Source organism: Streptococcus suis, from assembly GCA_022354845.1.
GTDB classification, from domain to species: Bacteria; Bacillota; Bacilli; order Lactobacillales; family Streptococcaceae; genus Streptococcus; species Streptococcus suis_AA.
Genome location: CP031970.1, coordinates 1,786,844 through 1,902,186, shown reverse-complemented (window position 1 = coordinate 1,902,186; position 115,343 = coordinate 1,786,844). Strand labels below are relative to the sequence as shown.

General features: G+C 39.2%; 104 protein-coding genes and 14 pseudogenes (2 of these 118 running past the window's edge). 85 read left to right on the top strand and 33 right to left on the bottom strand.

The features are described from left to right. Positions 1 to 242, bottom strand: the beginning of a protein-coding gene (locus tag D2A30_09830; GenBank protein ULL21833.1) for a hypothetical protein. Its footprint begins 943 nt before the window's first position; 242 of the gene's 1,185 nt are visible here — the first part of the coding sequence; the start codon lies at positions 240 to 242; its stop codon lies beyond the left edge, outside the window. After that, a complete protein-coding gene (dcm, locus tag D2A30_09825; protein ID ULL21832.1) occupies positions 236 to 1,498 on the bottom strand; it encodes a DNA (cytosine-5-)-methyltransferase in 1,263 nt (420 codons plus the stop codon). The genes D2A30_09830 and dcm overlap by 7 nt, the downstream gene beginning before the upstream one ends. A gap of 105 nt (positions 1,499 to 1,603) precedes the next feature. On the opposite strand from dcm, the gene D2A30_09820 reads away from it, so the two are divergent. From D2A30_09820 to D2A30_09810, 3 genes are read left to right on the top strand one after another with little or no spacing between them, the layout of a single operon-like run. Further along, on the top strand, positions 1,604 to 3,094 hold the full coding sequence (locus D2A30_09820; protein ULL21831.1) for a DNA mismatch repair protein MutH: 1,491 nt from the start codon (positions 1,604 to 1,606) through the stop codon (positions 3,092 to 3,094). A gap of 2 nt (positions 3,095 to 3,096) precedes the next feature. Continuing rightward, entirely contained in the window at positions 3,097 to 3,891 is a 795-nt protein-coding gene (locus D2A30_09815) for a hypothetical protein (GenBank protein ULL21830.1), read from the top strand. 10 nt (positions 3,892 to 3,901) lie between these two features. Beyond that, positions 3,902 to 4,426 carry a hypothetical protein gene (locus tag D2A30_09810; protein ID ULL21829.1) on the top strand — a complete coding sequence of 175 codons (525 nt, stop codon included), beginning with the start codon at positions 3,902 to 3,904 and terminating at the stop codon, positions 4,424 to 4,426. A 77-nt stretch (positions 4,427 to 4,503) separates the two neighbouring features. On the opposite strand, the gene D2A30_09805 is transcribed toward D2A30_09810, so the two are convergent. Continuing rightward, a complete protein-coding gene (locus D2A30_09805; GenBank protein ID ULL21828.1) occupies positions 4,504 to 4,794 on the bottom strand; it encodes a hypothetical protein in 291 nt (96 codons plus the stop codon). A 221-nt stretch (positions 4,795 to 5,015) separates the two neighbouring features. Between D2A30_09805 and D2A30_09800 the strand changes: the two are divergent. Continuing rightward, positions 5,016 to 5,507: pseudogene (locus D2A30_09800) on the top strand (IS5 family transposase). Positions 5,508 to 5,633: 126 nt separating this feature from the next. Here the strand turns inward: D2A30_09800 and D2A30_09795 are convergent. Together D2A30_09795 and D2A30_09790 are read right to left on the bottom strand one after the other, a co-directional pair. Beyond that, positions 5,634 to 5,834 (bottom strand): annotated as a pseudogene (locus D2A30_09795) (IS5/IS1182 family transposase). 1 nt (position 5,835) lies between these two features. Beyond that, positions 5,836 to 6,312, bottom strand: a pseudogene (locus D2A30_09790) (IS982 family transposase). A 66-nt stretch (positions 6,313 to 6,378) separates the two neighbouring features. Here D2A30_09790 and D2A30_09785 point away from each other — a divergent pair. The 13 genes and pseudogenes from D2A30_09785 (at position 6,379) to D2A30_09725 (ending at position 21,584) form a co-directional block, all read left to right on the top strand. Beyond that, entirely contained in the window at positions 6,379 to 6,753 is a 375-nt protein-coding gene (locus D2A30_09785) for a hypothetical protein (GenBank protein ID ULL21827.1), read from the top strand. 10 nt (positions 6,754 to 6,763) lie between these two features. After that, positions 6,764 to 9,841, top strand: coding sequence for a type I restriction endonuclease subunit R (locus tag D2A30_09780; protein ID ULL21826.1), 3,078 nt, complete (start codon positions 6,764 to 6,766; stop codon positions 9,839 to 9,841). Further along, positions 9,841 to 11,436, top strand: a complete 1,596-nt coding sequence (locus tag D2A30_09775; protein ID ULL21825.1) for a type I restriction-modification system subunit M — start codon at positions 9,841 to 9,843, stop codon at positions 11,434 to 11,436. The genes D2A30_09780 and D2A30_09775 overlap by 1 nt, the downstream gene beginning before the upstream one ends. Beyond that, positions 11,426 to 12,664: a restriction endonuclease subunit S gene (locus tag D2A30_09770; protein ULL21824.1), complete on the top strand. Its 1,239-nt coding sequence runs from the start codon at positions 11,426 to 11,428 to the stop codon at positions 12,662 to 12,664. The genes D2A30_09775 and D2A30_09770 overlap by 11 nt, the downstream gene beginning before the upstream one ends. Positions 12,665 to 12,786: 122 nt before the next feature. Further along, complete coding sequence (locus tag D2A30_09765) at positions 12,787 to 13,620, top strand: GIY-YIG nuclease family protein (GenBank protein ID ULL21823.1); 834 nt, start codon at positions 12,787 to 12,789, stop codon at positions 13,618 to 13,620. A 5-nt stretch (positions 13,621 to 13,625) separates the two neighbouring features. Next, a complete protein-coding gene (locus D2A30_09760) occupies positions 13,626 to 14,216 on the top strand; it encodes a site-specific integrase (protein ULL21822.1) in 591 nt (196 codons plus the stop codon). Positions 14,217 to 14,247: 31 nt separating this feature from the next. Next, a pseudogene (locus D2A30_09755) lies at positions 14,248 to 14,328 on the top strand (transporter). Positions 14,329 to 14,392: 64 nt separating this feature from the next. Further along, positions 14,393 to 15,079 (top strand): IS6-like element IS1216 family transposase, encoded by a 687-nt coding sequence (locus D2A30_09750; GenBank protein ID ULL21821.1) that lies wholly within the window; start codon positions 14,393 to 14,395, stop codon positions 15,077 to 15,079. A gap of 433 nt (positions 15,080 to 15,512) precedes the next feature. Then, a complete protein-coding gene (gene cfr / locus D2A30_09745) occupies positions 15,513 to 16,562 on the top strand; it encodes a Cfr family 23S rRNA (adenine(2503)-C(8))-methyltransferase (GenBank protein ID ULL21820.1) in 1,050 nt (349 codons plus the stop codon). 365 nt (positions 16,563 to 16,927) lie between these two features. Further along, positions 16,928 to 18,078: pseudogene (locus tag D2A30_09740) on the top strand (IS3-like element ISEnfa5 family transposase). A gap of 73 nt (positions 18,079 to 18,151) precedes the next feature. Next, positions 18,152 to 18,832, top strand: coding sequence for an IS6-like element ISTeha2 family transposase (locus tag D2A30_09735; GenBank protein ID ULL21819.1), 681 nt, complete (start codon positions 18,152 to 18,154; stop codon positions 18,830 to 18,832). A gap of 214 nt (positions 18,833 to 19,046) precedes the next feature. Beyond that, positions 19,047 to 19,877 (top strand): CPBP family intramembrane metalloprotease, encoded by an 831-nt coding sequence (locus tag D2A30_09730; GenBank protein ULL21818.1) that lies wholly within the window; start codon positions 19,047 to 19,049, stop codon positions 19,875 to 19,877. 708 nt (positions 19,878 to 20,585) lie between these two features. After that, positions 20,586 to 21,584, top strand: a pseudogene (locus D2A30_09725) (IS5 family transposase). Positions 21,585 to 22,060: 476 nt separating this feature from the next. Here D2A30_09725 and D2A30_09720 read toward each other — a convergent pair. From D2A30_09720 to D2A30_09690, 7 genes are all read right to left on the bottom strand, one after another. Continuing rightward, positions 22,061 to 23,209 (bottom strand): site-specific integrase, encoded by a 1,149-nt coding sequence (locus tag D2A30_09720; protein ULL21817.1) that lies wholly within the window; start codon positions 23,207 to 23,209, stop codon positions 22,061 to 22,063. Positions 23,210 to 23,260: 51 nt separating this feature from the next. Next, entirely contained in the window at positions 23,261 to 23,599 is a 339-nt protein-coding gene (locus D2A30_09715) for a DUF771 domain-containing protein (protein ID ULL21816.1), read from the bottom strand. Then, positions 23,596 to 23,862 (bottom strand): hypothetical protein, encoded by a 267-nt coding sequence (locus D2A30_09710; GenBank protein ID ULL21815.1) that lies wholly within the window; start codon positions 23,860 to 23,862, stop codon positions 23,596 to 23,598. Before D2A30_09710 ends, D2A30_09715 begins: the two co-directional genes overlap by 4 nt. Before the next feature lie 58 nt (positions 23,863 to 23,920). Beyond that, on the bottom strand, positions 23,921 to 25,279 hold the full coding sequence (locus tag D2A30_09705; GenBank protein ULL21814.1) for a hypothetical protein: 1,359 nt from the start codon (positions 25,277 to 25,279) through the stop codon (positions 23,921 to 23,923). Between the two features lie 174 nt (positions 25,280 to 25,453). Then, complete coding sequence (locus D2A30_09700; protein ID ULL21813.1) at positions 25,454 to 26,893, bottom strand: hypothetical protein; 1,440 nt, start codon at positions 26,891 to 26,893, stop codon at positions 25,454 to 25,456. Next, positions 26,890 to 27,129: a hypothetical protein gene (locus D2A30_09695; GenBank protein ULL21812.1), complete on the bottom strand. Its 240-nt coding sequence runs from the start codon at positions 27,127 to 27,129 to the stop codon at positions 26,890 to 26,892. Before D2A30_09695 ends, D2A30_09700 begins: the two co-directional genes overlap by 4 nt. Position 27,130: 1 nt before the next feature. Continuing rightward, positions 27,131 to 27,568, bottom strand: coding sequence for a hypothetical protein (locus tag D2A30_09690; protein ULL22035.1), 438 nt, complete (start codon positions 27,566 to 27,568; stop codon positions 27,131 to 27,133). Between the two features lie 174 nt (positions 27,569 to 27,742). Between D2A30_09690 and D2A30_09685 the strand changes: the two genes are divergently transcribed. Then, entirely contained in the window at positions 27,743 to 28,594 is an 852-nt protein-coding gene (locus D2A30_09685; GenBank protein ID ULL21811.1) for a hypothetical protein, read from the top strand. A gap of 17 nt (positions 28,595 to 28,611) precedes the next feature. On the opposite strand, the gene D2A30_09680 is transcribed toward D2A30_09685, so the two are convergent. Further along, positions 28,612 to 28,947, bottom strand: coding sequence for a helix-turn-helix domain-containing protein (locus D2A30_09680; protein ULL21810.1), 336 nt, complete (start codon positions 28,945 to 28,947; stop codon positions 28,612 to 28,614). 142 nt (positions 28,948 to 29,089) lie between these two features. Between D2A30_09680 and D2A30_09675 the strand changes: the two genes are divergently transcribed. From D2A30_09675 to D2A30_09640, 8 genes are all read left to right on the top strand, one after another. Further along, complete coding sequence (locus D2A30_09675; protein ULL22034.1) at positions 29,090 to 31,570, top strand: SEC10/PgrA surface exclusion domain-containing protein; 2,481 nt, start codon at positions 29,090 to 29,092, stop codon at positions 31,568 to 31,570. A 157-nt stretch (positions 31,571 to 31,727) separates the two neighbouring features. After that, on the top strand, positions 31,728 to 32,306 hold the full coding sequence (locus D2A30_09670) for a hypothetical protein (GenBank protein ULL21809.1): 579 nt from the start codon (positions 31,728 to 31,730) through the stop codon (positions 32,304 to 32,306). 699 nt (positions 32,307 to 33,005) lie between these two features. Further along, positions 33,006 to 33,449, top strand: a complete 444-nt coding sequence (locus D2A30_09665) for a MarR family transcriptional regulator (GenBank protein ULL21808.1) — start codon at positions 33,006 to 33,008, stop codon at positions 33,447 to 33,449. After that, on the top strand, positions 33,450 to 34,154 hold the full coding sequence (locus tag D2A30_09660) for a metal ABC transporter ATP-binding protein (GenBank protein ID ULL21807.1): 705 nt from the start codon (positions 33,450 to 33,452) through the stop codon (positions 34,152 to 34,154). Continuing rightward, the gene (locus tag D2A30_09655) at positions 34,147 to 34,959 is read left to right on the top strand and encodes a metal ABC transporter permease (protein ULL21806.1); all 813 of its coding nucleotides are present in this window, start codon (positions 34,147 to 34,149) and stop codon (positions 34,957 to 34,959) included. Before D2A30_09660 ends, D2A30_09655 begins: the two co-directional genes overlap by 8 nt. Positions 34,960 to 34,968: 9 nt before the next feature. Beyond that, positions 34,969 to 36,477 (top strand): zinc ABC transporter substrate-binding protein AdcA, encoded by a 1,509-nt coding sequence (locus D2A30_09650; GenBank protein ULL21805.1) that lies wholly within the window; start codon positions 34,969 to 34,971, stop codon positions 36,475 to 36,477. Between the two features lie 82 nt (positions 36,478 to 36,559). Then, positions 36,560 to 37,027: a CopY/TcrY family copper transport repressor gene (locus D2A30_09645; GenBank protein ID ULL21804.1), complete on the top strand. Its 468-nt coding sequence runs from the start codon at positions 36,560 to 36,562 to the stop codon at positions 37,025 to 37,027. A gap of 167 nt (positions 37,028 to 37,194) precedes the next feature. Continuing rightward, complete coding sequence (locus D2A30_09640; GenBank protein ID ULL21803.1) at positions 37,195 to 37,404, top strand: heavy-metal-associated domain-containing protein; 210 nt, start codon at positions 37,195 to 37,197, stop codon at positions 37,402 to 37,404. A gap of 48 nt (positions 37,405 to 37,452) precedes the next feature. On the opposite strand, the gene D2A30_09635 is transcribed toward D2A30_09640, so the two are convergent. From D2A30_09635 to D2A30_09625, 3 genes are all read right to left on the bottom strand, one after another. Then, positions 37,453 to 38,163 carry a PASTA domain-containing protein gene (locus tag D2A30_09635; protein ID ULL21802.1) on the bottom strand — a complete coding sequence of 237 codons (711 nt, stop codon included), beginning with the start codon at positions 38,161 to 38,163 and terminating at the stop codon, positions 37,453 to 37,455. A 111-nt stretch (positions 38,164 to 38,274) separates the two neighbouring features. Next, positions 38,275 to 38,652, bottom strand: coding sequence for an HIT family protein (locus D2A30_09630; GenBank protein ULL21801.1), 378 nt, complete (start codon positions 38,650 to 38,652; stop codon positions 38,275 to 38,277). Positions 38,653 to 38,708: 56 nt separating this feature from the next. Further along, the gene (locus D2A30_09625) at positions 38,709 to 39,965 is read right to left on the bottom strand and encodes a tyrosine--tRNA ligase (GenBank protein ULL21800.1); all 1,257 of its coding nucleotides are present in this window, start codon (positions 39,963 to 39,965) and stop codon (positions 38,709 to 38,711) included. 146 nt (positions 39,966 to 40,111) lie between these two features. Between D2A30_09625 and D2A30_09620 the strand changes: the two genes are divergently transcribed. From D2A30_09620 to D2A30_09605, 4 genes are all read left to right on the top strand, one after another. After that, the gene (locus D2A30_09620) at positions 40,112 to 42,517 is read left to right on the top strand and encodes a penicillin-binding protein (protein ID ULL21799.1); all 2,406 of its coding nucleotides are present in this window, start codon (positions 40,112 to 40,114) and stop codon (positions 42,515 to 42,517) included. 659 nt (positions 42,518 to 43,176) lie between these two features. Beyond that, the gene (gene rpoB / locus D2A30_09615; protein ID ULL21798.1) at positions 43,177 to 46,749 is read left to right on the top strand and encodes a DNA-directed RNA polymerase subunit beta; all 3,573 of its coding nucleotides are present in this window, start codon (positions 43,177 to 43,179) and stop codon (positions 46,747 to 46,749) included. A gap of 177 nt (positions 46,750 to 46,926) precedes the next feature. After that, entirely contained in the window at positions 46,927 to 50,571 is a 3,645-nt protein-coding gene (gene rpoC, locus D2A30_09610; GenBank protein ID ULL21797.1) for a DNA-directed RNA polymerase subunit beta', read from the top strand. Positions 50,572 to 50,695: 124 nt separating this feature from the next. Then, positions 50,696 to 51,064, top strand: a complete 369-nt coding sequence (locus D2A30_09605; GenBank protein ID ULL21796.1) for a DUF1033 family protein — start codon at positions 50,696 to 50,698, stop codon at positions 51,062 to 51,064. A gap of 32 nt (positions 51,065 to 51,096) precedes the next feature. On the opposite strand, the gene D2A30_09600 is transcribed toward D2A30_09605, so the two are convergent. Continuing rightward, positions 51,097 to 52,047, bottom strand: coding sequence for an LD-carboxypeptidase (locus tag D2A30_09600; protein ID ULL21795.1), 951 nt, complete (start codon positions 52,045 to 52,047; stop codon positions 51,097 to 51,099). Between the two features lie 87 nt (positions 52,048 to 52,134). Here D2A30_09600 and D2A30_09595 point away from each other — a divergent pair, with 87 nt between their 5' ends. The 11 genes from D2A30_09595 to D2A30_09545 all read left to right on the top strand — a co-directional run bounded on the left by D2A30_09595 (position 52,135) and on the right by D2A30_09545 (position 60,199). After that, entirely contained in the window at positions 52,135 to 53,085 is a 951-nt protein-coding gene (locus D2A30_09595) for a type II/IV secretion system protein (protein ID ULL21794.1), read from the top strand. Continuing rightward, positions 53,006 to 54,034, top strand: coding sequence for a type II secretion system F family protein (locus tag D2A30_09590; protein ID ULL22033.1), 1,029 nt, complete (start codon positions 53,006 to 53,008; stop codon positions 54,032 to 54,034). The genes D2A30_09595 and D2A30_09590 overlap by 80 nt, the downstream gene beginning before the upstream one ends. A gap of 1 nt (position 54,035) precedes the next feature. Further along, the gene (locus D2A30_09585) at positions 54,036 to 54,320 is read left to right on the top strand and encodes a prepilin-type N-terminal cleavage/methylation domain-containing protein (protein ID ULL21793.1); all 285 of its coding nucleotides are present in this window, start codon (positions 54,036 to 54,038) and stop codon (positions 54,318 to 54,320) included. Continuing rightward, positions 54,301 to 54,708, top strand: a complete 408-nt coding sequence (locus tag D2A30_09580) for a type II secretion system protein (GenBank protein ULL21792.1) — start codon at positions 54,301 to 54,303, stop codon at positions 54,706 to 54,708. Before D2A30_09585 ends, D2A30_09580 begins: the two co-directional genes overlap by 20 nt. Next, complete coding sequence (locus tag D2A30_09575; protein ID ULL21791.1) at positions 54,680 to 54,973, top strand: Type II secretory pathway, pseudopilin PulG; 294 nt, start codon at positions 54,680 to 54,682, stop codon at positions 54,971 to 54,973. The genes D2A30_09580 and D2A30_09575 overlap by 29 nt, the downstream gene beginning before the upstream one ends. After that, on the top strand, positions 54,960 to 55,394 hold the full coding sequence (locus D2A30_09570) for a competence protein ComGF (protein ID ULL21790.1): 435 nt from the start codon (positions 54,960 to 54,962) through the stop codon (positions 55,392 to 55,394). The genes D2A30_09575 and D2A30_09570 overlap by 14 nt, the downstream gene beginning before the upstream one ends. Next, positions 55,372 to 55,872 (top strand): competence protein ComGG, encoded by a 501-nt coding sequence (locus D2A30_09565; protein ULL21789.1) that lies wholly within the window; start codon positions 55,372 to 55,374, stop codon positions 55,870 to 55,872. The genes D2A30_09570 and D2A30_09565 overlap by 23 nt, the downstream gene beginning before the upstream one ends. A gap of 19 nt (positions 55,873 to 55,891) precedes the next feature. After that, positions 55,892 to 56,845, top strand: coding sequence for a class I SAM-dependent methyltransferase (locus tag D2A30_09560; protein ID ULL21788.1), 954 nt, complete (start codon positions 55,892 to 55,894; stop codon positions 56,843 to 56,845). A 49-nt stretch (positions 56,846 to 56,894) separates the two neighbouring features. Next, entirely contained in the window at positions 56,895 to 58,082 is a 1,188-nt protein-coding gene (locus tag D2A30_09555) for an acetate kinase (protein ID ULL21787.1), read from the top strand. Between the two features lie 254 nt (positions 58,083 to 58,336). Then, entirely contained in the window at positions 58,337 to 58,888 is a 552-nt protein-coding gene (locus D2A30_09550; protein ULL21786.1) for a folate family ECF transporter S component, read from the top strand. A gap of 54 nt (positions 58,889 to 58,942) precedes the next feature. Next, entirely contained in the window at positions 58,943 to 60,199 is a 1,257-nt protein-coding gene (locus tag D2A30_09545; GenBank protein ID ULL21785.1) for a bifunctional folylpolyglutamate synthase/dihydrofolate synthase, read from the top strand. A 44-nt stretch (positions 60,200 to 60,243) separates the two neighbouring features. On the opposite strand, the gene pepA is transcribed toward D2A30_09545, so the two are convergent. Next, the gene (gene pepA, locus D2A30_09540) at positions 60,244 to 61,305 is read right to left on the bottom strand and encodes a glutamyl aminopeptidase (GenBank protein ULL21784.1); all 1,062 of its coding nucleotides are present in this window, start codon (positions 61,303 to 61,305) and stop codon (positions 60,244 to 60,246) included. Positions 61,306 to 61,517: 212 nt separating this feature from the next. Here pepA and D2A30_09535 point away from each other — a divergent pair, with 212 nt between their 5' ends. The 4 genes from D2A30_09535 to D2A30_09520 are packed head-to-tail and all read left to right on the top strand — an operon-like array spanning position 61,518 to position 63,761. Then, positions 61,518 to 61,802 carry a DUF4651 domain-containing protein gene (locus D2A30_09535; GenBank protein ID ULL21783.1) on the top strand — a complete coding sequence of 95 codons (285 nt, stop codon included), beginning with the start codon at positions 61,518 to 61,520 and terminating at the stop codon, positions 61,800 to 61,802. Next, complete coding sequence (locus tag D2A30_09530; protein ULL21782.1) at positions 61,799 to 62,119, top strand: thioredoxin; 321 nt, start codon at positions 61,799 to 61,801, stop codon at positions 62,117 to 62,119. The genes D2A30_09535 and D2A30_09530 overlap by 4 nt, the downstream gene beginning before the upstream one ends. 43 nt (positions 62,120 to 62,162) lie before the next feature. Continuing rightward, positions 62,163 to 63,119 (top strand): DUF1002 domain-containing protein, encoded by a 957-nt coding sequence (locus D2A30_09525; protein ID ULL21781.1) that lies wholly within the window; start codon positions 62,163 to 62,165, stop codon positions 63,117 to 63,119. An 18-nt stretch (positions 63,120 to 63,137) separates the two neighbouring features. Beyond that, on the top strand, positions 63,138 to 63,761 hold the full coding sequence (locus D2A30_09520) for a DUF4479 domain-containing protein (protein ULL21780.1): 624 nt from the start codon (positions 63,138 to 63,140) through the stop codon (positions 63,759 to 63,761). Between the two features lie 68 nt (positions 63,762 to 63,829). On the opposite strand, the gene D2A30_09515 is transcribed toward D2A30_09520, so the two are convergent. Then, positions 63,830 to 64,762: an alpha/beta hydrolase gene (locus tag D2A30_09515; protein ID ULL21779.1), complete on the bottom strand. Its 933-nt coding sequence runs from the start codon at positions 64,760 to 64,762 to the stop codon at positions 63,830 to 63,832. A gap of 81 nt (positions 64,763 to 64,843) precedes the next feature. On the opposite strand from D2A30_09515, the gene D2A30_09510 reads away from it, so the two are divergent. Next, positions 64,844 to 65,239: a single-stranded DNA-binding protein gene (locus D2A30_09510; protein ULL21778.1), complete on the top strand. Its 396-nt coding sequence runs from the start codon at positions 64,844 to 64,846 to the stop codon at positions 65,237 to 65,239. A gap of 125 nt (positions 65,240 to 65,364) precedes the next feature. On the opposite strand, the pseudogene D2A30_09505 reads toward D2A30_09510, so the two are convergent. Then, positions 65,365 to 65,505, bottom strand: a pseudogene (locus D2A30_09505) (hypothetical protein). A gap of 302 nt (positions 65,506 to 65,807) precedes the next feature. On the opposite strand from D2A30_09505, the gene D2A30_09500 reads away from it, so the two are divergent. The 13 genes and pseudogenes from D2A30_09500 (at position 65,808) to glnA (ending at position 79,155) form a co-directional block, all read left to right on the top strand. Then, entirely contained in the window at positions 65,808 to 66,089 is a 282-nt protein-coding gene (locus D2A30_09500; GenBank protein ULL21777.1) for a co-chaperone GroES, read from the top strand. Positions 66,090 to 66,187: 98 nt separating this feature from the next. Next, positions 66,188 to 67,810: a chaperonin GroEL gene (gene groL / locus D2A30_09495; protein ULL21776.1), complete on the top strand. Its 1,623-nt coding sequence runs from the start codon at positions 66,188 to 66,190 to the stop codon at positions 67,808 to 67,810. 11 nt (positions 67,811 to 67,821) lie between these two features. Further along, a pseudogene (locus D2A30_09490) lies at positions 67,822 to 68,053 on the top strand (hypothetical protein). Next, on the top strand, positions 68,040 to 68,453 hold the full coding sequence (locus D2A30_09485; GenBank protein ID ULL21775.1) for a 30S ribosomal protein S12: 414 nt from the start codon (positions 68,040 to 68,042) through the stop codon (positions 68,451 to 68,453). Before D2A30_09490 ends, D2A30_09485 begins: the two are co-directional and overlap by 14 nt. A gap of 16 nt (positions 68,454 to 68,469) precedes the next feature. Then, entirely contained in the window at positions 68,470 to 68,940 is a 471-nt protein-coding gene (locus tag D2A30_09480) for a 30S ribosomal protein S7 (GenBank protein ULL21774.1), read from the top strand. A gap of 330 nt (positions 68,941 to 69,270) precedes the next feature. After that, entirely contained in the window at positions 69,271 to 71,352 is a 2,082-nt protein-coding gene (gene fusA, locus D2A30_09475) for an elongation factor G (GenBank protein ULL21773.1), read from the top strand. A 226-nt stretch (positions 71,353 to 71,578) separates the two neighbouring features. Continuing rightward, positions 71,579 to 72,589, top strand: coding sequence for a type I glyceraldehyde-3-phosphate dehydrogenase (gap, locus tag D2A30_09470; GenBank protein ULL21772.1), 1,011 nt, complete (start codon positions 71,579 to 71,581; stop codon positions 72,587 to 72,589). A gap of 187 nt (positions 72,590 to 72,776) precedes the next feature. Beyond that, the gene (locus tag D2A30_09465; protein ULL21771.1) at positions 72,777 to 73,973 is read left to right on the top strand and encodes an iron-containing alcohol dehydrogenase; all 1,197 of its coding nucleotides are present in this window, start codon (positions 72,777 to 72,779) and stop codon (positions 73,971 to 73,973) included. A 17-nt stretch (positions 73,974 to 73,990) separates the two neighbouring features. After that, positions 73,991 to 74,833, top strand: a complete 843-nt coding sequence (locus D2A30_09460; protein ID ULL21770.1) for an aldo/keto reductase — start codon at positions 73,991 to 73,993, stop codon at positions 74,831 to 74,833. Between the two features lie 137 nt (positions 74,834 to 74,970). Then, entirely contained in the window at positions 74,971 to 76,170 is a 1,200-nt protein-coding gene (locus D2A30_09455; protein ULL21769.1) for a phosphoglycerate kinase, read from the top strand. A gap of 648 nt (positions 76,171 to 76,818) precedes the next feature. Next, a complete protein-coding gene (locus D2A30_09450) occupies positions 76,819 to 77,334 on the top strand; it encodes an aromatic acid exporter family protein (GenBank protein ID ULL21768.1) in 516 nt (171 codons plus the stop codon). A gap of 75 nt (positions 77,335 to 77,409) precedes the next feature. Then, positions 77,410 to 77,781 (top strand): MerR family transcriptional regulator, encoded by a 372-nt coding sequence (locus D2A30_09445; GenBank protein ID ULL21767.1) that lies wholly within the window; start codon positions 77,410 to 77,412, stop codon positions 77,779 to 77,781. 27 nt (positions 77,782 to 77,808) lie between these two features. Continuing rightward, the gene (glnA, locus tag D2A30_09440) at positions 77,809 to 79,155 is read left to right on the top strand and encodes a type I glutamate--ammonia ligase (GenBank protein ID ULL21766.1); all 1,347 of its coding nucleotides are present in this window, start codon (positions 77,809 to 77,811) and stop codon (positions 79,153 to 79,155) included. Positions 79,156 to 79,597: 442 nt separating this feature from the next. On the opposite strand, the gene D2A30_09435 is transcribed toward glnA, so the two are convergent. Together D2A30_09435 and D2A30_09430 are read right to left on the bottom strand one after the other, a co-directional pair. Then, positions 79,598 to 81,277, bottom strand: a complete 1,680-nt coding sequence (locus tag D2A30_09435) for a ribonuclease J (protein ULL21765.1) — start codon at positions 81,275 to 81,277, stop codon at positions 79,598 to 79,600. 3 nt (positions 81,278 to 81,280) lie between these two features. Beyond that, on the bottom strand, positions 81,281 to 81,511 hold the full coding sequence (locus D2A30_09430; protein ID ULL21764.1) for a DUF1447 family protein: 231 nt from the start codon (positions 81,509 to 81,511) through the stop codon (positions 81,281 to 81,283). A gap of 322 nt (positions 81,512 to 81,833) precedes the next feature. Here D2A30_09430 and D2A30_09425 point away from each other — a divergent pair, with 322 nt between their 5' ends. The 9 genes from D2A30_09425 to D2A30_09385 all read left to right on the top strand — a co-directional run bounded on the left by D2A30_09425 (position 81,834) and on the right by D2A30_09385 (position 88,379). Further along, positions 81,834 to 82,013: a hypothetical protein gene (locus D2A30_09425; protein ID ULL21763.1), complete on the top strand. Its 180-nt coding sequence runs from the start codon at positions 81,834 to 81,836 to the stop codon at positions 82,011 to 82,013. A gap of 235 nt (positions 82,014 to 82,248) precedes the next feature. Continuing rightward, the gene (gene tsaB, locus D2A30_09420) at positions 82,249 to 82,932 is read left to right on the top strand and encodes a tRNA (adenosine(37)-N6)-threonylcarbamoyltransferase complex dimerization subunit type 1 TsaB (protein ULL21762.1); all 684 of its coding nucleotides are present in this window, start codon (positions 82,249 to 82,251) and stop codon (positions 82,930 to 82,932) included. Next, on the top strand, positions 82,929 to 83,369 hold the full coding sequence (gene rimI / locus D2A30_09415) for a ribosomal-protein-alanine N-acetyltransferase (protein ID ULL21761.1): 441 nt from the start codon (positions 82,929 to 82,931) through the stop codon (positions 83,367 to 83,369). The genes tsaB and rimI overlap by 4 nt, the downstream gene beginning before the upstream one ends. Beyond that, positions 83,359 to 84,366 (top strand): tRNA (adenosine(37)-N6)-threonylcarbamoyltransferase complex transferase subunit TsaD, encoded by a 1,008-nt coding sequence (tsaD, locus tag D2A30_09410; GenBank protein ULL21760.1) that lies wholly within the window; start codon positions 83,359 to 83,361, stop codon positions 84,364 to 84,366. Before rimI ends, tsaD begins: the two co-directional genes overlap by 11 nt. Before the next feature lie 19 nt (positions 84,367 to 84,385). Then, entirely contained in the window at positions 84,386 to 85,219 is an 834-nt protein-coding gene (locus D2A30_09405) for an ABC transporter ATP-binding protein (protein ID ULL21759.1), read from the top strand. After that, the gene (locus D2A30_09400; GenBank protein ULL21758.1) at positions 85,216 to 86,004 is read left to right on the top strand and encodes an ABC transporter permease; all 789 of its coding nucleotides are present in this window, start codon (positions 85,216 to 85,218) and stop codon (positions 86,002 to 86,004) included. The genes D2A30_09405 and D2A30_09400 overlap by 4 nt, the downstream gene beginning before the upstream one ends. Positions 86,005 to 86,335: 331 nt before the next feature. Further along, the gene (locus tag D2A30_09395) at positions 86,336 to 87,037 is read left to right on the top strand and encodes a branched-chain amino acid ABC transporter permease (protein ID ULL21757.1); all 702 of its coding nucleotides are present in this window, start codon (positions 86,336 to 86,338) and stop codon (positions 87,035 to 87,037) included. Beyond that, entirely contained in the window at positions 87,024 to 87,347 is a 324-nt protein-coding gene (locus D2A30_09390; protein ID ULL21756.1) for an AzlD domain-containing protein, read from the top strand. The genes D2A30_09395 and D2A30_09390 overlap by 14 nt, the downstream gene beginning before the upstream one ends. 9 nt (positions 87,348 to 87,356) lie before the next feature. Continuing rightward, complete coding sequence (locus D2A30_09385) at positions 87,357 to 88,379, top strand: YeiH family protein (GenBank protein ULL21755.1); 1,023 nt, start codon at positions 87,357 to 87,359, stop codon at positions 88,377 to 88,379. 36 nt (positions 88,380 to 88,415) lie between these two features. Here D2A30_09385 and D2A30_09380 read toward each other — a convergent pair whose 3' ends face one another. The 3 genes and pseudogenes from D2A30_09380 to D2A30_09370 all read right to left on the bottom strand — a co-directional run bounded on the left by D2A30_09380 (position 88,416) and on the right by D2A30_09370 (position 90,395). Beyond that, on the bottom strand, positions 88,416 to 88,844 hold the full coding sequence (locus D2A30_09380; protein ULL21754.1) for a hypothetical protein: 429 nt from the start codon (positions 88,842 to 88,844) through the stop codon (positions 88,416 to 88,418). A gap of 9 nt (positions 88,845 to 88,853) precedes the next feature. Further along, positions 88,854 to 89,622 (bottom strand): annotated as a pseudogene (locus tag D2A30_09375) (ABC transporter ATP-binding protein). A gap of 80 nt (positions 89,623 to 89,702) precedes the next feature. After that, entirely contained in the window at positions 89,703 to 90,395 is a 693-nt protein-coding gene (locus D2A30_09370) for an N-acetyltransferase (GenBank protein ID ULL21753.1), read from the bottom strand. Positions 90,396 to 90,423: 28 nt separating this feature from the next. Between D2A30_09370 and D2A30_09365 the strand changes: the two genes are divergently transcribed. After that, positions 90,424 to 90,618, top strand: a complete 195-nt coding sequence (locus tag D2A30_09365) for a hypothetical protein (protein ULL21752.1) — start codon at positions 90,424 to 90,426, stop codon at positions 90,616 to 90,618. Between the two features lie 127 nt (positions 90,619 to 90,745). On the opposite strand, the gene D2A30_09360 is transcribed toward D2A30_09365, so the two are convergent. After that, the gene (locus D2A30_09360) at positions 90,746 to 91,921 is read right to left on the bottom strand and encodes an NAD(P)/FAD-dependent oxidoreductase (GenBank protein ULL22032.1); all 1,176 of its coding nucleotides are present in this window, start codon (positions 91,919 to 91,921) and stop codon (positions 90,746 to 90,748) included. Positions 91,922 to 92,305: 384 nt separating this feature from the next. Here D2A30_09360 and D2A30_09355 point away from each other — a divergent pair, with 384 nt between their 5' ends. From D2A30_09355 to cadA, 7 genes and pseudogenes are all read left to right on the top strand, one after another. Further along, positions 92,306 to 92,770, top strand: a complete 465-nt coding sequence (locus tag D2A30_09355; GenBank protein ULL21751.1) for a replication initiator A domain protein — start codon at positions 92,306 to 92,308, stop codon at positions 92,768 to 92,770. A 269-nt stretch (positions 92,771 to 93,039) separates the two neighbouring features. Further along, positions 93,040 to 93,233 (top strand): annotated as a pseudogene (locus D2A30_09350) (hypothetical protein). A gap of 469 nt (positions 93,234 to 93,702) precedes the next feature. Then, positions 93,703 to 94,158, top strand: a complete 456-nt coding sequence (locus D2A30_09345) for a CopY/TcrY family copper transport repressor (GenBank protein ID ULL21750.1) — start codon at positions 93,703 to 93,705, stop codon at positions 94,156 to 94,158. 312 nt (positions 94,159 to 94,470) lie between these two features. Further along, positions 94,471 to 95,061, top strand: a complete 591-nt coding sequence (locus tag D2A30_09340) for a DUF1541 domain-containing protein (GenBank protein ULL22031.1) — start codon at positions 94,471 to 94,473, stop codon at positions 95,059 to 95,061. 297 nt (positions 95,062 to 95,358) lie between these two features. Continuing rightward, entirely contained in the window at positions 95,359 to 96,360 is a 1,002-nt protein-coding gene (gene gap / locus D2A30_09335) for a type I glyceraldehyde-3-phosphate dehydrogenase (protein ULL21749.1), read from the top strand. A 294-nt stretch (positions 96,361 to 96,654) separates the two neighbouring features. Continuing rightward, entirely contained in the window at positions 96,655 to 97,086 is a 432-nt protein-coding gene (locus D2A30_09330; GenBank protein ULL21748.1) for an HAD family hydrolase, read from the top strand. A gap of 138 nt (positions 97,087 to 97,224) precedes the next feature. Then, positions 97,225 to 99,432: a cadmium-translocating P-type ATPase gene (gene cadA, locus D2A30_09325; protein ULL21747.1), complete on the top strand. Its 2,208-nt coding sequence runs from the start codon at positions 97,225 to 97,227 to the stop codon at positions 99,430 to 99,432. A gap of 489 nt (positions 99,433 to 99,921) precedes the next feature. On the opposite strand, the pseudogene D2A30_09320 reads toward cadA, so the two are convergent. From D2A30_09320 to D2A30_09310, 3 genes and pseudogenes are all read right to left on the bottom strand, one after another. Continuing rightward, positions 99,922 to 101,248, bottom strand: a pseudogene (locus D2A30_09320) (transposase). A gap of 202 nt (positions 101,249 to 101,450) precedes the next feature. Further along, positions 101,451 to 102,053: a TIGR01906 family membrane protein gene (locus D2A30_09315; protein ULL22030.1), complete on the bottom strand. Its 603-nt coding sequence runs from the start codon at positions 102,051 to 102,053 to the stop codon at positions 101,451 to 101,453. A gap of 52 nt (positions 102,054 to 102,105) precedes the next feature. Next, complete coding sequence (locus tag D2A30_09310; protein ID ULL21746.1) at positions 102,106 to 102,309, bottom strand: adhesion protein; 204 nt, start codon at positions 102,307 to 102,309, stop codon at positions 102,106 to 102,108. A gap of 316 nt (positions 102,310 to 102,625) precedes the next feature. Between D2A30_09310 and D2A30_09305 the strand changes: the two genes are divergently transcribed. The 4 genes from D2A30_09305 to D2A30_09290 all read left to right on the top strand — a co-directional run bounded on the left by D2A30_09305 (position 102,626) and on the right by D2A30_09290 (position 105,665). Further along, positions 102,626 to 102,982: a M23 family peptidase gene (locus D2A30_09305; protein ULL21745.1), complete on the top strand. Its 357-nt coding sequence runs from the start codon at positions 102,626 to 102,628 to the stop codon at positions 102,980 to 102,982. 79 nt (positions 102,983 to 103,061) lie between these two features. Then, positions 103,062 to 103,946, top strand: coding sequence for a prolipoprotein diacylglyceryl transferase (locus D2A30_09300; GenBank protein ULL21744.1), 885 nt, complete (start codon positions 103,062 to 103,064; stop codon positions 103,944 to 103,946). A 2-nt stretch (positions 103,947 to 103,948) separates the two neighbouring features. Beyond that, on the top strand, positions 103,949 to 104,182 hold the full coding sequence (locus D2A30_09295; GenBank protein ULL21743.1) for an SHOCT domain-containing protein: 234 nt from the start codon (positions 103,949 to 103,951) through the stop codon (positions 104,180 to 104,182). A gap of 274 nt (positions 104,183 to 104,456) precedes the next feature. Next, on the top strand, positions 104,457 to 105,665 hold the full coding sequence (locus D2A30_09290) for a YncE family protein (GenBank protein ID ULL21742.1): 1,209 nt from the start codon (positions 104,457 to 104,459) through the stop codon (positions 105,663 to 105,665). 170 nt (positions 105,666 to 105,835) lie between these two features. Here D2A30_09290 and D2A30_09285 read toward each other — a convergent pair whose 3' ends face one another. Both D2A30_09285 and D2A30_09280 read right to left on the bottom strand, forming a co-directional pair. After that, on the bottom strand, positions 105,836 to 107,233 hold the full coding sequence (locus D2A30_09285) for a sensor histidine kinase (protein ID ULL21741.1): 1,398 nt from the start codon (positions 107,231 to 107,233) through the stop codon (positions 105,836 to 105,838). Further along, positions 107,230 to 108,306, bottom strand: coding sequence for a response regulator (locus D2A30_09280; protein ULL21740.1), 1,077 nt, complete (start codon positions 108,304 to 108,306; stop codon positions 107,230 to 107,232). The genes D2A30_09285 and D2A30_09280 overlap by 4 nt, the downstream gene beginning before the upstream one ends. Before the next feature lie 207 nt (positions 108,307 to 108,513). Here D2A30_09280 and D2A30_09275 point away from each other — a divergent pair. Continuing rightward, positions 108,514 to 108,723, top strand: a pseudogene (locus tag D2A30_09275) (hypothetical protein). Between the two features lie 127 nt (positions 108,724 to 108,850). Here D2A30_09275 and D2A30_09270 read toward each other — a convergent pair. After that, a pseudogene (locus D2A30_09270) lies at positions 108,851 to 109,996 on the bottom strand (IS3 family transposase). A 147-nt stretch (positions 109,997 to 110,143) separates the two neighbouring features. On the opposite strand from D2A30_09270, the gene D2A30_09265 reads away from it, so the two are divergent. The 3 genes and pseudogenes from D2A30_09265 (at position 110,144) to D2A30_09255 (ending at position 113,605) form a co-directional block, all read left to right on the top strand. Further along, positions 110,144 to 111,586, top strand: a complete 1,443-nt coding sequence (locus D2A30_09265; protein ID ULL21739.1) for a copper oxidase — start codon at positions 110,144 to 110,146, stop codon at positions 111,584 to 111,586. 80 nt (positions 111,587 to 111,666) lie between these two features. Further along, positions 111,667 to 112,761, top strand: a pseudogene (locus tag D2A30_09260) (IS3 family transposase). A gap of 349 nt (positions 112,762 to 113,110) precedes the next feature. After that, positions 113,111 to 113,605 (top strand): DUF536 domain-containing protein, encoded by a 495-nt coding sequence (locus tag D2A30_09255; protein ID ULL21738.1) that lies wholly within the window; start codon positions 113,111 to 113,113, stop codon positions 113,603 to 113,605. 352 nt (positions 113,606 to 113,957) lie between these two features. On the opposite strand, the gene D2A30_09250 is transcribed toward D2A30_09255, so the two are convergent. Continuing rightward, positions 113,958 to 114,548: an N-acetyltransferase gene (locus D2A30_09250; GenBank protein ID ULL21737.1), complete on the bottom strand. Its 591-nt coding sequence runs from the start codon at positions 114,546 to 114,548 to the stop codon at positions 113,958 to 113,960. 79 nt (positions 114,549 to 114,627) lie between these two features. On the opposite strand from D2A30_09250, the gene D2A30_09245 reads away from it, so the two are divergent. Beyond that, positions 114,628 to 115,343: the 5' portion of a glycerophosphodiester phosphodiesterase gene (locus tag D2A30_09245; GenBank protein ULL21736.1), read on the top strand. 1,045 nt of this gene lie beyond the right edge of the window; only the first 716 of its 1,761 coding nucleotides appear in the window; the start codon lies at positions 114,628 to 114,630; its stop codon lies beyond the right edge, outside the window.

Below are 115,343 nucleotides of genomic sequence, written 5' to 3'. Positions count from 1 at the left end.
TCATCGTCATTATCAATGTAAGTCCAGTTACTAATACAATCACTCCTTATGAGCTTATCAGCGAAACTCACATCGGATTTAATTCTGTTTTGTTTACCAATTATTCTACTGGAACTTTCAGATTTCAGGAACTCTTCTAGATAATTGTTTAATGAAATATTGGCTTTGCCTACAGACCCGGAAAGCTTATCAAAGATATTTAACCATTTGTCTTTACGTTCCATACTATTATTATTTACCATTGTCTAATATATTCTCCAATTTTTCTCACTATTTCAGTAACAAGTGCATTTCCCATAAAAAACATACGCATCTTATCTGATACCTCAACAATTGAACCATCAGAGAGCTTTTTCTTAGCAGTCCAATTATCAGGGAAGTCTTGTAATCTTTCAGCCTCTACTGGTGTAATGAGACGGTAACGATTATTAACTTTAAGGAAGTGAGTGGACCTGTTAACTGTTCCTTCTGAAGTTAACATGGTACGGCCAGGAAGATTGAGATCATCTGTCGGTGACATCCCCCCTTCAGAATAGATGTATGAATGACCATCAGCAGAAGTTCTCTCAATTCTTTTTGGTCCTCTCAAATATTGAAATTTCTCTAATTTAGATTGGTCTGTCAAAAAGTATTTTTCTGGAACGTCTTTCTCAACTTGTAAAATTTCCCCTAGTGTAATAGGATTTCCATCATAATCAGGTTCAGTGTCAATAGAATAATATTTTCCATGTCGCATAACACCTGTATTCCAAACGGTACCTGTAAAGTTATCTGAGACTTCAACAATATCATTTGCTAATTCATAAAAGACCTGTCGTTTTTTTACTGGAGAATGTTTGATAGGAAATTGGGTAGCAAATAAACCTGTATGATAGATGTAGTCATCGTATCTATTGTCATCAAATACGAGATCATTTGTTTCATATTTATTATCGATACTTTTAGCAAAGTCGGTATCATTTCGATAGACAAAGAAAAAGACACGTCGACGACGTTGACTACGGCCATATTCAGCAGCATTAATCACACGCCATTCTACAGAATAACCAAGGTTATTAAAAGCAGTTAGCATGATTGCGAAGTCACGTCCACGTTGTTTAGATGGAGCTTTTAATAAGCGGTCTACATTTTCCAAAACTAAATATTTCGGTTTAATGATACGAGTAGCCCGAATAATTTCCCAAAAAAGTACTCCTTTTTTACCCTCAATACCTTGTTCATTTTTTTTACTACGGGCCACTGAATAATCTTGACATGGAAAACCACCGACAATCATATCCGCATCCATTTCAGCAAATCTCTCATCGCTAATATCAGAAATACTAATATTGATGTTTTCACTATCTGGAAAATGATAGTCATATACTTCAAAAGCGTCTTGAGATTTACGTGAGGGTTCCCATTGATTTGCCCATTTTGTTTGGAAGTAATTTTTATCGGCATTTTCAAGACCGATACGGAACCCCCCAACTCCAGCGAACAGTTCTAGAACTTTCATTAATAACTCCTAAATTTAATAATATAACCATTATATCGCATTTATGACAATCGATCAAGTAAAACATTTGGTATAATATCTATAATATAGATTTGGTGGTGATTTATGGAATTTTCACTTTTTGATTACGATGATGCCAATGTAGATAGTATTTTAAAGTATACAGAAGGTATAGTTGGCGAAAAATTTATTGATATTATTGATAAGTATCAAAATTCTGTATATAAAAGTTATGATGATTTTCAAACAAATACTATTTCTGAAAAAGATTTTAAAGAAATCAGCATGAAGTCAAAAGGGCAGTATGGAAATTATATTGAGAAATATTTTTATGGTTATAATCCAAATAGTGATAGACTTGCTGACTTTGAAAAAGTTGGGATTGAGCTAAAAGTAACCCCTTTTAAAGTTAATAAAAACGGCAGTATTAGCGCTAAAGAAAGACTAGTCCTTACAATTCTAAATTATATGGAAGAAAATTTAGATGATTTTTATTCGACCCATCTCTGGGAAAAATGTCAAAAAATCCTATTACTATTTTATAATGGACTAATCCCTAGTCAAACGATGGCTGATTACATTATTGAAAAGGTATTTCTTTTTGAATGGTTCACTGAGGACATGGATGTAATACTGGAGGATTATAAAAGAATCACTGATAAAATTAAACAAGGTAAGGCTCACGAATTATCAGAATCAGATGGTAATTACCTTTCTACCTGTACTAAAGGAGCTGGGAAAGGCAAAGATTTTCGAAGTCAACCGTATAGTGATGAACCCGCAAAACAACGAGCATGGGAACTAAAATCTAGTTACATGACTTATCTGATTAATAACAAAATTTTTAATCAGAAGGACCAAGAGAGTGTAGTCGCAACCGCTAAAGGGGAAAAGAAAACTTTTACAGAGATAATATCTGATAAAATTTTAAAGTACCAAGGTTGGACAGAAGCAGAATTATATAAAACATTTGATATTAATCCAAAAGCCAAAGGGAAAAACAGTTCACTGATTCGGAAAATAATTGGCCTTACAGGTGACATAGATAAGACACAAGAGTTTCAAAAAGCTAACATGAATTTGCGTGTCATTCGTGTTGATAAAAATGGTCTTCCGAAAGAGGATTCACCATTTAAAACATATAATTTTAAAAATCTAGTGGCTAATGATGAGTGGGAGGAATCTCATCCATTCCAAGAAATCTGTAACAAAAGATTTTTATTTGTTGTTTTCAAAGAGACAAATCCAAAAACATTTATATTGGATAGGATAAAGTTCTGGGGATTTCCTGATAGACAAATAGATGAAGTAAAACGAGTTTGGCAGGAAACAAAAAGAATTCTAGCTGAAGGAGTTCAATTAACTCAGAATGGAAATAAGGTATCAACAAATTTTCCGCAAAGTAGAATTAATAAAGTTATCTTTACCAAAATTCATGCTCAAAATACATTATATGAGATAACCCCTGGAGGGTTTGTCGGTAAAGGAAAGTTATCTGATACTGATGAATTACCCGACGGACGACATATTACAAAACATTCGTTTTGGATTCCAAAACAATTCCTAAAAGAAGTGCTAGAAGGGAAATGGGATTAGTTATGATGAATAATATGACACAAAGATTTAATGATTCACAAAAAGAAAGAGCGTTACTCCCTATTCTGAAAGAATTTCTTGAAAGAGAGTTACCAGATGCTGAAATAAGATTTACAAATTCACGAGAGGAGCAACTGCAAGGATCCGATTTTCTAATGAAATCACTTCAAGTATTTGGTGATAATAATTTTCATACGATTGATGCAAAAGCAGCAACGGATTATATTGTTATAGATGGTAGAAGTGACGGGCTCCCAACATTTGCAATGGAATTGGCAAGTTTACAGAATGGCAATTATCGAGAAGGTTGGGCAATCGATAATGAGAGTTACTATAAGAACACTGAATACTTCTGCTTTCAGTGGATTTTTACTCGAAATAACACTTGGGATTTATCAATACAAAATATAGCAAGGATTGAGGTAAAAATTATTCCTAAGAGAGATTTGCTTCACTTTATTCAGAATCCCTTTAACCTGTTTCCTAATTTGACAAATAACGGATATATTGGTGAGTTAAATCAAGAAAGGATTTCTAACTTATATATATGGATGAAAAATACTTTTAATTCTTTAAGGGGAAATCAAGATGGAGTTTATAGATTTAATAATCTCAATGTTAAACTACAAAGTGGGCGTTTATATCTAAGTTTATTGAATCTTAATGAAGTAGATGGAAAAGGTCCTAAAATTGTTTATACGTCAGAGGAAGTAAAAAGTGAATGTCCTCTAAATATTACAATTGCAAAGAGACCATATTTAGAAAGATTATCAATTTTTTCTAGTAACTTAAATTAAGGAGTGTGTTATGAATCATACAGAATATGTAGACGCATTAAAACATAGCATGGAGAATTCAATAAATAATGAAAATTATTTTGAAGCAATTACAATCGAGTTTGCATTGCTTGAAGATAGAGTAAGTAGCCTTCTATTGAAATTAGATTTAGAGGACTCGGATAAATTATATATAAAAAGTTCTTTACTTGCCGAGTTTATGAATAGTAATGAACAAGATGAATATTCAGAGATACGCAATTTATTAATCAGAAGACTAGCTGATAGTAGTCAAGGTTTACCGATAATCAAGAAAACGAATCACTATAAGTCCCATGTAGATTATAGAAAATGTTATGATTTATTGAGTGTATTCCGCGTGAGAAGAAATGCAGTGGTACATAGAATGGGTCACTATAGAAAAGGTATGAGTTTTGAAGAAATTCTCATCGAGGCGAAAGAAATAGCGATATTAGGAAGAGAGCTAGTACATAAATTTTCAAATCTTAACAATAAAGTTAAAAAAAGGATTGAAAAGGTAGAGGAATTGGAGTAATATAAAGAAGTTACCGCTAGGGGAGACCCCGTTGATCGGTAACTTTTTTTTATAAAAGTTAAGAAAACAGACTTGCATTATTGGATTTCAAATTTAGTTGGTTCTATAATATCAGAATAGAACTTTTCGACACTACTAGTTAAATATTCTTGTGACTTATTAGGAGTATGATTTAATAATTCTACAAAAGAGGTCATAGCTAGGATATCTGAAAAATCAACATTAAACTGCTTTTGTTCACATAATTTGTGTAATTCGTTACCAAATGTTTTAATTTCTTGCTGAAATTCGCCATTAAAGATATTTTTGGTAAGTAAAATTTCAAAGTTTTTAATAAAGTCATAAAGGTTATCATATAATTCTTCCATATTTTCTCTCCTGAAATTTAGTTAATTTTATATAGCTATTATACCGTAAATAAATAGTAGTTGTATTTTTTTAGCTAAGATAGTATCACAATCTTTCCTAAAAATATCTATTTTTCGGAAAAATTTACTCTCTTTGTTAAGAATATTATTCATAAGGGCACCTCTAAAAACGTATGAAAAGAGGTATAATAGATTAAAAATAAGCTAACGAGGTATTGAAGATGAATTTATTTGGAGATAGCGACTATCTTGAAAAATTAAGTTTAAAAGGAGACCCTCTTGAGCGGCTAGAAAAAGTGGTTGATTTCGAGTGTTTTCGCCCAACTCTTAACCGGATTTTTAAGTATGATTTAAAAAACAAATCTCATGGTGGTAGACCGCCCTATGACCTTGTTTTGATGTTGAAAATTCTAATTTTACAACGCTTATACAATCTATCTGATGATGCAATGGAATATCAAATGATTGACCGGATTTCGTTTAGAAGATTCCTTAAGATTGATGACAAGGTACCAGACGCAAAGACTATCTGGAACTTTAGAAATCAGCTATCAAAATCTAATAGAGGAAACTGGCTTTTTTCTGCCTTTCAAGAAAAACTTGAATCACAAGGGATGATCGCTCATAAAGGACAGATTGTTGATGCAACATTCATAGAGGCGCCTAAACAACGTAATCCAAAAGACGAAAATGAATTGATTAAAGGGCACCTCTAATAACTACCAATTAATTCACCTCTAAATGAAATTAGAAAAAAACACAGAAAACTAAGCATAGTCTACTGTGTTTTTCTTTATGTTACAGACGCCACTTGACTGTTTATTCTTATTTTAGACAGATTACCTCCATGTTTTGAGATTTAAACGTTTAACTTGTTCGTACCTCAATAAGTTATAAGTCAGATTTGTAAGGTCAGTATTTAAAACAGCTCGATCGAATCCAATAGAACGTAAACTAGAACCATGCATTGAATTTTCAACAAAGCCAAATACATGTTCAATACGGACACGTATTTTCGAAATGATTTTATTAAACATTTTAGCCTGATTCACTGACTAAAGCATGACATTTACAGCCATAAAAGTACTGACCTTTGGTAGCATTGTAGCCAATATTTGCATAGTCGCCCAAAACTTTGCTTCTAAAATTACGAATCGGCTGACACAAAGGAATGGGAAAGCTGTCAATAATAGACACATCAATCCCTTCAACTTCTTTAAAGACGAGAGCTTGGCGAATGAGTTGAATACTCGGTAAGAGTGCATTACAACGACGAACAAAGCGAGAATATTCTAGAAAATTAGGGAATAGACTTTGAGCCAATTGGTGCTTTGCTTTAAGTGTTTCACTAAAATGAAGCACTCCCCACAGGTAACAAGTAATCACTAAACAGTCAGATGTTGCAAGATGGACGTTCTTTCGATTTTGTATTTCGAGTGGAACGCTTGTTTGATAAATCGCTTCAATGCTTGTCAGTAAATAAACAAAAACTTTTGTAAGTGTGCTATTATAAGTCATATAGGTCGTGCGCTTTCTAATTCTTAGTGGTTTAAGCTTAGGATAGCACGACTTATATATTTTTCAATGAAATCAACTAGCAATTCGGGTATAATAGATATAATTGAGTATCAAAAAGAGCAGATAAAAGATTTACAAAACACTAAAGATGAACAATTTAAACAATTAAGTAATATGCAAAATCTTTTAGACCACCAACAACGTCAAGCCTTACAGGATAAAAAAGTACTAGAAGAGTATAAATCAGAAATCAATGAATTGAAAGCTCTTAAAATGCCTCAGGAGGATATGAAAGATGGCTCGTCGATAAGGGGTGAGGCGCAGGAAGAAATTGAACGACAGAAAGTTCAATTGAAGTTATCAGAAGAAGAACGAAACAAGGCAAAAGAAAAAGACCCGGTAAAAACAGAATCTAAAAAATGGTGGCAACTATGGAAATGAGGGGAATCAAATGAGTCATTCGGAACAAATGATTGAAAACCAGTTCATACAGATCTTAAGTGAGAAAGAAAATCAGTGGACTTATCGTCCGGACTTGAAGTCGGAAGAAGCACTTTGGCAAAACTTTAGAGGCCATTTGAACCGAATAAATTTAGCAGTATTGGAAGAGCAACTATTAACGGACAAAGAATTCAAGCAAGTCAAAGTCGAGTTTTCACGTTTGACCGGAACGCCTTTTTTAGCTTCTCAATGGCTTAGAGGAGAAAACGGGGTGGCTCAAGTTTTATTAGAGCGAGAAAATGGGAAAAAAGTGACTTTAGAAGCCTTTAGAAATAAGGATATCTCAGGAGGAACTTCTTCTTATGAGGTAGTTCACCAAGTGGTCCCAGATTCCTCTAGAGTAGATCGTGGAGATGTGAGCTTGCTGATTAATGGGCTCCCAATCATTCATATTGAGCTCAAAAAAGAGTCCGCTAAAGACGGTTTCATGCAAGCTTATTATCAAATTCAGCGTTATGCAGAAGATGGATTTTTTAAAGGGATTTACGCAACTACTCAAATCATGGTGATTTCAAATAAAGTCGATACCCGATACTTTGCAAGACCTAGTGAAGATACCGCTGAAGCCTATGCTCAGATGAAGAAGTTTTTATTTAATTGGCGGACTGAAGACAATCAAACGGTTTCCGATTTGTTTGATTTTACTCGTACAGTTTTGCGGATACCCGATGCCCATGAATTGATTAGCCAGTATACCATTCTCGTCGATGATCAAAAAAATAAAAAATTCCTCATGGCTTTAAGGCCTTACCAAATTCATGCTATTCGTAAGATTCGTAAAAAAGCGGCACAGCATGAAGGAGGATTCATTTGGCATGCGACAGGTTCAGGAAAGACCATTACCAGTTTTGTCGCAACGAAATTATTAGCACAAAATGCGATCGGTGTCGATCGTACGGTCATGGTTGTTGATAGAACGGACTTAGATGCTCAAACGCAGGATGAGTTTACTAAGTTTGCCTCGGAATATCATACCGGACAAACGACCGGAAATTCGGTAGCCAATACTTTGATTGTTGGGATCAAAAATCAAAAACAGCTGGCTCGAAACCTCCTTTCATCAAAAAATAATAATACGATTTTAGTGACCACGATTCAAAAACTCTCTGCGGCTATGCGGAGTGCCCAACAAGAGAGTGAAGAAAAAGGCTCGAATCAATTTGAAAAGCTACGGCAAGAACATATTGTTTTTATTGTTGATGAGGCTCATCGTGCGGTTAGTGATGAGGAAATGAAGCGGATTAAGAAAATATTACCCAATTCAACCTGGTTTGGATTAACGGGGACGCCTATTTTTGAAGAAAATAAAAAGCAAGAAAATGGAACTTTTGCTAGAACAACGAGCCAGCAGTACGGGCCACTCCTTCACTCCTATACAACCAAAAATGCCATGGATGATGGGGCTGTGTTAGGCTTTCAAGTCGAGTATCATTCACTGATTTCAGAAGAGGATCAAGAGGTGATTGTCACCCAACTCAATAAAGGAAAGTTGCCAGACGATGCCCTCCAACAAGAAAAATTGTTGCCTACGAAACTTTATGAAACAGATGAACATATTCGTACCATGTTACAAAAAATCTTTAATCGGAGAAGTGTGGTCAAAAAGTTCAAGGTAAAGAATGGTTTTCCTACGATGTCAGCCATTCTTACCACTCACTCGATTGCCCAAGCCAAACATATTTACCGGATTTTAAAGGAAATGAAAGATAATGGGACACTCTTGAATGGGCGACAATTTGATGAACGTCATCAACTGATTGATAAAGATTTCCCAAGAGTAGCTATTACCTTCTCAACCAATCCGGATCAATTAGAAAAAAATGAACAAGACGATGAATTAGCAGAGATCATGAAAGAGTATGCGAAACAGTTTGATGCTTCTCCTTATCAAGATGAGAAACTCTACAATCAAAATATTAATAAACGGTTGGCCCGTAAGGAAAAGCAATATCAATCGGATGGTCAGTGGCTAGATTTTGTCATTGTTGTCGATCGTTTATTGACAGGCTTTGATTCTCCAACGATTCAAACCTTATATATTGATCGAGAAATGAACTATCAAAAGCTCCTTCAAGCGTTCTCAAGAACCAACCGTATTTATACAGGAAAAGATTCTGGGTTGATTGTCTCTTTTAGAAAACCCTTCACCATGAAAGAGAATGTGAAAAACACGTTTCGTCTATTCTCAAATGAAAATCAAAACTTTGATCAACTGATTCCAAGAGAATATGAAGAAGTCAAAAAAGAATTTATCGAATGTTCAACACTTTATAAACAAAGCGAAGCCGAGCTATCGGATAATCCCAACGATCTTAAAACGATGATTGCACAAGTGAGTGCTTATCAAAAGCTAGAAAAGAGTTATAAAGCGCTCCGAAGCTATGATCAATACGAAGAGGAATTTGAAGCATTTTCAGAAGTGGTGGAGCAGTTGCAACAATATCAAGGTAAAATGGAAAACGTTAAAGCGCAGATTAAAGAAATGCTCGAGGATGAGGAGCATTCTGAGGAGGACTTCGAGAATCTTTTACAAGAGATTGCTTTTTCTTCGCAGCTCAATGCGACACATAAAGACGTCGTGGATAGTTTTTATATTAATCAACTTTTGAAAGCGATCCAATTAAACGAAGCAGGCGCCGTTGAAAAATTTGAAAAAGAAATCCAACAAAAGGATCCTCAAATCCAAAAGATGTATCACACCTTGAAAGATCAACTCGTCAATACTGTTGAAGAGATTGATGTAGCTCAATTAAAAGAGACATCGATCCAAAATGAAATTCAAAGACAACTTCAAAAAGAAGCTGAAGAATTTGGATTATCCTTCGACTTTTTACAGTCTGCAATGAATGAGTATCAAGGCGATAAGAAAACAATCCCTTATTTAACCCATTTACTGGATTCGATGACCCTCAGTAAAGAAGAGTTTGAAGCCAAAACGGGTGAAAAATACAGAAGAAGAACAAAAGTTTTAGAAGAACGACTACAACAAAAATTTGAACAACTTCAAAAATGGAAAGAAGAATTATAATGGCGACAGGTTTAAATCAACAACTATGGGCTTCTGCGGATATCTTACGTGGGAAGATGGATGCAAGTGAGTACAAAAACTACTTACTAGGGTTAATTTTCTATAAGTACTTGTCTGATGCGCAGCTGAGAGAAGTTTATGAACAAGAAAATGGCAAAACAGATACCTTCCCAGAACGTTCCACTCAGTATGCAGGATTCATGGAGTGGTACCAAGAAGACAAAGACGATTTAATCGAAAATATCCAACCCAAACAAGGCTACTTTATCCAACCCGATCAATTGTTTTATCACTACCGCATCAAAGCTGATAACTATGAATTTAACTTGACCGACTTACAAGCAGGTTTTAATGAGTTGGAACGTCAAGGAGAAGAATTTAGTGGTTTGTTTGCGGATATTGATTTAAACTCCACAAAATTAGGCTCAAATGCACAACAACGTAATGTGACGATTACTGAGGTCTTGCGTGCCTTAGATGAGATTGATTTATTTGAACACAATGGGGATGTGATTGGGGACGCTTATGAGTATTTAATCGGGATGTTTGCGGCAGGTGCAGGAAAAAAAGCAGGCGAGTTTTATACGCCTCAAGCTGTTTCACGCATCATGTCAGAAATTACGTCGATCGGGCAAGAAACCCGTGCGCCTTTTCATATTTACGATCCTGCGATGGGATCAGGTTCTTTGATGCTTAATATCCGTCGCTATCTCATCAATCCAAATCAAGTTCATTATCATGGCCAAGAGTTAAATACGACGACCTTTAACTTAGCACGTATGAACTTAATTCTTCATGGAGTAGATAAAGAACGCATGAACCTGAATAACGGGGACACTTTAGACGCCGATTGGCCCTCAGAAGAGCCTTATCAGTTTGATTCTGTGGTCATGAACCCTCCTTACTCTGCGAAATGGTCAGCGGCAGATAAGTTTCTCTCTGACCCTCGTTTCGAGCGTTTTGGAAAATTAGCGCCTAAATCTAAAGCGGACTTTGCCTTTCTCCTTCACGGTTTTTACCATTTGAAAGAATCGGGAACAATGGGGATTGTCCTGCCGCATGGCGTTCTCTTTAGAGGAGCCGCGGAAGGAACCATCCGTCAAGCCCTTTTAGAAATGGGAGCCATTGATGCGGTCATTGGATTGCCGGCCAATATCTTTTTTGGAACGAGTATTCCGACAACGGTTATTATTTTGAAGAAAAACCGTTCTCGTCGTGATGTCTTGTTTATCGATGCTTCTCAAGATTTTGAAAAACAAAAAAATAAAAATGTCCTGCTGGATGAACATATTGATAAAATTGTTTCTACCTACAAAAAACGAGAAGATATTGAAAGATATGCTCATGTTGCAAGTTTTGAGGAGATCCAAGAAAATGACTTTAACTTAAATATCCCTCGTTATGTCGATACCTTTGAGGAAGAAGAACCGGTTGATTTGGTTGAGGTGAATACCAATCTCCTTAAGATCAATGAACAATTAGTTCAACAAGAACAAACGCTCTTATCTTTGATTGACGATTTTTCAGAAAGTGAAGAGAATAAAGCCTTGATTGAATCGATGCGTCTTCTTTTGGGAGGTGGGCATGATGAGTAAGAAAGTTCCAGAATTGCGATTTAAAGGATTCACGGATGATTGGGAACAGCGTAAGTTTGGTGAAGTTGTTACCATTGAGCGTGGAGGTTCTCCAAGGCCCATAGATAAGTTCATTACAAAAGATGTAAATGGTTTGAATTGGGTAAAAATTGGTGATGCTCCAGAACAAGGAAATTATATTACTAAAACAGCAGAAAAAATTAAACCTGAGGGACTTTCAAAGACTAGAGAAGTTCATCCTGGAGATTTGATATTATCAAATTCCATGAGTTTCGGGAAACCCTATATAATGGCAATTGATGGTTGTATTCATGATGGTTGGCTTGCCATCAGAGATACTAAAAAAATTTTTGAATTAAGATTTCTTTGTACGTTACTTGGTACCGGAAATATGCTCAACCAATATAAAGCTATGGCAGCTGGAAGCACTGTTAACAATCTCAATAAAGAGCTCGTTGGTGGAACAACAGTTTTATATCCTACGATAGAAGAGCAAACAAAAATTGGAGAGTATTTCTCTAACTTAGATCACCTCATCACTCTTCATCAACGTAAGTTAGATTTACTCAAGGAACAGAAAAAAGGCTTTTTACAAAAGATGTTCCCTAAAAATGGTGCCAAAGTTCCTGAATTGCGATTTGCGGGGTTTGCTGACGATTGGGAAGAACGTAAGTTGGGTGATATAGCTCCCTTACGTGGCGGTTTTGCATTCAAAAGCTCTAAATTCAGGAACACTGGTGTACCAATTGTTAGAATTTCAAATATTCTTTCCAGCGGGGAGGTAGGTGGAGATTTTGTATATTATGATGAACAGGATAAGGATGACAAATATATTCTTCCAGATAAATCAGCAGTCTTAGCCATGTCGGGTGCAACAACAGGTAAGGTATCTATACTATTTCTAACTGATTATGACAAGGTCTATCAAAACCAGCGAGTTGGTTATTTTCAGTCTGTAGACGATATTGACTACGGGTTTATTTCCACAATCGTCCGTTCAGAATTATTCATGACGCAACTTGAGTCTGTTCTAGTTTCAGGCGCTCAGCCAAACGTATCGTCAAAAGAAATTGATTCGTTTAATTTTATGATTCCCATATTAGTTCAGGAGCAACAAAAAATAGGGGTATTCTTCAAGAAGTTAGATGAGATTATCGCTCTTCATCAACGTAAGTTAGATTTATTGAAAGAACAGAAAAAAGGCTTTTTACAAAAGATGTTTGTTTAGGGTCTATAATTAGATAATAACCCCTAAGAAATCAAATAAAAACAGCCCCTATAATCCAAATTCTAGATTATAGGGGTTGTTTATTTGTTTTAATGATATAATAACCCTAAAAGGAGGATGTTATGCCATACCATATATTTATTAATCGAGAATCTGGAAATGATAATATTTCTATTTTTTATGATGAACCTACTTTTGTAGTTATTGCCAATAAAGACGATTTACCAGCAATTCAATTAATTGAGGAATCTCAAAAACCAGGTATATATATATTACTAGGAGATAATAAACGTTATGTAGGTCAAGCCTCTAATTCTATTTTTTCTAGGTTACAACAACACAATACAAATAAACCATGGTGGAACAAATTAATATTTTTTGGACGTGAAGATGGGCATCTATCTAAAGCACAACTAGATCTTTTAGAACGTTTAATCATTGAAAAAATGAATACTGCTAATATTGATTTAGATAATAGCACTCAAGGAAATAAAAGCTATATTGATAAATTAAGCAAATTTTCAGCTCTGTCATTATGGAATAAGGTTGAGAAACTATTGAATGATGTTGCCAATATCGATTTATTTGATTCAGAACACATTCAAACTGAAGATAATAGTGACAACACAACTCTAAATAGTCATATATCAATCATATTTGGAGAATCATTATATACTGGGAAATCATATAGAGATGTATTTACGCAATTAGTTTCTAATTTAGTATTATCCGCAGAGTTGGATAAATTGATTCCTTTAATGAGTCCTAATGAACCCAATACAGTACAAATACTTGGCAATAGAGAACATATATCAGCTAGAGGGACGAAGTTGACTAAACCAATAGAACTAACTAAATACCATATGTATGTTAATTTTTCAAAAATAGGCTTATACAATCAAATCAAAAAATTAGCTGAACTGACTGGAAAAAAAGTTATATTTGAAAGGTGGTAATTCATATGGTTCAACAAATCGTTCTTCCCATCAAAGATTCGAACGTCTTAAAAATGGTGCAGGATACACTACTTGATAGTTTTCGTGCTGGTCGTCGCAACTATACAATTTTCCAAGTTGGGAAAGCGACCTTGCTACGTGTGAGTGACGTCATGAAATTAAAAAAAACAGATGTCTTTAATCTTGATGGAACAGTCAAACAAACTGCATTTATTCATGATCAAAAAACAGGTAAGAAAAATACGTTATATTTGAAACCTGTCCAACAAGATTTAATGCTTTATCATGCATGGCTCATCCAACAAAATATGAATTCAGAGTGGTTATTTCCTTCAACTTCTCGTCCTGATCGTCCTATTACCGAGAAACAGTTTTATAAGATTATGGCACGAGTTGGTGATCTTTTAGGAATTAACTATCTAGGAACGCATACCATGCGTAAAACAGGCGCTTATCGGGTCTATACGCAGTCAAACTATAATATTGGTTTAGTGATGCATTTACTAAACCATTCAAGCGAAGCAATGACTTTAGCTTATCTCGGTTTAGATCAAGCCAGTCGAGAGAATATGTTAGACCAAATAGATTTTGGATAATATTTTTTATTTAAAAAGAGGGATGATCATTATGTTAAAAAATTACATTAGTTGGTTTAAAAAAAATATAAATAAACCTGTTTTCAGGATGATATTTATTGTTTTAGTGGTTCTGTTGCAAAGTTTTAAATCTACTATCAAATAAGGTAGAATAATAGAAAAAGATAGCAGGAGGAATGACGATGAATCATTTTAAAGGAAAGCAATTTCAGCAGGATGTGATTATTGTAGCCGTGGGCTACTATCTTCGTTATAACCTTAGCTATCGTGAAGTTCAAGAAATCTTATATGATCGTGGCATTAACGTTTCTCATACGACGATTTATCGTTGGGTGCAAGAATATGGCAAACGACTCTATCAAATTTGGAAAAAGAAAAATAAAAAATCCTTTTATTCATGGAAAATGGATGAAACGTACATCAAAATTAAAGGAAAATGGCATTATTTGTATCGAGCCATCGATGCAGATGGTTTAACCTTGGATATTTGGTTACGTAAAAAACGGGACACACAAGCAGCCTATGCTTTTCTTAAGCGGTTAGTGAAGCAGTTTGATGAACCGAAGGTTGTAGTCACAGATAAAGCCCCCTCTATTACAAGTGCCTTTAAGAAACTAAAAGAATACGGCTTTTATCAAGGGACAGAACATCGTACCATTAAATACCTGAATAATTTGATTGAACAAGACCATCGTCCAGTAAAGAGACGCAATAAATTCTATCGAAGTTTACGCACTGCCTCTACCACGATTAAAGGTATGGAAGCCATCCGAGGATTATATAAGAAAACCCGAAAAGAAGGCACTCTCTTCGGGTTTTCGGTCTGTACTGAAATCAAGGTATTATTGGGAATCCCAGCTTAAATCATAGATACCGTAAGGGATTTTATTCTTTATTTAAAACTTTGCAACAGAACCAGTTCACATTATGTTGCTAACTTTAATATTTACATTTGAATATTAAAATGTTACAATACAGGCTAAGTATATTAATTAGTGAAAGGAGGTAATAGCTATTTTAGCTATTAAAGGGAGTAGTCTGTCCTTTTTTAAACTAAACAATGATATAAAAACAGTTGCCGGAGCTTTGCCTCTACTATGGATAAGTTTAAAACAAGATCATCAACATACTTGTTTTATGTAGTGAAATATGCATATTTGTATGTTTTGACTTTCGGCACCGGTAATTTTTATCTGTGTTTTTTTTGTGTGCAAAAAGAAATTGATTCTTAGGGACTGCTACTCCTTTCCAATTATTCTAATTACCACTAGAGCAAATTGTGAAAGGATGAAAGAAATGAATTTTAATAATAAAACAAAGTATGGTAAAATACAGGAATTTTTAAGAAGTAATAATGAGCCTGATTATAGAATAAAACAAATAACCAATGCGATTTTTAAACAAAGAATTAGTCGATTTGAGGATATGAAGGTTCTTCCAAAATTACTTAGGGAGGATTTAATAAATAATTTTGGAGAAACAGTTTTGAATATCAAGCTCTTAGCAGAGCAAAATTCAGAGCAAGTTACGAAAGTGCTTTTTGAAGTATCAAAGAATAAGAGAGTAGAAACGGTAAACATGAAGTATAAAGCAGGTTGGGAGTCATTTTGTATATCATCACAATGCGGATGTAATTTTGGGTGTAAATTTTGTGCTACAGGCAACATTGGATTGAAAAAAAACCTAACTGTAGATGAGATAACAGATCAAGTTTTATACTTCCATTTATTAGGTCATCAAATTGATAGCATTTCTTTTATGGGAATGGGTGAAGCTCTAGCCAACCGTCAAGTATTTGATGCTCTTGATTCGTTTACGGATCCTAATTTATTTGCATTAAGTCCTCGTAGACTTTCTATATCAACGATTGGTATTATACCTAGTATCAAAAAAATAACCCAGGAATATCCTCAAGTAAATCTTACATTTTCATTACACTCACCTTATAGTGAGGAACGCAGCAAATTGATGCCAATAAATGATAGATACCCAATAGATGAGGTAATGAATATACTCGATGAACATATAAGATTAACTTCAAGGAAAGTATATATAGCTTATATCATGTTGCCTGGTGTAAATGATTCTCTTGAGCATGCAAACGAAGTTGTTAGCCTTCTTAAAAGTCGCTATAAATCAGGGAAGTTATATCATGTAAATTTGATACGATACAATCCTACAATAAGTGCACCTGAGATGTATGGAGAAGCAAACGAAGGGCAGGTAGAAGCCTTTTACAAAGTTTTGAAGTCTGCTGGTATCCATGTCACAATTAGAAGTCAATTTGGGATTGATATTGACGCTGCTTGTGGTCAATTATATGGTAATTATCAAAATAGCCAATAGTATTGAACAAGGTATATAGCTGATATAATAAGGTGAATTTTTAAATAATATTAATGCAATTAATATTATTTTGATAACTCAATTATGCTAGTATTTTCTTCAAATATGAATGGACTACTGGGTGGAAGATAATTAACTAATCTGTATTCTTCTAATTTGAAATGAATAAGTTTCAAAGTACTAAGATATAGGATTAGTCATCCATTTTTTTTAAATCAGTTTAACTAGATGTTTTGTTTGTCGAATGACAAAAAACTCTTATTTAGTATAAATGAATAGATAATCCTTCCAATAATTGATATGCTCCCCAATAGGTAGACAGACGAAATAACAAATCTGTTTATCTGATTGGGGAGTGTTTTTTTATGGCGAGAAGTCGGCATACGATCGAACAAAAATTGAGTGCGCTGCGCATGATGGAAGAAGAAACATATACTTGGAAAGAAATCATGGAGGCTCATGGCGTCTCTAGGCACACCCTCCAGGTGTGGAAAGTGAAATTCGATACCGGTGGGATCGATGCGTTGAAGGAATCGAAGGCATGGAAACTGTACACCAAGGAACTGAAAATCGCGGCCGTCCGCGACTATCTCGATGGGTTCACTAGAATGGAGGTACTCTCCAAGTATCAGATCAGTGATTGGTCTGTTCTTCGTAAATGGATTAAGAAGTATACTAGTCATAGCGAGTTAACAGATTCGAGAAAAGGGATGGATCGAGCTATGACAAAAGGAAGAAAAACTACATTCGAAGAGCGCCTTGAGATCGTGAAATATTGTTTGGAGAATGGACGCAACTACCAGCAGACCGCGGAACAATTTCAGGTGTCCTATGCCCAGGTCTATGGTTGGATCAAAAAGTATGACACGAACGGGGCAGAAGCGCTCGTGGACCGCCGTGGTCGTACGAAGCCAGAGGACGAACTAAGCGAAGAAGAGAAGCTGAAACGCCGGATCCAGCAAATGGATCTTGAGAACGAACTTCTTCGTGCGGACATCTTGTTTCTAAAAAAGTTAGAGGAGATCGAGAGGAGGTCATGATCAGCCAGGTACGGCTACAGCAACGATATATCGCCATCAAAGAATTGAACGAAGAGGAGGCCCTTTCGATCGTGCTCCTCTGTCGAGTCGCCGGCATCTCACGGGCGGCCTATTACAAATGGTTGAATCGCACCATACCGGTGCGTCAAGAAGAGAACGAGAAGCTTCTGGAGGACATCCGTCTACTCTATGACCAGGCGAACGGCACATACGGGTACCGTCGGATCACGATGACGATCAACCGGCTGCGCCGGCAACAAGGCCTGTCCCCGTTCAATGAAAAGCGAGTCTATCGCTTGATGCATATCCATGGGATCCAATCGGTCATCCGCCGGAAGCGGAAGAAGCATAAGAAGTCAACGCCGCAGCACGTGGCCGAGAACCTGATGAACCGAGAGTTCAGCGCGTCCCGACCGGACGAGAAATGGTGCACCGACGTCACCGAGTTCAAATATGGTGCCGGGAAGAAGGCATACGGTTCTGTTGCAAAGTTCCCCATAACACCTGATTTATTGTAAAATGTAATAAAAAAGAATGCGAGGACAACAGATGAATCATTTTAAGGGCAAACAATTCCAAAAAGACGTGATTATTATCTCTGTTGGGTATTATCTTCGCTATAATTTGAGTTATCGTGATGTTCAAGAGATGTTATATGATCGTGGCATTAACGTTTCTCACACAACAATTTACCGTTGGGTTCAAGAATATGGTAAGCTGATCTATCAAATCTGGAAAAAGAAAAATAGACAGTCCTTTTATTCGTGGAAAATGGACGAAACTTATATTAAAATTAAAGGGAAGTGGCATTATCTCTATCGTGCAATCGACTCAGAAGGCATGACACTGGATATTTGGCTAAGACGAAAGAGAAATACTCAGTCTGCTTATGCTTTCTTTAAACGACTATACAAGCAGTTTGGGGAACCGAAAGTTATCGTGACAGATAAAGCACCATCAATTGCTAGTGCTTTTAGGAAGTTACAAAAGCAGGGGCTATACAGCGAAACTGAGCACCGGACGGTCAAGTATCTCAATAACTTAATTGAGCAAGATCATAGACCTGTTAAACGTCGAAATAAACTTTATCAAAGTCTTCGTACTGCATCAACTACGATTAAGGGCATAGAAGCATTGAGAGGCATATACAAAAAGAACCGAAGAAATGGAACGCTCTTCGGCTTTTCGGTATCTACTGAAATTAAAGTTTTGATGGGTATACCAGCATAGTCAAAGTATCAGAATGGGACTTTTGTACTCAGTATTGAAACTTTGCAACAGAACCGAATTGTCTAACTTAATTTGACAATTAATAATATTTTATATAAAATCACCATTAATGATGTATATGATGAGAAATCGTTTGTTTTATTAAATACAATATTATATACTGATAAAAAGATTTTGATCACGCTAGTAAGTTAAAATAATAAGGAGATATCAATTGTTAACGACGAAAAAAGTTAGTTTAGGAATAATAGGATCCATACTCATACTCATTTTCTCACAGGTGTCAGCTGAATTAATAGAAACACTGTTAGTTCTCTTTAAAGTTCCAGAATTTATTTCAATTGCGATATCTGGAATCATTTATATTTTTTTAACTTATTTTTTACTGAAACAATTCGTGATAAAATTCTTTCATCGGAATTTAAATGACTTTGGAATCGGACATTTTCATGTAAAGTGGAAGTGGGTCATCATTGGTTTATTATTACCAGTTGTGGTTACAGTTATTTATCTATCTATTCCTGGTCACTTTATTTCAACTCACAAGTCCACATTAGAAACCTTAGCAGTCATTAGTCGAGGAATCTTTTTCACAGGTTTTGGTGCAGGTTTTGTAGAGGAGATGGTTTTTCGTGGTATTATCATGACCTTAGTTAAAGAAAAGTGGGGAATGATGATTTCAATAGTTATTCCCTCCTTACTTTTTGGACTAGTTCATATCATTGGGATGTCATTTAATCTTTTAAGTATTTTATTAGTGATGCTTGCTGGAACAATGGTAGGTGTTATGTTTTCACTTATTGCTTATGAGAGTAAAACTGTATGGAATAATGCATTAGTTCATTCATTATGGAATAGTGTGATTATTAGTGGTATCTTTACAATATCAACTAAAGTCGATCCCTATAACATTAGTCACTATTTACTAAGAACAAAGTCCTTCTTAATAACTGGTGGTCAATTTGGAATTGAATCATCACTAATAGCACTATTGGGCTATAGTCTTGTGGCTTACTACGCATACAGTGAACTTAAGAGAAGTTAATAAGACTTATGAAGATAATATGATTGTGACTACAGCCAGCACGGAAAAAGCTAGTATCACAGCTATATCAGGACAAATAGTCACAGCCATCAAAGGATAATTTAGAACAAAGGTTGAGACAGCTCTTGAAGCAAACAGTACGAAATATGATGCTTTTTAAAACGCTTCTTAAAGCGTTTTTTTAGTACCTAAATAAAAACCAACTTTTATTACTAAAAATTAGATTTTATAAATGACTTTACTAGAACAATTCTAGAACAAAATAAGTTATTGAAGAAATACAAGATATGCCTTTTTTAGAGTACTCAAATGTATTTGAGTATTGTACAAAAGATGTATATATTAATTTTAGTTGATTATCAAAAGTAAGATAATCTAAAAAATTTTTTAATATATTTTATATAAAATCATCTACGGAAATATTTTTTTAAGATACCGTATTTTATTTTTTTAGTGATATAATAAAAAAAGAAGGGAACGGATGATGAAAGAACACTTAAATATAATAAATAATATTTTTTCTAGTATAGATAAAATGCCAGTTAAGATGAAGTATTTGATACTAGGTGCTCTATTGACTTTGTTTGCTAATGATATTTATTATAAATTACTAGAAAATAGAATAAAAAGAAAATCTTTATAGGGCACCTCTAAAAACGTATGAAAAGAGGTATAATAGATTAAAAATAAGCTAACGAGGTATTGAAGATGAATTTATTTGGAGATAGCGACTATCTTGAAAAATTAAGTTTAAAAGGAGACCCTCTTGAGCGGCTAGAAAAAGTGGTTGATTTCGAGTGTTTTCGCCCAACTCTTAACCGGATTTTTAAGTATGATTTATAAAACAAATCTCATGGTGGTAGACCGCCCTATGACCTTGTTTTGATGTTGAAAATTCTAATTTTACAACGCTTATACAATCTATCTGATGATGCAATGGAATATCAAATGATTGACCGGATTTCGTTTAGAAGATTCCTTAAGATTGATGACAAGGTACCAGACGCAAAGACTATCTGGAACTTTAGAAATCAGCTATCAAAATCTAATAGAGGAAACTGGCTTTTTTCTGCCTTTCAAGAAAAACTTGAATCACAAGGGATGATCGCTCATAAAGGACAGATTGTTGATGCAACATTCATAGAGGCGCCTAAACAACGTAATCCAAAAGACGAAAATGAATTGATTAAAGCAAATAGGGTACCAGTGAATTGGACGAAGAACAAAAGAGCACAGAAGGATACAGCTGCTCGCTGGACAATTAAAGGTAATGAGAGACACTATGGCTACAAAAATCATATTGCTATAGATACCAAATCAAAATTCGTAAAGAATTATCAAACAACGCCTGCAAATGTGCATGATTCTCAAGTAATAGGCGTTCTTGTTGATCCCGATGAGATCACCTTGGCAGACTCAGCTTATCAAAATCAAGCAACACCTAAAGGTGCTGAACTTTTTACCTGTCTTAAAAACACACGTTGTAAATCTCTTAAGGCAGACGATAAAATGTTTAATAAAATCATTTCGAAAATACGTGTCCGTATTGAACATGTATTTGGCTTTGTTGAAAATTCAATGCATGGTTCTAGTTTACGTTCTATTGGATTCGATCGAGCTGTTTTAAATACTGACCTTACAAATCTGACTTATAACTTATTGAGGTACGAACAAGTTAAACGTTTAAATCTCAAAACATGGCGGTAATCTGTCTAAAATAAGAATAAACAGTCAAGTGGCGTCTGTAACATAAAGAAAAACACAGTAGACTATGCTTAGTTTTCTGTGTTTTTTTCTAATTTCATTTAGAGGTGAATTAATTGGTAGTTATTAGAGGTGCCCTTAAGTATTGATTCGTATTGAATGCTTACTTCACTTCAGTAAGGGTAAAATCATTTGGATCTGCTTTGTTTACCATCATAATGTTCCTTTAATGACATTGTAATAAAGTAAGCATTACTACAAAGTAACTAATTTTAGAAATTATACCTTATTTATAGAGTGAAAAAGCTTCTATAATAATGATAAAATGGGATTTTTGTGTTTAAAAAACTACAAGAACCAAACTCAAAATCCAGTGTCCGCAAGGACGTGCCGGTTCGACCCCGGCCGCCGGTATAGTATAAGCATTAGAAACGTTGATTTATCAGCGTTTCTTTTGTCTTTTGGTCAACTTTTGGTCACTATTTATCATTTTCAATTAAACTATTTAATACTGAACGGACTTTATTGTTTTCAATTTCTGCTTTTTCTTTAATCAGATGTCCATATGTTTCTGTAATTTCAGTAATATCTTTATGTCCCATTAATTTTGATACAGCCCAAATATCTACGCCCATGGCTAACATTGTGGAACAATATGTATGACGTAAACCTGTACTTGTCATATTTTGAGGAAAGATGCGTAATGTTTTTAATATTTGTTTTAGATGTTTATTGATACCTGCATTAGTTACAATGTTATAATTTACATCTACAAAGATCATGTTTTCATTATTTATAATTGTACCATCTTCAATAAATACATCTTGTTCTTGTTTGAGTTTTTTAAGGATTTTCAGTGTATCTGCATCAATAGGTATTGTCCGTATTGAATCTTCTGTTTTGGCTTTGCTCCAACGTTGTCTAACTGTATCGTATCGGCGGTACGTTTTAATTTCTAATGTATCCCATAAAACACAATCCCATGTTAATCCTGCAACTTCACCTGCACGTAATCCAGTTTTTAATTGGATCAATAGTAAGTGAGGAATGATTGATGTTGATAAGTCTAAATTTTCTTCTAAATAACTAACTAATTTTTGATAATCCTTAAAACTATGAATATATTTATCTTCTTTCCGTTTCTTAGGAGGGCGACCTGATAAAATAACCCCTTCTGTAAAATCTTCAATATTTAGCTTATCACGTTTAGCAAAGATAATGACATTACGGATTTCCGCATTCATTCTACTTACGTTATCACGACAATTTGTTTCAGCGTATTTATTGATAAAAGCTTGATATTCACTAGCTTTTATCTGAATCGCTGGTTTATCTTCAAATTGTGTTTTGATAAATTTTCCACGTAGCATATGCTTGTTTAAGGTTGTATCAGCTTTACCAAGTGGTTTTACAGTTAATTCTAGCCATTTTTCCCATAGATCATAAAATGTAATATTTTTATCTATGATTGCGCCCTGCATTAATTTTATTTCGATGCTAAGTGCTTCAATTTCGGCTTCACGTTTAGTTTTGAATCCTGAATTAGATGCAATTACTTTTTTATTCTTATCAAAGATACGATAGTCCCAAGTTTTATTTTTACCTCTTTTTCTATATGAAATTGCCATTGATTACCTCTTTCTAAAAGCGATAACCAAGATATTATCTTGGTTATCATATCACAAATCAAAAATTTCTGCAAAATGTTCTTCAAAATATTTTTTGGTTTTACTCGCTAAAAAATAGTATCGTCCGCCTTGATTTTGAGGATATTTCACAAATCCCTCTTTATTTTGGTCAATATCAATTTTTGAGCGAATTGTTGGCTTGTATAGAACGTTTTCTAAGAGCCACGGTCGAGAAACTGAAAGCATTTCTAAAACATCATTTAAGGTCATGTAGCGCCCTTGAGTGGCTTCCTTTGTTAAATGGTTATAATCATCTTTAGAAATGATGATATGACTCTCTGGGAGTTGTATCGTTATAGGGTTAAGGTCTAATTTAAGTTGTGTAATCATAGCTTATTCCTTTCATCTTTAGGATCATACTGATATTGAATATTGAAATACTCACTGACAAAATCCGTTAGGCGGTTCATTAACCACCTATGATTATCCTTTTGAGAATTCAAACATTTTAAAACTTGTTCAGAGTTCATCTTAAGAATATCAGTTAAAAAGTAATCATAGGAGTTGAATCCTGTTTCTAGTTCAAGAGTGGCTTCCATATTTTCAATTTCTTGTAATAAACAAATCAGATCGTTTGTTGTTAGTTTTATCATTTTGCTTTACCTCATTGTCATGATATGAGATAATCAAGAAAGGGGTTGGTTTACTTGACTAATCTTCTAAATCTTCTAGGTTGTCGTTTGAATCGCTTTGGTCGGTGGATTTTACGGCAACTTTTTGTGTTTGTTTAGAATTTGACTGATTGTTTAGAATTTCAGCTAATATTTCTTGGGCAACCTTCGTCAAATCGGATTCTGAATCCTCAGTGATGCTGTCTAATTTCCATTCCTTGATTTTATTGAATTGCAGCTTTGCTTTTTCTTTTAAATCACGGATAGCATGGTAGTACCATAATTCAATAATGAGTTTGTTATGGTCGTCATGATACATTTTTACGATATAACGAATTCGCCTCATTAACTGATGGTATTCCTTTTTCTTAGGAAACCAAGCATCTACCCAATCCCCGTAAGTTTTAGAGTTAGTTATAATTGTCAAATCATTGATAATATAAGCATCTTTAAAACGAGAACTGAGCTGATTAGCCGAATTTGGTTCAAGGATTTGAAAGAGTTCACGGTAAGCCATGCCACATGATGCATCAAATTCATTGATGATCATTGTTTTTTGACCCTTGTAACCAGAACCTAAATCAAACCGTTTTTTATTGATAGATGGGGTATGTGCTCCTAGACGATCATGTTGTTCTGCAATGAGTCGTGCTAAGAAAGATTTTCCACTATTTCCATCGCCTTGGATATAAATACTATTATGGTTCCGTTCTCCACGACTCATACGTTCAAACTCTTTTTGAATGTATTCTTGACGATTTTCTTCAAATTGACGTTTATTTTGATTCCATGCTTTTTGTGCGGTTCGTTGAGTGAATTGTTCAAACAAAGCTTTTTTTGCTTCTAGAGGTAGTAATCCATCTGATGATATTTGATAGCTAAGATCCAAGCAATACTCCTCAACTTCTGAGCCATCTTCAGATTGTTCTTTGGTGTGTTTTTTGATTTCACCCATAATTGAATTGATATAGTTACCATTTGGTGATTGAATAACTTCATCAACATTGTATGGGAATTTGCCCTGAGCCATATTTCGCTCATTTCTATGTGTCAAGTACCTACAAGCTTTGATTGAGCTACGAACAAACTCTAAATTTTCTTGTCGTGAAATTTGTAAGCTTTTGTAAACTGATTGATAGGTATGGGGATTTTTGAATATAATTACGAAATGCACATGTAGGCATTTAGGTGTTCCGTCTTCATTGATATCCTTATCATGAAAAATCAAGTAATAGATGTCATCATCATTTTTACATAGCTCTTTAATACGTTTTTCAACTGATTTCTTGAAATCATCTTTTGTTAGATCAGGATTAGCGTTTTTCTCATATTCATAAGAAATTTGACCGAAAAATTTCCGTTTTCGATCGTTAGGATTAATAGGTTTTCTTTTAGTCATATTTGACCTCCGTAGTGAATTATTTTTGACACAAAATGATTATAATGTGTCATTTTTGTTGGGATAGATTTGATTGTTTTTTGGACGCCACTGACGGAGATTTATGTGGCGTCCAAAATCATCAAATAGGGTTCAAAATTTGGCACAACACAGATTCAAATGATGTTCCAAATTTTAAGGGTTAGACGTGGATTGTTTTAATGATTTTCGTTTCTTGATACCGTATAGATAAGCTTTTTCAAAAATACTGATCTTTTCAAGTCCATGTTCGTGCATGTTAATGTTCCAAAATCGTCTTGGCTTAGAGAATTGACCGTCAGAGGTCATGATGTAGCCACTAAAGCGTGGGGCATGGTTTTCAATATTATCAGCTTCTCCGAAAACCATACGTGCAAGCTCGTCGGTAATAGCTCCATTTGATAGACATATACGGACACCAAGATTGTCCCTAACAGCAGTAGAAAGTAGTTCTGAACGTGGTTGCTGCATACAGATACACATATAGACCCCACTAGAACGTGAGCGAGATACCACGGATAAAACTAGATCTTGAACCCTTTTCCGCTTTTTGGCATCAGTAATACTACTTAACATTGCAGAATATTCTTCAATGATAACGAGTTTCATTCTCATTTCTTGACCGAAATTGATAAATGTAGCACCAGTTATATCATCCCTTGCAGCTAATTGAGCAATCTCTTTTTCACGTTGAATAACTAAATCAAGTAAAGTTTCAAAATAAGCTAGAATTTCGTCACTATCTGAAATAATAGTACCTTTAGGTAAAAAGTCCCACGAACTGAATTCGGATTTGACATCAAATATTGTTAAGTCAACTTCAGAATCAAACATAAATACTTGAGCTAGCATAGATTTTAGAAAAGTGGTCTTTGATGATGAAGTATTGCCAACCAGTAGTAAATGAATATTTTTAACCATTGAAAAGGTCAATCCTGTTTCCACTGTTATTTCATAGTCATTAGCTGGCTTTAATTCTGTGATGCATTTAGGTTTCAGCTGTCTTGCTTGTGCATCATCAATGCTATCTAGCAGATAGGTAAATTCAGTATTATCAAATGATATCCAATAGTCAAGAACAATCAATGAGCGGTTTTTACCCACTAAAATAGATGAGAGCATATCCGCAAATTTTTCTAAATCATCAGTAGTTTGATCAGCTAATTTATTGATCGTAACAGTAATGCGCCTGCTTTGCTTCGAGAAGCACGCATGCGCTTTGGAAACATCTATGAATTTGCTGCCGACTTTGCGATTAGCTGTTGCTGAATCTTTCAATGCTTTGTGAGCTTGACGCTCTATTAATCTTAATTGTTGATATTGAGAAAATGAATCCGCTGCTTTAACACGATGCAGAAAATGCAAGAGTAATGAACCATTAACAAGAAGCAAGACAGCTGAACCAAATATCATTAGATAGAATGCCCATTTACTGGGAGCCATAATCAGCTCTAGTTCAACTGCTTTCCTAATTAACCATTCACCAATCAACCCTGTGACTAGTAGCCCTACTCCAAGTAATTGAAGCAGGGTTACTACACTAGGGTAGGCTCTCATCATATAGCCTAGATGTGAGTTTAAACGATATCTAATCATAACTTCTTACAGAGTTCTTCCAATTCAGCCCACATCTTACGACGTATCAATTCATAGTACATGTAAGCACGAATAAAATCAGTATAGCGACCGTTGGAATAAGCTAGGCTTAAATTAATAAAGGAATCAATGATTTCTTTGTCTTCTGTACGTAGATAGCTTGCGAACATGTTTCGAAGGTCAAGAGGGAGATCATCAGCTGATAAGTCTGCTAGTTCTTCGTGGATATCCTTCATATTATTGTCCCCCTCCCAATTTGACTTCTTTGACATCTTCAGCCCATAATTCGAGAACATCAAAACTTTTATATTTATAACGACCCCGAGGGTTTACCAATTGATAGAGATGACGGAATTGAATTTTTTGAGCAATCGCAAGAGTTGGTACAACTAAACTGATTAACTTAACCGCTCCATCTTCTTTCGGCATGGTAAGAAAGACTTCATATCCGATGGATTGATCCGAAAATACGGGTGCATTTTTACCGTTCTTGTTTTTTTCAAAACCAACAATTGGGAAAAATGGCTGTGGTTCAGAAACGCTGATAGCTACACAAGTAGTAATATCATTGCGCTCAGGAGCAATACGACGATCGTTAATGATCTCGCTAGTTGATGTTGAAGAATTGTTTCCAAACAATCCAGATTGAGTTAAAGCATTTGACATAGAAGTCACCATTGCTGACAAAAAGTCAGCCCTTTCTAAAATCTTAGATAGCGATTAACTATCTTTTACATCATCTATTATAACAATTTATTGGGTGGTGGATTGGGAACAACAGATGAAAAATATTTGAAAAACAACCCAAGTCATGATAAAATTGATTGAACTAGAAAAGAGGTGAAAGAAATGAATACAGATGAAGCAATCTATTACATGATTAGTCAACGAGTTAAAAAGAGGAAAAAAGAAAAAAGATATCAAAATAGAGATGTGATATTATCTGATCCTAATGTAGTTACAAACATTGTTAATAACAAACGTTATAAAAAAAATCCATATTTGTTGACTCCATCGTATGCGGATGATATTGTTAAGAGTTTATATTTTGAATCTTCATACACTCTTATTTGGGGTAACGAACAAGAACGTGAAGCCTATTTTGGCAAGTTGTTTTTTGTTGGAATTGATTATCTAATGAAAAAATATCCAACTATTGTAGAGCAAGCCTTGTGTTATTATGTACCATTTGCTTACCAATTAGCCCTGAAAGAATGGAAGACTAAATATGGCAACGGTATTGGTTTGTTGTTACCAAGGTTTGATTATACAGAAAGTGAAGATCAGAGATTGTTAGCGACCCAAGTTCTGTACAATCATTATCAATCTGAATTTGCAATAGAACACTTTGCTTATTTTGGGAAACGCTATACAAAAAAATTGGAAGAGCATATTAAATTGTTTTTTGAAACAAAGTTATTAGCTATTCTAGAAAAAGGTGCTTTATTTAATAGGGGGAAACAATATTATGATTTAATTTCAGATAGTTTGACTTTGGCAACGGATATGACATTTGATGCACTACCTCATCCATTTAGTGATAGTGAGTATCGACCACAATTTGATTTTGTGAAATCAACAGATACTTTTATTCAATCGCTCATTGATTATCAAGCGCAAATGGAGGGAGAAGTGAAACTAGTTGATAATGTAAGTAGATGGCATGTTGATCTACTATATAAAAAGAAAGAAAACCGCTAGGATTTATTCTTAGCGGTTCATTTTTGCTTAAATTGATTGATGATAGTGTTAAAAGCTGATAGTATTTCTTTTTGCTGTTTTTCAGGTAAGTTCTTTAGGTTGCTAACTAGGTCAGCTATGTTTGGATCTTCATCTTTTGGAGTAATATCAAAAAATGATGCGATATCAGAATCCAGTGCAGTCATAACTTTTTCTAGCGTATTGATTTTAATATTAGTTTCTAGGTGTTCTAATTTATAGACGTAATTAGTACCCAAATCAGCCATTTCTTCAACTTGTTCTTGTGTTAGCCCTTTTTGCAACCTTAAAAGGCGAATACGTTTGCCAATAAACTTTTGTAATGATTCTTCCATTATGCACCTCTTATTAGCAATAATACAGGTTTTATCTGCATTTATTAAGCTCTCAAAAGGTTGTTTGCAACTTTACAAGGTTGTTTTTATATGATAAAATCGGAAATGAGAAACCTTTTAAGGTTGGTTCTATAAAACAATAATGGAGAACTTTATGGCAAAGAGCACATTTAAATCCCTTGCAGCAACAACTGCAATCACCCTTGCAACAGTTGGTACACCAGCATTCGCTGAGGAAACAACACCAACAGTTGAAGCAACTAATGACACTGTTGTTTCTACAACAGAAGCACCTAAAGCGGAAGCAACTAAGACTTCTGCTGATGTTAAACCAGCACTTGATGCTCAGACTCAAGTTGTTTCTGACGTTAAAGGTCAAGTAGATACTGCACAAGATGCAGCAACACAAGCTGACCAAGCACAGGCTACTGCTGAAGCTGACGTTGCGACTGCAACTGAAGCTGTATCTGAAGCAGAAGCTAACGCTGCAAACGCAACACCAGAAAACATTGAAGCTAACCAAGCTGACCAAGCAGCTAATCTTGCAGACCAAGAAGCTAACGCTACTGAAACAGATGAAGTTAACGCTGAAATCGCATCACAAACTCAAACTGTTGCTGATGCAAAAACTGCTGTTGATACTGCTCAAGCAGAAAAAGACACAGCTGATGCTGACGTGACAGCTGCTGAAGACAACGTCAAATCAGCACAAGACGCTATTTCTGGTACTGGTCTCGCTGAAGCTCAAGCTAATCTTGACCAAGCTAAAGCTGATGTCCAAAATGCTGAAACAAATGTGGCAACTGCAACTGATGCAGTCTCAACAGCAAAACAAGCTGACGCTGACCGTCAAACTGCAATTGATGCAGCAACAACTGATGTCGCAGTAAAATCAGACGCTGTTGACACATCTAAAGCTGTTCTTACAAAAGCTCAAGATGATGTTGTTTCAACAACTAATACCTTAAACCAAACAACTGACGCAGTAAATGATGCACAAGACGCTTTAGCAAATGTGGATACTGTTACAATTGCAGACTTGACTCAATTCAAAGCTGACAAAGCCGAAGGCGACTCAGACTTTATGACTGACTCTGGTGCAACTGCTATTGAGCAATCAACGGTATCAATCGGTAAAGACAGCAAATCAGTACTTGTCGATATTGATAATCTTACAAACGAACAAAAGATTTCAGCTTCACAATTATATGTACAAGGTCTAACTCAAATCCGTCAAGCGTTAAATGGTTTGACATCAACTGCTGTAACACAAGCAGCGATTGATTTAGCACAATTACGTGCTGACCAATACAAAGCTCGTGGAACAAGTCCATTAACAGATGGACATATCGGTGCTGGTGTTGAAAACCTAATTCGTTTAGGTTCAAAATCAACCGTTCAAACTGAAGAAGATTTGAAGCGTGCAGTATACAATGCTTTATTGGTAACATCATTTGCAGATGCCCCATCAAACTGGGGTCACTTGCAAGCGAACTTAAACTTCGCAAACAACATTGGTATTGCTGTTGCAAATATCAATAGTGATTATTGGTTGGTCGTAGCATTCACTAACGACGGCACCCCAATCACCAACCCAGAAGACCCAACTGTACTTCAAGCCACACTTGTGAAAGCACAAGCTGACCAAGCTCAAGCTCAAGCCGCATCTGACGCAGCTAAGGCTCAATTGACTAAAGCAAGTTCAGATTATGCAACCGCTCTTGAAGTAAAAACAGCAGCCGAAAAAGTTTTGGCTGAAGCTACTGCCACTCCACTTCAAACACAAGTCGCAGAAAATAACCTACGCCTTGCGAAGATTGCTCTTCAAAATGCACAAGCTCGTGAAGTTAAAGCACAAAAAGCTGTTGATAACTTCTCAGCAGACCTTGCAACTAAGAAAGCAGCACTTGATGACGCAAAAGCTAAACTTGCTGATGCACAAGCTGTTCAAGCAAGTAAAGCAACTGCACTTGAAGTAGCAAAAGCTGAACTCACAAAACAAGAAGCAACTCTTGCAAGCTTGAATGCTGAAAAAGAAGCTCTTCTTGCAGAAAAAGACCGCTTGGTTGAAGAAGCTAAAGCACTTGCTACTGAGTTGAAAGGTTACCTTGAAGCTGGTACTAAGCTAGAAGAAGCAAAAGCTAAGTTGTCTGATAAAGAAGCTGCTCTTAAAGAAGCAATTGCTAAAGCTGAGGTTGCACACAACGCCCTTAAAGACTTGAGCGTCAAACTTGCCGAAGAAGAAAGCAAATTGGCTGAACTTCAAGCAGAATATGACCGTCTCAAAGACCTTGAAGACAAAGCAAAAGATAATGTGATTACTGTTCTTCCTGACGGTACAGTCATTGCAGTACCAAAAGATGCTACAACTGTTGATGAGAAGCCTGTTTTGACTTTATCAACTAAGAAAGCTGATACACCAACTACAACTGCCAATAACACAAACCAAGCAGGTATCACTGTTACACAAACAACATCAGGTGAGGAAGTGACCTATTCACGTGTTGCACGAGCCAAAGCATTACCACAAACAGGAGAACAAGAAAGCCTATTGGCACTCTTTGGTGTAACGGTATTGTCAAGCCTTGGTTTAACTGGTGCAAGAAGAAAACGTAGAGGGTAAGAAATGAACATTGTAAATCTGATTGTAAAATTTCTTTTGAAATTTACACTGCTTTCTATGTCTGCAATGAGAATACTTTTCAACTATCTTGAAGAAGAAACAACTCGAGTAGTGAAAGATGTAGTATCTCCATCTCCTAGACGTTGGTGGTGGTGAAATGAAAAAAGTATTATTCCATTTTCCGTTGCGGTATTATTTGAATCCTGTTAATCTATTTGGTGCATGTTTTATGATTTTCATAGAATATATGAAGTGGCAAAGTCTATCTGCTAAAATAGCAGAATTTGAAGCTTATAACGTCAAGCACTATCATAATCAATTTGAGTTGATTCCAAGTACAATTCTAACAATCATTTGGATTACATTTAATATCTTGCTTTATCCCTATGTATTCGATGCTATTTTGAGAGTAGCAGGACGATTCTTCGGTAGTAATATTCTCTTTCGTGGAATGGTACGTAATAGCATAACAATTTATAAGGCTGAGCTTGAAAGAGGAGATATCTATACGCATCACGAGGTGACTTATAACTCATACGGCTATCCTGTTGGTGTAGTTCCGAAATATGATAGAGCAAAACCGCGTGCTATCACGAAGGCATCCGATTATCTGATTTTAAGATTATCCTTAACAGTCGTACCAGTAATGCTTTTCATACTTGCCTTATGGGGTGGATGGATGCTATCTATTATAATTGGGTGGTTCTTTGCTTATAGATTCCATACAAGAAAATAGTAATAAAAAAAATCTTCTTACTATTAATATAGTAGGAAGATTTTTTGGATTCCCAAAACTCATTGAAAAGACTACGCTATTTCAACAACTTTTGGGAATAAAATATATGCCATATTGGTATAGACCTCAAAAGTCGAGGTCGGTACTAAACTAATTGTATGAAATTTAAGAAAAGTAACTTAGTAATGAAAAATTTTCTTTTTAAAATTGAAAAATAGCTTGGTCAATAGTTGGTCAACTTTACCAATTTTTATACTAACTAGCGAGTGATAATATCTTGATTTAAACGCATTTTTGTTATCTATTTTAACTTATTTTAACGCTAGTTTGTAGGCCGCCGGTATAGTATTAAAGACAAGGTTTCTAAGCCTTGTCTTTTTGTTTTGAGGTTTTAAAATTTTCAGTTGAGTTACTAAAAATTACTAATCTCTTTATCTAGTTGGTTAATCTGACGGAGTAAAACATGTACAACTTTCTGATTTTTATTCACCATTTTCAACTAAACTCTTTAATTCTAAATGTAGTTTAATGTTCTCAAGTTCTACCTTATTTTTTCGTCTCAGTCTAGTTTATAGTTTTCGAGTCAGACTAGAACTTACTTTGACAAGTTAGCTTTTAAATATTTTTTATTTTTTTCTTGTTTTTTTCTTATTAGTATGATATACTTAACGAGTTAATTAAAAGGTTAAGGATGTGCTTATGAACCAATTTGCATTAGATATTGAGAAGTGTTTGCATGATATAGTTTTGAGTTCTGAGAACCAGTTGGAAATATTGGTTGGTTCTTGTCAAAGTACGGCGAAGTTGACGAATACGCAGGAGCATATTTTGATGCTTATTGAAAAAGCTGCGTATACTAATACTGAAATTGCAAAGCAGCTGAATGTTAGTCAAGCTGCTATTACAAAGGCTACTAAATCTTTGGTTGCTCAGGGCTTATTAGTAGCAGTAAAGGATTCAAAGGATGCACGTATTGTTCGTTTTAGTCTGACTGAGGCTGCAAAGCCTATTGCTGCGGAGCATGCGCATCATCATGCACATACTTTGGAAGCATATGAAGAACTGTTAGATAATTATAGTCTTGACGAACAAGAGCTTATTGCAAGATTTTTGAATGAGTTAGTGGAGAAAATTAGAAAATAAATGAGATATATTACTGTGGAAGATTTGTCGTTTTACTACGACAAGGAGCCGGTTTTGGAAAATATTCACTACCATTTAGATAGCGGTGAATTCGTTACATTAACTGGTGAGAATGGGGCGGCGAAATCTACTCTAATTAAAGCAACTTTAGGGATATTAAAGCCAAAACATGGAAAAGTCATTATTGCAGAAAAAAGTATAAAAGGTAAGAAATTACGTATGGCTTACTTACCTCAGCAGATAGCAAGTTTTAATGCTGGCTTTCCGAGTACAGTTTATGAGTTTGTAAAATCTGGTCGTTATCCTCGGCAAGGGTGGTTCCGTCGATTGACAGCCCATGATGAGGAACATGTTCGGAAAAGTCTGGAATCTGTAGGGATGTGGGAGCATCGTGAAAAACGTTTGGGAGCATTGAGTGGTGGTCAAAAACAACGAGCTGTAATAGCACGTATGTTTGCTTCGGATCCGGATATTTTTATTTTGGATGAGCCTACTACTGGTATGGATGTAGGGACAAAGGATGCCTTTTACCAGCTCATGCATCACTCAGCCAAAAAGCATGGTAAATCTGTATTGATGATTACTCACGATCCCGATGAATTGAATAAATACGCTGATCGTAATATTCACCTGGTTCGTGATCAACAGTCTCCTTGGCGTTGTTTCAATGTTCATGAAACAGATGAGGAGGTTGTCCATGTTTGATTTATCTGTATTTAATTACGACTTTATGCAACGCGCTTTTCTGGCGATTATTGCCATGAGTTTCTTTTCACCAATCCTAGGGGTTTTCTTAATCCTTAGGCGTCAAAGCCTAATGTCAGATACCCTCAGTCACGTTTCTTTAGCTGGTGTTGCATTCGGTTTGGTTTTGGGTATTTCGCCTACTCTTTCAACAGTACTTGTTGTAATTGTAGCAGCTGTATTTTTGGAATATTTGAGGACTATTTATAAAAACTTTATGGAAATCGGAACGGCAATTCTCATGTCGACTGGTTTGGCGATTTCGTTAATTGTTATGAATAAATCAGGAGGAAAGTCTGGACTTAGTCTGGAACAATACCTTTTTGGTTCGATTGTAACAATCAGTCAAGAACAAGTAGTTGCTTTATTTGTGATTGCTTTGATTGTCATTCTATTGACGTTGTTATTTTTACGTCCTATGTATATTCTTACCTTTGATGAAGATACCGCATTTGTAGATGGATTGCCTGTTAGAGCCATGTCTATTGCCTTTAATGTAGTTACTGGTGTTGCGATTGCTCTTATGATTCCTGCTGCGGGGGCTTTATTGGTTTCAACCATTATGGTTCTACCTGCTTCTATTGCCTTACAACTTGGTAAGAGTTTTAAAGCTGTTATCTTTACGGGGATGGCAATTGGCTTTTTAGGAATGGTGACAGGTTTGATGACATCCTATTATGCAGAAACCCCAGCAAGTGCAAGTATTACCTTGATTTTCATTAGTTTTTTCTTACTGGTGAATGTTGTTCAAAAATTTAGAAAATAAGGAGTAATGATGAAAAAAGTTGGATTGATATTCGTGTCTATTTCAGCTTTGCTTTTAGGAGCATGTGGCAATAGCACAGCTTCTGAAGATGGGAAGCTAAATATTGTAACAACCTTCTATCCTGTTTATGAATTCACTAAGCAGGTGGCAGGTGATGAGGCAAATGTTGATCTGTTGGTTAAGGCTGGAACAGAAGTTCATGATTATGAACCTTCAGCAAAAGATATTGCTCGAATTCAAGAAGCTGATGTTTTTGTTTACGAAAATAAAAATATGGAAACATGGGTTCATGATGTTGAGGAATCTATTGACACCTCAAAGGTCAGTGTGATTAGAGCAACGGAAGGGATGCTCTTGTTACCCGGTAGTGAAGAAGGTGAGGATCACGACCAGAGTGAGGAGGGGCATAGCCATCCTTATGATCCGCATGTATGGTTGTCTCCTGCACGTGCAATTACTCTTGTAGAAACTATTCGTGATAGTTTGGTAGCTAAATACCCAGAAAAGAAAGAGACTTTTGAAACAAATGCGGCAGCCTATATTGAGAAATTAGATGCTTTGGATACTAAATATTCTGAGACATTATCTGCCGCTAAACAAAAGTATTTTGTTACACAACATACAGCTTTTGCTTATCTGGCTTTAGATTATGGTTTGAGACAAGTTTCAATCACGGGTGTTGCTGCGGATGAAGATTCTACCCCTTCGCGGTTGGCCGAATTAACCGACTATATCAACGAATATGGAATCAAGTATATATACTTTGAAGAAAATACGTCGAAATCTGTTGCTGAAACACTCGCAAATGAAACAGGTGTTCAGCTGGATGTTCTGAATCCTCTTGAAAGTTTGACAGATGAAGATATGAAAAATGGTAAGGATTATATTTCTGTTATGGAAGATAATCTGACTGCCCTTGAAAAAACAACTTCTCAAGCTGGTTCCGAAATTTTACCAGAGGATGGGGCTGAGACTCCACAAACGGTCTATAATGGGTATTTTGAAGACAGTGCTGTAAAAGATCGCACACTCTCAGACTATGCAGGCGAATGGAAATCTGTTTATCCATATTGGCTTGATGGGACCTTTGATCAAGTCTGGGATTATAAGGCTAAACTGAAAGGCGATATGACATTTGATGAGTATAAGGCATATTATGATACTGGGTACAAAACGGATGTTGATCAAATTAATATTACAGATAATACCATGGAATTTGTGGTAGGTGATAAGAAAGAGAAATTTACTTATAAGTATGTGGGTTATAAGATTTTGACTTACAAAAAAGGAAATCGTGGCGTTCGTTTCTTGTTTGAGGCAACAGATGCAAATGCTGGAAACTACAAGTATGTTCAATTTAGCGATCACAATATTGCACCAGTAAAAACCGGTCACTTCCATATCTACTTTGGTGGAGAGAGTCAAGATAAGCTTTTGGAAGAATTGGAAAACTGGCCGACTTACTACCTTGTTGGTTTGACTGGTTTGGAAATTGGTCAGGAAATGCTGGCTCATTAAGAGAAAAAAGACTGGACGAGAGGTTCAGTCTTTCTTCTTGACATTTTTTGACTACAGTTGTAAACTGAAATTGTAGAAATAGATTCATGGAGGTGAGATTGTGGAGCAAACTATTTCAGCTGCAGAGTGGCAGGTGATGCGGGTTCTGTGGGCACAGCCGGGAACGACTTCTCAGGAAATTATTCAGGCCTTGCAGGAGGGATTTGATTGGCAGGCGACGACCGTTAAGACACTTTTGGGGCGACTACGGAAGAAAAACTATTTGCGTATGGCCAAGGAAACAAGCAAGTATCACTATTATCCGCTGATTAGTGAAGAGGAACATTTGCAGGGGCAGGTGGAGCTCTTATTGGCTACCATATGCTCCACGAAGCAGGGGCAACTGGTTGAAAAGCTGCTGGACACAGGGACATTTTCCCAAAAAAGCCTTGAGAATATTGCCAGCAAAATCTCGCAGTTACAAAAGACGGCACCTGAGAGTATTGTCTGTCAGTGTCTGCCAGGTCAATGTACTTGTGGTCATCATCACACACTTCAAAAATCGACATAAGGTGTGTTGATTAAATGAGTGTAAAATTTGGGTGGTGTTACTTGAAAATGAGTAAGTACCAGAGTTCAATCTTTGGCTTAAGGATGTGAACAGAGTTTGCTCAATTTGCAAACCTTTAGAGTTGTGCTACTTTTTATTTTTATTGTGTAAGAACGAGGAGAAAGAACATGAAACAAACCTTGAAATTGAAAAATTTATCTTGTCAAAACTGTGTGAAGCATGTGACCAATCATTTCTTGGACTTGGACGGGGTGGAAGAGGTGAAAATCCAGCTGGATCAGCAGTTGGCGGAGGTGGAAACCTCTGTGGCCTATGACTTGAAACGGTACCAAGAGGTGCTGGATGATACAATCTATGAAGTGGAAGAGTTGGTATAAATGAGATAAAAAATAAGGAGAGATTCTAAAATGATCTCTTCTTATTTTTTATTCGATATCCTTGTTTCCAAATAGATTTGGAAGCTGTTTGAATAGTTGCCCCACATCTAATTGATTTTCTTCGGCTTGGCTAGCTAACTGTAGGCTTTGTTCCAATGTTTCTTCATCTAGATATTTTAACTTGATGAGGCTACCTTTCACAGCTGTTGTTGTAAAGAGGTTTGCCTTTGGCTCCATATCAATCACAACATTTATTTTTTGTTTTGCATACTTGGCATCTGCTGTGAGAATTTCCATTGCTGGTTTGAAACCGACTTCCTGCAAGTGGTCGCGAGCCTCTGGAATGGTTAGTCCTATGAGATTTGGAATTGTAACTTCTTGATTACTCGCATCAATAATTTCTTGGTTGATATAGTAGAGTTTGATGAGGCTTCCTTTATCGAATTTTCCTGCTTTTGGAATCATATCAACTACTTCATTGTCTCGAGTAGTTTCCTGGCGGTATTTTTTATTCGGTTTCACCAGAGTGAGAGTGACTCGAAAACCAATTTCTTCAAGGTGGCGTTTGGCTTCCTCCACATCTAAGTCGATAACATTAGGTACCTGAATTTGACTCAGATTTTTTTCGTGTTGACGGTCTAAAGCTTTATCAACAATAGGAGCTGCAGCCTGAACAGTATCCCCTATTATTTTTGTAGTATCAGGGATAATATCAACAAGCTTATTCAAATTTTTTAGCAGGTTATTCTTTTGAGCCATCTTTCTCTCCTTAATCTTGTAGCATATATGTATTATTATAGAGCACTGGTGAGCTTTTTATCAATAAACTCAGAATATCTTATCTGAAAAATATCTTTGTCGGGCTGCTTTTTATAATGCTTTGAGAAAATGAGTCAAATCCAGTTGCACGTGTGCAAGCGAAATTTGGTCCCAGAAGCCATCTGATTGAAAGCGTGGGATGAGATGAACGTGGAAATGGGTGCCAGTGTCAAACAAGCGATCGTTGCAAGCTATGGTCACACCGTCAATTGCCAATGCTTGACAGAGTTTTTCAGTTAACAAGACTTCCAAGTTCGACAGTTCAAAGCGAATAGCAGGAGGGACTTGGCTGAGCGTGTCATAATGTTTCTTGCTGATAATCAGTAGATGTGCAGTTTGGACAGGGTCAATATCCCAGACTACTTTGAAATGCTTCGTCTGGTAGAGAATGGCATTTTCATTGAGTTGGTGGCAAAAAATGCAGGTCATATCTTTTCTCCTAGGTTAGCAGAAAAGGAAATCACATAGGATTTCCTTAAAAAATGTTAATAAGTCAAAACAGAATATTTCTTCTTACCACGACGGATAATGGTCAACTCGCCGTCAATCTTGTCGCTGTCAGAAAGAGTGTAGTCCAAATCCTGCACACGTTCACCGTTGACATAGATGGCACCATTTGCTACATCTTCACGAGCTTGGCGTTTTGAGTTAACAATACCAGAGGTAACCAAGAGTTCAACAATGTTGAGGTTGTCTTCAGCCTGTACAGCGTAGTTTGGAACGTTGCTAAGCCCCTGTTTGAGTTCTTTTGCGGATAGGTTTTTGATATTGCCAGCGAACAATTGTTCAGTAATGTTAAGGGCTTGGTTATAGGCTTCTTCACCATGAACTAATGTCACGACTTCCTTAGCCAAAATTTTCTGAGCCAAACGTTCATGACGGGTTGCATTAAATTGTTCTTCAATCTCTGCAATCTCATCTAGTGATAAGAATGTAAAGATTTTCAAGAAACGAACGGCATCGTCGTCCATGACATTGAGCCAGAATTGGTACATTTCGTAAGGAGAAGTTTTATCAGCATCAAGCCAAACAGCATTACCCTCAGACTTACCAAATTTCTTACCGGTTGAGTCAGTGATGAGCGGAACAGTCATCACGTGACCAGTTCTATCAGCTTTGCGACGTAGCAATTCCGTGCCGGCGGTCATATTGCCCCATTGATCTGAACCACCAATTTGCAATGTAACATTATGCTTATCATTCAACTCATAGAAATCATAGCCTTGCATGATTTGGTATGCAAATTCAGTGTAAGAAATTCCTGTTTCAATTCGTTTTTTAACAGAATCTTTGCTCATCATGTAGTTGACAGTGAAGTATTTACCGACATCGCGGAGGAAGTCGATAAAGCTGATGTCTGAGAACCAGTCGTAGTTGTTGACCATTTCAGCCTTGTTGTCACCATTTTCAAAATCCAAGAAGCGAGAAAGCTGTCCTTGGATTTTATCAACCCAACCGTCCACGGTGTCTTTGGTCTGCAAGCTCCGCTCCGCATCCTTGAAGGAAGGGTCCCCAATCAGACCAGTAGCTCCACCAACTAGAGCGTAAGGTTTGTGCCCTGCTAATTGCAAGTGACGGCAGACGAGGATTGGTACCAAATGCCCCAAATGCAGGCTGTCGGCAGTTGGGTCGTAGCCAGAATAATAGGATACTTGCCCTTCTGTTAATGCTTTTACTAGGGCTTCTTCATCAGTTGTTTGAAAGACCAAGCCACGTGCTTTTAGTTCTTCAAAAATGTTCATGCGTTTCTCCTTCAACAAGATGCTTTGGTTTTTGAGTTTTTTACAAGCTAAAACCGCATCTCACCATTAAAAAATTCTCTCCTATTATACCATGAAATTGCGGAAAATATACAAAATTTGGTATAATTGAGTGATAAGGAGTTTTTATGAATAACAAATCAGAAAAACAAGATTTAAAAAAGAAAGTTGATATTCATCAGTTAGAGAATGGTTTTGGAATCTTCCTTCGGACCCTTAAATTATTGATTAATTCGATAGTTGTCTTAGGATTTTTAATTGCTATTTTTGGTGGTGGGGTCGGAGTAGGCTTTGTTGTTAGTCTTTTCGACAAAGTTGAAGTGCCAAAAACAAAAGAGTTGGTTGAAAAGGTATCGGAAGTTAGTCGTATTTCAACAATAACTTATTCAGATGGTAGTTTAGTTTCAGAAGTAAATTCTGACTTATTACGTATACCAGTCACGTCTGAAGAGGTTTCGGATTATCTAAAGCAGGCAGTTATTGCTACAGAAGACGAAACCTTTGAGACGCATAATGGTGTTGTACCAAAAGCAGTATTACGTGCTGCTTTAGGATCTATCGGACTAGGATCTTCTAGTGGTGGCTCTACTTTGACCCAACAATTGATCAAACAACAATTGGTGGGTGATGCTCCAACCTTTACGCGAAAGGCTAATGAAATCGTTTCTGCTTTAGCTTTAGAGCGAAATATGAAAAAAAATGAGATATTAACAATTTATTTGAATGTCTCTCCTTTTGGACGAAACAATCAGGGTAAAAATATTGCAGGTGTAGAGGCAGCTGCAAGAGGGATCTTTGGAAAAACGGCTAAGGAGTTAAGCGTCCCACAGGCTGCTTATATCGCTGGATTGCCTCAAAGTCCTATTGTGTATTCTCCGTATGCTTCAGATGGAACACGGAAATCGGATGATGACATGATTTATGGAATTGAGCGTTATCAGGACGTTCTTTATAATATGTATCGGGCTTCTTTTTTGACTAAAGAGGAATACGAAGCTTATAAAGATTATGATATTAAGCAAGATTTTATCGCCCCTGCACCCATTACTTCAGATACAAAAGATTACCTCTATTATGAAGTTATGGAGGAGGCACAGCAGGTCATGTTTGATTATCTCGTTAAACGGGATGCAGTTTCTGAAAATGACTTGAAAAATGATGATATAAAATCATCATATGAGGAGATGGCGACTCAGGAATTAAGTCAAGGGGGATATATTATAAAGAGTACCGTTGATAAAGGCATCTATTCTGCAATGCAATCTGTCGTAGCGAATTACGGTTCAGTTCTAGACAATGGAAATGAATATGTTGAAACAGGAAGTGTTTTGATTGATAATAGTACAGGAGCTATTCTAGGATTTATTGGTGGTAGGAACTTTGCAACAAATCAAAATAACCACGCCTTCGACACACAACGGTCACCTGCTTCTACTATTAAACCATTGTTAGCTTATGGTATTGCTATTGATCAAGGATTGCTAGGGTCTGCAAGTATTCTATCTAATTATCCTACAAACTTCTCAAGTGGTCAGCCAATTATGTACGGCAGTAGTAAAGGTACTGGTATGATGAATTTAAAGACTGCTATTGATATGTCTGTAAATATCCCGGCTTTTTGGACTTATAAAATGATTCAAAACGCAGGGGTTAATGCTAAGGATTACATGGAAAAAATGAATTATCATATTCCAATGTATGATATTGAAAGTGTGCCATTAGGCGGAGGAGTTGAAATCTCTGTATTGACGAATACCAACGGCTATCAGACTTTAGCCAATGGCGGTGTTTATAATAAGCACTATATTGTTGAAAGTATCACTGCATCGGATGGAACGGTGGTATACCAGCACGAAGCTGCTCCCGTTCAAGTGTATTCAAAAGCTACGGCAAGCATTATGAATATGTTATTACGACAAGTGATTAATTCTGGTTACACCTCAACATTCAAAAGTCGATTAAGTAGTTTGAATCCTCAAGCCGCAACATCTGACTTCGTTGGAAAAACGGGTACAAGTAATGAGGTAAATGATGTTTGGTTAATGTTATCTACTCCGAAAGTAACCTTAGGAACATGGGTGGGGAATGATGACAACTCAGAAATGTATGTCTGGACAGGATACTATAATAATTCACAATACGTTGCATACCTTGTGGATGCATTATACAATTTCAAATCGGATATGTTTTCAGGTAAGTTTGAACTGGATAACAGTGTCATCTCCTCTAATGTTGTATCTTCTACTGGTCAACGTGCCGGAACAGTTCAGGTGAATGGTCGTCGAGTAACGATAGGTGGTGCGACCACAACAAGTTATTGGGCCAAAAACGGCGCACCTGTAACCAATTATAATTTCATGGTTGGAGGGACCGACAGCGATAAACGTCAGGCTTGGAATACTATAATTGGGTCGCAAACGACCACATCAAGTAGCTCAACTCAACGCAGTAGCTCTAGTCGAAGCAGTGGAACAAGTTCTTCGAGTTCAAATAATGACCAAGATACAGACACTCAGACATCTAGCAGTGACTAATCTTTTAGGGGTTCAAATCGAAGCGCTTGTTCCATATAATTAGATAATGATTCAAAATTAGAGTAGATTACGTGGTTAACATTGTAGAATTTATCTCAAGAGCAAGATAATAGTTTTATGACGATCTCAGGCAAAAAGACAATTCAGCTCGATTGATTACTTTCGAATGATATCAAAGATACAGAACTGATTCATTTCTTGATTTATTCTAGTTCTTGTGCTATAATTGTATAAATTATTTGTCGTGTGTCTTGTTTGAAATATTGTCCAAGCAAGGCTTGCAGCAGTTAAATCACACTTTTTAAAAGGAAGATTTAGCTGCTCTTTTTGTGTCTATGAAGAAGCTCTTTGAGAATTGTTACCTATTCTTAAAGATTCTAAAAATTCAGAATAAGTAAGTGCAGGTCATCACATGCTGAATATAATTGAACTCGGGCTATACTCCTGTAGAAAAAGATACATCCCCTTGCAATCTTTTGATTGCTTTGTCGATGTCCTATTTTCTTTTGGAGTGTTTGACGCCCTCGTATCTTTAATTGAACTCGACCTAAAACCTGTGTGAAAAAGATAGAGCTCCTTGTGTCTGGTGACACGGCGTCACTCTCCTATTTTCACTTTGGTTTTCACGGTCTCGTATCTTATTACAAAGGAGAAAACTTTTGGCAGGACATGAAGTTCAGTACGGTAAGCACCGTACCCGTCGTAGTTTTTCAAGAATCAAGGAAGTTCTTGATTTACCAAATTTGATTGAAATCCAAACGGACTCTTTCCAAGACTTTTTAGATTATGGTTTGAAAGAAGTCTTTGAAGATGTACTTCCAGTTTCAAACTTTACGGATACCATGGAATTGGAATTCGTTGGTTATGAATTGAAAGAACCTAAATACACATTGGAAGAAGCGCGTGCGCATGATGCGAACTACTCAGCTCCAATTTATGTGACTTTCCGTCTGGTGAATAAAGAAACTGGCGAGATCAAGACACAAGAAGTCTTCTTCGGTGAGTTTCCAATCATGACTGAAATGGGTACCTTCATCATCAACGGTGCAGAGCGTATCATCGTTTCTCAGTTGGTTCGTTCACCAGGTGTCTACTTCAATGATAAAGTAGATAAGAATGGTAAAGTAGGTTATGGATCAACGGTTATTCCTAACCGTGGAGCTTGGTTGGAATTAGAAACAGACTCAAAAGACATTGCCTACACTCGTATTGACCGTACGCGTAAGATTCCATTCACAACGCTTGTTCGTGCGCTTGGTTTCTCAGGTGATGATGAAATCTTTGATATCTTTGGTGATAGCGAATTGGTTCGCAATACCATTGAAAAAGATATTCATAAAAACCCAGCAGATTCTCGTACAGATGAAGCGCTTAAGGAAATCTATGAGCGCCTTCGTCCAGGTGAACCAAAGACAGCTGAAAGCTCTCGTAGTCTTTTGACAGCTCGTTTCTTTGACCCACGTCGTTACGACTTGGCACCTGTTGGTCGTTACAAGATTAATAAAAAACTCAACCTCCGTACTCGTTTGCTCAACCAAACACTTGCTGAGCATGTGATTAACGGTGAGACAGGCGAAATTGTCTTGGAAGCTGGTACTGTATTGAGTCGTGATGTGCTTGAAAAAGTAGAAGCACAATTCGATGAGCTCAACTTGGTAGAGTATATTCCAAATGACAACGCTGTTCTTCTTGAGCCAGTTCTTTTGCAGAAATTCAAGATTGTAGCTCCTAAGGATCCAGAACGTGTTGTGACGGTGATTGGTAATGCTAATCCAGCAGAAAAAGTACGTACAGTAACACCTGCGGACATCTTGGCTGAAATGAGCTACTTCCTCAACTTGGCTGAGGGTCTTGGTCGTGTAGATGATATTGACCACTTGGGTAACCGTCGTATTCGTGCCGTTGGTGAATTGCTTGCTAACCAAGTACGTATCGGTTTGACTCGTATGGAACGTAACTTGCGTGAGCGTATGTCTGTTCAAGACAATGAAGTATTGACGCCACAACAAATCATCAATATCCGTCCTGTTACAGCCGCAATCAAAGAATTCTTTGGTTCATCTCAGTTGTCACAGTTCATGGACCAACACAACCCACTTTCTGAGTTGTCTCACAAACGCCGTTTGTCAGCCTTGGGACCTGGTGGTTTGACTCGTGACCGTGCTGGTTATGAGGTTCGAGACGTTCACTACACTCACTATGGTCGTATGTGTCCGATTGAAACGCCTGAGGGACCAAACATCGGTTTGATCAACAACTTATCTTCTTATGGTCACCTTAACAAGTATGGCTTCATCCAAACACCATACCGCAAGATTGACCGTGCAACTGGTACAGTTACAAACGAAATCGTTTGGTTGACAGCGGATGAAGAAGATGCCTACATCGTAGCACAATCAACATCAGCTCTTGATGAAAACAACCGTTTCGTTGATAAGATTGTTATGGGACGTCACCAAGGTAACAACCAAGAGTTCCCAGCAGATTCAGCAGACTTCATGGACGTTTCACCTAAACAGGTAGTTGCCGTTGCGACAGCATGTATTCCTTTCTTGGAAAACGATGACTCCAACCGTGCCCTCATGGGTGCCAACATGCAACGTCAGGCTGTCCCATTGATTGATCCGAAAGCACCATTTGTAGGGACTGGTATGGAATACCAGGCTGCACATGACTCAGGTGCGGCTATTATCGCTCAACATGATGGTAAGGTTGTTTTTGCAGATGCGGATAAGGTAGAAGTGCGTCGTGAAGATGGTTCGCTTGATGTCTACCACATTTCTAAATTCCGTCGTTCGAACTCTGGTACAGCCTATAACCAACGCACCCTTGTAAAATTGGGCGACATCGTTGAAAAAGGCGACTTCATCGCAGATGGACCTTCCATGGAAAACGGGGAAATGGCTCTTGGTCAAAACCCTATCGTTGCCTACATGACTTGGGAAGGTTACAACTTTGAGGATGCAGTTATCATGTCTGAACGCCTTGTGAAGGACGATGTGTTTACATCTGTTCACTTGGAAGAATACGAATCAGAAACACGTGATACTAAGTTAGGCCCTGAAGAAATCACTCGCGAAATTCCAAACGTTGGTGAAGATGCTCTTCGCAACTTGGACGAAATGGGGATTATTCGTATTGGTGCCGAAGTTAAAGAGGGCGACATTCTTGTTGGTAAAGTCACACCAAAAGGTGAAAAAGATCTTTCTGCTGAAGAGCGCCTCTTGCATGCAATCTTCGGTGACAAATCACGTGAAGTCCGTGATACTTCTCTTCGTGTACCTCACGGTGCCGATGGTGTCGTTCGTGATGTGAAAATCTTTACCCGTGCCAATGGTGATGAGTTGCAATCAGGTGTCAACATGCTGGTTCGTGTTTACATTGCTCAAAAACGTAAGATCAAGGTCGGAGATAAGATGGCCGGTCGTCACGGTAACAAGGGTGTCGTTTCACGTATTGTACCTGTTGAGGATATGCCATATCTTCCAGACGGAACACCAGTTGACATCATGTTGAACCCACTCGGGGTGCCATCACGTATGAACATCGGTCAGGTTATGGAGCTTCACTTGGGTATGGCGGCTCGCAACTTGGGCATTCATATCGCAACACCAGTTTTCGATGGTGCAAGTTCAGAAGATCTCTGGTCAACTGTTAAAGAAGCAGGTATGGATTCAGATGCCAAAACCATTCTTTACGATGGACGTACAGGTGAGCCATTTGACAACCGTGTATCTGTTGGTGTCATGTACATGATCAAGCTTCATCACATGGTTGATGATAAACTTCACGCCCGCTCAGTAGGACCATACTCACTCGTTACCCAACAGCCACTCGGAGGTAAGGCTCAGTTTGGTGGTCAGCGTTTCGGTGAGATGGAGGTTTGGGCCCTTGAAGCCTACGGTGCTTCAAACGTCCTACAAGAAATCTTGACTTACAAGTCAGATGATGTGACAGGCCGTCTTAAAGCCTATGAAGCCATCACTAAAGGTAAACCAATTCCAAAACCAGGTGTTCCAGAATCATTCCGCGTTCTTGTCAAAGAATTGCAATCACTTGGTTTGGATATGCGTGTCCTTGATGAAGACAACAATGAAGTAGAATTACGTGACCTTGATGAAGGTGAAGATGATGACATCATCCACGTAGACGATCTTGAAAAAGCACGTGCAAAAGCCGCAGCTGATGCAGCCGCAGCCTTTGCAGCAGAAGAAGCAGAAGGCAAAGAATAATTAGAATGGATGGAACAAGTTGGTCCAAATCTCAGAACTGAAAGAGATAAGGACCAACAGTTTTCCACCGTCTGATTTATAGAAAAATAGCTTACCAGCTATCCATTCTGCTGATTATTGTTCAAGAGTTTGAGGTATGGGAATCCATCCTCTCACAAGAAAAGAAAGGGATTATTAGTGGTTGACGTAAATCGATTTAAAAGTATGCAAATCACGTTAGCTTCACCAAGTAAGGTTCGTTCATGGTCTTACGGTGAGGTTAAAAAACCTGAAACAATCAACTATCGTACACTTAAACCAGAACGTGATGGACTATTTGACGAAGTAATCTTTGGTCCAACAAAAGACTGGGAGTGTTCATGCGGTAAATACAAACGTATCCGTTATAAAGGGATTACTTGTGACCGCTGTGGTGTGGAAGTGACTCGTGCAAAAGTACGTCGTGAACGTATGGGACACATTGAGTTGAAAGCACCAATTTCACACATTTGGTATTTCAAAGGTATTCCAAGTCGTATGGGCTTGACCTTAGATATGAGCCCACGTGCGCTTGAGGAAGTTATCTACTTCGCGGCTTACGTGGTGATCGATCCTAAAGATACACCGCTTGAGCACAAGTCAATCATGACTGAGCGCGAATACCGTGAGCGTTTGCGTGAATATGGCTATGGTACATTCGTTGCCAAAATGGGTGCAGAAGCGATCCAAGACCTCTTGAAACAAGTCGATCTTCCAAAAGAAATCGCTGCGTTGAAAGAAGAGTTAAAAACTGCTACTGGACAAAAACGGATTAAAGCTGTGCGTCGTTTGGATGTATTGGATGCTTTCTACAAATCCGGAAATAAACCTGAGTGGATGATTCTCAATATCTTGCCAGTTATTCCACCAGATTTGCGTCCGATGGTTCAGTTGGATGGTGGCCGTTTTGCTGCATCTGATTTGAATGAATTATATCGCCGTGTTATCAACCGTAACAACCGTTTGGCTCGTCTCTTGGAACTTAACGCTCCAGGGATCATCGTACAAAACGAAAAACGGATGCTCCAAGAAGCTGTAGATGCTTTGATTGACAACGGTCGCCGTGGTCGTCCAATTACAGGACCAGGTAGCCGTCCACTTAAATCACTCAGCCACATGCTTAAAGGTAAACAAGGCCGTTTCCGTCAAAACTTGCTTGGTAAGCGTGTTGACTTCTCAGGACGTTCCGTTATCGCCGTTGGTCCAACTCTTAAAATGTACCAATGTGGTGTACCACGTGAAATGGCTATTGAGCTCTTCAAACCGTTTGTCATGCGCGAAATCGTTGCCCGTGATATTGCTGGTAACGTAAAGGCTGCAAAACGTTTGATTGAACGTGGTGACGACCGTATTTGGGATATCTTGGAAGAAGTGATCAAAGAACACCCAGTTCTTTTGAACCGCGCACCTACCCTTCACCGTTTGGGTATCCAGGCTTTTGAGCCAGTTCTGATCGACGGTAAAGCCCTTCGTTTGCACCCGCTTGTCTGTGAAGCCTACAACGCCGACTTTGACGGTGACCAGATGGCGATTCACGTTCCATTGTCAGAAGAAGCACAAGCAGAAGCACGTATCCTTATGCTTGCGGCAGAACACATCCTTAACCCTAAAGATGGTAAACCAGTCGTAACACCATCTCAGGATATGGTTTTGGGTAACTACTACTTGACCATGGAAGATGCTGGTCGTGAAGGTGAAGGTATGGTCTTCAAGGATGCGGATGAGGCTATTATGGCTTACCGCAATGGCTATGTTCACTTGCATACTCGTGTTGGTATCGCAACAGATAGCCTTGATAAACCTTGGAAAGATAACCAAAAACACAAGGTCATGATGACAACCGTCGGAAAAATCTTGTTCAACGCGATTATGCCAGAAGGACTTCCATACTTGCAAGAGCCAAATAATGCTAACTTGACAGAAGGAACTCCTGATAAATACTTCTTGGAGCCAGGGTCAGATATCAAGGCTGCTATTGCAGAATTGCCAATCAACCAACCATTCAAGAAGAAAAATTTTGGTAATATCATCGCTGAAATCTTCAAGCGTTTCCGTACAACTGAAACATCAGCCCTGCTTGACCGTTTGAAAGACTTGGGTTACTATCACTCAACACTTGCTGGTTTGACAGTGGGGATTGCCGATATTCCGGTCATCGACAACAAGGCTGAAATCATTGAAGAATCTCACGAACGTGTAGAACAAATCAAGAAACAATTCCGTCGTGGTATGATTACTGATGATGAGCGTTATGCAGCTGTTACAGATGAATGGCGTTCAGCTAAGGAAAAATTGGAAAAACTTCTGGTTGAAAAACAAGATCCGAAGAACCCAATCGTTATGATGATGGACTCTGGTGCCCGTGGTAACATTTCCAACTTCTCCCAGTTGGCCGGTATGCGTGGTCTGATGTCAGCTCCGAACGGACGTATCATGGAATTGCCTATCTTGTCTAACTTCCGTGAAGGTCTTTCTGTTTTGGAAATGTTCTTCTCAACTCATGGTGCCCGTAAGGGTATGACGGATACGGCCTTGAAGACAGCCGACTCAGGTTATCTGACTCGTCGTTTGGTTGACGTTGCCCAAGATGTTATTATCCGTGAAGACGACTGTGGAACAGACCGTGGTCTTGACATCCGTTCAATCACAGATGGCAAGGAAATGATCGAGCCACTTGAAGAGCGTTTGCAAGGTCGTTACACTAAGAAAACTGTTAAACATCCTGAAACGGGTGCCGTTATCATTGGTCCAAACCAATTGATTACTGAAGATATTGCCCGTGAAATTGTCAATGCAGGTGTTGAACAAGTAACCATCCGTAGTGTATTTACATGTAATACTCGCCACGGTGTCTGCCGTCATTGTTATGGTATCAACTTGGCGACAGGTGATGCGGTTGAAGTGGGTGAAGCAGTTGGTACGATTGCAGCCCAATCTATCGGTGAACCTGGTACACAGCTTACAATGCGTACCTTCCACACGGGTGGTGTAGCCTCAAACAGCGATATCACTCAGGGTCTTCCTCGTGTCCAAGAAATCTTTGAGGCGCGCAATCCGAAAGGGGAAGCAGTTATCACTGAGGTTAAAGGTGAAGTTATCGCTATTGAAGAAGATGCTTCTACTCGTACCAAGAAAGTCTTTGTTAAAGGTAAAACTGGCGAAGGCGAATACGTTGTACCATTTACAGCCCGTATGAAAGTCGAAGTTGGTGATCAAGTTGCGAGAGGTAGCGCCCTCACTGAAGGTTCTATCCAACCAAAACACTTGCTTGAAGTTCGTGATGTCTTGGCAGTTGAAACTTACCTTCTTTCTGAAGTTCAAAAAGTTTACCGTAGCCAGGGTGTAGAAATCGGTGACAAGCACATTGAGGTAATGGTTCGCCAAATGCTTCGTAAAGTTCGTGTCATGGATCCAGGCGATACAGATCTGCTTATGGGTACACTTATGGATATTGCAGACTTTACAGATGCCAATGCTGATGTGGTTATCGCTGGTGGTGTTCCAGCAACAGCTCGTCCAGTCCTTATGGGGATTACTAAGGCATCTCTTGAAACCAACTCATTCTTGTCAGCAGCATCCTTCCAGGAAACAACTCGTGTCCTTACTGATGCAGCCATTCGTGGTAAACGTGATAACCTTCTTGGTTTGAAAGAGAACGTTATTATTGGTAAGATTATCCCAGCGGGTACAGGTATGGCCCGCTACCGTAATCTTGAACCACAAGCCATCAATGAAGTTGAAATTATTGAAGATACAGTAGCAGAAGAGCTTGCTGAAGAAGCAAAACTTGCAGCCACTGAATAAAAAGAAAGCACATCTCATTTTTGAGGTGTGCTTTTTATGTTATTTTGTGGCAATACTCACAAGCAGAATGTTTTTTTTATACATATAATTTCGATATAATGTGTACGGTAAAGGAATTAGTATTATGTATAAAGTAATTAAAATGTATGGAGATTTTGAACCGTGGTGGTTCTTAGATGGTTGGGAAGAAGATGTTGTCAGTAGAGTGACGTACGAACGTTACGAGGATGCACTTTCTGCTTTTCAGAAGGAATGGGTAAAACTTTCAGAAAGTTTTCCAATGAAAAAAAGCAAAAATGGGACAATGGTGGCTTTTTGGGATGAATCAGACCAGTACTGGTGTGAAGAGTGTGATGAGTATTTACAGCGTTTCCATTCCCTTATGTTGATAGAATCGAAGGAAAATTTACCTGCAGGATTGACTAAAAAATCTCTTCAACCGAGAGTTGGACCATGTAGACTAAAACAAGAATCATTTGTTAAGGTTGACTAAAAAGGATTGCCTAATGAAGTGGCAATCCTTTTTTAACTGAATGTGATAGAAAATGTTTTGGTGTCAATCTCTACCTGTCCACCGATTGTAATGGTAAAGAGAGGTTGGGTATGGGCAAAGTCCAAATCGTACAGAACAGGAACTTTTTTGAGAATAGGGTGCTTGTCCAAAATTGCCAATAAAATTTCCTCAGTCATTTCTGTTTCTTTCGGGAAGCGTCCGATAAGAACCGCTTGTGGATTTGGATAAACTTGAAGGAGAGCGGCAAAATGCCTTGTAAATTCAACATAATGATCTTCTTCCGCCTCTTCTAAAAAGAGGATATACTTGTCTGGCTTGGGGGCAAATTCAGTACCGTGAAGGAGAGCAAAAGTAGACAGATTTCCGCCGATGGCAATACCAGAGGCTTTGCCTGGATTGTAGACTTTCCATTCTGTTGGGTAAAAGGTGCGAGGGGCGTCTGGTAGGTACCAAGCGTCGCTAGACCATTCAAGACTTGGAGTTAATTGATAGGTATCCTGAGTGACTGCATTTAGCCAAGATGTTGTTTGGTACTGTTGCCCCTGCTCCATTTTAAAGCTGGAATAAGCTGGGCCCATATAAGTTTGCATGCCTGTCTTGGCATAGATGGCATTGAGCAGGGCAGTCGTATCCGAATAGCCACAGAAAATCTTCTGATTACGGGCAATCAGATCAAAATCCAGATAGGGCAACAATTCATTGCAGTTGAAGCCACCAATGGTTGTCAGAATGGCATCAACTGTTTCATTCGCAAAAGCCGCCTCCAAGTCCTCAACTCGACTAGCAATCGGAGCTGAGTCAAAGATATCATTTTCAAAATAATGTTCTGAAAAAGAGAGTCTGAACCCAAGTGCTTCTAACTTTTTCTTAGCTGCTACATTAGCCTCAAAGCCACCAATACTTTCAATAGACGAAGATGGGCTGACTACGCGTATGTGGTCGCCTTTTTTTAATCTTTTCATGGGAAACCTCCACAACTTTTTTACTATTCTAACATAAATATGCCACAAATCAATATGTTTTACGAATAGATGGAGTAGGGAGGTTATATGATTCAAGAAAAAGCAAGAAAAATGATTGAAGAGGCAGTTGTCGAAAGGGTCAGTGATATTTATTTGATTCCAAGAGGAGAAAACTACCAAGTCTATCATCGAATAATGGATGAACGGGAATATATTCAAGAATTAGCCGAGGATGAGGTGATGGCCATTATTAGCCATTTCAAGTTTTTAGCGGGTTTGAATGTCGGTGAAAAACGGCGTTGCCAGCAAGGCTCTTGTGACTACAATTATGTTTCAGGGGAGATTTCCCTTCGGTTATCAACGGTTGGTGATTATCGTGGTAAAGAAAGTTTGGTCATTCGTCTGCTCTATGATCAAGATCAACAACTTAAATTTTGGTTTGGAGCATTGGAGAGGATTGCTCAAGAAATCAAGGGACGAGGGCTCTATCTTTTTTCAGGGCCGGTCGGTTCTGGCAAGACTACACTCATGTACCAGCTGGCGAGATTGAAATTTCCAGATAAGCAAATTCTAACTATAGAAGATCCAGTGGAAATCAAGCAGGAAGATATGCTCCAACTCCAGCTCAATGAGGCAATTGGTGCTACCTATGATAATCTCATCAAACTATCACTTCGTCATCGACCAGATTTACTGATTATTGGAGAAATTCGAGATTCAGAAACTGCTCGGGCAGTAATTCGAGCTAGTTTGACAGGGGCAACGGTCTTCTCAACGGTTCATGCTAGAAGTGTTGCTGGTGTCTATGCTCGCATGTTAGAACTGGGTGTAAGTCCTGAAGAATTGAATAATGCTCTTCAAGGAATTGCCTATCAACGATTAATAGGGGGAGGAGGTGTTGTTGATTTTGCAAAAGGAAACTACCAAAACCATTCCTCGGACAAGTGGAATGAGCAAATTGAATGCCTTCTTGCAGCGGGACATATCAGTCCTCGGCAGGCAGAAACAGAAAAAATTGTCCTTGGTTCGACAGCGTAAGGTGATTGAGCTCTTTAACAATCTTTTTGCTAGTGGATTTCACTTGGGAGAAATTGTCGATTTTCTCAAACGGAGTCAACTCTTGGCTGACCAATACACGCAAGTTTTGTCCGACGGTCTTCTTGCAGGAAAGCCATTTTCAAGTCTTTTGGGAGATTTACGCTTTTCGGATGCGGTTGTCACTCAGGTGGCCTTGGCGGAGGTTCATGGCAATACCAGTCTGAGTTTAAATCATATTCAATCTTATCTTGAAAATGTTAGCAAGGTGCGTAAAAAATTGATAGAAGTAGCAACCTATCCAATCATCTTGCTTGCCTTTTTATTATTGATAATGTTGGGACTAAAAAACTATTTGTTGCCCCAGTTGGAAGAAGGAAATGTTGCGACTATATTGATTCAACACTTGCCAACAATCTTTTTATCCTTTTGTGGCCTTTTCTTTCTTGCTGTCTTAGGTGGGCTTATTTGGTATCGCAGAACAAATAAAATCAAGGCTTTTTCTCGCTTAGTAGCTCTGCCATTTTTCGGAAAACTCATCCAAACCTATTTGACCGCCTATTACGCGAGGGAGTGGGGAAGCTTGATTGGTCAGGGACTTGATATGCCTCAGATTGTGGGCTTGATGCAGGAACAAAAATCACAGCTTTTTCGTGAGATTGGTGAAGATTTAGAGCGTTCGCTTTCTGATGGGCATAGTTTCCATGCTCATATCCAAACGTATGGCTTTTTCAAACGGGAGCTGAGTCTAATGATTGAGTATGGGCAAGTCAAATCAAAATTAGGAAGTGAGCTATCTGTGTATGCAACAGAGTGTTGGGAGGAATTTTTTACTCGTGTTAATAGGGCCATGCAGTTGATTCAACCATTGGTTTTTCTCTTTGTGGCCTTAATGGTCGTTCTCATCTATGCAGCCATGTTGCTGCCAATTTATCAGAATATGGAGTTATAAAATGAAAAAAATGTTGAAAAAGAAAGTCAAAGGTTTCACTTTGATCGAAATGTTAGTGGTGCTTGGAATTATTAGTATTCTCTTACTATTATTTGTGCCAAATCTCAGTAATCAAAAAGAAGCAATTCAGAAGAAAGGGGACGCAGCAATTGTAAAAATAGTTGAAAGTCAAATGGACATTTACGAATTGGACCATGGTGTTCGTCCAACAGCGGAAGAATTAGAAAAATTGGAGATGATAACTGAAGATCAACGAGAAAAATATAATAATGCACCTAAAGAATAAGGCCTTTACTCTTCTAGAGAGCTTACTAACATTAGGTGTTGTCTGTTTTCTAGCGTTGTTATTATCGGGGTCGGTGCATACTGCTTTTCATGTAGTGCAAGAGCAGGTGTTTCTTTTGGAATTTGAGTCCTTGTATAAAGACAGTCAAGAATTGGCTGCTAGAACTCAAGAAAAGGTAGCGCTTCGTATAGCTGGAGAAGAAGTATCAAATGGCTATCGAATCATTTCATTGCCGCCTAATGTATCCATAGTAGAAGAAAAAACAATTGTGTTTCAGGATGATGGGGGTAATTCTTCCTTGGAAAAAATCAGTTTTAAGATGAGTCATGAAACAATCAAGTATCAACTATATATAGGGAGTGGTCGATATAAGAAAATTGAAGAGTAGAGCCTATGTCTTGTTAGAAGGTTTAGTTGCCCTAGCTACCCTGGTAACGATTTGTAGCTTGATTTTGACAGCTATAGATACCGGAAGAATGCAACTAGTAAACAGTTTGTACCAACAAGAAGTTTATAATGTTGCAAAGATGGCAGTTCAGACAGGAGAATCCCATTTAGAGCTAAATGGGGTTGAAGTTTCAGTACAACGAACATCTCGTGAACTGACCGTTTACCATGAAGGTAAGGAGGTTATCCGGATTGAGAAAAACTAAGTTAGCCGCGTTCACCCTCTTGGAATGTTTAATTGCCTTACTCATTATTTCTGGCAGCTTGCTAGTGATTGAAGGTTTATCAAAATTGATAGCGCATGAGGTTCGCTATCAAGAGCGTCATGTGGAAAAACAGTGGTTACTATTTTGTGATCAATTGCGGGCTGAATGGGAAGGAGCAAGTCTTGATCGGGTTGATTCTGGAAAGTTGTACCTAACCAAAGGGGAAAAATCATTGGCATTTGGCAAGTCTGTGGCAGATGATTTTCGCAAGACAAATGCAAATGGTCAGGGCTATCAGCCCATGTTGTACAAAGTTTATTCAGCTACTTACGCCCAACAAGGCGAGGTTATACAGCTGGATGTAACATTTGAAAGTGGGGAGGAAAGGAGTTTTAGGTATGTTTTTGAAAAGACGAATTAAGGCAGGTGTTCTGCTCTATGCTCTCTTAATGCTTGCTGTCTTTAGCCTGATTCTCCAGTTCTATCTCAATAGACAATTCGCTGAAAGTCAACTAGTACAAGTAACCAAGCAAGAAGCTACTGCATATATGATGGCTCAAATGGTATCAGAGCAAGTCAAGACAGAGTACCAGCAGGAAATCCAATTAAAGAAAGTTAGTCAGGATCAAGAAATAGCCCAACAAACTCGTCTCGAGGAAGGAAGTTCTAAGACCAATTCTCCAAACTTGGTTGAGAAACAAGCTGATCCGGAGGAGGCCACTAAGGCATCACCGACCCAAAAATCATCCAAACAATCGGTCGTAAAGAAAGGGCAGATTTCATTTCACCAGGGTCAATCAGACTATCGCATTAAAAATAATCAATTGTCTGTTGTCGTAACACTAAATGGAGGAAAGCAATTCACTTACCACTTCCCAATTTCTAGTCAAATTCCTTAAAATTTGTTAAGATAAGAATATGAAATATGAAAAAATTGAACAGGCCTACAACCTGCTTTTAGAAAATGTACAGACAATTCAAAATCAACTTGGGACCAATATTTATGATGCTATGATTGAGCAAAATGCTGCCTATGTAGCTGGTCAACATGAAACCGAACTTGTTCTCAACAACAATCAAGTCTTGAGAGAATTAGCCTTGACAAAGGAAGAATGGCGTCGTGCTTACCAATTCTTGCTCATTAAAGCTAACCAGACAGAACCGATGCAGTACAACCATCAGTTCACACCTGACTCTATCGGATTTATCTTATCTTTCCTTGTGGACCAGTTGGTCTCTACTCCAAGAGTGACGGTTTTGGAAATTGGTTCTGGTACAGGAAACTTAGCTCAGACCATTCTCAACGCCAGCCAGAAGGAATTAGACTATTTAGGGATTGAAATAGATGACCTCTTGATTGATTTATCGGCTAGTATCGCGGATGTCATGGGAGCAGCTATTTCATTTGCTCAGGGAGATGCGGTACGTCCGCAGATTTTGAAAGAAAGCCAAGTGATTTTGGGAGATTTGCCTATTGGCTACTATCCAGATGACCAGATTGCTAGCCGTTATCAGGTAGCTAGTCCAAATGAACATACCTACGCCCATCATTTGCTCATGGAACAGTCCCTCAAATATCTGGAAAAAGATGGATTTGCGATTTTACTGGCTCCAAATGATTTATTAACGAGTCCGCAAAGCGATTTATTAAAAGGTTGGTTACAAGAACAAGCCAATATTGTTGCCATGATTGCCCTGCCGCCAAATCTTTTTGGGAAGGCTGCCATGGCCAAGTCCATTTTTGTGTTACAAAAGAAAGCTGCCAGACCTTTAACTCCTTTCGTTTATCCTTTGCAAAGCCTGCAAGAACCAGAAGCGATTCAGAAGTTCATGGTCAATTTCAAAAATTGGAAGCAAGAGAATGCAATTTGAGTGAAAATCTGTTATACTAGTGGGGAAAACGCTTTAAAAGAGGTAAGATATGTCAAAAACAATTGCAATTAATGCAGGTAGTTCTAGTTTAAAATGGCAACTTTATCAAATGCCAGAAGAAACAGTTTTAGCAGCGGGTATTATCGAGCGTATCGGCTTAAATGATTCTATTTCTACAGTTAAATATGATGGGAAGAAAGAAACCGAAGTATTAGATATTCCTAATCATACAGTTGCGGTTAAAATTCTTTTAGAAGATTTGCTCAGACATAATATTATTGCAACTTATGAAGAAATTACAGGTGTTGGACATCGTGTAGTTGCGGGTGGAGAATACTTCAAAGAGTCAGCGGTTATTGGTCAAAAAGAGATTGAACAAATTGAAGAGTTGAGTGCCTTGGCACCACTTCACAACCCAGCACACGTGGCGGCGATGCGCGCATTTGAAGAAGTATTGCCAGAAGTATTGAATGTAGCTGTTTTTGACACTGCTTTCCATACAACAATGCCAAAACACACTTATCTCTATCCGATTCCACAAAAATATTATACAGACTATAAAGTTCGTAAATATGGTGCTCATGGAACAAGCCACTTCTATGTAGCGCATGAGGCAGCAAAAGTTTTGGGTCGTCCAATTGAAGAATTAAAATTAATTACGGCTCATATCGGAAATGGTGTATCCATCACTGCTAACTATCATGGTGAATCTGTGGATACGTCAATGGGCTTCACACCTCTGGCTGGTCCGATGATGGGAACTCGTTCAGGGGATATTGATCCTGCTATCATTCCTTATCTGATTGCGAATGTTGAAGAGTTGAAAGATGCTGCAGACGTTGTTAACATGTTGAATAAACAGTCAGGCTTGTTTGGTGTATCTGGTCTTTCAAGTGATATGCGCGATATTGAAGCAGGCATCCAATCTCACAATCCAGATGCAGTATTGGCCTACAATATTTTCATTGACCGTATTAAGAAATTTATCGGTCAGTATCTTGCGGTTTTAAATGGTGCTGACGCCATCATCTTTACAGCAGGAATGGGTGAGAATGCTGCTGCAATGCGAAATGATGTCATTGCAGGTTTGTCTTGGTTTGGTATTGAGTTGGATCCAGCAAAAAATGTATTTGGCAACTATGGTGACATTTCAACGCCAGAATCAAAAGTTCGTGTCTTGGTTATTCCAACGGATGAAGAATTGGTTATTGCGCGTGAAGTTGAACGCTTGAAATAATAGAAGGAAATTGGCAGTAACCCTGCCAGTTTTTCTTATAGTCAGTAACTGTTAGGAGTAATAGATCTTGGCAATTGGTCAAACTGACCTCGGTATGATAAAATAGACTAGCAAAGAAATTTGCACAGAGTAGGTGGTTTGCGTTAAGTGTATGTGGATGGGATGTTGCCACATAACGAAGCGTCAGTGCGGTAAACCATTGCATCCGCTGTCGAATGAATACGACAGCTCCATTTCTTAAAAGGAGCGTTTTTATGGAAAAGAAAATTCCAAAACTGACTGTGCAGTTATTGACTGCCATTGCAGTGACCCTTGCCCTGGTCATGATTGTAGAGAATTATTTCTCAATCCGTCTTTCGGACACTTTGCAGGTTCAGTTTACCTTCATTCCCAATACTATTTTGGGAGCTATTGCGGGTCCAGTTTGGGCAGCTGTCTTTGCAGCTATTTCAGACCCAGTCTTTGTCTTGTTTAGCGGACAAACTGTTCTCTTTACTTGGATTTTGATTGAGGCGGTATCGGCTTTTATCTATGGCTGGTTCTTTTATCAAAAACCACTAGATATTAAAAATAAGGCTGACTGGTTCTATGTTGCTGGGGTTGTTGTTCTGATTCAGATTGTGATTTCCTTTATCATGACACCGATTGCACTCCATTTCCATTTTGAAACACCTTGGATTGCTTTATACAGTAGTCGCTTGATTAAGGCAGTTTTTGAAATTCCGTTACGCATCGTCGTAACCATGCTTGTCTTACCGAATTTACAAAAAATACCTGAGTTCGCAAAACTAATGGGTATTAAATAATATAGTATCCAGCAACAGGTCATCCCCCTGTTGCTCTTTTGTAGAGGTGAAATGATGAATTACCTAGAAACTCGCCGATGGCTATCGAATCGTCCTGCATCAGATTTAGAAAATGGTGTAGCACGTGTCAACTGGCTCTTGGAGCGCTTGGACAATCCCCAGCATCGTGTACCAACGGTTCACTTTGTGGGAACAAATGGTAAGGGATCGACCCTTAATGCCCTGCAGTTTATCATGCAGACTTCTGGATATACCGTTGGCCGGTTTACATCGCCGTCTATCATTGATTTTCGAGAACAGATTGTCTTTGAGCAGGAGATGATTTCAGAGGAGGACTTTGCGAGGATTGTGACAGACTTGCAACCCTTGATTGATAACTTGGACCAGACAGCAGAACTAGACGCCATCTCAGAGTTTGAGATTGTTGTAGTGGCTATGTTTGTCTATTTTGCTCACTACCAGCATCCCGATATTCTTTTGGTGGAGGCAGGCATGGGTGGTTTACTGGATGCCACGAATGTCTTAAGTCCATTGGCGGTAGTGTGCCCCTCTATTGGTCTAGACCATCAATCCTTTTTAGGGGAGACTCACGCTGCTATAGCCCGTCACAAGGTTGCTGTCTTGCGTGAGCGGGTCCCCCTCCTCTATGCGACCGACCAGCCAGAAGTGGAGGCGGTATTTGAGGATCACGCCAGTCAGCTTCAGAGTCCGACCTATGAGGTAGGGCGTGAGATTGTTTTGGAAAATAGAAGAGCAGGGTTTGCGGTTTCAAGCCCCTTCGGCCGAGTTGAGGATTTGAGGCTACAGATGCGGGGGCGTCACCAAGAGGTCAACGCAGCCTTGGCAGTGACCACAGCTCAGCTTCTTAGCTCACATTTTCCAAAGATTATCAATGAAACTATCAGCCAGGGCTTGTCCCAAGCCATCTGGCCGGGCCGCTTAGAATTGATGAAACCAACGCTTATGATTGACGGAGCCCACAATAATGAAAGTATCGCCGTCCTGACCCAGCTCTTAGAGGAAAACTATGCCGATAGAGACATCGATATCCTCTTTGCAGCCATCAATACCAAGCCTGTGGATCAGATGTTATCGAAACTTCGCCAATTTGGAACTGTTAGCGTCACAACCTTTGATGATTTCCGTGCGGTACAGCTGGATGATTATCCATCAGGTTATGAACGAGTTCAGACCTATCAGGAGTGGTTGGAGCAGGCGGACTTGGACAATCCCAAAAAACTTTACCTGATTACAGGCTCACTTTACTTTATTACTTATGTGAGGAAGTATATTTTAGAAGAGCTTATATAGAAAAAAGGCTTTGCCGGGCATTCTACCTAGCAAAGTCTTTTGTTTTAATAATTTTTAATCAAATCAACCGTTGAGCAATCTAGCTTTTTAACGATAGCTTGCAAGAAGGCTTGAGCCTCTAAGAAGTCATCCATGCTATAGAGAGTTTGATGGGAGTGGATGTAACGAGCGCAGACACCAATAGTTGTTGATGGAACACCATGATTTTTCAAGTGGGCTGCACCAGCATCTGTTCCACCTTTACCGCAGTAGTATTGGAATTTGACCCCTGCTTCTTCGGCAGTTGAGAGGAGGAAGTCTTTCATATTTTTTAACATGATGTGTCCAGGATCGTAGAAACGAAGCAGAGTACCGTCACCAATTTTTCCTTGGTCGCCATAAATATCTCCAGCTGGCGAGCAATCAACAGCAAGGAAAATATCTGGATTGAACTTGGTTGTAGAAGTATGAGCTCCACGTAGGCCAACCTCTTCTTGCACATTTGCCCCGGCAATCAACTGATTTGGCAAAGCTTGACCGGATAGGCTTTCTAGTAGTTCGGTCACCATAAGGACACCGAAGCGGTTGTCCCAAGCCTTAGAAATGACATTTTTTCCGTTGGCTGTTAGAATGGTTTCATTTTTGGGAATGAGAACATCCCCCGGACGAACGCCGAACCCCCAAGCTTCGTCATAATTGGCAAAACCAGCATCGAAAATAATATCAGCTATGGCAGGTACGCCTGGAGCGTTGCCCCCGCGTGTTAGATGTGGAGGGATGGAACCTGAAATGGCAGGAATGGTCCGACCGTCCTGTAGTTGAAGCGTAAAGGCTTGACTTGAAACGACCAAAGGGTTCCAGCCACCTAGCTCGACAACACGGAAAGTACCGTCTGACTTGATTTGGCTAATCATAAACCCGACTTCATCCATATGTGCAGCCACTAAGATGCGAGGAGCATTTTCAACAGTTGTATCCTTGATGCCAAAAATTCCACCTAGTCCATCTGTTTCGATGCGGTCTACATGCGGTGTGATTTGCTGGCGGATATGGTTGCGAACCTGTCCTTCAAAGCCTGGTAAGCTTTGTAATTCTGTAACTTCTTTAATTTTTTCAAAAAGAGTCATTCTTCTTCCTCCATGACATGATTACTACTATTTTAACACGAAGAGATAGACTTGTCTTGAAAATATGGAAAAATATACAATAAACACATGATGAAATCATGCTTTCTGAAAACTGAATCTTTTTCAAATGTTTGTGGAGAGTTTGTCTCAGCTGTCACAAGTCCAATGGCATTTTTGGGAAAATTCCGAGGAAATATGATAAAATAGTCAACATGAAAAAGAAAAAGACAGCCTTGCTAGCAGGCTTATTGGGGGCAGGTGTGCTCACTGCTAGTGCTCAATTTTACCGTAAGGTTCAGGAAGACCGTAAAAAAGCACAGGCCTTGCAGGAGGTGCGTGACTTTTTCGCTATTGTAGGAGAAATTGCGACGGTCTATGTGGATGAAACAGCCTCAACGCAAGACTCTCTCGTTGGAGGAGTTGTGATGGAGGCAGGACAGGTATTTCTATTTGAAAATGCGCAAGGTTCTATTCAATACAGGGAGGAAGAAAGATGATTTTTCCAACAAATCTTGAAGAAGTAGCTGCCTTGATTGAAGATGGCAAGCCAACTGTTTTTCTATTTGTGACGATTTGGTGTGGAGATTGCCACTATATCAAACCGCATTTGCCAGCTATCGAAGAGGCTTTTCCAGATTTCCGTTTTGTACAACTGGATCGAGATGACTTTATGTCTTTGGCGCAGGAATGGGCTATTTTAGGCATTCCAAGTCTGGTTGTTTTGGAAAATGGTAAGGAAATCGGTCGTTTTGTCGATAAGAATCGCAAAACCAAGGAAGAAGTCATGAACTTCTTATCTGGATTGGGTAGATAGAATAGCAGAGAAGCTCTGCAATGTCCAAAAGAAAGGAAAGAACATGAAGAAATCACTTGGAAAAATCCTTCTAGCACCTGTGGTGCTGGGATTGAGTTTGAGTCTTGCTCCCTTGGTGCAGGCTGAGATTCAAACAGATGTAATAAATGAAAAATGGGCCAAGCCAACACTGGTCTATGGTGGCGGTTTGTCAGATGAGCAGGCGACAGAGGTTAACAATCTATTTGGTATTTCGGATGTCAATAATGTTAGTCGTCAGGTGGTTGTTGGCACGGATATGGACCAATATTTAGGTACATCTGGAGCGGATACAGCTTCCCTCTATTCATCTGTCTTGGTGCAAAAGCAGGATGCTGGAAAAGGGGTAGTGGTGGATATTAAGACGCCACAGAACATCACCTTGATTACCGAAACACAGTATGCCAATGCGGCTATTACAGCTGGTGCGTCGGATGTCTTGATTGATGTAGCTTCTCCGATTCAGGTAACGGGGGAGTCTGCCCTGACAGGTGTTTACAAGGCTCTCGCGGCCAATGGTGAAACAGTTGATACAGCCCGGACCGAAGTAGCTCAACAGGAGCTAGAGACAGTCAATGAAGTGGCGACGGCTCATACAGGTGACTCCAATTTTGATAGTTCAGCCTTGGATAAGGCGGTAGCAGAAATCAAGACAGCTCTTGCCGACTACAAAAAGTCCAATGGTCAGGTAGCGTCCGAATCAGATATCAATACTATTATTAACGATGTCTTGGGCAATAACGGTTTGGAAAATGTCATCACAGCAGATGAAGTTTCAAAATTGGTTACCTTTGCGAAAGCCTATCAGGAAACCTCTGCCATTGATTCGGCTGAAGTTGCCGCTCAGCTCAACCAGTTCAAGCAACAGGCGGAGCAACAAATTTCAGCAGCCTATAAGAATTTACAAGATTCAGGGATTTTAGAAAAAATTGGTGCCTTCTTTGAAAATCTTTGGAAGGGTTTGACCGGTTTATTTGCATAAAGGAGAGATGAGAAAGAAATGATTTTTACATATAATAAAGAACAGGTCGGCGATGTTCTGATGGTGATTGTGGCTGAAGACAAGGGTCAGCCTGTCCAGTTTGAGCGCAAAGGTCAAGTGGCGCGTGTTTTCTTAGAAGAAACAGGAAAAACAGTGGCCTGGAATATCTTTGATGTATCGAGCTTGATTGAGATTGCCGGAAATGGGCAAGTTTTCCTGACAGACGAGCAAGTTGCGACCTTGAATGCAGTATTAGCAAAAGAGGGCTTTACTGAAAGCTTGGTCAACGACAATGTTCCAAAGTTCGTAGTCGGTCAGATTGTGGAATTGGTTCCTCATCCAGACAGCGACCACCTCAATATCTGCCAAGTCAATGTCGGTGACAAAACAGTGCAAATCGTAGCTGGTGCCCCAAATGCTGCCCAAGGTTTAAAAACCATCGTGGCTCTTCCGGGGGCAATGATGCCGAGCGGTAGCCTGATTTTCCCAGGAAAGTTGCGCGGTGAAGATAGCTTTGGTATGATGTGCAGTCCGCGTGAATTGGCACTGCCAAACGCACCACAAGTTCGTGGTATTATCGAATTGGACGACTCCGCAGAAGTCGGAGCAGCATTTGAACCAGCTAAACACTGGAAGGGATAAGAAGAAATCGAACGGGAATAGCAACCGTTCGATTTTTAACTTTGAATAATTTGTTGTAAATAATTGTGTTATCGTGCAAATTCTTTTATCTGTTCTGCTAATTGTTGGGGGAGGTAATCATGGACATAGTGAGGGCAATCTAATTGTATGATTTTGATATTATTTGCGTTCTTAGAGAATTGATGAGCGTAGCCCAACCATTCTGCCCGTGTAAACCCTGTTCCATCACCATTTGAAACGAACAAGAGCATTGGGATACTGGGAGTTGCCAGATTGTTGACTATATCAGCATTTTCTTTAAGTTCTTCTAATTCGTTTAGTATATTGGTTGAAATTGGGCGATAGTGCAGTAGGGCTTGATAGGTAGCCTTTTCTTGATTGGATAGATAGGTTTGGTTAAGGGCTGGTTGATTGGCCAAACTGGGAAAGAAACGTGTTATTCCAAAATGAGATGCAAACGAGAGAGCGTGAAATAGGGAAGGCTTTATATCCATTGTCTGGTAGGAGGCGGGGAATGCCATGTCTAAGCCAACAATAGCCTCCACTTCGTCAGGATAGTGATTGGCCCAATAGAGTGCCTCGAGACTGGATAATGAATGAGGGCAGAGGATTAACTCTCCTTGAATGCCTAGCTGTTTCAAGGCTGAGCGAGTGTCTGCTACGATGGTTTGTATTTCTCGTTCCTCATCAATATCGTCGCTAAATCCGTAACCAAATTTTTCAACGACAATAATTCTAAAATCATCTTTTAGTCGAGAGGTCAAGGCTTGAAAGTCGAGTATAGGAGAGGTAGTTCCTCCACCTGCTAAAAACACAAGTGTTTTGTTACCTTTGCCCTCAACTAACACATTCATATTCTTATTTTTAATAGTAACTGTTTGTCCTAGTGGTTGCCGAAGTGGTTGTTCCAGTTGAATTTGAATCTGGTGATAACAGTATATAGCCGTGATAACGATCGTGACAGCTAACAGCAGACGGTGTAATAGCCCCTTGATCTTCATTAGAATACTCCTGTAGATATATTTTTCTGATTTTTTCATTTTATCATCTTTCCTACGAATAAATAAGTAGGAGGATATAATATGTATAATAAAATCATTGCAATCGGTCGCTTGACGGCCCAACCGGAACTGACTCAAACGCCAAATGGCAAAAATCTGACTCGTGTAACAGTCGCAGTCAATCGCCGTTTCAAGACAGAAAATGGCGAACGTGAGGCAGATTTTCTCAATGTTATTTTCTGGGGCAAACTGGCGGAAACACTTGTCTCCTATGGCAGCAAGGGTAGTCTGATTTCTATTGACGGTGAGTTGCGAACGCGAAAATACGAAAAAGACGGCAGCAACCACTATGTGACCGAAATCTTAGGTCAATCTTTCCAGCTACTCGAAAGCCGCGCCCAACGTGCTATGCGTGAAAATAATACTGGTGATGACCTAGCTGACTTGGTCTTGGAAGAGGAGGAATTACCGTTTTAAAGCAATATCAGTCCCAAGACCGATGGAGCGTATTGAAAAATAGGTTATACTTTAGTTAATCCTAAATATTTTTCATATCTCCTTAAAGACACCAATGAAAGTTGGTGTTTTTTGCTGTTCATTTTCTATATTTCCACCATTCTATCAGCATGATAATTAGAGAAAGTAGGATAACTCCGTAGAAGAAAAAGATGATGTAGTGAGGATGGCTAAAGAAAAATATCCAGACTAGCCAGAGTAGATATGCGAATATTATTTTGCCCCAAAAGCCTAATTTTCGTTTTAAAAACCATTCTCAAAACTTTCGTAGGCTGAAAATCGGCTTTCTAGGTAATCTGTTTTTAAATGTCGAAAATAGTTCATTACAGTCCTGCCTTCACTTCTTTTAGACAATAGTATAGCATATGTTTACAAAAATTAAAATACAAATTATTTTTATCAGACTTAGGGCGGATTTTCACGAAAAAGAGATAGAATTTTATTGACTATTATTGACCAAGTGATATAATAAGAAATGTGAGTTAGCACTCACACGTATAGAATGCTAAAAATATTAGGAGGTAGTAGAATGTTAAAACCATTGGGCGATCGTATCGTTGTAAAAATTGAAGAAAAAGAACAAACTGTTGGTGGCTTTGTCCTAGCAGGTGCAAGCCAAGAAAAGACAAAAGAAGCAAGTGTACTAGCGATTGGACAAGGAATTCGTACCTTGAATGGTGACTTGGTTGCCCCAGCGGTAGCAGTTGGAGATACTGTTTTAATTGATGCTCATGCAGGCTTGGAAGTCAAAGACGGTGACCAGACCGTTCACATCATTCGTGAAGCTGATGTTTTAGCAATCGTTGAATAAGAAACTACTAATAGAAAAAGATTTGAACCCGCTTGTGAAATTGTAAGAAATGTGAAATAGGATTTTTTATTGATTTAGGCGGGGAGGGAGGTATAATTATGGCAAAAGAAATTAAATTTGCAGCAGATGCTCGTGAGAGAATGGTTCGTGGTGTCGATATTTTGGCTGATACGGTCAAAGTAACCTTGGGACCAAAAGGTCGCAATGTTGTCTTGGAAAAAGCTTATGGATCACCACTCATTACAAACGACGGTGTGACAATTGCCAAAGAAATTGAGCTGGAAGACCATTTTGAAAATATGGGTGCTAAGTTGGTATCCGAAGTGGCTTCAAAAACCAATGACATCGCTGGTGACGGTACAACAACTGCTACTGTTTTGACACAAGCGATTGTTCGCGAAGGCTTGAAAAACGTGACTGCAGGTGCCAACCCAATCGGTATCCGTCGCGGGATTGAAGCAGCAGTTACAACAGCAGTTGAGGCTCTGAAGGCGCAGGCCAATCCAGTTTCAAATAAAGAAGAAATTGCTCAAGTCGCAGCCGTGTCTTCACGTTCTGAAAAAGTTGGTAAGTACATTTCAGAAGCTATGGAGCGCGTGGGAACAGATGGTGTTATTACCATTGAAGAATCTCGCGGTATGGAAACAGAATTGGATGTCGTTGAAGGTATGCAATTCGACCGTGGTTATCTGTCACAATATATGGTAACAGATAATGAAAAGATGGTGGCAGAACTTGAAAATCCATTCATCTTGATTACCGATAAGAAAATTTCTCATATTAAAGATATTTTGCCACTTTTGGAAAGCATTCTCCAAACCAATCGTCCATTGTTGATTATTGCTGACGATGTGGATGGGGAAGCCTTACCAACACTTGTACTCAACAAGATTCGTGGTACTTTCAACGTAGTTGCTGTTAAGGCGCCAGGATTTGGTGACCGTCGTAAAGCTATGTTGGAAGATATTGCTATCTTGACAGGCGGTACAGTGATTACAGAAGACCTTGGTTTGGACTTGAAAGATGCGACGATCGAGGCACTTGGTCAAGCAGCTAAAGTTGTGGTCGATAAAGATAATACAACCATTGTTGAAGGTGCTGGAAATCCAGAAGCAATTGCCAACCGTGTCGCTGTTATCAAGTCACAAATTGAGGTAACCACTTCAGAATTTGACCGTGAAAAATTGCAAGAGCGCTTGGCTAAATTGTCAGGTGGTGTCGCTGTCATCAAAGTTGGTGCTGCTACTGAGACTGAGCTGAAAGAAATGAAACTCCGTATCGAAGACGCCCTCAACGCAACACGTGCCGCAGTTGAAGAAGGAATCGTAGCCGGTGGTGGTACAGCTTTTGTCAATGTTATCGATAGTGTAGCGAAATTGGAGTTGACAGGCGACGATGAAACAGGACGTAATATTGTCCTTCGTGCCTTAGAAGAACCAGTTCGTCAGATTGCCTATAACGCAGGTTATGAAGGTTCAGTTATCATTGACAAGTTGAAGAATTCTGAACTTGGCACTGGTTTTAACGCAGCGACAGGCGAATGGGTCAACATGATGGATGCAGGTATTATTGATCCTGTTAAAGTAACACGTTCAGCTCTTCAAAATGCAGCTTCCGTAGCCAGCTTGATTTTGACGACAGAAGCAGTTGTTGCCAACAAACCAGAACCAGCCACTCCAGCTATGCCACAAGGTATGGACGGAATGGGTATGGGCTACTAAGTAATAGTAAAATGACACAGCTGATTGGCTGTGTTTTTCTTGAAATTTTCAAACATATCTATTTGACAATGGGTTTGGGATGTGATACTATATTAGACGGTACTTTTTACTTTTGGTCTCTCAAGAGTGTACAGGGACGTGCTGACAAATGTTGCAAAAGTACACACAGATAGGGGTTGTCACCAATGCCCTATCACCAAAAATAAAAAATATATACAGGAGAATGTAGATGCCTACAATTAACCAGTTGGTACGTAAACCACGTAAGTCTAAAGTAGAAAAATCTAAATCACCAGCTTTGAACGTTGGTTACAACAGCCGTAAAAAAGTTCAAACAAACGTTTCATCACCACAAAAACGCGGTGTTGCAACTCGTGTCGGAACAATGACACCTAGAAAACCTAACTCAGCCCTTCGTAAATTTGCTCGTGTACGTTTGAGCAACCTTATCGAGGTTACTGCTTACATCCCAGGTATCGGTCACAACTTGCAAGAACACAGTGTGGTTCTTCTTCGTGGTGGACATGTAAAAGACCTTCCAGGGGTACGTTACCATATCGTTCGTGGTGCACTTGATACTGCTGGTGTAAACGATCGTAAGCAAGGCCGTTCTAAATACGGTACTAAACGTCCAAAAGGTTAAGAAGGGGGAAATATAAATGAGTCGTAAAAATCAAGCGCCTAAGCGCGAAGTATTGCCAGATCCATTGTATAACTCAAAATTGGTAACTCGTTTGATTAACCGTGTTATGTTGGACGGTAAACGTGGTACTGCTGCATCAATCGTTTACGGTGCCTTTGATCAAATCAAAGAAGCAACTGGCAATGATGCACTTGAAGTATTTGAAACAGCAATGGAAAACATCATGCCTGTACTTGAAGTACGTGCACGTCGTGTCGGTGGTTCTAACTACCAAGTTCCAGTTGAAGTTCGTCCAGAGCGTCGTACAACACTTGGTCTTCGTTGGTTGGTAACAATCGCTCGTAACCGTGGTGAGCACACTATGATCGATCGCCTTGCGAAAGAAATCATGGATGCAGCAAACAACACTGGTGCATCTGTTAAGAAACGTGAAGATACTCACAAAATGGCAGAAGCAAACCGCGCATTCGCACACTTCCGCTGGTAAGATTAAGATACGAGGGCGTCAAGCAACTCCTAGACAAAATAGGGAAGCGAAGCAGATTGCTGTGCAATCAATGAAGTTCATCTTTTTGTCAGTGAGTTGTAGTCCGAGTTCAATTAAGATACGAGGACGTTAAGTCAGTTCTACATAAATCAATTGTGATTGTGATTATGGTACCAACTTTTCGTTCAATCATCACAAATCGGATTGAGGCTTGCCTCAGCCATTTAACACCATTAGTAAGAAATTAAGCGGGTGGGATTTACCCACCCGCTTTTCTTAAAATATGGTATAATCAAAATAGAAATCTAAAAATATAGGAGAACAAACCTCATGGCACGCGAATTTTCATTGGAAAAAACTCGTAATATCGGTATCATGGCGCACGTTGACGCGGGTAAAACGACGACAACTGAGCGTATTCTTTACTACACTGGTAAAATCCACAAAATCGGTGAAACTCACGAAGGTGCATCACAAATGGACTGGATGGCGCAAGAGCAAGAACGTGGTATAACTATCACATCTGCTGCAACAACAGCTCAATGGAACAACCACCGTGTAAACATCATCGACACACCAGGACACGTGGACTTTACAATCGAAGTACAACGTTCACTTCGCGTTCTTGATGGTGCGGTAACTGTTCTTGACTCACAATCAGGTGTTGAGCCACAAACTGAAACAGTATGGCGTCAAGCAACTGAATATGGTGTTCCACGTATCGTATTTGCGAACAAAATGGATAAAATCGGTGCGGACTTCCTTTACTCAGTAAGCACACTTCATGATCGTCTTCAAGCAAATGCTCACCCAATCCAATTGCCAATCGGTTCTGAAGATGAGTTCCGTGGTATCATTGACTTGATCAAGATGAAAGCTGAAATCTATACTAACGACCTTGGTACAGATATTCTTGAAGAAGATATTCCAGCTGAATACCTTGAGCAAGCTGAAGAATACCGTGAAAAATTGGTTGAAGCAGTTGCTGAAACTGATGAAGAATTGACGATGAAATACCTTGAAGGTGAAGAAATCACAAACGAAGAATTGAAAGCTGCTATCCGTAAAGCAACTATCAACGTTGAATTCTTCCCAGTATTGTGTGGTTCAGCCTTCAAAAACAAAGGCGTTCAGTTGATGCTTGATGCGGTTATCGACTACCTTCCAAGCCCACTTGACATCCCTGCTATTAAAGGTGTTAACCCAGATACAGATGCTGAAGAAGAACGTCATGCATCAGATGAAGAGCCATTTGCAGCTCTTGCCTTCAAGATCATGACTGACCCATTCGTTGGTCGTTTGACATTCTTCCGTGTATACTCAGGTGTTCTTAACAGCGGTTCATACGTATTGAACACTTCTAAAGGTAAACGTGAGCGTATCGGACGTATCCTTCAAATGCACGCAAACAGCCGTCAAGAGATTGAAACTGTTTATGCAGGTGACATCGCCGCTGCGGTTGGTTTGAAAGATACTACAACTGGTGACTCATTGACAGATGAAAAAGCAAAAATCATCCTTGAGTCAATCCACGTTCCAGAACCAGTTATCCAATTGATGGTTGAGCCTAAATCTAAAGCTGATCAAGACAAGATGGGTATTGCCCTTTCTAAATTGGCTGAAGAAGATCCAACATTCCGCGTTGAAACAAACGTTGAAACTGGTGAAACAGTTATCTCTGGTATGGGTGAGTTGCACTTGGATGTCCTTGTTGACCGTATGCGTCGTGAATTCAAGGTTGAAGCAAACGTAGGTGCTCCTCAAGTATCATACCGTGAAACATTCCGCGCTTCTACACAAGCTCGTGGTTTCTTCAAACGCCAGTCTGGTGGTAAAGGTCAATTCGGTGACGTTTGGATCGAATTCACACCAAACGAAGAAGGTAAAGGTTTCGAGTTCGAGAACGCTATCGTCGGTGGTGTGGTTCCACGTGAATTCATCCCAGCGGTTGAAAAAGGTCTCGTAGAATCTATGGCTAACGGTGTTCTTGCTGGTTACCCAATTGTTGACGTTAAAGCTAAGCTTTACGATGGTTCATACCACGATGTCGACTCATCTGAAACAGCCTTCAAAGTGGCAGCATCTCTTGCCCTTAAAGAAGCGGCTAAATCAGCTCAACCAACTATTCTTGAGCCAATGATGCTTGTAACAATCACTGCACCTGAAGATAACCTAGGTGACGTTATGGGTCACGTTACTGCACGTCGTGGTCGCGTCGATGGTATGGAAGCTCGTGGTAACACACAAATCGTTCGTGCTTATGTACCACTAGCTGAAATGTTTGGTTACGCAACTGTTCTTCGTTCAGCAACACAAGGTCGCGGTACGTTCATGATGGTATTTGACCACTACGAAGATGTACCAAAATCTGTACAAGATGAAATCATTAAGAAAAACGGCGGCAATGCATAATTGCTAAACCAGGCAGCTTCGGCTGCCTTTTTCATTTTTTCATTAAAATTTTCATAAATAGCTTACAAGACAGAGGTGGCAAATACTTGCAATTTTCGTCAAATAGTTATATAATAATCACGTTGAAAACTTTCTTGTAAGTCTACAAGTTACAATTTTCACAATAGGATTAAAAGGCTTGCCTTTTAAAAAATATAACTCGATTTTCATAAGGAGGAAATCATAAATGGTAGTTAAAGTTGGTATTAACGGTTTTGGTCGTATTGGCCGTCTTGCATTCCGTCGTATCCAAAATGTTGAAGGTGTTGAAGTTACGCGTATCAATGACCTTACAGACCCAACTATGCTTGCACACTTGTTGAAATATGACACAACTCAAGGTCGTTTCGACGGTACTGTTGAAGTTAAAGATGGTGGTTTTGAAGTTAACGGCAAATTCGTTAAAGTTTCTGCTGAACGCGAACCAGCTAACATTGACTGGGCTGCTGATGGTGTAGAAATCGTTCTTGAAGCTACTGGTTTCTTTGCTTCTAAAGAAAAAGCTGAACAACACATCCACGAAAACGGTGCGAAAAAAGTTGTTATCACTGCTCCTGGTGGTAACGATGTTAAAACAATCGTTTTCAACACTAACCATGACATTCTTGATGGTACTGAAACAGTTATCTCAGGTGCTTCATGTACTACAAACTGTTTGGCTCCAATGGCTAAAGCACTTCAAGATAACTTCGGTATTGTTGAAGGTTTGATGACAACTATCCACGCTTACACTGGTGACCAAATGATCCTTGACGGTCCACACCGTGGTGGTGACCTTCGTCGTGCTCGTGCTGGTGCTGCTAACATCGTTCCTAACTCAACTGGTGCTGCTAAAGCTATCGGCTTGGTAATCCCAGAATTGAACGGTAAATTGGACGGTGCTGCACAACGCGTACCTACTCCAACAGGTTCTGTAACTGAATTGATTACTGTTCTTGAGAAAAATGTAACTGTTGACGAAGTAAATGCTGCTATGAAAGCTGCTTCTAACGAATCATATGGTTACACTGAAGATCAAATCGTTTCTTCAGATATCGTAGGTATCTCATTCGGTTCATTGTTTGACGCAACTCAAACTAAAGTTCTTGATGTAGATGGTAAACAATTGGTTAAAGTTGTTTCTTGGTACGATAACGAAATGTCTTACACTTCACAACTTGTTCGTACTCTTGAGTACTTCGCAAAAATCGCTAAATAATCCTTAGTGAAAATCAAAGAGGCTTCGGCCTCTTTTTTTGCGATTCCGTTTCTGAAAATCCAATTTTCGAATGAGACGTGATATACTTATCATATAGTTAGCTGTTGAATCTTGGAAAAAATTCGCTGTAATATACTTTTGAGGTATACGAAATGTATACAATAAGGATGAGTAGAAAGGAAAAGAAATGAATAATTTTCGATTACAGATTCCTACAGATATTCGTTTTGGTCGTGACCGTTTGTCGGAATTACCAGAAGTATTAGGAACCTACGGAAAAAATGTTCTTTTGGTTTATGGCGGAGGGTCAATTAAACGTTCAGGATTGTATAACCGTGTACTAACTTTACTAAATGAGCATGGTTTTACTTTTATTGAATTAGCAGGTATTGAGCCAAATCCTAGAATCGATTCTGTCCGAACAGGTGTAGATCTTATTCGAAAAAACGGTATCGAAGTAATTTTAGCTGTAGGCGGGGGATCCGTTGTTGATGCGAGTAAAGTCATGGCTGCGGGAGCGTTTTATGATGGCGATGCGTGGGATTTAGTAAAGGATAGTAGCTTGATAGGAAAGGCAATCCCTATTGTTGATATTTTGACACTGGCAGCAACAGGAACAGAAATGAACAGGGGTGCTGTTATTTCCAATATGGTTACAAATGAAAAACTTGGTACAGGAGGCTGGGAGTTGATTCCAAGGGCATCGTTTTTAGACCCAACTTTGACATACACCGTATCAAAATGGCAAACTGCTGCTGGTGCTGCTGATATGATGAGCCATCTGTTTGAACAATATTTCAATCGAACAGAGGGAGTAGACGTTCAAGATAGCATTGCAGAAGGCTTGTTGAAAACAATTATCAAGTATGGTCCGGTTGCAATAGCTGACCCAGAAAACTATACTGCTCGTGCAAATTTACTTTGGAGTTCTACCTTGGCCCTAAATGGTTTGGTGGCTGGAGGTCGATTAGGCGGTTGGACCTGCCATGCAATTGAACATGAATTGTCAGCTTATTACGATATTACACACGGAATTGGTCTTGCAATTCTAACCCCAAGATGGATGAAGTTTTGCGTGGATACAGATCCGACAACTCATGCAAAATTTGCAGCTTATGCACGAAATGTGTGGGGATTAGTTGAAGGAAAAGAGGAAGGACTGGCCAGACAGGCTATTGCTAAGACGTATTCGTTTTTTGAAAATGAATTAGAAATTCCAATGAAATTATCAGATGTCGGAATTCCGACGCAAGAATTGGTAAGAGTGATGAGTGAACAAGCAGTTCTACATGGGAAACTGGGAGGGAATGTATTTGTGCCCTTAACTGTTGAAGATGTTGAGGCAATTGTGCGTGATTCATTTATCCCTATGGAAAAATTTTAGTAAGTGAGGAAAGAAAGATGGAAAAATATACATTAGTCAATGGAGTAGAAGTTCCAAAGATTGGTTTCGGTACATGGCAAATTCCTGAAGGGGAAGTTGTATATCAGAGTGTTAGACATGCCCTGCAAGTTGGTTATGTTCATGTCGACACAGCTCAGATTTATCGCAATGAAGTGGGTGTGGGACGAGCTATTGCAGACAGCAAGTTGGACCGGAAAGAAATCTTTGTAACGACTAAGATTTGGAATGATAAGCAGGATTATGAATCTGCAAAGGCATCAATTGATGAGTCCTTATCGAAGTTAGGTCTAGACTATGTAGATTTACTTCTTATTCATTGGCCAAATCCTGTAGAATTGCGTGAAAATGATGCATGGAATAAACGGAATGCGGGTGTCTGGAAGGCTTTAGAAGAGGCCTATAAAGAAGGAAAGACGCGTGCGATTGGGGTATCAAACTTTATGGTTCATCACTTAGAGGCATTGTTTGAAACCGCTGAAACGAAACCTCATATCAATCAAATTCTGTTAGCTCCTGGCTGCCCTCAAACTGAGCTAGTTGATTTTTGTCGTCAACACCAAATTTTGTTAGAGGCTTACAGTCCACTTGGAACAGGAAGTATATTTGGGAACCCTGTTGCACAAGAAGTAGCTGAAAAGTATGGTAAATCTATTGCACAAATTGCACTTCGTTGGTCTCTGCAAAAAGGTTTCTTGCCATTACCAAAATCAGTAACTCCTGCAAATATTGAAGCAAACTTGCATATTTTTGATTTTGAATTATCGGAAGAGGACATACTCCGACTCGATGGAGTAGATGGCGTGAACAGCCAGAGCAATCCGGATGAAGTTAATTTTTAATTGGGTATCGCTCGGGTAGATACTCAGCTACGACCGGAATCATTGTTACAAATATCACAATAAGTGAGATTTTAATAGGCATTTAATGAATAATGTGCTATAATTAGTAAGATAAAAATTTTTAAGGAGTCTAACTAATGGCTAAATTGACAGTTAAAGACGTTGAATTGAAGGGCAAAAAAGTTCTTGTCCGTGTTGATTTTAACGTTCCTTTGAAAGATGGCGTTATCACTAACGACAACCGAATTACTGCTGCTCTTCCAACAATCAAGTATATTCTTGAGCAAGGTGGACGTGCCATTCTTTTCTCTCACCTTGGTCGTGTGAAAGAAGAAGCAGATAAAGAAGGTAAATCATTGGCTCCTGTAGCAGCTGACTTGGCGGCTAAATTGGGTCAAGAAGTTGCTTTCATCGCTGGTGCTACTCGTGGTGCTGAATTGGAAGCGGCTATCAATGCTTTGGAAGATGGACAAGTTCTCCTTGTTGAAAACACTCGTTTCGAAGACGTTGATGGAAAGAAAGAATCTAAAAACGACGAAGAGCTTGGTAAATACTGGGCTTCACTTGGTGATGGTATCTTCGTTAACGATGCATTTGGTACTGCACACCGTGCACACGCATCAAACGTTGGTATCTCAGCAAACGTAGAAAAAGCAGTAGCTGGTTTCCTTTTGGAAAACGAAATTGCATACATCCAAGAAGCTGTTGAAACTCCAGTGCGTCCATTTGTGGCAATCCTTGGTGGTTCAAAAGTATCTGATAAGATCGGTGTTATCGAGAACCTTCTTGAAAAAGCAGACAAAGTTATTATCGGTGGTGGTATGACTTACACATTCTACAAAGCTCAAGGTATTGAAATTGGTAACTCACTTGTAGAAGAAGATAAATTGGATGTGGCAAAAGCGCTTCTTGAAAAAGCTAATGGTAAATTGATTTTGCCAGTTGACTCAAAAGAAGCAAATGCATTTGCTGGATACACTGAAGTTCGCGACACTGAAGGTGAAGCAGTTTCAGAAGGCTTCCTTGGTCTTGACATCGGTCCTAAGTCAATTGCTAAGTTTGACGAAGCGTTGACTGGTGCAAAAACAGTTGTTTGGAACGGCCCTATGGGTGTGTTTGAAAACCCAGACTTCCAAGCTGGTACAATCGGTGTAATGGACGCAATCGTGAAACAACCAGGTGTAAAATCAATCATCGGTGGTGGTGACTCAGCTGCTGCAGCTATCAACCTTGGCCGTGCAGACAAGTTCTCATGGATCTCAACTGGTGGTGGCGCATCAATGGAGTTGTTAGAAGGTAAAGTATTGCCAGGTCTCGCAGCTCTTACTGAAAAATAAGTTCAATAAACTTGAAGGCTAAAATGCAACGGATTTCCGTTGCATTTTGTGCATCGCGTAGAGTTTCTACGAAGCTAAGCGAGTTAGAAAGTCTAGCAAGGTGAAAAGTGCTTCCAGGACTTGCAGCTCTTACTGACAAGTAAAAAATTGCGATGAAATGAGGCAGGGGCCTGAGCTCCGGTCTTTTTTTGAATGCAATTTGCGCTCTGATGTGTCGGTTCGGAGGAAAAAGTTTTGTTGTGTAATCATTTTTTGTTTATACTCTTCGAAAATCAAAATCAGACGTTCTTGACAGCCTGTTCCCTTGAAATATAAAAGGAACAGAGTTCGATTTGCATCAGAGCGAAACAAACTACGTTCGCCTATTTTCAACCTCCAAAGGGGTTTCCCGAACCTTTGGAGAAAGTCTGGTTTTGATTTTCATTGAGTATTACTTCGTAAACTAACCTTTTCAAGCTCTACTTATGCTTGTGGCTTCTTGTCTCGTATTAAAATCAATTATAGGATACTTTTTTGTAAAGTTGGGAATTCTTTTTCTTTGGTGGCGTTGAAGTATCTGGTATTATTTTTACACTAAAATGTCCGAATGATTCATAACATTATGTGCATTTAGAATCATTTTTTAACAAATCATGTTAGAATAGAAGTATGTTAAAGAGATATAAATTTGATACCCAGAAGTTTAAATTGGGTATGAGAACTTTAAAATCAGGTCTAGCTGTATTTTTAGTCATTTTATTGTTTCATCTTTTAAAATGGGATGGTATTCAGATTGCGGCTCTCTCAGCAGTTTTCAGTCTTCGTGAAGATTTTGGGAAAAGTGTGCATTTTGGCTCTTCCCGTGTACTTAGTAATTCCATAGGTGGCTTTTATGCCTTGCTTTATTTTATTCTAAGTGATCTATTTTCTAATAATTTTTGGGTTACCTTAATTTTTATCCCTATTTTTACGATGCTAACCATTATGACGAATGTTTCGTTTAATAATGCTCCAGGTGTCATTAGCGGGGTTGCTACGATGTTGATCATTGCTCTCTCAGTTCCTGCAGGAGATTCGATTTTCTACGCCCTCCAAAGAGTTTTTGAAACTTTCGTCGGGGTATTTATATCTGTCATTGTAAATTATGATGTAAATTTGATAAAAAATCGATTTTATAAAGAATGATGTCATAAAACCTGACATCGGGTCTTGACTGTTTATGAATTCTGCCCTATAATAGTGTGCAGAAAGGAGTTCATTATGAGAGAAAAAGAGTTTCGACGTTCCTTGGCTATTTTTCCAATTGGTAGTGTAATGAAATTGACTGATTTAACAGCGCGTCAGATTCGTTACTATGAAGATCATGGGTTGATAAAACCAGATCGGAACGAAGGTAATCGCCGCTTGTATTCTCTAAATGATATGGACTTACTCCTTGAAATTAAAGATTTTTTGGATGAGGGCCTAAACATTGCAGCGATTAAAAAAGAATACGCCAATCGTAAAGCAAAGGAAAAGGTTCAAGCAGAACAGAAAACTTTAACCGATGAGGATGTGCGTCGTATCCTACATGATGAATTTAGCAGACAAGGACGATTTTCAAGTCCAAGCTCGATCTTTCGGTCGTCGTAATAGGTTTAATTAAGAGGAGAAAAAAATATGGTTGTCACAACAGCGGATATTAAACGTGATATTAAAGAGAAAAATGTTACATTTCTACGTCTCATGTTCACTGATATTATGGGAGTGATGAAAAACGTAGAGATTCCTGCGACAGAAGAGCAGGTTGAAAAAGTTTTATCAAATAAAGTTATGTTTGATGGTTCGTCTATTGAAGGTTTTGTACGTATCAATGAATCTGATATGTACCTTTATCCAGATTTAAACACATGGACTATTTTTCCTTGGGGAGATGAAAATGGCCGTGTGGCAGGCTTGATTTGTGATATTTATACGACTGAAGGTGAACCGTTTGCGGGAGATCCACGTGGAAACTTGAAAAAATCTCTTCGTCGGATGGAAAAAGAAGGCTTCTCATCCTTTAACCTTGGTCCAGAACCAGAATTCTTCTTGTTCAAAATGGATGAGCAAGGGAATCCAACTCTTGAAGTGAATGACAAGGGTGGGTACTTTGACTTGGCGCCTACAGATCTTGCGGACAATACTCGTCGTGAAATTGTAAATGTTTTGACTGAAATGGGATTTGAAGTTGAAGCGAGCCACCACGAAGTAGCGGTTGGTCAGCATGAAATCGACTTTAAATATGCGGATGTTTTGAAAGCGTGTGATAATATCCAAATCTTTAAGTTGGTTGTTAAGACGATTGCACGAAAACATGGCTTGTACGCTACATTTATGGCTAAACCTAAATTTGGAATTGCTGGTTCAGGTATGCACTGTAACATGTCACTCTTTGATAAAGACGGTAATAATGCCTTCTTTGATCCAGAAGATCCTCGTGGCATGCAATTGTCAGAGACAGCTTATCACTTCCTTGGTGGTTTGATAAAACATGCTTATAACTACACTGCAATTACCAATCCTACAGTAAACTCGTACAAACGTTTGGTACCTGGTTTTGAAGCTCCTGTTTATATTGCTTGGGCAGGTAAAAACCGTTCTCCATTGGTTCGTGTACCTGCATCACGTGGATTGGGAACTCGCTTGGAATTGCGTTCAGTAGATCCAACGGCTAACCCATATTTGGCTATGGCAGTTCTTTTGGAAGTTGGATTAGATGGTATCGAACACAAGATTGAGGCTCCTGCTCCAGTAGAGTCAAATATTTATGCAATGTCAGATGAAGAACGTCGCGAAGCAGGTATTGCAGATCTTCCATCAACTCTTCACAATGCTCTTAAAGCCTTGAGAGAAGATGATGTTGTTCGTTCGGCATTGGGTGACCATATCTATACTAACTTTTTGGAAGCTAAGAAGATTGAGTGGGCAAGTTACGCAACTTACGTTTCTCAATGGGAAATTGATAACTATTTAGATTTGTATTAATGAGCATTTGCAAAAACTAAATTATTCTCATTCAGATCAAATTTTGAATATTAAAAAATAGCTTAGAATCAACGTTTCTAATGACGTTATTCAAAGCTATTTTTTTACTATTGAACCTTAATTTTCGCTTTTCAAATTTTGGGCTCAAAGCTTTCTTACCGCGCTCTTTCATTTTTAAGCTCGGGCTGAAACAGTCTCTTCCCAGACTGTTTCACTCCCCTGGACCTTTGTTTTCGCTTTTCAAATTTTAGGCTCAAATCTTTCTACCTCGCTCTTTCATTTTAAGCTCGGGCTGAAACAGTCTCTTCCCAGACTGTTTCACTCAACTGGACCTTTGTTTTCGCTTTTGAAATTTTGGGCTCAAAGATAAAAAGGTCCACTGGACCTTTGTTTTCGCTTTTCAAATTTTGGGCTCAAAGATAAAAAGGTCCACTGGACCTTTTTATTTATCCGGAGTGAGAATCATTGGGATAATGATTGGCTCACGTTCTGTTTTTTCATATAGGAATGGTCGGAGAGCGTTGACAATTGCTCCATTGACCGTTTGGATGCTTGCGTCCTTATTGCGCATGGCGATTCGTATGGCATCAAATAGAATTCGTTGGCTTTCACGGATAAGATCTCCTGATTCACGCATATAGATGAATCCCCGACTAAGGATATCAGGACCAGCAAGAATCATTTTCGACTTGAAGTCGACCGTTGCAACAGCGAGAACGACACCGTCTTCAGAGAGATCGCGTCTATCTTTAAGAACAGCTGCACCGATTTCGCCAATCCGATTGCCATCAACGTAAATGTCTTGGGCGTTGAATTGACCGGCTATGCGAGCTGAATCTTTTGTAAGTGCAAGGACATCACCATTTTCCATGATGAAGATGTTTTCTTTAGGAACGCCAGTATCGACAGCTAAACTAGCATGGATTTTTTGCATACGGTATTCGCCATGAACAGGCATGAAGTATTTTGGTTTGATGAGACGGAGCATGAGTTTTTGCTCTTGTTGGCCACCGTGTCCAGAGGTATGGATGTTGTTAATCTTACCGTGGATAACATCTACACCTGCTTCAATCAGAATATTGATTAATTTGTTAACCCCTGTGGTATTTCCCGGAATAGGACTGGACGAGAAGATAACAGTATCACCTGGTTGAAGTTGGACTTGTCTGTGGGTACCATGAGCAATTCGAGAAAGTGCAGCCATAGGCTCACCTTGACTACCTGTACATAGAATTAAGACTTCATTAGCTGGATATTCTTTTATTTCATTTGGTTCGATAAAGGTACCTTTGGGGACCTTTATATAGCCTAATTCAATACCATTTACAATTGCTTTCTCCATTGAACGGCCAAAAACTGCAATTTTTCGACCTGTTTTTACTGCTGCATCGGCTGCTTGTTGAAGGCGGAAAATGTTGGAGGCAAATGATGCAAAGATAATACGACCGTGAATGCCTTTAATCAATTTCATAATGGATTGACCAACAACTTTTTCGGAGTTAGTGAAGGTTGGAACCTCTGCGTTAGTTGAATCGGATAAAAGACAGAGGACTCCCTCTTCACCGAGCGCAGCCATACGGTGCAAGTCAGCTGGTTCTCCAACGGGAGTGAAGTCAAATTTAAAGTCACCGGTGCAGACAATTTTACCTTGGGGTGTGTCTACGACGATTCCAAGTGGTTCTGGAATTGAGTGAGTTGTCCGGAAAAAGCTAACTTTTAAGTGTTTAAAGGTAAGCTCTGTCTTATGATTAATCTCATGGAGAGTAGCATCACGAAGCAGGCCATGTTCTTCCAATTTACCGCGTATCAAAGATAGTGCTAGCGGACCAGCATAGATAGGTACGTTCGCTTGTTTGAGTAAGAATGGAATTCCTCCAATATGATCTTCGTGACCGTGTGTGATGACTAGACCTTTGACACGGTCTAGATTTTCAACGATATAGGAGTAGTCTGGGATGACATAGTCAATACCTAAAAGATCGTCTTCAGGAAATTTAATACCTGCGTCAACAATCAAAATTTCATCTTGGTATTCAATACCATAGGTATTTTTTCCGATTTCTCCCAAACCACCGATGGCAAAGACGCCAACTTCTTGGGGTTTTAGATTTATTGCTGACATGGATTAGAACTCCGTAATACTAAAATCAGCATGCTCCTTCTCATATTGGAGGTGCTTTTCGGATAGAAGTTCGATGAATTCGATATTGTATTGTGGGTATGTTTTTTCTACTAGCTCACGCGCAATAATACGACCTTGTAATTCGCTTTCTGCTTCAACTTCCATGTAAAGTGAGCGTGTCTGTTCGCGACGAGGACTCACTTTTGACTCTTGATAAAAAACTTTATAAATCATATGTTATACATATTCCTTTCTGCTTTGACTGCAACCTACGAAAAAAGACCCAAATAGTTTTCTATTTGTTGCTTGGTATTCAGTTTTCTAGAGTTGTTGATTTCGACAGTCTAAATAATTCTCCTTATTATATCATAAAGTTAGGACTTGGTAAATGGAAGTGTTAGAAAAATGAAAATCAGGTGAGAACCTGGGTGGTATATTCTGAAATTATCATGAATCACGAATATAACATTGTAAGTTGACAAAAATATAAATGTTTATTATGACAAATCTAACAATATACAATATATTGTGATGGTTCACTGAGAGGAGCTAGACCATGGGGAAAAGACCAGAGGTAGGGTTAGGTCAATTTTATCTTCTCGTTTGGTCAAGCAAAAAGGATGTCGTCAGAGGAGATTTTACAGTAGCCCAGCTATCACTTTTTGAGTTGGGTCAATCCATGTTAGCAGCGGACAAGTTGATTGTGGCAGTTGAGGGAATCAACATTAGTTCATGAATTGCTCACCATATCGATGAGGATATTCAATATGACCAAGTAGTAGAATTAAAGAAAGAATCAAAGGCATAACAGACTGGGAAATCATACCCCAGTCTTTTCCATTATTTGAAAAAAACTTCAATATAGCTTACAATAGAGAGTAGCATTGAAAAGTCTTTCAGTTTGCTTTTAGTAGTAGTACTATCGTCGCAGTAATAAAAGCAAACCGATTGACGTAAGGAAAGAGAAATTTATGAAAATACTAGCTTTAGACAGCTCCAATCAGGCTCTTTCGGTTGCCTTGGTGGAGGACGGTTGTTTGCAGGCGGAAACTCTGCTGGCTGTCAAGAAAAATCATAGCATCAGCCTCATGCCTGTGGTCGATTTTTTGGTAGCACAGGTGGGCTGGACACCGAAAGACTTGGATCGGATTGTGGTCGCTCAAGGCCCGGGCTCCTACACGGGTCTGCGGGTGGCGGTGGCGACTGCCAAGACCTTGGCCTACACTCTCAAGATTGACTTGGTGGGGGTATCCAGTCTTCAGTCTCTGGTTCCTCCTAGCCTGACGGGTCTGGTGGTGCCTCTCATTGATGCCCGCCGTAACTGTGTCTATGCAGGTGTCTATGAAAATGGCAGAGCAGTCGAGGCAGATTGCTACTGGTCTTTTGAAGACTTGCTTTCTAGCCTGGCTGGCAAGGAAAATATTACCTTTGTCGGAGAAGTAGAAAACTTTATCGAGCAAATCGAGCAAGCTCTGCCAACTGCTCAGTATCGAGCCAGTCTGCCGTCTGCCTATCAACTGGCGGTGATTGGTCAAGACTTGCCAGCAGTAGATGTCACCAGCTTTGAGCCCAACTATCTCAAGCGAGTAGAGGCAGAGGAGAACTGGCTCAAGGACAACAAAGCGGGCTCAGAAAGTTATATCAAACGTGTATGATAGAGATTAAACACTACGATGGTCAGGAAAATCTGGCAGAGTCTATTTTGGCAGTTATGCAGTCGGTCTATGAGCAATCTCCATGGACTCTGGAACAGATTGGCTCCAGTATGGCTAGTCAGGATGAGGACTACTATCTAGCCTATGAGGGTCAGGAGTTGGTCGGATTTTTGGCTGTTCAGACGGTGCTGGATGAGATGGAAATCTTGCAGATTGCTGTCAGGGCTGATTTTCAGAGGTTGGGAATCGCCAGTCAACTGATGGCTGCTGTGATGGACTGGGAGGGGGACATCTTCCTCGAAGTGAGGGAATCTAACAGAGCAGCTCAGGCCCTCTATACACGCCAGCATTTTACCAAAATAGGAAAACGAAAAGACTACTACCGCCATCCTGTCGAGGACGCGGTGATGATGAAGAGAGAACGTGATGAAAGATAGATTGATTTTGGCGATTGAGACCTCCTGTGACGAGACCTCGGTGGCTGTTTTGCGAAATGATGCGGAGCTTTTGTCCAATGTCATTGCCAGCCAGATTGCCAGCCACCAGCGGTTTGGTGGGGTGGTGCCTGAGGTGGCCAGCCGTCACCATGTGGAAGTGATTACGGCCTGTATCGAGGAAGCCTTGTTGGAGGCGGAGGTGACGGCAGAGGACTTGACGGCTGTGGCGGTGACCTATGGGCCTGGCTTGGTCGGTGCCTTGCTAGTGGGGATTTCGGCAGCCAAGGCGTTTGCTTGGGCTAATGGCTTGCCGCTCATTCCTGTCAATCACATGGCAGGGCATTTGATGGCAGCACGTGCGGTCAAGGAATTAGAATTTCCCCTCTTGGCACTTTTGGTCAGCGGTGGGCACACGGAGTTGGTCTATGTGTCAGAGGCGGGCGATTACAAGATTGTCGGTGAAACGCGAGATGATGCGGTCGGAGAGGCCTATGATAAGGTGGGGCGGGTCATGGGTCTGCCCTATCCAGCTGGTCGGATTATTGATGAATTGGCTCATGAGGGGCAAGACATTTATGATTTCCCTCGTGCTATGATAAAAGAAGATAATCTGGAGTTTTCTTTTTCTGGACTCAAATCCGCCTTTATCAACCTCTACCACAATGCCCGGCAGAAAGGTGAAACCATATCCAATGTGGACCTGTCAGCCTCATTTCAAGCCTGTGTCTTAGATATTCTTATGGCTAAGACCAAGAAGGCCTTGGAAAAATACCCTGTTAAGACCTTGGTCGTGGCGGGCGGTGTGGCAGCTAATCAGGGCTTACGAGAACGGTTGGTTGCTGAAATTACCGATGTGGAGGTTATCATTCCCCCGCTTCGCCTCTGCGGTGACAATGCAGGTATGATTGCCTTGGCAGCCGTTAGTGAATATAACAAAGAAAATATTGCTGGTTGGAATTTGAATGCCAAGCCAAGCTTAGCTTTTCCGCAAAAATAAGTGGATGAAGAAGGTTCTTATGAAATCTGACGTCATTACGATTACTAATCTAAATAAATACTATGGAAGCCATCAAGCAGTTAGTAATCTCAATCTTTCTGTTCACCAAGGAGAGATTTTTGGTTTTTTAGGAGCAAATGGGGCTGGGAAGTCAACAGTTATTCGTTGTATTCTTGGCTTAGTTTCTAAAACAAGCGGAGATATTGTATTATTGGGAGGTGCTTATTCAAGCTTAACAGAAGCATTAGCCCATATTGGCTATCTTCCATCTGAGGCACATTTTTATCCTGACATGAAAGTTAGAGATGTTATCCGTTTGGCTGCGAAAGCTAGAAAAATAGATTGCCAAACAGAAGCGGATCGTATTTGTGAATTTTTAGAGGTTCCCTTGGATAAAAAGATCAAAGATCTATCTCTTGGGAATCGTAAAAAAGTCAGTATTGTATGTGCACTCCAACATAAACCAAGATTGTTGCTATTAGACGAGCCGACCTCTGGTTTGGATCCGTTGATGCAGGAGCGTTTCTTTACGCTGATCAAGGAAGCTTGCTTGAATGGGACAACTTGTTTCCTATCGTCTCATAACTTATCGGAAGTTAAAAATTATTGTGACCGTGCTGCAATCATTAAAGAAGGAAAGCTTTTGGTAGTTGATACAGTTGACCATCTGACGCGTAGCCAAACGAAGAATGTAACCATTTGGAAAGATGGTCAAGAAAAACAGTTCCGTTACGATGGGACAAGTGAAGACTTATTGAATCACTTGGTAGACCTGGCGCCGACAGATTTTTTAGTAGAAGAGCCTTCTCTTGAAGATCTGTTTCTCCATTATTATGAGGAGGTGGAGAAATGATTATTCTGTTGCATGAGTTAAGACAAAATCGAAAGACACTCCTTATATGGACCCTGGTACTTGGTTTCATCTGTTATGGTTCTATCTTGCTCTATCAAAGTGTTGAGAATCAATTAACAGGAGTTGCTGATTTGTATGCAAATATGGGAGATGTTACAAAAGCATTGGGTATGGATAAGATTAGCATAGCCACTCTAGAGGGCTATTATGCTACGGAAATTGGCCTGATGTTTGGTCTCGGAGCAGGAATGTTTGCTTCTATGCTTGGAGTTACGAGCCTTTCTAAGGAGGAAGAAGGGCATACAAGTGAGTTTTTATACACCTTACCATATAAGCGTTCAACTATTTTATTGTGGAAATACCTCAGCGTTGTTTTACAACTTTTGATTTTCAATAGTATTATTTCTTGTTGGAATGGTCTGGGGATTTGGCAGCTGGGGGGAGATGTTTCTTTTCATTCTTTTTTCATCTACCATTTGTTGGTTTTATTAATGCAGCTGGAACTGGCCAGTATTTCTTTCCTCCTTTCAGCCATTAGTTCTAAAAAGCAAATTGGTTTAGCAATGGGGCTCGTATTGATTTTATATAGTATAGATATGATCGTTCGGATTATTTCTAAAGTAGAATTTTTGAAATTCATCACGCCCTATTATTACGCGAATGGTGCAGATGTTTTTAGCCATACTACCTTTGATACCTTCTTTCTTGTAAAAGCTTGTGCGGTTATCATTTTTTCTTTGCTTCTATCGGTTCTTGTATTAGATAGAAAGGACCTTGGAGCTTAGTAGCAGTAGCGCTAAAATACGTGATCGCAATAATTATAGTCATTTGAATTAGCTTTGATACATCGTCACTTTCGGCTTGCCGTACTCTAGTACTGCCTGCACCTCAATTCCTTGTCTGAAAGCTAATTCATTCGACTATATTTTGAAATGCATGATGAAACTCCGATTGCTCTATTCGTAGTTTTTTTGGTATCTATTGAAATAGATCATTAGCCCTGTTTCGAGTAAGGTTTTATACTCGGATATAAAAGAAAACTTGAAAATCAAGTTGCAATGTGAGAAAATGGGAGAATAAATTCTCGATTTGTCATCAGAGGGAAGGAGATATGGAATGAAGGAACATGCTTTTCGTGAGGGCTTGCGTGATGCTATCCCTACTGCTTTAGGCTATGCTAGTATTGGTTTAGCTTGCGGGGTTGTATCGGTCAATTCAGGAATTTCAGCTGTCGAAATGGGCTTAATGAGTCTTTTTGTTTATGCTGGAAGTGCTCAGTTTGTTATCTGTGCCATGATCTTAGCAGGAGCACCACTCCTTTCAATCGCAGTGACCGTATTTTTCGTTAATCTGCGTAATTTTCTGATGTGTTTACATGCGACAACCATCTTTCAAGGGAATCGTCTAGAGTCCAATATTTTGATAGGATCATTTGTGACAGATGAGTCCTATGCGGTTCTCTTGCGGAAACACATTGAAGACAAGCAGATTGCACCAAGCTGGATGTACGGTAACAACTTTGCTGGCTACGCTTCTTGGGTTACATTTACGACTCTAGGCAATCTGATTGGTGGTCTTATTCCAAATCCTGAGCAATTTGGGTTGGACTTTGCCTTGGTCGCTATGTTTGTCGGGATTTTCTCAGGGCAACTAGTGGCGATGGCTCGGACTATCTCTATGAGGAAAGTTGGTTTGATTCTTATGGCTGTTTTTTTGACCTATGTCTTATTAGCCAGCCTTGTATCGTCCTATGTAGCAGTCTTATTAGCAACCTTAATTGGTTGTTTTGTGGGGGTATGGTTAGATGGTAAAGACTAATATATTGTTGATTATTCTGGCGGCAGCCCTTGTGACTTGGTTGCCACGTGTTTTGCCTTTTGTACTGACTCAAGATAAATCTCTTCCTCCAAAGTTGGTGAAATTCCTCAGCTTTTTGCCAATCACTATCATTTTTGCATTGACCCTTTCCAGTATTATGGATGAGAAAGTTGGCTCTTTGCCAAGTTTTCTCCTGGTAGAAAGTCTAGCTATTCTTCCGACATTTTTTGTAGTCTTGAAGACAAAAAATATACTTTTAGCAGTTTTGGTTGGCGTTGTTACAACCGCGGCATTACGTTTGATATTTTAGGAGGGTTTTATGGTAAAGGAAAATGCCAAAGGTGTCGGACTTTGTGTCCTTTTGGCTTTGGTGGGTCAGTGGTTAGGTCAATTGTTTTTCCTTGTGGGTGGACCAGTCTTCTCCCTTCTAATCGGGATGAGTCTGTATCCCTATTTTTCAAGTAAAAATGCATTTCAGTCAGGCTTAACCTTTACTTCCAAGAAAATTTTACAGTATGCGGTGATTTGTTTGGGATTTGGATTAAACTTATCAACGGTATTGGCTGTTGGACGTCAATCTCTTCCAATTATTCTTTCAACTATCAGTTTCGCTTTGTTTTTGGCCTTCTTGATGTGGAAATGGCTACCGATTTCATCTCATCTGGCGACCTTGATTGGCGTAGGGACCTCTATTTGTGGCGGCTCTGCCATTGCGGCGACAGCTCCCATTATTAAGGCGAATGATGAGGATGTAGCACAAGCAATCTCCGTCATCTTTCTTTTTAATGTCTTTGCGGCCTTGGTGTTTCCGACTTTGGCAACCTGGCTTGGCTTTTCGACCGATTCGGGTCAGGCCTTTGGAATGTTTGCAGGAACGGCGGTCAATGATACCTCGTCGGTCACCGCAACAGCAGCCACCTGGGACAGCCTTTATGGATTGGGTAGTCAGACCTTGGATATAGCAGTGACGGTTAAATTAACACGAACTTTAGCCATAATTCCTATTACAACGGTTTTAGCAATTTGGCAAAGCCGAGGAAAGGGTCTCAAGGCAGACAAGAAGTCCCTCCTGACAGGTTTTCCGACTTTTATTTTGTATTTTATCCTAGCCAGTCTGGTGACAACAATCGCAGGTCATTTTGGAGTGGGAACAGCAGTTTTTACTCCACTTAAAAGCCTGTCCAAGTTCCTCATTTGCATGGCCATGACAGCCATTGGCTTGCGGACTAATGTGTTGGCCTTGGTAAAAAATGGCAGAGTTGCTCTTCTGGTGGGACTTGCTTGTTGGATGGGAGTGTCCCTGTTGACACTGGTTTGGCAGGCGATTTTGGGAATTTGGTAACAGCAAAACAGCCTTCTCTTGCGAGAGGCTGCTTTTTTATAATTTCAAGCGGAAAGTCTGCGGAGCTTTTTTCAATAAAATCCAGTAACCGATACTGACATAGGCAATCATGGCCAGCGAAATGAGTAGGATGTACAAGTGACTGCCTAAATCCAGCTTGATATTGAGGTAGGCCACCCAGTAAAGTGCACCGCTGAGAAATTTATAGACAGGATTGATCACTTCCATGTCCTTGGTAAAGGGTTGGAGAATATAGTAGATAAAGAGATCGTGGAAGGAAAAGAGGGCTGTTAGACTGATGAGGAACAGAAAGAGAGCAGACTTAAAACTGTAAGACTTGAAAATACTCTCTGGAATGCTCTGGCCAATAAGTGGCAGTTTTCGCAGGTAGTAGAAAAATCCATTGACGGTCCGATGGAGGTTGTACTTTTCCTGATACCAAAAATAACGTAGAATGGTTTTCATAAGCTCCTCCTAGTCTGCTGTCAAGAGGGCAACCACTTCCTGTTCAAAATCAGGGTCGTGTAGTTTGTCACTCGGAACAGCCTGTAATTCCTGATGATGCAGGAGGACAATTTCGTCGCAGAGGTCTTGAGCCAGCTGTAGAATGTGGGTGGAAAAGATGATAACAGAATCCTTCTTAGCCTCCCGAATCAGTTGCTTGAACTCGTGGGCAGCCACAGGGTCAAAGGAAGTCAGTGGCTCATCTAAGAGCAGGACAGGCGGCTGGACAATCAAAGACAGGAGCAACTGGACCTTGTTCTGCATACCGTGGGAAAAGTCCTTGAGCAGACGGTGCTGGTCTTCAAAGTCAATTCCCACCAAAAGCAACCAATCCTCAGGACGGCGTGCATCTTTGAGTTTGTCCTTGTGGATATCCATATAGAAACGCACAAACTCATAGGCGGTCATAAAGGCAGGTAGCTGCGGATAGGTCTGGGTAAAGCCGATGTCAGTTTCACCTGTAAGTGAAATTTCAACTTTATGCAGGTAGCTGCGGATAGGTCTGGGTAAAGCCGATGTCCGTATTATCGTAGTCAAGGACTTCCTCGCCCTCTACAAACTGAATATTGCCACTGTCCAAGGTCAGATTGCGAGCAATACAGTTGAACAAGGTCGTCTTACCAGCACCATTTCGCCCCAGCAAACCATAAATCTTCCCTTTTTCAAAGGTAAAAGAAGCCTGATCCAGAATAATCTTGTGATCGAATTTCTTGGAAACAGAAGATAGTTTCAGTTGCATAGTCAATCTCCTTTTGTCATATTGTTGTAGATCTATAATACAACGATAGGCAAAAAATTCAAGCAGATTTTTGCTTGAATTTAGAAAGTTGATAGGGATTGTTTTTGTTGGCCATTCTTGTCAAAATTGGCATCCTCTAACCAGCTTTCTAGTCGCTGTTTACGGGAGTCCCATTCTTTGTCTAATATAGAAAACCAATCCGTATCACGATTCCTTTCCTTATAGAACGAAGCTTGTCGAAATGTGCCTTCATAGGTAAAGCCCAATCGTAGTGCTGCCCGGCGTGATGGACCATTTAAATGATCACACTTCCATTCATATCTGCGATAGCCTAGGTTCTCAAAAATATAGGACATAAGCAAGTAGTGAGCCTCCGTTGCTTGTCGTGTTTTTTGGAGTTTTGGAGAAAAGAGGACCCATCCCACTTCAATGACACGATTTTTAGAATCTATGCGCATCAGTGCAAATGTTCCGATGGCTTGATTGGTAGATTGGTCAATGATAGCAAGATAATAAGGATCGACTGAGTCCAACATGTGTTGGAAATATGATTGAAAACTTGTATAGTCTTTAAAGGAATCAATAGACAAATAGGTCCAATCAGCTTGCTTGGCAGTAGGACCATAGAATTGATAAATTGCATCGGCGTGATCTGGTCTGAGTTTTTCCAATCGAACGGTTTTTCCTTGGAGAACATCAATAGTAGGGAGGCTACCAGCTTGATGGTGAGGTAGTGGTGCGCCGATTTCTTGATTAAATGAATTAATAGGCAAAACTTCTCCTTTAGGTTGAGCTTGAAGAGTGATTTCTAATAGTACAATACTCAAAGGAAATCGAACTCAGACTAGCTCCAAAGGTTCGGGGAACCTTTGGAGGTTGGAGATAAGGCGAACAAAGTTCGCTACAAAAAGGTTCGGGGAACCTTTGGAGGTTGGAGATAAGGCGAACAAAGTTCGCTACAAAAAGGTTCGGGGAACCTTTGGAGGTTGGAGATAAGGCGAACGTAGTCCGTGACACTAGATGTAGATAGAACGCTGCTACCTTTTATATTCGGGTAGCAGGCTGTAAAGCTCCACTGGAGCTTTACACTCCTCAATTCAAGTCAACAACGTCTGAGTTTGATTTACGAAGAGTAGGAACTTCCTGCCACCCAGCCAGTTGCTAGACAGTAGGTAATGTTAAAGCCACCTGTGTGGGCATTGATGTCCAAGACCTCGCCTGCAAAGTGGAGGCCAGGTACTTTCTTGCTTTCTAAGGTTTTTGGATTGATTTCCTTGAGGTCAACGCCACCCTTGGTCACAAAAGACTTGGCTAGGGACATCTTGCCTGTAATCTTGATAGGTAAGGCTTTTAGGAGGGTAACCAGGTCAGCCAGGTCTTTTTGGGAAACTTGTTTGACCTTGCTATCATAGTTTTCAGCGAAAAAGTCTGCTAGGCGGTCTGGCATGAGTTCACCAAGTGCATTCTTGACGGATTTTTCCCTATTGATTTCTAAATGTTCAAACAAGTCCTGTTCAGAATGGGTCGGCAGAGCATCGAGAAATGCGGTTTCGCCGCCTTTGACAAAACTGGACAAGCGAAGAGCAGCGGGTCCCGACAGACCAAAGTGGGTGAAGAGCAGGTCGTGGGTGATGACGTGCTTACCGTAGGTCAGGGTGACGTCGTCCAGGGAAATGCCTTGGAGCTTCTTGTGGGGGAAGTCAGTCAGAACAGGACTTTCTGCAGCCTCAATCTCTGTGACTTCTAGCTTGAAGTGGCGGGAAATGTCGTGACCAAAGCCAGTCGAGCCGGTGGAAGGATAAGTCTTGCCGCCAGTGGTGACAATCAGCTGAGGAGCGGTAAAGGTTTCCTCGCTGGTCTTGACATGGAAGAGGTCGTCAATCTTGCGGACGGAAACCGCCTCCGTACCTGTGCGGATGTCCACGCCGTTTTCCAGCATCTTCATCTCCAGGCACTTGATAATGGTCTGGGAGCGGTCGGTGGTAGGAAAGACACGGCCGTGGTCCTCCACTTTGAGCTTGACCCCATTTTCCTGAAAGAAATTCATGATATCGTGGTTGTTAAATTGGGAGAAGACGCTGTATAGAAATCGGCCATTTCCAGGAATACCAGCCAGAAGGTCTTCCAGTGTGCCGTTATTTGTCACATTGCAACGTCCGCCACCTGTGCCAGACAGTTTCTTGCCCAAACGCTTGTTTTTTTCGAGGAGTAGGGTCTTCTTGCCGTAGAAGCTGGAAGAAATCGCAGCCATCATGCCTGCTGGCCCTGCTCCGATAATAATGGTATCTACTGTATTCATGCCTTTATTGTACCACAAAACGCGAGCTCTGGTGTCGGTCTTCACTTTGTAGAAAAGTGCATGTCTCTTCTTAGCGGTCCTCCTGTAAGTATCTAGAGTTTTGAGAAATAAGAAAAATACTAAATAAATTTAATAGAACGAGAAATCGTTCTCTTTTTGTTTATTTTTTACTACCCGAAAGGAAATTATTTTATGACATCAAGCTATAAAAACACACGTGCTAAACAAAGACAGTCAAGAAACATGGTTATTGTTTCTTTGATGAAAGATACTGGTTGGTCACGTTCCAAAGTCGAAGAGTCTCTCAAGAGCTTGAGCAATTCAATTTAATTAAATTTCCCGAATCAGGTGGGATGATGTTAAAAGTAGGTGAGGCAGAATAATATGGAAAATATTATTTTAATAAGTGCCGATGAATATCAAACTTCAGAAAGATTCTATGCATTGCCTAAAATACTTTTTGAGAGTGATCTTTACAAAGAAATGAGATTAGATGCCAAAGTCTTCTATGCAGTATTAAAAGATAGATTAAGTTTGTCTTTTAAAAATAATTGGATTGATGAAGATGGGTATGTGTTTTTAGTCTATTCCAATTCTAAACTGATGGATATTTTAAATTGTTCTAAGTCTACTCTGTTAATAATGAAAAAAGAATTAACACAATTTGGTTTAATTTATGAGGTTCAACAATCAACGACCAAGACTGGGAGCTTGGCAAATCGTATATATCTAGGTCAATTGAAGGATAACTTCCTTACCCAAAATAACAAAAAAGTTGAAGATTCCCATGTAGAATCTAGAGTGGTGTCAAATTTATACCAGGGGGATGTCAAAATAACACGAGGCTAGTGTCAAAATCAGCCCCTAATGATACTGAAGACAATGAGACTTATTTAAGTGAATATACTAGTTCTAGAAAGAGCTCAAAAAATTCTAAAGAATTTTCTTCGTCTATTAGAGCTGATAATATCTCATCTATTGAAAAATCCGAAAAATATATTGACCCTCAATATTATTCTCTCCTACAAGTAATTGCTGATGAATATAACGGTGAATTTTGCCAACAAGATTTATTCACTGGTGAGTTTCAAAATTATAGTCTAACTCATAAACAAAAAATGATGATAGGACAATACCTCTCTGACGGCTATATAACAAGTCGAGAAATAATTAACGTTATTGAGCGAATACCTCTGACAGTGAATCCCCTTTAGCGTACCTTCTTAAGTCCTTAGAAAATCTCAAGGAAGAAAGAAGACTTGAAGCTAAAATCCTTGCTCATAGAAAAGCTGAAATGGCTTTTTCCGAATAGTAGGAAATCAAATAGATGGGTACTAGGTATTGTAGCAGTTTACCTTTTCTATATTTAGATACTCGAACTCGAGGAGATTAATAAGACATGAAATTAAGACAATTAATAGTCGGTAAAATTGAATATTTAGAACAACAGAACAAAAGATTTGATAACTTCCGTGTGTATAGGTTTTTTTCTATTTTTCCGCTTTTTCTCAATTCTTGATTTCCTAAATACGATAAACAATTAAATTGCTCAATAGTGTTCATCATATTTAGAAAATATAATTTTAAAAATAAGGAATTCTAAAATCAATAAAAGTAAATCAATGGTAACCTTATAATTAGTATTGGGTAAAGATAGGAAAACATAGACAATAATAGCTGGTTACATTTATTTAAAAAAGACTTGACAAGAATGGTTTACAATAGTAAACTTATCTCAAGCATTTACGTTTACACATGTAGACAATAAGGAGGAAAAGAGAATGAGTACAATAGTAGTTAGCCCTCATATCACAGATACTGAATGGGAAGTTATGCGTGTAGTCTGGGCGAATGGTCGAGTGACTAGTAAAGAAGTCATCTCCATATTGAAAGAAAAAATGGACTGGAAACAAGCCACTATCAAAACGCTCTTAGGTCGACTGGTTGAAAAAGGCGTACTAAATACAGAGAAAGAAGGTAGAAAATTTATTTATACTGCCAATATTGAAGAGAAAGAAGCCGTAGGAAAGTATACAGACGATATTTTCAACCGTATTTGTCGAAAGAATGTCGGGAATGCAGTAGGGAGTATCATTGAAAATCATGTCTTAAGCTTTGATGATATCCAGCGACTAGAAGAAATATTAGAAATGAAAAAAGCTTTCGCAGTAGAAGAAGTGGATTGTCAGTGTACAGAAGGGCAATGCGATTGCCATTTACATCATCATGGAGAATAAGGAGCGAAAATGAATATTATCAAATGAATAGAATATCATCTTTTAGAAACGAAGAAACGAAGAAACAAAAAAAAAATGGAAGAAAGACTAAAAGATCTAGACCAATAAGCAATAGCAGATAAAACATATGCTTTACAGCACAAGGAGTGGGAAGAAATGTCTGATAACAAAGAAATTAATTTCTATAATATTCCGATAGTTGATTATTTATTCTCAATCGGAGAACCAATTGAGAAGCAGTCTGGAAGCTATTATCAACACAAAAAGCATGATAGTTTAAAGATTTATTTTTTTAAATTCAGGAGGAAAAAAATGAAACAGAATAAAAAATGGATAGGAACTATTTTACTGTCATCTGCCTTATTACTTGGAGCATGTGGCAGTGACGAGATAAATGAATCTACTGGAACAGATACAAATCAAACGACAACCGAAGAAACATCTTCAGAAAGTGGTGATCACGGCGGCATGGTGCACGATGAATCTGGTGAAATCCCAGCAGGTTTGGAAGAAGCTGAAAATCCTACCTACAATGTGGGGGAGACGGCAACAATCACAGACGGGCACATGGAAGGCATGGAGGGGGCAGAAGCCACGATTGTGGGCGCTTTTGACACTGTAGCCTACGAGGTATCCTATGATCCTACGAATGGCGGCCCGCGCGAAGAGAATCACAAATGGGTAATTCACCAGGAGATTGCGGATGCAGGAGAGGAACCTTTCGAACCAGGAGACGAGGTAACCTTGGAAGCCAACCACACGGAAGGCATGGAAGGCGCAACGGCTACGATTGACGATGCTAAAAGCACCACAGTATACGTGATTGACTACCAGCCAACCACGGGTGGAGAGGAAGTCAAGAACCATAAATGGGTAACCGACTCGGAGCTTTCTGCTGAGTAAGAAACAGGGATGTATCTAAAAAAGAACTATTGACGTGATTTGTTTACCTGAATAGGTTGCGAGCATACAAAGGAATACAATCGTAAACTAACGTAAGATTTAGATTCGACCTATCGAATTGGGCTTTCGATGAAACAAATTCTAAATTTATGATAAAGAATGTCTTTGAAGAACAACGAATTTTTTGTTCTTAACTAAGGATTAAAAAGCTTGACAATTATAGTTTATTACTGTAATCTATAATTATTAAGCAGATTACAGTTGTAGTCAAAATGAAAAAAGAAGGAATGAGATTAAATGACAATAAAAATAGCTATTAATGGGTTTGGTCGTATTGGACGCTTAGCATTTCGCCGTATTAAAGAGTTGAGGGACTCAGAACTACAGGTTGTTGCAGTAAATGATTTAACAAATAATGAGGATTTAGCCTACTCTTTAAAATACGATACTGCATATGGGATTTTCCCTTATGATATCGAGGTAAGAGGCGATTCAATTCTGGTTGATGGCAAAGAAGTTAAAACATTCGAAGAAAAGGATGCCAAAAAACTACCATGGTCCGATTTGGACATTGATATCGTTTTGGAATGTACAGGCTTCTACACAACTAATGAAAAAGCACAGGCACACATAGACGCTGGAGCTAAAAAAGTAATTATTTCAGCACCAACTAAAGATGAAGAAACGAAAGTCGTTGTCTTTGGTGTCAACCAAGAAATTTTGAGTCCAAGTGACAAAATTATTTCCGCCGCTTCCTGTACGACAAACGGTTTAGCCTTAATGACAAAAGTATTAGTGGACGAGTTTGGGATTCAACGAGGCCTGATGACAGGATCGCGTGCCTATACAGCGACACAAAACTTGCAAGATGCTCCCGGGGGACGTAAAAGTCGCGCAGGTGCTCAAAATGTTATTCCTGTTACGACTGGCGCTGACAACGCATTAGGAAAAGTCATTCCAGAGGTTAAAGGGATCATTACGGGTACCACCACACGGGTTCCTGTCATTACTGCGGGCTTTGTAGAACTGTTCTCGGTGTTGGATAGAGAGGTAACCGTTGATCAGATTAACGAAGTGATGAAGGCAGCCGCGAATGATTCATATGGGTACACTGAGGATGAAATTGTTTCCTCCGATGTCGTGGGGACTACACATGGATCCGTTTTTGATGCAACGTTAACAGAAGTATTAGATGCAAATGGGGGACAATTGGTTAAAACAGTTGCTTGGTACGATAACGAATATGGCTTTGTAAGCAATATGATCCGTCTTGTAGAACACTTTTCGAAGTTGGTTTAACTCCTTATTCATCTGATTCCTGGTATCTATATGGAAGGTGCGTGTATCATCTAAAGGTAGATAGGTATTTTTAATGCTTTATATGAGACGCAATAAAAATTCCTTGACAGCCATAGTTTACGAGTGTAGACTGCGGTTGTAGGTTACTTTTGTAAACGCAAAAGGGAAGTGAGAAATAATGGTGATGAATATCCAAATTAAAATTAGTAGAAGATGCTCAAGGGTCTAAAGCACCCATTGCTCGAATGGCCGATATCATTACTGGATATTTCGTACCGATTGTTATAGCATTAGATGTATCTCTCTGTTGATGGAGAACTAGCTGGAATTATCGCAGTAGCTGACACACTCAAGGAAAATAGTATGAAGGCTGCTAAAGAACTTAGAAGACGCGGTGTTGAAGTAATCATGATTACTGGAGATAACAAACGTACAGCCAAAGCGATTGCTAAGCAAGTGGGTATAGACAGTGTATTAAGTGAAGTATTACCTGAAGATAAAAAAAAGGGGAATAGAATAATGAAAAAAGAAGTCTTATTAGATGGCGTAAAATGTGCAGGTTGTGCCAATACAGTGCAAGAAAAATTTTCAGCTATTGAAGGGGTTGAATCTGTAGAGGTTGATTTAGCGACTAAAAAAGCAGTACTTGAAAGTCAAACAGAGATTGATACCGAAACGCTCAATGCTGCTTTAGCAGAAACTAACTATTCAGTATTAAGTGTATAAAGTACGAATACCATTTATTCATAGATAGTAGATAGAGATAAAATATAGAACCCTTTTCATGAGAATTATATGCAGTGTTAGATGAGAAGGTTCTAAAACTTTAAAATCAGTCTCTAATATAATAAGGAGGAATTAAAAATGAGGAATAACAAAAAACATTCGTCACATAGTCATCATAATCACGGTGACATGGATCACTCAAAACACGACCATAATGAAATGGAACATAGTCAGATGGATCACAGCAAGATGAATCATAGTGCGATGGATCACAGCAAGATGGATCACAGCAAGATGAATCATAGTCAGATGGATCACAGCAAGATGAATCATAGTCAGATGGATCACAGCAAGATGAATCATAGTGCGATGGATCACAGTGAAATGGATCATGGCGCAATGGGGGGGCATGCCCACCACCATCACGGTAGCTTTAAGGAGATTTTCTTGAAGTCACTCCCATTAGGAATTGCAATCTTACTCATTACGCCTTTGATGGATATTCAGTTGCCTTTCCAAATTATCTTTCCTTATGCAGACGTTGTAGCAGCTGTATTGGCAACAATTCTATACATTTATGGCGGAAAACCATTCTACATGGGTGCGAAGGATGAGTTTAATTCAAAAGCTCCAGGCATGATGTCCTTGATTACTTTGGGAATAACGGTTTCTTATGCCTATAGTGTTTACGCAGTGGCCGCTCGATATGTGACCGGAGAACATGTCATGGACTTCTTCTTTGAGTTTACAACGTTAATTTTAATCATGTTGTTAGGACACTGGATTGAAATGAAGGCATTGGGTGAAGCAGGGGACGCGCAAAAAGCATTGGCTGAGTTGGTGCCGAAAGATGCTCATGTTGTTTTAGAAGACGATTCGATTGAGACTCGCCCTGTGTCTGAACTTCAGATTGGAGATGTTATCCGTGTTCAAGCAGGAGAAAATGTTCCAGCTGATGGTATCATTATCCGCGGAGAATCCCGTTTAAACGAAGCGCTTGTGACTGGGGAATCGAAACCAATTGAAAAAAAACCCGGAGATGAGGTCATCGGTGGATCAACCAATGGTGGCGGAGTCCTCTATGTGGAAATAAAGCAGACGGGCGATAAGTCCTTCATTTCTCAGGTTCAGACATTAATCAGCCAAGCACAAAGCCAACCATCTCGAGCAGAGAATGTGGCTCACAAAGTAGCTGGCTGGTTGTTCTACATTGCCGTTGTAGTAGCTTTAATCGCTCTAGTAGCCTGGATGATCATTGCAGATTTACCTACAGCCGTTATCTTTACTGTGACTGCGTTAGTTATTGCCTGCCCACATGCTTTGGGTCTTGCTATTCCCTTGGTAGTATCACGTAGTACTAGTTTGGGTGCAAGTCGAGGATTACTGGTTAAAAATAGAGAAGCTTTGGAATTAACTACTAAAGCGGATGTTATGGTATTGGATAAAACAGGTACTTTAACAACTGGTGAATTTAAAGTCTTGGACGTCACTGTTTTGAGTGATAAATATTCTGAAGAAGAAATTACAGGCTTGTTGGCGGGTATAGAGGCGGGCTCCAGTCACCCGATTGCCCAATCGATTGTGAACCACGCTGAAGCGAAAGGCATTAAGTCAGTTTCCTTTGACTCCATTGAAATCGTTTCGGGAGCAGGAATAGAAGGGGAGGCGAACGGCCACCACTATCAATTAATCAGCCAAAAGGCATACGGAAAAGCATTGCGTATGGATATTCCGAAAGGCGCTACTTTAAGTATCCTTGTAGAAAATAATGAAGCAATCGGCGCTGTCGCATTGGGAGATGAACTGAAAGAAACCAGCAGAAACTTGATCGAGGTGCTGAAAAAATACGGAATTGAACCACTCATGGCTACTGGTGATAACGAGGAAGCTGCACAAGGAGTTGCAGAAGTTCTAGGTATTCAATACCAAGCCAATCAATCTCCGGAAGATAAGTACAAGCTGGTCGAGTCCATGAAAAACCAAAACAAGACGGTTATCATGGTGGGAGACGGGGTCAATGACGCACCTTCCCTTGCCTTGGCAGACGTAGGTATTGCAATCGGAGCTGGAACGCAAGTAGCTTTGGATTCTGCGGATATTATCCTTACTCAGTCTGATCCAGGGGATATTGAATCCTTTATCGAGTTAGCAAACAAGACGACACGTAAAATGAAACAAAACTTGGTATGGGGAGCAGGCTACAATTTTATCGCGATTCCAATTGCTGCAGGAATACTAGCACCAATTGGCATAACATTAAGTCCAGCAGTCGGTGCCGTCCTCATGTCCCTCTCCACTGTTATCGTTGCCATCAATGCTATGACATTGAAATTAGATCCAAAATAAAACGAAGCAGGAACGAAAAAAGCACTGGCTGGTTTGACCCCCTTCCAGAATCGGGTCAGACCAGCCAGTATGCTGTATAAGGAAAATCATAGATCGATAAATTGGCTCTTTGTCAACTGTAGGGGGTAGATGAAAAGCTAAGACCTAGAGAGGACGAAGTTCGTCCTCTCTTTCTTTATCTCTTTCTTGTTTTTAGGGGATAAGCTGAAAAGGGCTCTCCCCAGCCCTTTTCACTGTTCAATGCAATCAAAATCCGTTTTAGGCTCTTTGTCAACTGTAGGGGGTAGATGAAAAGCTAAGACCTAGAGAGGACGAAGTTCGTCCTCTCTTTCTTTATCTCTTTCTTGTTTTTAGGGGATAAGCTGAAAAGGGCTCTCCCCAGCCCTTTTCACTGTTCAATGCAATCAAAATCCGTTTTAGGCTCTTTGTCAACTAGGGGGTAGATGAAAAGCTAACACCTGGAGAGGACGAACTTCGTCCTCTCTTTCTTTATTTCTTTTTTGTTTTTAGGAGATAAGCTGAAAAGGGCTCTCCCCAGCCCTTTTCACTGTTCAAGGCAATCAAAACCCGTTTTTTAAAGTTTTCAAAGTTCCTGAAACCAAAGGCATTTCTCTTAATGACTTTGATGAGATTATTGGTAGATTCCAGTTTGGCGTTGGAATAGCGCAATTCTAGGGCATTCAAAACCTTATCTTTATCCTTTAGAAATGTCTTAAATACCGTCTGGAAAATAGGATTAACGATGGCTATTTCCTGTTCGATGAGACTGAAGAAATGATCTGAGTTTTTCTCTTGGAAATGGAACAAGAGAAATTGATAGAGTTCATAGTGTTGTCGTAGTTCCTTGGAGAAAGACAGGAGTTTTTCGAGTATTTCCTTGTTAGTCAAATGCATTCGAAACATAGGGCGATAAAATCGTTTATCGCTGAGTTTACGACTATCTTGTTGTATCAATTTCCAGTAACGTTTCAATGCTCGGTATTCGTGCGATTTTCTGTCGAATTGATTCATAATTTGAATACGGACACGGTTCATAGCACGACTAAGGTGTTGCACGATATGAAAGTGGTCGAGTACAATTTTTGCATTGGGGAGTGAAACAGTCTGGGAATAGACTGTTTCAGCCTGAGCTCAGAAATAGAAGAGCGAAGGGGTTAGCAAGTTGATAATAGGGACTAAACATATCCGTGGTAATCACTTTGACCCGATTTCTAACCTTTCTAGGATAGCGAAGAAAGTGGTTTCGGATGGTTGCTTGAGTTCTTCCGTCCAGAATGGTTATGACATTTAGGGAATTGAAATCTTGAGCGATGAAGCTCATCTTCCCCTTCTTGAAGGCATACTCGTCCCAACTCATCACCTCAGGTAGGGTATTCCAATCGGTTTCAAACTTGAACTCATTGAGCTTTCTCATAACTGATGATGTTGAGATAGATAGCCTATGTGCGATATGTGTCATTGCTTGATTTTCGATGAGTAATTGAGCGATCTTCTGGTTAACAGCGACAGAGATTTGGTGGTTTTTCTTGACAAGAGGAGTTTCAGCAACAGCCAATTTCCCACAATCTTTACACTTGAAACGACGCTTTTTAAGGCGGATAAAGAGTGGATAGCCAGCTGTTTCTAGGTAGGGGATCTTAGAGGCTTTCTGGAAATCATATTTAGCCATTAGTCCCTTGCATTTTGGGCATTTAGAATCCATGTAATCCAAGTAACCGTGGAGTTCTAAGTGAGTTCCCATATCATATTCATCAGTGATAGTGATATTTTTGTCTTTAATTCTGAGAAAATTTGTGATAAGATTTAGTTGTTCCATATGAACCCTTTCTAATGTGAGTTTCGTCGCTTTTCATTATAGGTCATATGGGACTTTTTGTATATACTCAAAAAGGCTCCATAATTTCCATGGTGGATTTACCCACTACAGAAATTATAGAGCCATAAATTTTCGATAAAAACAGGGCTCCCATGCTTTCGATGGAGAGCCCTGTTTTTCTTATGACCCATAACCGTTTTAATCAACGGCTTGGAGCAGAGATTCGATATTTAGTAGTGAAGTACCCCAGGATTAGGAAGACTTCGATTAATCCAAAGGCCAAGAGGAAACTGTGCATAAAGAAGTCGGCAGGTAAAGCTAAGATAATAGGATCAGTAGTAGCATTGAAGAGCCAGGCGTCATTGTTAAAGAAAACTTGATGGAAAAGCACGAACAACGTGTCGAAGCTAACCAGGAGAGCCAAAAGGATAGCAAGGGGAATAAGGGTTCCCCGGCGGAAGTAGAGCAGGAGCTGCCAAGATTGTTGTCTCCTACTCAGATACCGCACAAATCCAAACGTGCCTACGCCGGAAAACAATAGGATTAGATAATTTAAGGCAAAGAGTTTTTTTACTTCAACAAAGTGGAATAGCCCACGCGCTGAACTGGGAAAATCCGGCATGTTAAGTTCTGCTATCCAAGGCATATTCAGGTAATTCAGGAGGATACGGTAATTTGTTGAAATCTGTTCCTTTGGCATTTTAAGCGTTTCCGTTATTTCCAAATAATCGATGTCAAACGAATAGAGCGGCGTAAAGTTGATGGTGACGGCGATGGAAAGGGAAAGGATGAAAAGCGAAATCATGATGAATCCAGTTATGGAGAATATTTTTTGCCTCAAAACAGCAGCCCCCTTATCATTCGCTTTGGTTTAATCGGGCTTTCATGTCACTCAGCTCTTTCCTTAATTGCTGGATTTCATCTTCCAGACGCTTTTTATCCTCCGCGTCGCCGGTATGGTCATGTCCTTTATGGTTATGACCGCCATGCATACCAGGCATGAGAAACATCATGAGCATGTGTCCAACCACCATCAGTACCACAAATATAATTAATTCCATCTTCAACACTCCTCTTTTATTTTTATGCCAATACTACAAACGAAACAGATTGCGAATGGCAAACCCTGAAACAAGCAAAATTCAAACCAAATGAGTGAGAACAAAGATTATTTCTCATCTTCTTGATAAGAATAACAAAAAATTATGTGATTCTTATGAAGATGGGGCAACTTCATAAAATCTACATAATTCATTGGTATAGTCAATAAAAGTAAGAAAGGAGGTTCCTGTCTCATATAGTTGTAACGGTATAATGATTGAAATAACAGGCAACATTCGTTAACATTCGTCACCTGGCCTGAAACTAGGAGGACACATGGACAGAAAGCAGCTTGTCAAATTTATAAGTATCCCACTCTTATCGAGTTTGCTCATCCTTCCTATGGATGTAAATGCACGAAGTATTGAAGACCTGACACAAGAGAAAGAGCAGCTTGAGAAGCAACTGCAGGAATTAGATGGAGAAAGCATCAGCCAACAAGTAAAGTTGGATGGTTTAGAAGCAAGGAAGGAGCAGTTGCGAACAGGGACCATCGCACTTCAAGAAAAAATTGATGCGCTCGCCTTACAAATGGCAGGGCAACGAGTGACCCAGGGGCAAAAACGGGGCATCATGGGAACCACCGGAGATTCTACGGGCGTCCATCTTCACTTTGAAGTATACGAAAACTGAATCCAGGTCAATCCAGCGCCTTATTTGGGCTTATAACTATCGAACGGGATACAGAATGAAAATCAGTAAGGAGTAAGTTATGAAATCAATTGTCGGAACAATCGACCGCGTCGCGTTTTCCTTTGGCCCTTTTACCTTGTATTGGTATGGCTTAATTATTGTCGGCGCTATGTTGCTTGCCATCACACTTGCCTCTAAGGAAGGAAAGAAAAGAGGCTTGGGCGAAGAGGACATTACAGATATGGCAATGTGGGCTATCCCCCTTGGACTTATCGGAGCAAGAATTTATTACGTTCTTTTTCAATGGGAGTATTATATCAAGAAACCGCTTGAAATCATCGCCATTTGGCAAGGCGGCATCGCCATTTATGGCGGTTTGATTGCAGGGGGGCTGGCCGTGTACTGGTTCACGAAGAAAAAAGGGATCCCTTTTTCATTGATGCTCGATATACTGGCGCCCTATGTTCTGTTGGCGCAGTCCATTGGCCGATGGGGGAACTTTATCAACCAGGAGGCCCATGGGGAAGCAGTGACCCGCACCTTTTTGGAGAACCTTTACCTGCCAAAGTTTATTATTGATCAAATGCAAATTAATGGCACCTACTACCATCCGACATTTTTGTACGAGTCATTATGGAGTCTATTAGGATTTGTGATCATTATCATTCTACGGAATCGTAAACAGTTGTTACGACAAGGGGAAGTAGCGTTAAGTTACGTGCTTTGGTACTCAACGGGAAGATTCTTTATTGAAGGCATGAGAACGGATAGTCTATGGATTGGTGATTTTCTGCGTGTTTCACAGGCCTTGTCTCTTGTCCTATTCATAGGATCCATCCTTATATGGTATCTCCGCAGGCAAGATTATCCTTCAAAACCCTATTATCTAGAAGGAATGACGGATCTAAGAACTAGTAAAAACCTTGAATCAGATGAAAAATTTAATAAAGAGAAGGAGGAATAGTCATGTCTGAATGTCTAAATTTTTTTAATAGAGGAGGAATGGGAACTATGATGTTTATGGGAATTTTTTGGATTCTATTGTTGGTTGTGGTAGTGTTTCTGATTGGAAAATTATTTTTCAATCAACCGAATCAAAGTTCTAATAGCGAACCACCTTTGGAAATTCTTCAGAAAGAATATGCGAAAGGAAATATTTCTGAGGAAGACTATTTGGAAAGAAAGAAACATCTACAATAGTATGGTTATAAATAAAGATTATTTGATGAAGTAAATACCTGTTATTAGCCTGAATTATTCATAGCTCAAAAATAGCGGTAGCGTATCCGTTATTGACTCCCGCTTTTGGAAAAAAGGGTTCCTGCTAGAATCTTTTTGCCCTTTTCGTGATGAAATGACAGTGCCGTAATCTTCTCAGAAACCTACGGAAAAATTATGAATAATTCAGGCATTTGTAGATCAATAAAAATAGTACGAAAAGTAAAAAGTACGTAGTAAAAAAGGGGATATAAAAATGAAAAAAAGAATCATTTTAGCAATAGTGTCATCAGTGAGTCTCTTGCTTGCAGCTTGTGGTCAAGAAGATTCAACAAGTAGTCAAAATTCTTCTCAACAAGAAATCGTATCAACGTCACAAGGATCTAGTGAGGGTCAATCTAGTTCTAAAGAAGAAAAGAAGGAACAAACAGAAGCCTATTACACTTCCGATACCGGAAGTGTAACCAAAGTAGATGCTCAAACGCACGAAGTTGTGGATACGATTGCCATCGATGGGTCCGCACATAATGTACAAATTTCACCTGATGAAAAAGTCATTGGTGTAACAATTGTTCCCAGCGAGGGGCATGCTGAAGACAGTTCAGATAGTAATGAACGTATGGAGATGGAACACGACGAAGATAGTGATACCAGTATGAGCAATGAAAGTATGGAGATGGAACACGACGAAGATAGTGATACTAGTATGAGTAATGAAAGTGACGATGAAAAAGGTATTGCAGCTTTTTATGATACTGAAACAGGTGAAAAACTTGCAGAAGTTGAAGTAGGGAGTCACCCTGCTCATATCGTTTTCACTAACGATGGCAACTATGCAGCAGTTTCCAATAATGGAGAGAACACTGTTTCAGTCATTGATGTATCTACTTATGAAGTGGTTGAAACAATCCCAACAGGCGAAGGTCCACACGGTTTTAGAATCGCTGAAGACGGAAAAACGGCTTACGTTGCCAATATGGGTGAAGACACTGTAAGCGTCCTTGATTTAGAAAGTATGGAAGAAATTAATAGAATAACTGTTGGCAGTACTCGAGCTACAACTGGTATCACCTCAGATGGACAAACGCTCTTAGTAACATTAAATGGAGAAAATGCGTTAGCAATCGTTGATCTGACAACCAATAAAGTTGAGAAAGTAGCAGTTGGAAATGGTCCTATCCAGTTGTTTGTTCAACATGATGATCAATATGTATTTGTGGCAAATGAAGGTACCAAAGAGAATCCTTCCAATACCGTTTCAAAGGTTGATTTAAATAGTAATGAAGTGGTCGAAACAATCGAAGTGGGTAGCGGTGCACATGGAGTTGTCATTAGTGAAGATGATCAATACACCTTTGTCACGAATGCATTCGATGATACGGTCAGTGTTATTGAGAATGAGACTAGTGAAGTTATTGCCACGGTTGAGGTTGGTGAAACACCAAATGGGATTACTCTGAAATGATTATTAGTGCTAAGTTAAACTAAAAAATCAACTTAATGATTTCTGAAAAGAGATAAATTATTCTAACATTTAAAAATCTTAATTAGGCCTAAATTAAATGAAAAACTTTAGCATGAAGCTGAAAAAGCGGTTCACTTTACATAAAAGTGAACCGCTTTTTTTGATGATTACTATCTTTTGACAGGAAGAATAACGGTAAACGTAGAACCTTTTCCATAATCACTTTTGACTGTTATGTTGCCATGATGAGCCGTTATGATACTTTTTACGATAGATAAACCAATCCCTTGGCCACCCAGTTTCCTGTTCCTAGAGGGTTCAGCCATATAGAACCTTTCAAAAACTTGATTGATTTCATTTGGAGGGATTCCTTGACCGGTATCGGTTATCTTAAAGGAAGCTGCTCCACTAATTTGGGAAACCTGAAGATCAATGTGGCCACCGGAAGGGGTAAATTTAATTGCATTGTACAAGAGATTAGTTACCACTTGATGAATCTTATCTCGATCAGCAGAAATTAAAACCGCTTCTCCGTTAATGGCACATTCAATGCCCTTCTCAATCAACAAAGCTTGAAAGGTGCCGGCAACTTGTTGTGTAAGTTCTAGCAAATCAAAGGATGACTTCTGCAGCTGGCTTTCATGGCTTTCAATTTCATTGATCCGATCAATTTGTCCAATCAGGCGGGCAATGCGGTTAACTTCCTCGTAACAGTGGTAGAGGCGTTCTTCCGATACTTCCCAGACCCCGTCAATCATGGCCTCAATATTGCCTTTCAAAGTCGTCAATGGTGTCCTGATTTCATGTGCGATGTCAGAGGAAAGGCGGTTACGAATCTCTTGTTGGCGTTGGAGTTGCCCAGACAATTCATCCACGGAATCCAAGAGGATGTCAATTTCCTGAATCCCTGTTTCCTCAATCGCCAGTTGACTGTAGTGACCCTTCGCAATTTCCGTCGTAAAATTCTGTATTCTGACGATTGGTGAACTCAATTTTTTGGCAATCAATAACGCGAAAAATAAGGAGATAATTAGGGATCCAATCGCTACAAAAATCAAGTTGTTCCTCATATCGGCAAGGAATAACGCATCATGTTCCGTGTAAGCGAAAGGTCCAACGGATTGCACTTCGAGAGAACCGATTGGGTCTGTTTCGCTACCGAGGGGAACGATTGTGTGCACGTAGCCACTCTCTATATCGCCCATTATCTGCTCCATATTTTGGAGGTGGGTTTGAATCCTATTTTCTGACTCTTCTTCCTCTGAGGGAGAGGGGCCCCATACTTGGTTGCCAGCATGGTCATATACTTTTAGGATGATGCCTTTCTGGAGAGCATCGCGTCCAATACTTTGGATTGTTGGAGTGGCATCTGCCCAAGTACCCGTTTTCTGATAGAAGTTTTCTAACTCAGTCTGGTATGCTGTTAACTCTGATTCTTGCCTTTCGCGCAAATAGTCTTCGAAGTGGCTTTCCATTAAGTTTAGTGTTATCCAGCTGAAGGTCCCCACTAAGATAAAGGACAGAGAAACAAACGAGAGCAAGAGTTGCCATTTAATGGTTCGCTTCATTTTTGACCACCAAATCGATACCCCATTCCATATGCGGTTAAGATGAAGTAGGGGTTGCGCGTGTCGTCCTCAATTTTTTGACGGATATTTTTGATGTGGGTATCGATCACCCGATCCGTTCCATCAAAATCGAGTCCTTTCACAGCGTCCAGCAGCTGTTCCCGTGAAAATAGGCGCATTGGATGTGAGGCCAGAAGGGCTAATAAAGCATACTCGGTCGGGGTCAAAATGATTTCTTCACCTCGTTTGAATACTTGTTTTCGATCCGGGTAGATAACCAGCAAACCTTCTTCGAAAGACCACTTTTCTTCTCGGTATTCTGGTTGGACACGGCGTAAAACGGTTTCGACCCGAGCAACCAGCTCTTTCGGGCTGAATGGTTTTGTGATGTAGTCATCAGCCCCCAGGCTTAACCCTTCCAAGATATCTTTTTCGGCTGTTTTCGCAGTCAACATAATAATCGGTACAGTGGAGGAGTCCCTTATTTTTTTACAGACTTCGAGGCCAGATAAACCAGGCAGCATGAGATCCAACACAATCAAGTCAGGTTGGACAACATCAACCTTTGTTAAAGCCTCGTTTCCGCTCAAAGCGCGAAACACTTGATAGCCTTTTGCACTCAAATAGGCTTCCACGATATTCAGAATGCTTGCTTCGTCGTCCACAATTAAAATCTTCACGTAATCTTTCTCCTCCAATTTCGTTGGTATCTTCATTATACTAAAACTTGACCCATTATGCCATTGTCTTCGTGCTCTAGGATATGGCAATGGTACATAAAAAATCCCCTTTTCTGGGAATGTGACTTCAATCCTAACGCTATCGCCTGGATAAAGTGCGATGGTGTCTTTCCAATCTTGTTCATTGGCTGGTGGGGCGTTGCCATTCCGGATTATCACCTTGAACTGGACGCCATGCAGGTGGAAAGGATGGATCATGCCATCCATCATGTCCCGTGTGTTTTTAATCTCCCAAACTTCCTTTTCCCCGACCTTAGCGCGTAAATCGATCCGGTCCATGTCGAACTGTTTGCCGTCAATGGCGACCATGTTTCCCATGCCACTAAAGGTCATCACTTTGTCAGGCGTAGTAGAATCTTCTGCTTTTGGGATGTTGTCTAAAGTATTAACTTTTGAATACGAGATTACAAAAAAAGAAAGCTTTTACTGATATTCTATCAGTGCTGGAGAGTGTAAAATATTTTGTGTAAATAGAAAAAAGGAAGTCCCTTCTGTAGAATAGAGTTACCACAACACATTCACAGAAGAGAGGACTTCCCTATGAACGATTTTACTACAGAAATTCTAAAGACTCTAGCGAACAAAGGCGATTTGAATGAATTATTCCGTGTCCATTTGGAGAAAGCAGTCAATACGCTTCTCAAAACCGAGTTAACGGCTTTCCTCAATTACGATATGAAGGGTATGCACAATCAGACAGGCTCTATAGATTCAAAGAATACAGCAAAGGATAGTAACTTAGGTTCAAAAATCGATATTAAAGCATAGTTAATTTAGAGATATGATTTTTATAAATTATATCTCTTTTTTATTACCATTAACAATAGTATTCTTTGACCTAGTCAAGCATTTTTGTAACACTAGTGTATAAAATTTCTTACGCTGCACGACATCGTGCAGCATAAGGTGTAAGTCCACCGTTTGCACGATGTGGTCTTACGTGATTATATTTCCCATAAACGAATTCATAGAGCTTTTGGTCAAGAATGTCATTTGAATCAAACTTGTAGAGATAATAGAATTCGTGTTTGAGCGTATTGTAGAATCTTTCCATAACGGCATTGTCATATGGACAGCCTGCTTTGCTCATACTTTGTTGGACATAGTTTTTATCACAAAATTTATTGAATTCTTTTGCGGTAAATTGACGCCCTTGTTCAGAATGCAGGATAATTCCTTTTGCTGGTTTTCGACGTTCTAGTGCGATTTTCAAGGTTTCCTTTGCCAATTCAGTATCGATATGACTGCTGTTTAATGATGCAACCACTTCACGACCGCAAAGGTCTATAATCGTGCAATTGTAACGCATTGTTCCATCTGGACGAGTTAAATATGTAAAATCAGTACACCATATTTTATTGGGTTCTTTTACATCAAATTCCCTATTCAGAAGGTTTGGAAAGATTTTATTGGCAGTTCCTTTTACATAGTTTGGTTTCTTTCGACGTGTGATGGAACGTAAGCCCAATTCATTCATAAAATGATGTATTGTCAGATCTGAACGAATGCTTCCGATACCCTTAAGATAATCGTTCATCATTCGGTATCCAGGAACTCCATTTTCGCGGTGGTAGATTTCAACAATTTTACGTTGAATCTCTGCCTTTTCCTGACGATAAGCATGTTTTTTTGTTTTTAAGATAATTATAGTAAGCATTTGGACAGATGTTCATTCTTCTAAGAAGCCATCTGACCCCAAATGTCTGTTGATATTTCTGGATGAACTGGTACTGAGCTAATCGATTTCCTTCGCAAAGAATGCTGCCGCTTTTTTTAAAAAATCATTTTCCTTTTTGAGTTCTTCAATTTCTTTGCGTAGCTTTTTTGCAACTTCGTATGAATCAGATTCTTCCCGTTTTGTTGGGCTGTTATCGCATTCTTTGCGGTATTGCTGTAACCAGTATGTCAGCGTGCCTTGTCCAAGATTATATTCTTCGGTCAGGCTTTTCTTGGTTCGTCCCTCTTCCAGATAGAGGCGAAGAACCTTTTGTTTGAGCTCAGGCTCGTAACGATTGTTTGTCATTGTAACATCTCCTTGGATTATGTATGTATTTTACCAAACTATACACAGGTGTTACAACTTAATTATATCAGGTCACTTCATATTTCCTTCATAATGATAAAGTATAATTATTATTAATTAGTATTAATAATTTATGGAGGAATAAAAATGAGTAAGAATAAACATATGTTATTAGGTATTGGACTTACAGTCGCATTAACTGCAGTTGGATATATTACACTTTTAGAACCAATGATTAGTTATTTTAAAATAAACCAGAGTGCAGTTAATATAGATATTCAAACAAGTAAAACAAAAAGTACACTTCCTATACCACCACTATTAGAGGATAAAAATCCAGATCCTAATATTGCGGATTTTACTTTAGAACCTCAAGAAGGAGAAACTTCATTTTTACCAAATACCAAGACACGAACTATGGGTTACAACGGAAGCTTCTTAGGCCCTGTCATCAGAGTAAGTAAAGGTGAGCAAGTAAATGTGCACGTAAATAACAAGCTAAAAGAAGCAACTACAGTTCACTGGCATGGACTAGAGGTAGAAGGAGAAAAGGATGGGGGCCCTCATCAAGGAATTGAACCAGGAACAACTTGGGAGCCTAGTTTTACAGTAAATCAACAGGCTGCAACATTGTGGTATCATCCGCACTTTGGAGGAAATACTGCTACCCAAGTTTATAAAGGTTTAGCAGGACTATTCTATGTGGATGATGAAGTATCAAAAAGCTTAAATATTCCTAAGGAATATGGAGTAAATGATATACCTTTAGTAATTCAAGATAGAAGCTTTGGCAAGGACGGCAGTTTTATTTATAATACAAATATGATGGATGGAGCAACAGGGGATACTATCATAGTTAACGGAGCTATTAAACCTAATTTAGAGGTTAATAGAGTCAAGATGAGATTTAGAATAGTTAATGGTGCTAATGCAAGTAACTTTAATTTGAAGTTAGATAATAGAGATGAATTCTATCAAATAGTATCTGACGGTGGATTTTTAGAAAAACCGGTTAGCCAGAGAAATATTATGTTATCACCTGGGGAAAGAGCAGAGATAATAGTGGACTTTTCAAAGTATGAAAAGGGAACGAAGCTGTCACTTATGAGTGATAAAGAAACCATTATGACCTTTAATGTTAAAGGCGATGGGAAAGATGATACTGAAGTACCTAGCACTTTAACGAATATAGAAAGAATGTCAGAAGCACAAGCTACTAAGATAAGAAGCTTTGAGCTTCAAGGTATGGGTCAAATGGTATCAATAAACGGTAAAAAGTTTGATATGAATAGAATTGATGAAACAGTGAAGCTTGGAGATACAGAGATTTGGGAAATTACAAACCCAGGATCAATGATGCATGAAATGGGTCACCCATTCCATATTCATGGCACACAGGTTCAAATTCTATCAAGAAACGGTAATGCGCCTTCTCCAGAGGAGAGCGGATGGAAAGATACTGTATATATTGAGCCTAACGAAAAAGTAAGACTTATAGTTAAGTTTAATAAGAAGGGTACTTATATGTACCACTGTCACATTCTTGAACATGAAGAAGCAGGTATGATGGGACAAATTAAAGTAGAATAATAAATAATATTTTGAATAGGTTACACTAAACTAGACAGAAGAATAAAGTGTTCTACACTAAAGAAAATAGGAGAACAGATATGTCTAGAAAAATTCGCCGTTACTTCACAGATGACTTCAAACAACAAATCGTTGACTTGCACAATGCAGGTAGAAAACGCAGTGAACTGATCAAAGAATATGATTTAACACCCTCAACCTTCGATAAGTGGGTTAACAACTGGTTCCTTTAAAACTGTCGATAATCTGACAGATGAACAACGTGAGTTGATAGAACTCAGAAAACGAAATAAAGAGCTCGAAATGCAATTAGACATTCTAAAGCAAGCGGCAGTGATTATGGCACGAAAAGGGAAATAATCACTGCTAACAAGGATAAATACAGCATTTCAGCCATGTGTCGTTGGTTGAAGATTCCTCGCTCTAGCTATTACTACAAAGCTGTAGTGCCAGTATCTGAGGCACAACTTGAAGAAATGGTGAAGCGCATTTTTCTTGACAGTAAGTCCAGATACGGCGCTAGGAAGATTAAGAAATGTCTGGAAGCACAAGGGATCACCTTGTCTCGCCGTCGGATTCGTTGCATCATGAAGAGATTGAATTTGGTTTCTGTTTACCAGAAGGCTACCTTCAAACCGCATTCTAAAGGGAAGAATGAAGCACCAGTTCCGAATTTCTTAGAGAGACAGTTTAACCAACAAAAACCATTGGAAACCCTTGTGACGGACTTAACCTATGTTCGTGTTGCCAATCGTTGGGCTTACGTTTGCTTGATCATTGACCTCTTCAACCGTGAAATTATTGGCCTATCTCTTGGTTGGCACAAGACTGCTGACTTGGTCAAAGAAGCCATTCAAAGCATTCCCTACGCTCTGACCAAGGTCAAACTCTTCCATTCTGATCGTGGTAAGGAGTTTGATAATGCCTTGATTGATAAGATGTTAAAAGCCTTTGGCATCACACGTTCGCTGAGTCAAGCGGGTTATCCTTATGACAATGCGGTAGCTGAGAGTACCTATCGCTCCTTCAAACTGGAGTTTATCAACCAAGAAAACTTCCGATCTCTGGAAGAATTAACCCTTAAAACTAAGGATTATGTCCACTGGTGGAATCACCATCGCATCCACAGCACACTTCATTACCAAACACCCATGACTAAAAGAGCAATCGTTTAACAAAAACACTTTATAAATTTTGTACAGAAAAGTGTTGCCTTTTCACCCCATAATCTTTACAGAGTTCAGTCTGTGTTTTACCAGTTTGATAGAGATTAACGAACGATTGTTTGAAATCCTCGTCGTAACGTTTAAAACCTGACATAAAAGTCCTTTCATTTTTGTGTCTTAATAGACAGATTATAACACACAATTTTCTGTCCACTTTTGTAGTATAGTATAGCTCCAGTTTCGACTCCTCTCAAAATTTCAGACACATACGGTGCTCCTCCTAAATTTGACAGGGATAGGCTTATGTGGTAATATTTTAATGATACAAACTATGAGAAATGTAAGTACCGAGGAAATTATGGGAATCGAAAAAACAGTCAGTGAATTAGCTGAAATTTTGGGAGTGAGCCGCCAGGCAATGAATAATCGTGTTAAATCACTTCCAGAAGAATTCGTAGAGAAAAATGACAAGGGTGTGACTGTTGTAAATCGTGCTGGCTTGATTAAGTTGGAAGAAATCTACAAAACAACCATTTTTGAAGATGAACCAATTAGCGAAGAAGTGAAGCAGCGCGAATTGATGGAAATCTTGGTTGACGAAAAAAATGCGGAGATTATTCGTCTTTATAGTCAATTAAAAGCCAAAGATAAGCAACTTGCAGAAAAAGATGAGCAACTCAAAGTTAAGGATGTGCAGATTGCAGAGAAGGACAAACAACTGGATCAACAGCAACAGTTGACTCTCAAAGCAATGGCTGATAAGGAAGTCCTCAAGCTGGAGTTAGATGAAGTCAAAGCGCAGTCACAAGAAGTGCAAACCAAAGGTTTCTTTGCACGCTTGTTTGGAAAATAAAAAGGTCCAGTGGACCTTTTTATCATGAGCCTGAAAATAAGGAAGCGAATCAAGGTCCAGTGGACCTTTTTATCATGAGCCTGAAAATAAGGAAGCGAATCAAGGTCCAGTGGACCTTTTTATCATGAGCCTTAAAATAAGGAAGCGAATCAAGGTCCAGTGGACCTTTTTATCATGAGCCTGAAAAAAAGGAAGCGAATCGAGGTCCACTGGAGCTCTTCACTCATCCAGGCTCTTGACAACTGATAATTTTGATTCTCGAAGAGTATGAGAATGTGGGAGTGAATGATTGCATTAAAAAGATTGGTAGGTACCAATCTTTTTTTGTCTTATATCGTAAGCGCAATGTGACTTAATTTTTGTAATCGTTCGTTAGGGGTAAAGAATCTGGAATGGGAACTATTTTATCTGCTTCCCATTCCTCTCTTATTATTCCATATTTGACAGAGTCGTAATAATGTCCCTTCCAGTATCGCACTTTGCGGATCTGCGCTTCTTTTATCATACCGATTTTTTCAGCTGCTCGCATCATACGGTGGTTGTCAGACCAAGTAGTTAGTCCGATATGTTCTAATTCAGTATTAGTTTGAAAAATATGATCCATCCAGAGTTTGAGAGCTCTTGTCCCGCAGCCCCCATTCCAATACTTTTGCTGATAGATAACAATCCCGATTTCGAGCCATCGAGTTTTTTCATCTTCCCAATGTCGGGTAACAATTCCTATCGGTTCTCGATCTACAAATATGCCCCAAACAGTATCATTACAGAAGAAATTGTAAAGTTTACTCATTCGAAATGCTTCAAAATCAGGATACATCTGATAATCTTCAAAATCAGGTCCATCCCATTTTTTCCACTCAGGTTGGATTTGGCTATATCCATTTTTCCAAATTGAATATAAATGCTCTTCTTCCAATACTGCAATGGTCGGTTGGGTAGTCATCTATTTCTCCTTTATTTTTCTATTTTTTCATGTTTAATGATGGCTTGCAATTCCTGAAAGAATATGGGACACTAGTACCATGAAAAAGATATATCGTGAATTTCAAAAAATCTATTACAACTTAGACAAGATTCTATTACTCTTTTTTACTCTGTTCGCATTTATGGAGTTTGTGTGGATACCACTTAATTCGTGGGTCTCAGAAAGGCTATTAGCCCTAACAGGTCATGCTTATCTTTCACCGACGAATCTTTTATCGGTATTTTCTGAGAATCTTTTTGTTTCTGGCTTGTTTATTCTCTTATTTTTCGCCAATATTGGGATTGCCTATCTGGAGTTAGCTCTTCTTTTTACTGGGGTTTGGCAATTGTTAGATGAAAAAGTCAAGCACTTATCGGATTACTTGAGAGATGTTAGAGATAGTATGGTCGCAATTATCCGTCATAGTAGCTTACCAAAAATTATCTTCCTCCTTTTTTATTCAGTTCTCCTTTTACCCTTTCTACGTCGAATATTAAATATTTATTATTTTAATAAAATCGTTGTGCCACAGTTTGTCCTTGATTACCTATCCAACACAGTCTGGATAGGGGTCTTGATTTTAGTTTCCCTCCTCCTTTTCTTTTGGCTTGCCTCCCGACTCATGTTCGCACTACCGAAAATCTATTTTGAACATAGGAGTGTGAAAGAATCTATTGCATTTTCTTGGAAGCATACAAAGGGAATCAAACAAGTCAATTACCTTGTGCGTTTAGTTGGCTTGGTCACTTTTCCGGTTATCTTTTTTACGGGAGT

Coding starts and splice junctions, on each gene's coding strand:
- dcm (ULL21832.1), bottom strand. CDS start 1,498: ATGAAAGTTCTAGAACTGTTCGCTGGAGTTGGGGGGTTCCGTATCGGT.
- D2A30_09820 (ULL21831.1), top strand. CDS start 1,604: ATGGAATTTTCACTTTTTGATTACGATGATGCCAATGTAGATAGTATT.
- D2A30_09815 (ULL21830.1), top strand. CDS start 3,097: ATGATGAATAATATGACACAAAGATTTAATGATTCACAAAAAGAAAGA.
- D2A30_09810 (ULL21829.1), top strand. CDS start 3,902: ATGAATCATACAGAATATGTAGACGCATTAAAACATAGCATGGAGAAT.
- D2A30_09805 (ULL21828.1), bottom strand. CDS start 4,794: ATGGAAGAATTATATGATAACCTTTATGACTTTATTAAAAACTTTGAA.
- D2A30_09785 (ULL21827.1), top strand. CDS start 6,379: ATGAAATCAACTAGCAATTCGGGTATAATAGATATAATTGAGTATCAA.
- D2A30_09780 (ULL21826.1), top strand. CDS start 6,764: ATGAGTCATTCGGAACAAATGATTGAAAACCAGTTCATACAGATCTTA.
- D2A30_09775 (ULL21825.1), top strand. CDS start 9,841: ATGGCGACAGGTTTAAATCAACAACTATGGGCTTCTGCGGATATCTTA.
- D2A30_09770 (ULL21824.1), top strand. CDS start 11,426: ATGATGAGTAAGAAAGTTCCAGAATTGCGATTTAAAGGATTCACGGAT.
- D2A30_09765 (ULL21823.1), top strand. CDS start 12,787: ATGCCATACCATATATTTATTAATCGAGAATCTGGAAATGATAATATT.
- D2A30_09760 (ULL21822.1), top strand. CDS start 13,626: ATGGTTCAACAAATCGTTCTTCCCATCAAAGATTCGAACGTCTTAAAA.
- D2A30_09750 (ULL21821.1), top strand. CDS start 14,393: ATGACGATGAATCATTTTAAAGGAAAGCAATTTCAGCAGGATGTGATT.
- cfr (ULL21820.1), top strand. CDS start 15,513: ATGAATTTTAATAATAAAACAAAGTATGGTAAAATACAGGAATTTTTA.
- D2A30_09735 (ULL21819.1), top strand. CDS start 18,152: ATGAATCATTTTAAGGGCAAACAATTCCAAAAAGACGTGATTATTATC.
- D2A30_09720 (ULL21817.1), bottom strand. CDS start 23,209: ATGGCAATTTCATATAGAAAAAGAGGTAAAAATAAAACTTGGGACTAT.
- D2A30_09715 (ULL21816.1), bottom strand. CDS start 23,599: ATGATTACACAACTTAAATTAGACCTTAACCCTATAACGATACAACTC.
- D2A30_09710 (ULL21815.1), bottom strand. CDS start 23,862: ATGATAAAACTAACAACAAACGATCTGATTTGTTTATTACAAGAAATT.
- D2A30_09705 (ULL21814.1), bottom strand. CDS start 25,279: ATGACTAAAAGAAAACCTATTAATCCTAACGATCGAAAACGGAAATTT.
- D2A30_09700 (ULL21813.1), bottom strand. CDS start 26,893: ATGATTAGATATCGTTTAAACTCACATCTAGGCTATATGATGAGAGCC.
- D2A30_09695 (ULL21812.1), bottom strand. CDS start 27,129: ATGAAGGATATCCACGAAGAACTAGCAGACTTATCAGCTGATGATCTC.
- D2A30_09685 (ULL21811.1), top strand. CDS start 27,743: ATGAATACAGATGAAGCAATCTATTACATGATTAGTCAACGAGTTAAA.
- D2A30_09680 (ULL21810.1), bottom strand. CDS start 28,947: ATGGAAGAATCATTACAAAAGTTTATTGGCAAACGTATTCGCCTTTTA.
- D2A30_09675 (ULL22034.1), top strand. CDS start 29,090: ATGGAGAACTTTATGGCAAAGAGCACATTTAAATCCCTTGCAGCAACA.
- D2A30_09670 (ULL21809.1), top strand. CDS start 31,728: ATGAAAAAAGTATTATTCCATTTTCCGTTGCGGTATTATTTGAATCCT.
- D2A30_09665 (ULL21808.1), top strand. CDS start 33,006: ATGAACCAATTTGCATTAGATATTGAGAAGTGTTTGCATGATATAGTT.
- D2A30_09660 (ULL21807.1), top strand. CDS start 33,450: ATGAGATATATTACTGTGGAAGATTTGTCGTTTTACTACGACAAGGAG.
- D2A30_09655 (ULL21806.1), top strand. CDS start 34,147: ATGTTTGATTTATCTGTATTTAATTACGACTTTATGCAACGCGCTTTT.
- D2A30_09650 (ULL21805.1), top strand. CDS start 34,969: ATGAAAAAAGTTGGATTGATATTCGTGTCTATTTCAGCTTTGCTTTTA.
- D2A30_09640 (ULL21803.1), top strand. CDS start 37,195: ATGAAACAAACCTTGAAATTGAAAAATTTATCTTGTCAAAACTGTGTG.
- D2A30_09635 (ULL21802.1), bottom strand. CDS start 38,163: ATGGCTCAAAAGAATAACCTGCTAAAAAATTTGAATAAGCTTGTTGAT.
- D2A30_09630 (ULL21801.1), bottom strand. CDS start 38,652: ATGACCTGCATTTTTTGCCACCAACTCAATGAAAATGCCATTCTCTAC.
- D2A30_09625 (ULL21800.1), bottom strand. CDS start 39,965: ATGAACATTTTTGAAGAACTAAAAGCACGTGGCTTGGTCTTTCAAACA.
- D2A30_09620 (ULL21799.1), top strand. CDS start 40,112: ATGAATAACAAATCAGAAAAACAAGATTTAAAAAAGAAAGTTGATATT.
- D2A30_09605 (ULL21796.1), top strand. CDS start 50,696: ATGTATAAAGTAATTAAAATGTATGGAGATTTTGAACCGTGGTGGTTC.
- D2A30_09600 (ULL21795.1), bottom strand. CDS start 52,047: ATGAAAAGATTAAAAAAAGGCGACCACATACGCGTAGTCAGCCCATCT.
- D2A30_09595 (ULL21794.1), top strand. CDS start 52,135: ATGATTCAAGAAAAAGCAAGAAAAATGATTGAAGAGGCAGTTGTCGAA.
- D2A30_09585 (ULL21793.1), top strand. CDS start 54,036: ATGAAAAAAATGTTGAAAAAGAAAGTCAAAGGTTTCACTTTGATCGAA.
- D2A30_09565 (ULL21789.1), top strand. CDS start 55,372: ATGTTTTTGAAAAGACGAATTAAGGCAGGTGTTCTGCTCTATGCTCTC.
- D2A30_09560 (ULL21788.1), top strand. CDS start 55,892: ATGAAATATGAAAAAATTGAACAGGCCTACAACCTGCTTTTAGAAAAT.
- D2A30_09555 (ULL21787.1), top strand. CDS start 56,895: ATGTCAAAAACAATTGCAATTAATGCAGGTAGTTCTAGTTTAAAATGG.
- D2A30_09550 (ULL21786.1), top strand. CDS start 58,337: ATGGAAAAGAAAATTCCAAAACTGACTGTGCAGTTATTGACTGCCATT.
- D2A30_09545 (ULL21785.1), top strand. CDS start 58,943: ATGAATTACCTAGAAACTCGCCGATGGCTATCGAATCGTCCTGCATCA.
- pepA (ULL21784.1), bottom strand. CDS start 61,305: ATGACTCTTTTTGAAAAAATTAAAGAAGTTACAGAATTACAAAGCTTA.
- D2A30_09535 (ULL21783.1), top strand. CDS start 61,518: ATGAAAAAGAAAAAGACAGCCTTGCTAGCAGGCTTATTGGGGGCAGGT.
- D2A30_09530 (ULL21782.1), top strand. CDS start 61,799: ATGATTTTTCCAACAAATCTTGAAGAAGTAGCTGCCTTGATTGAAGAT.
- D2A30_09525 (ULL21781.1), top strand. CDS start 62,163: ATGAAGAAATCACTTGGAAAAATCCTTCTAGCACCTGTGGTGCTGGGA.
- D2A30_09520 (ULL21780.1), top strand. CDS start 63,138: ATGATTTTTACATATAATAAAGAACAGGTCGGCGATGTTCTGATGGTG.
- D2A30_09515 (ULL21779.1), bottom strand. CDS start 64,762: ATGAAGATCAAGGGGCTATTACACCGTCTGCTGTTAGCTGTCACGATC.
- D2A30_09510 (ULL21778.1), top strand. CDS start 64,844: ATGTATAATAAAATCATTGCAATCGGTCGCTTGACGGCCCAACCGGAA.
- D2A30_09500 (ULL21777.1), top strand. CDS start 65,808: ATGTTAAAACCATTGGGCGATCGTATCGTTGTAAAAATTGAAGAAAAA.
- groL (ULL21776.1), top strand. CDS start 66,188: ATGGCAAAAGAAATTAAATTTGCAGCAGATGCTCGTGAGAGAATGGTT.
- D2A30_09485 (ULL21775.1), top strand. CDS start 68,040: ATGCCTACAATTAACCAGTTGGTACGTAAACCACGTAAGTCTAAAGTA.
- D2A30_09480 (ULL21774.1), top strand. CDS start 68,470: ATGAGTCGTAAAAATCAAGCGCCTAAGCGCGAAGTATTGCCAGATCCA.
- fusA (ULL21773.1), top strand. CDS start 69,271: ATGGCACGCGAATTTTCATTGGAAAAAACTCGTAATATCGGTATCATG.
- gap (ULL21772.1), top strand. CDS start 71,579: ATGGTAGTTAAAGTTGGTATTAACGGTTTTGGTCGTATTGGCCGTCTT.
- D2A30_09465 (ULL21771.1), top strand. CDS start 72,777: ATGAATAATTTTCGATTACAGATTCCTACAGATATTCGTTTTGGTCGT.
- D2A30_09460 (ULL21770.1), top strand. CDS start 73,991: ATGGAAAAATATACATTAGTCAATGGAGTAGAAGTTCCAAAGATTGGT.
- D2A30_09455 (ULL21769.1), top strand. CDS start 74,971: ATGGCTAAATTGACAGTTAAAGACGTTGAATTGAAGGGCAAAAAAGTT.
- D2A30_09450 (ULL21768.1), top strand. CDS start 76,819: ATGTTAAAGAGATATAAATTTGATACCCAGAAGTTTAAATTGGGTATG.
- D2A30_09445 (ULL21767.1), top strand. CDS start 77,410: ATGAGAGAAAAAGAGTTTCGACGTTCCTTGGCTATTTTTCCAATTGGT.
- glnA (ULL21766.1), top strand. CDS start 77,809: ATGGTTGTCACAACAGCGGATATTAAACGTGATATTAAAGAGAAAAAT.
- D2A30_09435 (ULL21765.1), bottom strand. CDS start 81,277: ATGTCAGCAATAAATCTAAAACCCCAAGAAGTTGGCGTCTTTGCCATC.
- D2A30_09430 (ULL21764.1), bottom strand. CDS start 81,511: ATGATTTATAAAGTTTTTTATCAAGAGTCAAAAGTGAGTCCTCGTCGC.
- D2A30_09425 (ULL21763.1), top strand. CDS start 81,834: ATGGGGAAAAGACCAGAGGTAGGGTTAGGTCAATTTTATCTTCTCGTT.
- tsaB (ULL21762.1), top strand. CDS start 82,249: ATGAAAATACTAGCTTTAGACAGCTCCAATCAGGCTCTTTCGGTTGCC.
- rimI (ULL21761.1), top strand. CDS start 82,929: ATGATAGAGATTAAACACTACGATGGTCAGGAAAATCTGGCAGAGTCT.
- tsaD (ULL21760.1), top strand. CDS start 83,359: ATGAAAGATAGATTGATTTTGGCGATTGAGACCTCCTGTGACGAGACC.
- D2A30_09405 (ULL21759.1), top strand. CDS start 84,386: ATGAAATCTGACGTCATTACGATTACTAATCTAAATAAATACTATGGA.
- D2A30_09400 (ULL21758.1), top strand. CDS start 85,216: ATGATTATTCTGTTGCATGAGTTAAGACAAAATCGAAAGACACTCCTT.
- D2A30_09395 (ULL21757.1), top strand. CDS start 86,336: ATGAAGGAACATGCTTTTCGTGAGGGCTTGCGTGATGCTATCCCTACT.
- D2A30_09390 (ULL21756.1), top strand. CDS start 87,024: ATGGTAAAGACTAATATATTGTTGATTATTCTGGCGGCAGCCCTTGTG.
- D2A30_09385 (ULL21755.1), top strand. CDS start 87,357: ATGGTAAAGGAAAATGCCAAAGGTGTCGGACTTTGTGTCCTTTTGGCT.
- D2A30_09380 (ULL21754.1), bottom strand. CDS start 88,844: ATGAAAACCATTCTACGTTATTTTTGGTATCAGGAAAAGTACAACCTC.
- D2A30_09360 (ULL22032.1), bottom strand. CDS start 91,921: ATGAATACAGTAGATACCATTATTATCGGAGCAGGGCCAGCAGGCATG.
- D2A30_09355 (ULL21751.1), top strand. CDS start 92,306: ATGGAAAATATTATTTTAATAAGTGCCGATGAATATCAAACTTCAGAA.
- D2A30_09345 (ULL21750.1), top strand. CDS start 93,703: ATGAGTACAATAGTAGTTAGCCCTCATATCACAGATACTGAATGGGAA.
- D2A30_09340 (ULL22031.1), top strand. CDS start 94,471: ATGAAACAGAATAAAAAATGGATAGGAACTATTTTACTGTCATCTGCC.
- gap (ULL21749.1), top strand. CDS start 95,359: ATGACAATAAAAATAGCTATTAATGGGTTTGGTCGTATTGGACGCTTA.
- D2A30_09330 (ULL21748.1), top strand. CDS start 96,655: ATGTATCTCTCTGTTGATGGAGAACTAGCTGGAATTATCGCAGTAGCT.
- cadA (ULL21747.1), top strand. CDS start 97,225: ATGAGGAATAACAAAAAACATTCGTCACATAGTCATCATAATCACGGT.
- D2A30_09315 (ULL22030.1), bottom strand. CDS start 102,053: ATGATTTCGCTTTTCATCCTTTCCCTTTCCATCGCCGTCACCATCAAC.
- D2A30_09310 (ULL21746.1), bottom strand. CDS start 102,309: ATGGAATTAATTATATTTGTGGTACTGATGGTGGTTGGACACATGCTC.
- D2A30_09305 (ULL21745.1), top strand. CDS start 102,626: ATGGACAGAAAGCAGCTTGTCAAATTTATAAGTATCCCACTCTTATCG.
- D2A30_09300 (ULL21744.1), top strand. CDS start 103,062: ATGAAATCAATTGTCGGAACAATCGACCGCGTCGCGTTTTCCTTTGGC.
- D2A30_09295 (ULL21743.1), top strand. CDS start 103,949: ATGTCTGAATGTCTAAATTTTTTTAATAGAGGAGGAATGGGAACTATG.
- D2A30_09290 (ULL21742.1), top strand. CDS start 104,457: ATGAAAAAAAGAATCATTTTAGCAATAGTGTCATCAGTGAGTCTCTTG.
- D2A30_09285 (ULL21741.1), bottom strand. CDS start 107,233: ATGAAGCGAACCATTAAATGGCAACTCTTGCTCTCGTTTGTTTCTCTG.
- D2A30_09280 (ULL21740.1), bottom strand. CDS start 108,306: ATGACCTTTAGTGGCATGGGAAACATGGTCGCCATTGACGGCAAACAG.
- D2A30_09265 (ULL21739.1), top strand. CDS start 110,144: ATGAGTAAGAATAAACATATGTTATTAGGTATTGGACTTACAGTCGCA.
- D2A30_09255 (ULL21738.1), top strand. CDS start 113,111: ATGGGAATCGAAAAAACAGTCAGTGAATTAGCTGAAATTTTGGGAGTG.
- D2A30_09250 (ULL21737.1), bottom strand. CDS start 114,548: ATGACTACCCAACCGACCATTGCAGTATTGGAAGAAGAGCATTTATAT.